Origin of the sequence: Nonlabens sp., assembly GCF_965657255.1 — a bacterium.
Classification (GTDB): Bacteria; Bacteroidota; Bacteroidia; order Flavobacteriales; family Flavobacteriaceae; genus Nonlabens.
On record NZ_CBFHNM010000011.1, the window covers coordinates 1 to 87,732 of the forward strand.

Annotated in this window: 93 protein-coding genes and 2 pseudogenes; 58 read left to right on the forward strand and 37 right to left on the reverse strand. The window is 34.0% G+C overall.

Annotation, left to right across the window (positions count from 1 at the left end):
• Window positions 1-11 precede the first annotated feature (11 nt).
• Window positions 12-125, forward strand: coding sequence for a single-stranded DNA-binding protein (locus ACTF54_RS11625; RefSeq protein ID WP_438969453.1), 114 nt, complete (start codon window positions 12-14; stop codon window positions 123-125).
• A gap of 494 nt (window positions 126-619) precedes the next feature.
• Window positions 620-2,260, forward strand: coding sequence for a SulP family inorganic anion transporter (locus ACTF54_RS11630; protein ID WP_438969403.1), 1,641 nt, complete (start codon window positions 620-622; stop codon window positions 2,258-2,260).
• A gap of 39 nt (window positions 2,261-2,299) precedes the next feature.
• Here the strand turns inward: ACTF54_RS11630 and ACTF54_RS11635 are convergent, their stop codons facing one another.
• Window positions 2,300-3,463, reverse strand: coding sequence for an aspartyl protease family protein (locus ACTF54_RS11635; protein WP_438969404.1), 1,164 nt, complete (start codon window positions 3,461-3,463; stop codon window positions 2,300-2,302).
• Window positions 3,464-3,579: 116 nt separating this feature from the next.
• Here ACTF54_RS11635 and ACTF54_RS11640 point away from each other — a divergent pair, with 116 nt between their 5' ends.
• From ACTF54_RS11640 to ACTF54_RS11650, 3 genes are all read left to right on the forward strand, one after another.
• Window positions 3,580-5,208 (forward strand): acyl-CoA carboxylase subunit beta, encoded by a 1,629-nt coding sequence (locus ACTF54_RS11640; RefSeq protein ID WP_438969405.1) that lies wholly within the window; start codon window positions 3,580-3,582, stop codon window positions 5,206-5,208.
• 276 nt (window positions 5,209-5,484) lie between these two features.
• Window positions 5,485-6,285 (forward strand): alpha/beta hydrolase, encoded by an 801-nt coding sequence (locus ACTF54_RS11645; protein WP_438969406.1) that lies wholly within the window; start codon window positions 5,485-5,487, stop codon window positions 6,283-6,285.
• Window positions 6,278-8,263, forward strand: a complete 1,986-nt coding sequence (locus ACTF54_RS11650; protein WP_438969407.1) for a DUF3352 domain-containing protein — start codon at window positions 6,278-6,280, stop codon at window positions 8,261-8,263. The genes ACTF54_RS11645 and ACTF54_RS11650 overlap by 8 nt, the downstream gene beginning before the upstream one ends.
• 233 nt (window positions 8,264-8,496) lie before the next feature.
• Here the strand turns inward: ACTF54_RS11650 and ACTF54_RS11655 are convergent, their stop codons facing one another.
• The 4 genes from ACTF54_RS11655 to ACTF54_RS11670 form a co-directional block, all read right to left on the reverse strand.
• Window positions 8,497-8,661 (reverse strand): hypothetical protein, encoded by a 165-nt coding sequence (locus tag ACTF54_RS11655; RefSeq protein WP_347196970.1) that lies wholly within the window; start codon window positions 8,659-8,661, stop codon window positions 8,497-8,499.
• Entirely contained in the window at window positions 8,649-9,350 is a 702-nt protein-coding gene (locus tag ACTF54_RS11660) for an ABC transporter ATP-binding protein (protein WP_347196969.1), read from the reverse strand. The genes ACTF54_RS11655 and ACTF54_RS11660 overlap by 13 nt, the downstream gene beginning before the upstream one ends.
• A gap of 124 nt (window positions 9,351-9,474) precedes the next feature.
• Window positions 9,475-10,155 (reverse strand): O-methyltransferase, encoded by a 681-nt coding sequence (locus ACTF54_RS11665; RefSeq protein WP_347196968.1) that lies wholly within the window; start codon window positions 10,153-10,155, stop codon window positions 9,475-9,477.
• A gap of 143 nt (window positions 10,156-10,298) precedes the next feature.
• The gene (locus tag ACTF54_RS11670; protein ID WP_347202085.1) at window positions 10,299-11,054 is read right to left on the reverse strand and encodes a thioredoxin family protein; all 756 of its coding nucleotides are present in this window, start codon (window positions 11,052-11,054) and stop codon (window positions 10,299-10,301) included.
• A gap of 200 nt (window positions 11,055-11,254) precedes the next feature.
• On the opposite strand from ACTF54_RS11670, the gene mazG reads away from it, so the two are divergent.
• Entirely contained in the window at window positions 11,255-12,028 is a 774-nt protein-coding gene (gene mazG / locus ACTF54_RS11675) for a nucleoside triphosphate pyrophosphohydrolase (protein ID WP_347196966.1), read from the forward strand.
• Between the two features lie 195 nt (window positions 12,029-12,223).
• Here mazG and ACTF54_RS11680 read toward each other — a convergent pair whose 3' ends face one another.
• The 7 genes from ACTF54_RS11680 to ACTF54_RS11710 all read right to left on the reverse strand — a co-directional run bounded on the left by ACTF54_RS11680 (window position 12,224) and on the right by ACTF54_RS11710 (window position 17,018).
• Complete coding sequence (locus tag ACTF54_RS11680) at window positions 12,224-12,394, reverse strand: YqaE/Pmp3 family membrane protein (RefSeq protein ID WP_438969408.1); 171 nt, start codon at window positions 12,392-12,394, stop codon at window positions 12,224-12,226.
• A gap of 482 nt (window positions 12,395-12,876) precedes the next feature.
• The gene (locus ACTF54_RS11685; RefSeq protein WP_347196964.1) at window positions 12,877-13,032 is read right to left on the reverse strand and encodes a YqaE/Pmp3 family membrane protein; all 156 of its coding nucleotides are present in this window, start codon (window positions 13,030-13,032) and stop codon (window positions 12,877-12,879) included.
• A gap of 284 nt (window positions 13,033-13,316) precedes the next feature.
• Window positions 13,317-14,657: an adenylosuccinate lyase gene (gene purB, locus ACTF54_RS11690; protein ID WP_347196963.1), complete on the reverse strand. Its 1,341-nt coding sequence runs from the start codon at window positions 14,655-14,657 to the stop codon at window positions 13,317-13,319.
• 75 nt (window positions 14,658-14,732) lie between these two features.
• Window positions 14,733-15,344, reverse strand: a complete 612-nt coding sequence (locus ACTF54_RS11695) for an adenylosuccinate lyase (protein ID WP_347196962.1) — start codon at window positions 15,342-15,344, stop codon at window positions 14,733-14,735.
• Between the two features lie 18 nt (window positions 15,345-15,362).
• The gene (locus ACTF54_RS11700) at window positions 15,363-15,827 is read right to left on the reverse strand and encodes a hypothetical protein (RefSeq protein WP_347196961.1); all 465 of its coding nucleotides are present in this window, start codon (window positions 15,825-15,827) and stop codon (window positions 15,363-15,365) included.
• A gap of 40 nt (window positions 15,828-15,867) precedes the next feature.
• Window positions 15,868-16,299, reverse strand: coding sequence for a hypothetical protein (locus ACTF54_RS11705; RefSeq protein WP_438969409.1), 432 nt, complete (start codon window positions 16,297-16,299; stop codon window positions 15,868-15,870).
• 41 nt (window positions 16,300-16,340) lie between these two features.
• The gene (locus ACTF54_RS11710) at window positions 16,341-17,018 is read right to left on the reverse strand and encodes an SIR2 family NAD-dependent protein deacylase (protein WP_438969410.1); all 678 of its coding nucleotides are present in this window, start codon (window positions 17,016-17,018) and stop codon (window positions 16,341-16,343) included.
• Between the two features lie 200 nt (window positions 17,019-17,218).
• Between ACTF54_RS11710 and pheT the strand changes: the two genes are divergently transcribed.
• From pheT to ACTF54_RS11730, 4 genes are all read left to right on the forward strand, one after another.
• Window positions 17,219-19,642, forward strand: coding sequence for a phenylalanine--tRNA ligase subunit beta (gene pheT, locus ACTF54_RS11715; RefSeq protein ID WP_438969411.1), 2,424 nt, complete (start codon window positions 17,219-17,221; stop codon window positions 19,640-19,642).
• A 289-nt stretch (window positions 19,643-19,931) separates the two neighbouring features.
• The gene (locus tag ACTF54_RS11720) at window positions 19,932-20,651 is read left to right on the forward strand and encodes a hypothetical protein (RefSeq protein ID WP_347196957.1); all 720 of its coding nucleotides are present in this window, start codon (window positions 19,932-19,934) and stop codon (window positions 20,649-20,651) included.
• 420 nt (window positions 20,652-21,071) lie between these two features.
• On the forward strand, window positions 21,072-21,266 hold the full coding sequence (locus ACTF54_RS11725; protein WP_438969412.1) for a hypothetical protein: 195 nt from the start codon (window positions 21,072-21,074) through the stop codon (window positions 21,264-21,266).
• Window positions 21,259-21,447, forward strand: coding sequence for a hypothetical protein (locus tag ACTF54_RS11730; protein WP_347196955.1), 189 nt, complete (start codon window positions 21,259-21,261; stop codon window positions 21,445-21,447). The genes ACTF54_RS11725 and ACTF54_RS11730 overlap by 8 nt, the downstream gene beginning before the upstream one ends.
• 135 nt (window positions 21,448-21,582) lie before the next feature.
• On the opposite strand, the gene ribH is transcribed toward ACTF54_RS11730, so the two are convergent.
• Window positions 21,583-22,104: a 6,7-dimethyl-8-ribityllumazine synthase gene (gene ribH / locus ACTF54_RS11735; protein ID WP_347196954.1), complete on the reverse strand. Its 522-nt coding sequence runs from the start codon at window positions 22,102-22,104 to the stop codon at window positions 21,583-21,585.
• Window positions 22,105-22,110: 6 nt separating this feature from the next.
• Window positions 22,111-22,926: a tetratricopeptide repeat protein gene (locus ACTF54_RS11740; protein ID WP_347196953.1), complete on the reverse strand. Its 816-nt coding sequence runs from the start codon at window positions 22,924-22,926 to the stop codon at window positions 22,111-22,113.
• A 161-nt stretch (window positions 22,927-23,087) separates the two neighbouring features.
• Between ACTF54_RS11740 and recF the strand changes: the two genes are divergently transcribed.
• From recF to ACTF54_RS11755, 3 genes are read left to right on the forward strand one after another with little or no spacing between them, the layout of a single operon-like run.
• Entirely contained in the window at window positions 23,088-24,167 is a 1,080-nt protein-coding gene (recF, locus tag ACTF54_RS11745; RefSeq protein ID WP_438969413.1) for a DNA replication/repair protein RecF, read from the forward strand.
• Window positions 24,164-24,574: a lipocalin family protein gene (locus tag ACTF54_RS11750; RefSeq protein WP_438969414.1), complete on the forward strand. Its 411-nt coding sequence runs from the start codon at window positions 24,164-24,166 to the stop codon at window positions 24,572-24,574. The genes recF and ACTF54_RS11750 overlap by 4 nt, the downstream gene beginning before the upstream one ends.
• Window positions 24,561-24,860, forward strand: coding sequence for a DUF721 domain-containing protein (locus tag ACTF54_RS11755; protein WP_347196950.1), 300 nt, complete (start codon window positions 24,561-24,563; stop codon window positions 24,858-24,860). Before ACTF54_RS11750 ends, ACTF54_RS11755 begins: the two co-directional genes overlap by 14 nt.
• Before the next feature lie 24 nt (window positions 24,861-24,884).
• Here the strand turns inward: ACTF54_RS11755 and ACTF54_RS11760 are convergent, their stop codons facing one another.
• Window positions 24,885-29,336 (reverse strand): translocation/assembly module TamB domain-containing protein, encoded by a 4,452-nt coding sequence (locus ACTF54_RS11760; protein WP_438969415.1) that lies wholly within the window; start codon window positions 29,334-29,336, stop codon window positions 24,885-24,887.
• A 50-nt stretch (window positions 29,337-29,386) separates the two neighbouring features.
• Between ACTF54_RS11760 and tsaD the strand changes: the two genes are divergently transcribed.
• On the forward strand, window positions 29,387-30,403 hold the full coding sequence (gene tsaD, locus ACTF54_RS11765) for a tRNA (adenosine(37)-N6)-threonylcarbamoyltransferase complex transferase subunit TsaD (protein ID WP_347196948.1): 1,017 nt from the start codon (window positions 29,387-29,389) through the stop codon (window positions 30,401-30,403).
• Window positions 30,403-31,119: a 16S rRNA (uracil(1498)-N(3))-methyltransferase gene (locus ACTF54_RS11770; protein WP_347196947.1), complete on the forward strand. Its 717-nt coding sequence runs from the start codon at window positions 30,403-30,405 to the stop codon at window positions 31,117-31,119. The genes tsaD and ACTF54_RS11770 overlap by 1 nt, the downstream gene beginning before the upstream one ends.
• 48 nt (window positions 31,120-31,167) lie before the next feature.
• On the opposite strand, the gene ACTF54_RS11775 is transcribed toward ACTF54_RS11770, so the two are convergent.
• Window positions 31,168-31,368 carry a hypothetical protein gene (locus ACTF54_RS11775; RefSeq protein ID WP_347196946.1) on the reverse strand — a complete coding sequence of 67 codons (201 nt, stop codon included), beginning with the start codon at window positions 31,366-31,368 and terminating at the stop codon, window positions 31,168-31,170.
• A gap of 129 nt (window positions 31,369-31,497) precedes the next feature.
• On the opposite strand from ACTF54_RS11775, the gene ACTF54_RS11780 reads away from it, so the two are divergent.
• The 4 genes from ACTF54_RS11780 to ACTF54_RS11795 all read left to right on the forward strand — a co-directional run bounded on the left by ACTF54_RS11780 (window position 31,498) and on the right by ACTF54_RS11795 (window position 36,138).
• Window positions 31,498-32,139, forward strand: a complete 642-nt coding sequence (locus tag ACTF54_RS11780; protein ID WP_438969416.1) for a DUF4159 domain-containing protein — start codon at window positions 31,498-31,500, stop codon at window positions 32,137-32,139.
• A gap of 3 nt (window positions 32,140-32,142) precedes the next feature.
• Window positions 32,143-33,243, forward strand: coding sequence for an AI-2E family transporter (locus tag ACTF54_RS11785; RefSeq protein ID WP_438969417.1), 1,101 nt, complete (start codon window positions 32,143-32,145; stop codon window positions 33,241-33,243).
• Window positions 33,244-34,413 carry a THUMP-like domain-containing protein gene (locus tag ACTF54_RS11790; RefSeq protein WP_438969418.1) on the forward strand — a complete coding sequence of 390 codons (1,170 nt, stop codon included), beginning with the start codon at window positions 33,244-33,246 and terminating at the stop codon, window positions 34,411-34,413. It begins immediately after the preceding gene.
• A gap of 90 nt (window positions 34,414-34,503) precedes the next feature.
• A complete protein-coding gene (locus tag ACTF54_RS11795; protein WP_438969419.1) occupies window positions 34,504-36,138 on the forward strand; it encodes an ABC-F family ATP-binding cassette domain-containing protein in 1,635 nt (544 codons plus the stop codon).
• A 48-nt stretch (window positions 36,139-36,186) separates the two neighbouring features.
• Here the strand turns inward: ACTF54_RS11795 and ACTF54_RS11800 are convergent, their stop codons facing one another.
• Complete coding sequence (locus ACTF54_RS11800; RefSeq protein ID WP_347197452.1) at window positions 36,187-36,990, reverse strand: lysophospholipid acyltransferase family protein; 804 nt, start codon at window positions 36,988-36,990, stop codon at window positions 36,187-36,189.
• Between the two features lie 149 nt (window positions 36,991-37,139).
• On the reverse strand, window positions 37,140-37,769 hold the full coding sequence (locus ACTF54_RS11805) for an NUDIX hydrolase (protein WP_438969420.1): 630 nt from the start codon (window positions 37,767-37,769) through the stop codon (window positions 37,140-37,142).
• An 11-nt stretch (window positions 37,770-37,780) separates the two neighbouring features.
• On the opposite strand from ACTF54_RS11805, the gene ACTF54_RS11810 reads away from it, so the two are divergent.
• On the forward strand, window positions 37,781-38,506 hold the full coding sequence (locus tag ACTF54_RS11810) for a peptidylprolyl isomerase (protein ID WP_347197454.1): 726 nt from the start codon (window positions 37,781-37,783) through the stop codon (window positions 38,504-38,506).
• Window positions 38,507-38,658: 152 nt separating this feature from the next.
• A pseudogene (locus tag ACTF54_RS11815) lies at window positions 38,659-39,396 on the forward strand (transposase).
• Between the two features lie 164 nt (window positions 39,397-39,560).
• Here ACTF54_RS11815 and ACTF54_RS11820 read toward each other — a convergent pair.
• Together ACTF54_RS11820 and ACTF54_RS11825 are read right to left on the reverse strand one after the other, a co-directional pair.
• Complete coding sequence (locus tag ACTF54_RS11820; protein WP_347196644.1) at window positions 39,561-40,511, reverse strand: isopenicillin N synthase family dioxygenase; 951 nt, start codon at window positions 40,509-40,511, stop codon at window positions 39,561-39,563.
• Between the two features lie 25 nt (window positions 40,512-40,536).
• Window positions 40,537-41,295: a phosphatase PAP2 family protein gene (locus tag ACTF54_RS11825; RefSeq protein ID WP_438969421.1), complete on the reverse strand. Its 759-nt coding sequence runs from the start codon at window positions 41,293-41,295 to the stop codon at window positions 40,537-40,539.
• Window positions 41,296-41,400: 105 nt separating this feature from the next.
• On the opposite strand from ACTF54_RS11825, the gene ACTF54_RS11830 reads away from it, so the two are divergent.
• The 7 genes from ACTF54_RS11830 to ACTF54_RS11860 all read left to right on the forward strand — a co-directional run bounded on the left by ACTF54_RS11830 (window position 41,401) and on the right by ACTF54_RS11860 (window position 48,503).
• Window positions 41,401-43,401: an alpha-ketoacid dehydrogenase subunit alpha/beta gene (locus ACTF54_RS11830; RefSeq protein WP_438969422.1), complete on the forward strand. Its 2,001-nt coding sequence runs from the start codon at window positions 41,401-41,403 to the stop codon at window positions 43,399-43,401.
• A gap of 307 nt (window positions 43,402-43,708) precedes the next feature.
• Window positions 43,709-44,818: an NAD(P)/FAD-dependent oxidoreductase gene (locus ACTF54_RS11835; RefSeq protein WP_438969423.1), complete on the forward strand. Its 1,110-nt coding sequence runs from the start codon at window positions 43,709-43,711 to the stop codon at window positions 44,816-44,818.
• Entirely contained in the window at window positions 44,802-45,536 is a 735-nt protein-coding gene (locus ACTF54_RS11840) for a methyltransferase domain-containing protein (RefSeq protein WP_347196640.1), read from the forward strand. Before ACTF54_RS11835 ends, ACTF54_RS11840 begins: the two co-directional genes overlap by 17 nt.
• A complete protein-coding gene (locus ACTF54_RS11845) occupies window positions 45,520-46,572 on the forward strand; it encodes a type III polyketide synthase (protein ID WP_347196639.1) in 1,053 nt (350 codons plus the stop codon). Before ACTF54_RS11840 ends, ACTF54_RS11845 begins: the two co-directional genes overlap by 17 nt.
• Window positions 46,566-47,348: an SDR family oxidoreductase gene (locus ACTF54_RS11850; protein ID WP_438969424.1), complete on the forward strand. Its 783-nt coding sequence runs from the start codon at window positions 46,566-46,568 to the stop codon at window positions 47,346-47,348. The genes ACTF54_RS11845 and ACTF54_RS11850 overlap by 7 nt, the downstream gene beginning before the upstream one ends.
• Window positions 47,349-47,392: 44 nt before the next feature.
• Window positions 47,393-48,049 carry a DUF6985 domain-containing protein gene (locus ACTF54_RS11855; RefSeq protein ID WP_438969425.1) on the forward strand — a complete coding sequence of 219 codons (657 nt, stop codon included), beginning with the start codon at window positions 47,393-47,395 and terminating at the stop codon, window positions 48,047-48,049.
• Between the two features lie 13 nt (window positions 48,050-48,062).
• Complete coding sequence (locus ACTF54_RS11860; RefSeq protein WP_438969426.1) at window positions 48,063-48,503, forward strand: 3-hydroxyacyl-ACP dehydratase FabZ family protein; 441 nt, start codon at window positions 48,063-48,065, stop codon at window positions 48,501-48,503.
• Window positions 48,504-48,601: 98 nt separating this feature from the next.
• Here ACTF54_RS11860 and ACTF54_RS11865 read toward each other — a convergent pair whose 3' ends face one another.
• Together ACTF54_RS11865 and ACTF54_RS11870 are read right to left on the reverse strand one after the other, a co-directional pair.
• Window positions 48,602-49,405 (reverse strand): DUF547 domain-containing protein, encoded by an 804-nt coding sequence (locus ACTF54_RS11865; protein ID WP_438969427.1) that lies wholly within the window; start codon window positions 49,403-49,405, stop codon window positions 48,602-48,604.
• A gap of 42 nt (window positions 49,406-49,447) precedes the next feature.
• Window positions 49,448-50,713, reverse strand: coding sequence for a POTRA domain-containing protein (locus ACTF54_RS11870; RefSeq protein WP_438969428.1), 1,266 nt, complete (start codon window positions 50,711-50,713; stop codon window positions 49,448-49,450).
• Window positions 50,714-50,886: 173 nt separating this feature from the next.
• Between ACTF54_RS11870 and ACTF54_RS11875 the strand changes: the two genes are divergently transcribed.
• From ACTF54_RS11875 to ACTF54_RS11885, 3 genes are all read left to right on the forward strand, one after another.
• A complete protein-coding gene (locus ACTF54_RS11875) occupies window positions 50,887-52,182 on the forward strand; it encodes a beta-ketoacyl-[acyl-carrier-protein] synthase family protein (protein WP_347196634.1) in 1,296 nt (431 codons plus the stop codon).
• A 127-nt stretch (window positions 52,183-52,309) separates the two neighbouring features.
• A complete protein-coding gene (locus ACTF54_RS11880) occupies window positions 52,310-52,558 on the forward strand; it encodes an acyl carrier protein (protein ID WP_438969429.1) in 249 nt (82 codons plus the stop codon).
• Window positions 52,559-52,699: 141 nt separating this feature from the next.
• Window positions 52,700-53,317, forward strand: a complete 618-nt coding sequence (locus ACTF54_RS11885; protein ID WP_347196633.1) for a nitroreductase family protein — start codon at window positions 52,700-52,702, stop codon at window positions 53,315-53,317.
• Between the two features lie 66 nt (window positions 53,318-53,383).
• On the opposite strand, the gene ACTF54_RS11890 is transcribed toward ACTF54_RS11885, so the two are convergent.
• The 4 genes from ACTF54_RS11890 to ACTF54_RS11905 all read right to left on the reverse strand — a co-directional run bounded on the left by ACTF54_RS11890 (window position 53,384) and on the right by ACTF54_RS11905 (window position 55,527).
• Entirely contained in the window at window positions 53,384-53,677 is a 294-nt protein-coding gene (locus ACTF54_RS11890) for an HPF/RaiA family ribosome-associated protein (RefSeq protein WP_438969430.1), read from the reverse strand.
• A gap of 115 nt (window positions 53,678-53,792) precedes the next feature.
• A complete protein-coding gene (locus tag ACTF54_RS11895) occupies window positions 53,793-54,746 on the reverse strand; it encodes a TerC family protein (protein ID WP_438969431.1) in 954 nt (317 codons plus the stop codon).
• Between the two features lie 70 nt (window positions 54,747-54,816).
• A complete protein-coding gene (locus ACTF54_RS11900) occupies window positions 54,817-55,218 on the reverse strand; it encodes an arsenate reductase family protein (RefSeq protein ID WP_438969432.1) in 402 nt (133 codons plus the stop codon).
• Window positions 55,219-55,527, reverse strand: a complete 309-nt coding sequence (locus ACTF54_RS11905) for an HPF/RaiA family ribosome-associated protein (RefSeq protein ID WP_347196631.1) — start codon at window positions 55,525-55,527, stop codon at window positions 55,219-55,221.
• 336 nt (window positions 55,528-55,863) lie between these two features.
• On the opposite strand from ACTF54_RS11905, the gene ACTF54_RS11910 reads away from it, so the two are divergent.
• The 3 genes from ACTF54_RS11910 (at window position 55,864) to ACTF54_RS11920 (ending at window position 58,818) form a co-directional block, all read left to right on the forward strand.
• Window positions 55,864-56,415, forward strand: coding sequence for a DUF4251 domain-containing protein (locus ACTF54_RS11910; RefSeq protein WP_438969433.1), 552 nt, complete (start codon window positions 55,864-55,866; stop codon window positions 56,413-56,415).
• Between the two features lie 976 nt (window positions 56,416-57,391).
• Window positions 57,392-58,030, forward strand: a complete 639-nt coding sequence (locus ACTF54_RS11915; RefSeq protein ID WP_438969434.1) for a thiamine phosphate synthase — start codon at window positions 57,392-57,394, stop codon at window positions 58,028-58,030.
• Between the two features lie 224 nt (window positions 58,031-58,254).
• Window positions 58,255-58,818, forward strand: a complete 564-nt coding sequence (locus ACTF54_RS11920; protein ID WP_438969454.1) for a DUF4494 domain-containing protein — start codon at window positions 58,255-58,257, stop codon at window positions 58,816-58,818.
• Window positions 58,819-58,978: 160 nt separating this feature from the next.
• On the opposite strand, the gene ACTF54_RS11925 is transcribed toward ACTF54_RS11920, so the two are convergent.
• The gene (locus ACTF54_RS11925) at window positions 58,979-59,173 is read right to left on the reverse strand and encodes a cold-shock protein (protein WP_347196628.1); all 195 of its coding nucleotides are present in this window, start codon (window positions 59,171-59,173) and stop codon (window positions 58,979-58,981) included.
• 350 nt (window positions 59,174-59,523) lie between these two features.
• Between ACTF54_RS11925 and ACTF54_RS11930 the strand changes: the two genes are divergently transcribed.
• Window positions 59,524-59,700, forward strand: a complete 177-nt coding sequence (locus ACTF54_RS11930) for a hypothetical protein (protein WP_438969435.1) — start codon at window positions 59,524-59,526, stop codon at window positions 59,698-59,700.
• A 114-nt stretch (window positions 59,701-59,814) separates the two neighbouring features.
• Here ACTF54_RS11930 and ACTF54_RS11935 read toward each other — a convergent pair whose 3' ends face one another.
• Together ACTF54_RS11935 and rimK are read right to left on the reverse strand one after the other, a co-directional pair.
• Window positions 59,815-60,807: a succinylglutamate desuccinylase/aspartoacylase family protein gene (locus tag ACTF54_RS11935; protein WP_438969436.1), complete on the reverse strand. Its 993-nt coding sequence runs from the start codon at window positions 60,805-60,807 to the stop codon at window positions 59,815-59,817.
• Window positions 60,797-61,672 carry a 30S ribosomal protein S6--L-glutamate ligase gene (gene rimK, locus ACTF54_RS11940; RefSeq protein ID WP_438969437.1) on the reverse strand — a complete coding sequence of 292 codons (876 nt, stop codon included), beginning with the start codon at window positions 61,670-61,672 and terminating at the stop codon, window positions 60,797-60,799. The genes ACTF54_RS11935 and rimK overlap by 11 nt, the downstream gene beginning before the upstream one ends.
• A gap of 248 nt (window positions 61,673-61,920) precedes the next feature.
• On the opposite strand from rimK, the gene ACTF54_RS11945 reads away from it, so the two are divergent.
• On the forward strand, window positions 61,921-63,222 hold the full coding sequence (locus tag ACTF54_RS11945; RefSeq protein WP_347196624.1) for a mechanosensitive ion channel family protein: 1,302 nt from the start codon (window positions 61,921-61,923) through the stop codon (window positions 63,220-63,222).
• Window positions 63,223-63,358: 136 nt separating this feature from the next.
• On the opposite strand, the gene ACTF54_RS11950 is transcribed toward ACTF54_RS11945, so the two are convergent.
• Complete coding sequence (locus tag ACTF54_RS11950) at window positions 63,359-64,186, reverse strand: DUF6503 family protein (RefSeq protein ID WP_438969438.1); 828 nt, start codon at window positions 64,184-64,186, stop codon at window positions 63,359-63,361.
• A gap of 178 nt (window positions 64,187-64,364) precedes the next feature.
• Between ACTF54_RS11950 and ACTF54_RS11955 the strand changes: the two genes are divergently transcribed.
• Both ACTF54_RS11955 and ACTF54_RS11960 read left to right on the forward strand, forming a co-directional pair.
• Window positions 64,365-65,264 carry an EamA family transporter gene (locus ACTF54_RS11955; RefSeq protein WP_438969439.1) on the forward strand — a complete coding sequence of 300 codons (900 nt, stop codon included), beginning with the start codon at window positions 64,365-64,367 and terminating at the stop codon, window positions 65,262-65,264.
• A gap of 120 nt (window positions 65,265-65,384) precedes the next feature.
• Complete coding sequence (locus tag ACTF54_RS11960) at window positions 65,385-65,690, forward strand: hypothetical protein (RefSeq protein WP_438969440.1); 306 nt, start codon at window positions 65,385-65,387, stop codon at window positions 65,688-65,690.
• Between the two features lie 60 nt (window positions 65,691-65,750).
• Here ACTF54_RS11960 and ACTF54_RS11965 read toward each other — a convergent pair whose 3' ends face one another.
• The gene (locus tag ACTF54_RS11965; RefSeq protein WP_438969441.1) at window positions 65,751-66,773 is read right to left on the reverse strand and encodes a pirin family protein; all 1,023 of its coding nucleotides are present in this window, start codon (window positions 66,771-66,773) and stop codon (window positions 65,751-65,753) included.
• Window positions 66,774-66,975: 202 nt separating this feature from the next.
• Here ACTF54_RS11965 and ACTF54_RS11970 point away from each other — a divergent pair, with 202 nt between their 5' ends.
• From ACTF54_RS11970 to ACTF54_RS11980, 3 genes are all read left to right on the forward strand, one after another.
• Window positions 66,976-67,548: a Crp/Fnr family transcriptional regulator gene (locus ACTF54_RS11970; RefSeq protein ID WP_438969442.1), complete on the forward strand. Its 573-nt coding sequence runs from the start codon at window positions 66,976-66,978 to the stop codon at window positions 67,546-67,548.
• A gap of 52 nt (window positions 67,549-67,600) precedes the next feature.
• Window positions 67,601-68,329, forward strand: coding sequence for an acyl-CoA desaturase (locus ACTF54_RS11975; RefSeq protein ID WP_347196619.1), 729 nt, complete (start codon window positions 67,601-67,603; stop codon window positions 68,327-68,329).
• Window positions 68,330-68,465: 136 nt separating this feature from the next.
• A complete protein-coding gene (locus tag ACTF54_RS11980; RefSeq protein ID WP_438969443.1) occupies window positions 68,466-68,660 on the forward strand; it encodes a hypothetical protein in 195 nt (64 codons plus the stop codon).
• Here ACTF54_RS11980 and ACTF54_RS11985 read toward each other — a convergent pair.
• Window positions 68,657-68,875: a hypothetical protein gene (locus tag ACTF54_RS11985; protein WP_347196618.1), complete on the reverse strand. Its 219-nt coding sequence runs from the start codon at window positions 68,873-68,875 to the stop codon at window positions 68,657-68,659. The two genes, ACTF54_RS11980 and ACTF54_RS11985, sit on opposite strands and share 4 nt — an antisense overlap.
• Window positions 68,876-69,160: 285 nt before the next feature.
• Window positions 69,161-69,952: a DUF4294 domain-containing protein gene (locus ACTF54_RS11990; protein WP_347196617.1), complete on the reverse strand. Its 792-nt coding sequence runs from the start codon at window positions 69,950-69,952 to the stop codon at window positions 69,161-69,163.
• Between the two features lie 103 nt (window positions 69,953-70,055).
• On the opposite strand from ACTF54_RS11990, the gene ACTF54_RS11995 reads away from it, so the two are divergent.
• Window positions 70,056-71,165 (forward strand): M42 family metallopeptidase, encoded by a 1,110-nt coding sequence (locus ACTF54_RS11995; RefSeq protein ID WP_347196616.1) that lies wholly within the window; start codon window positions 70,056-70,058, stop codon window positions 71,163-71,165.
• Window positions 71,166-71,321: 156 nt separating this feature from the next.
• Here ACTF54_RS11995 and ACTF54_RS12000 read toward each other — a convergent pair whose 3' ends face one another.
• Window positions 71,322-72,284: a lipid A deacylase LpxR family protein gene (locus ACTF54_RS12000; RefSeq protein WP_438969444.1), complete on the reverse strand. Its 963-nt coding sequence runs from the start codon at window positions 72,282-72,284 to the stop codon at window positions 71,322-71,324.
• A 107-nt stretch (window positions 72,285-72,391) separates the two neighbouring features.
• On the opposite strand from ACTF54_RS12000, the gene ACTF54_RS12005 reads away from it, so the two are divergent.
• The 9 genes and pseudogenes from ACTF54_RS12005 (at window position 72,392) to ACTF54_RS12045 (ending at window position 78,773) form a co-directional block, all read left to right on the forward strand.
• Window positions 72,392-72,637: a ribbon-helix-helix domain-containing protein gene (locus tag ACTF54_RS12005; protein WP_347196614.1), complete on the forward strand. Its 246-nt coding sequence runs from the start codon at window positions 72,392-72,394 to the stop codon at window positions 72,635-72,637.
• Window positions 72,638-72,902: 265 nt separating this feature from the next.
• Window positions 72,903-73,595: an RluA family pseudouridine synthase gene (locus tag ACTF54_RS12010; protein WP_347196613.1), complete on the forward strand. Its 693-nt coding sequence runs from the start codon at window positions 72,903-72,905 to the stop codon at window positions 73,593-73,595.
• A gap of 184 nt (window positions 73,596-73,779) precedes the next feature.
• Window positions 73,780-74,685 (forward strand): ABC transporter substrate-binding protein, encoded by a 906-nt coding sequence (locus ACTF54_RS12015; RefSeq protein ID WP_438969445.1) that lies wholly within the window; start codon window positions 73,780-73,782, stop codon window positions 74,683-74,685.
• A 2-nt stretch (window positions 74,686-74,687) separates the two neighbouring features.
• Complete coding sequence (locus ACTF54_RS12020) at window positions 74,688-76,061, forward strand: aldehyde dehydrogenase (protein ID WP_438969446.1); 1,374 nt, start codon at window positions 74,688-74,690, stop codon at window positions 76,059-76,061.
• 149 nt (window positions 76,062-76,210) lie between these two features.
• Window positions 76,211-76,375: pseudogene (locus ACTF54_RS12025) on the forward strand (HVA1 family protein); the annotation flags it as partial.
• A 32-nt stretch (window positions 76,376-76,407) separates the two neighbouring features.
• Complete coding sequence (locus ACTF54_RS12030) at window positions 76,408-76,725, forward strand: hypothetical protein (RefSeq protein ID WP_347196610.1); 318 nt, start codon at window positions 76,408-76,410, stop codon at window positions 76,723-76,725.
• A gap of 2 nt (window positions 76,726-76,727) precedes the next feature.
• On the forward strand, window positions 76,728-77,345 hold the full coding sequence (locus tag ACTF54_RS12035) for an L-threonylcarbamoyladenylate synthase (RefSeq protein WP_347196609.1): 618 nt from the start codon (window positions 76,728-76,730) through the stop codon (window positions 77,343-77,345).
• A gap of 57 nt (window positions 77,346-77,402) precedes the next feature.
• Window positions 77,403-77,840: a hypothetical protein gene (locus tag ACTF54_RS12040; protein WP_347203408.1), complete on the forward strand. Its 438-nt coding sequence runs from the start codon at window positions 77,403-77,405 to the stop codon at window positions 77,838-77,840.
• A 99-nt stretch (window positions 77,841-77,939) separates the two neighbouring features.
• Window positions 77,940-78,773, forward strand: coding sequence for an alpha/beta fold hydrolase (locus tag ACTF54_RS12045; RefSeq protein ID WP_438969447.1), 834 nt, complete (start codon window positions 77,940-77,942; stop codon window positions 78,771-78,773).
• A 5-nt stretch (window positions 78,774-78,778) separates the two neighbouring features.
• Here the strand turns inward: ACTF54_RS12045 and ACTF54_RS12050 are convergent, their stop codons facing one another.
• Window positions 78,779-79,741: a hypothetical protein gene (locus ACTF54_RS12050; RefSeq protein ID WP_347196606.1), complete on the reverse strand. Its 963-nt coding sequence runs from the start codon at window positions 79,739-79,741 to the stop codon at window positions 78,779-78,781.
• Window positions 79,742-79,839: 98 nt separating this feature from the next.
• Between ACTF54_RS12050 and ACTF54_RS12055 the strand changes: the two genes are divergently transcribed.
• Genes ACTF54_RS12055 through ACTF54_RS12065 form a run of 3 tightly spaced genes read left to right on the forward strand, consistent with a single transcriptional unit; the run spans window position 79,840 to window position 81,458 of the window.
• The gene (locus ACTF54_RS12055; RefSeq protein ID WP_347196605.1) at window positions 79,840-80,439 is read left to right on the forward strand and encodes a CDP-alcohol phosphatidyltransferase family protein; all 600 of its coding nucleotides are present in this window, start codon (window positions 79,840-79,842) and stop codon (window positions 80,437-80,439) included.
• Between the two features lie 37 nt (window positions 80,440-80,476).
• Complete coding sequence (locus ACTF54_RS12060; protein ID WP_347196604.1) at window positions 80,477-80,830, forward strand: hypothetical protein; 354 nt, start codon at window positions 80,477-80,479, stop codon at window positions 80,828-80,830.
• Between the two features lie 43 nt (window positions 80,831-80,873).
• A complete protein-coding gene (locus tag ACTF54_RS12065; protein ID WP_438969448.1) occupies window positions 80,874-81,458 on the forward strand; it encodes a pseudouridine synthase in 585 nt (194 codons plus the stop codon).
• 11 nt (window positions 81,459-81,469) lie between these two features.
• On the opposite strand, the gene ACTF54_RS12070 is transcribed toward ACTF54_RS12065, so the two are convergent.
• Both ACTF54_RS12070 and murA read right to left on the reverse strand, forming a co-directional pair.
• Window positions 81,470-82,081 carry a hypothetical protein gene (locus ACTF54_RS12070; RefSeq protein ID WP_347196602.1) on the reverse strand — a complete coding sequence of 204 codons (612 nt, stop codon included), beginning with the start codon at window positions 82,079-82,081 and terminating at the stop codon, window positions 81,470-81,472.
• A 249-nt stretch (window positions 82,082-82,330) separates the two neighbouring features.
• On the reverse strand, window positions 82,331-83,641 hold the full coding sequence (murA, locus tag ACTF54_RS12075; protein WP_347196601.1) for a UDP-N-acetylglucosamine 1-carboxyvinyltransferase: 1,311 nt from the start codon (window positions 83,639-83,641) through the stop codon (window positions 82,331-82,333).
• Between the two features lie 500 nt (window positions 83,642-84,141).
• Between murA and ACTF54_RS12080 the strand changes: the two genes are divergently transcribed.
• The 4 genes from ACTF54_RS12080 (at window position 84,142) to ACTF54_RS12095 (ending at window position 86,903) form a co-directional block, all read left to right on the forward strand.
• Window positions 84,142-84,603: a TIR domain-containing protein gene (locus tag ACTF54_RS12080; protein WP_438969449.1), complete on the forward strand. Its 462-nt coding sequence runs from the start codon at window positions 84,142-84,144 to the stop codon at window positions 84,601-84,603.
• Window positions 84,588-84,998 (forward strand): hypothetical protein, encoded by a 411-nt coding sequence (locus ACTF54_RS12085; RefSeq protein ID WP_438969450.1) that lies wholly within the window; start codon window positions 84,588-84,590, stop codon window positions 84,996-84,998. Before ACTF54_RS12080 ends, ACTF54_RS12085 begins: the two co-directional genes overlap by 16 nt.
• A gap of 1 nt (window position 84,999) precedes the next feature.
• Complete coding sequence (locus tag ACTF54_RS12090; RefSeq protein ID WP_438969451.1) at window positions 85,000-85,575, forward strand: TIR domain-containing protein; 576 nt, start codon at window positions 85,000-85,002, stop codon at window positions 85,573-85,575.
• Window positions 85,576-85,877: 302 nt separating this feature from the next.
• Window positions 85,878-86,903, forward strand: a complete 1,026-nt coding sequence (locus ACTF54_RS12095; protein WP_438969452.1) for a hypothetical protein — start codon at window positions 85,878-85,880, stop codon at window positions 86,901-86,903.
• Window positions 86,904-87,732 lie beyond the last annotated feature (829 nt).

Here is an 87,732-nt window from a genome sequence, read left to right on the forward strand (position 1 = left end):
AAGGAAACAAAATAGGCCTAGAAGGAAAACTAGTCACTAGACAATGGGAAGATAAGGAAGGTAAAAAGCAATACACTACAGAGGTGGTTTGTAATCAAGTGCTCCTGCTAGGCGGCAAGGCATAACTATTAAAAGACTCTTCAAAAAGGCAGTGATCCATTGATTACTGCCTTTTTTTATTTGCCACAAGTGTAGCTAATAAATCATTTTAAACTTAAGCGAGGCAAGTCATTCGTAAATCAAATACACTAGAAAAAAACTCTCCCTTCTGATCTAAGACTTTGTGAAATAGTGGTTCTAGTTTTGTTTATAAAGCTGGTGATGGTTATGTTTTCGAGAAAGCAGATTTACAACTAGCAATCAATATCATAAGCAATACTAGCAAATATTATCTTAAACTTTTGGAGTGTTGTGAACTCTATAATAGTATGCATTACTTTATGTATTTTAGACTTGCTTCTTTTGTGTTTTATTTGTGTTTGACAAGATCAGCTTCTTCAGTTTCTAATTCATTGTTAAACAAAAGAAGTGTTGTTTTTTGAATCGAAATATGAATTGATGATCTGCCTGTAGTTCTTTCAATTAAACGTATTTTTGCACGCTTAAAAAACCAAGCGTTATGCTCAACATCTTCAATAATTTTACAAAAAACCCTAAAGATGATATACTTGCAGGAATTACCGTTTCTCTAGCGATGATTCCAGAAGTTGTTGCCTTTGCATTTGTGGCTGGAATAGATCCATTAGTGGCTCTTTCTGGAGCATTTATAATTGGTTTAATTACGGCGCTTTTTGGTGGAAGACCAGGATTGATTTCTGGAGCAGCTGGAGCGGTTGCCGTAATTTTTATTGATCTTATAATTAAAGGTCATGAAAGAGGTATGGCATTTGAAACGCCAGTAGAAAATATGGGTTTTTATTACCTATTTGCTACCGTTATTCTTATGGGATTGATTCAAATTGTAGCTGGTGTATTTAAGGTTGGTAAATTTGTGCGTTTGATACCGCATCCAGTAATGATGGGGTTTGTGAATGGTCTGGCGATCGTTATTTTTCTGGCTCAGGTAAAAATGTTTACCCATAAGAACCTAAAAGTAGGAGCAGATGGCGTTAAAAAATACGTTTCTACTTACATGCAAGGAACAGAACTGTGGATCATGATAGGTCTGGTTGCTTTAACTATGGCAATTGTATGGTTGTTACCTAAATTAACTAAAAAGATTCCTGCAGCGCTTACCGCAATCCTAGCGACTACGGCTGTAGTTGTTTTTGGTAAAATGGAAGTAAGCACAGTAGGTTCTTATATTATAGAAGGTGGTGGGACAGGTTTAAAAGGAGAATTACCTACACCTAATTTAGAATTGTGGAACAACTTACCTTTAGTATACGATACTTTTATTTTTATTCTTCCTTATGCGTTTCTTGCTGCAGCAGTAGGACTCATTGAGTCTTTAATGACCATGAATCTGGTAGATGAGTTGACAGAAACTCGTGGTAGCGGTAATAGAGAATGTGTGGCTCAAGGAGCTGGAAATATTGTTAGCGGCCTTTTCGGTGGTACTGGTGGTTGTGGTATGATAGGGCAGACAGTTATAAATATTAATGCTGGTGGACGTGGTCGTTTATCTGGTGTAATGATGTCGGTTACTTTATTAACCTTCATCTTATTTACAGATAAATTAATTGAGCAAGTACCTATTGCTGCTTTGATAGGTGTGATGTTTATGATGGTTATTGAAACATTTGCCTGGTCCAGTTTTAGAATTTTACGTAAAATTCCTGTAGCAGATGCTGCGGTTCTTATCATCGTATCATTAGTAACGGTGTTTTTTGATCTGGCTATTGCTGTATTTGTAGGTGTGATAATTTCTGCTCTTGTGTTTGCATGGGAAAGTGCAAAACGTATTAGAGCTAGAAAAAGTATCAAAGAAGATGGTACAAAAGTGTATGAGATTTGGGGACCATTATTCTTTGGTTCGGTTACTGATTTTAATATGAAGTTTGATCCTAAAAATGATCCTGATAAAATAGAAATAGACTTTATAGAGGCGCGTGTGCAGGATCATTCTGGTATAGAAGCATTGCGCGGTGTGGTAAATAAATACTTGGACCTAGGGAAAGAAATTAAATTAACGCACTTAAGCCCAGAATGCAAAGAGCTTTTAATACGCAATAATCCAGAATTTGATACGATTATTGAATCCAGTATTGAAGATCCACGTTACCACATTGCCACCGATTTGCTGGATGCAGAGGTGTAAACTGAACGAACTTAAAAGAGAATCCTTAGGTGTAAAATATTAATCCATTAATTGGATTTTCTTTAGTGTTGTTTCTTTGATTACGTCATTTCTTAAATACGTTACGTTGATCGATTCAAGTCCTTTGTAAGTAGTGGAATTCCATATTTCGCAGGCATTGCTGTCGGTAATATTTTGATAATCAAATTCATTTATTGATAAAATAACGTCACCTAGTTTTAAGTCAATAGGATATTCTTTAATAATCCCTGTAACGACTGCCTTGTTTTCTTTTATTCTAAATTTAAAGCCAAAAGAGTTTTGCTCTGTCGTTTCAAAATCTTTTAACTTTTTAAGATAGATGTTTTGCGCCGTCCAGTCCATAATGATCTCGTACTTGTTCATGAAATCATTTCCTATTAGACCAGAGTGATCTAAATCTACTTTCTGTGCAGCCATTTCAATGTGGCCTATTCTCAAACTGTCTGCTTTAATGGATCTGATTTTGGTAGAGTCTACAGCTCCATAAAGGCCTACACCAGAATTTCCAATTATGGTATAACCAGTTGCGTTTTTAAAATCATCTAATCTTTTATTTACATCAATATGACCACCAAAACCGGTATCATAAGTAAACAAGGTTTCCTTTCCATTTACATGACCTCTTATATAGGGTGTTTTAGTTCCAGAAACTGCAAATGATAAAGTGTCCTTAAAGGTCGTTATATCATATTTAGATAGTTGATTACTTATGGTGATTTCTTTATTTTGATAGTCAAATTTCCAAAATGACTTGGCCATTTGGGTAGCACCTATAATCCCATCTATTTGCATACAATTAAATTCAAAGACATCTCTCATATCAGATACGATTGCTCCAGTATTATTATATATAAGATTTCCTATTTTCATTTCAGGAATGACAACTACTTCTTGAGTGTTAATTTGTCCTTGAGAGTCTTCTACTGCCACATAGTCTTCTGTTTCTATATTTAAATCTTTGTAAATGGTGCTAGATATAAGAGTAGGCGCGCCAGTATCTACTAGGAAAGTATATTTTTTGGAATTGATTTCTACGTCTATAAGTGCAAAGTTATAATCATAGTTAAAAGGAATAATTTCTTTATAATCAGTATTTGCGATCTTTCCTGCGTTCAATATTTTGTCTATACTACCGCAACCTATCAACAACAAAGCGATAATTAAAAAAAGAAATTTTTTCATGTAAAGGATTTAGAATTATAAAGATAGGTCAGATTGTAATTCCGCTTTCGCGAAAGCGGAACAATTCACATTTTTCTAACATCTAAAATCGCTATTTTTGAGAAAATACTTTTTACATGGATTTAGACTTCAATAAAAACGAAGATCATAATAAAATGCTGCTTTCTGATTTGAAAAGGAAGTTTGCCAAAGTTGCCCTAGGTGGTGGAAAATCACGTATTGAAAAACATCATGCCAAAGGTAAAATGACCGCTCGTGAGCGTATTGATTATTTACTCGATAATGCAGAAGATGCTATAGAAATAGGTGCATTTGCAGGTGATGGAATGTATGAAGAACACGGCGGCTGTCCTAGTGGTGGCGTAGTCGTTAAAATAGGTTACGTACAAGGACGTCAGGTAATCGTTGTAGCAAATGATGCAACGGTTAAAGCTGGTGCCTGGTTTCCTATAACAGGAAAGAAAAATTTAAGAGCTCAGGAAATCTCTATAGAAAATAGATTGCCTATTATTTATCTAGTAGATAGCGCAGGAGTTTACTTGCCTATGCAGGATGAGATTTTCCCTGATAAAGAACATTTCGGTCGTATTTTTAGAAACAATGCCGTGATGAGCAGTATGGGAATTACCCAAATTGCTGCTGTTATGGGAAGTTGTGTTGCTGGTGGTGCTTATTTACCTATCATGAGTGATGAAGCGCTTATAGTAGATAAAACAGGAAGTATTTTTCTAGCTGGATCGTATTTAGTTAAAGCAGCAATAGGAGAAAGTATCGATAATGAAACTTTAGGTGGTGCAACAACTCACTGTGAGATCAGTGGCGTGACAGATTATAAAGCAAAAGATGATAAAGACGCTCTAGATAAAATCAAAAAGATCTTTGACAAAATAGGCGATAGCGATAAAGCCGGATTCAATAGAGTAGAAGCAAAGAAGCCAGCGTTAGATCCAGAAGGATTGTTTGGTGCTTTACCTAGAGCTAGAAATGCTCAATACGATATGATGGAATTGATCAATCGTATGGTAGATGCAGACTCATTTGAAGCTTATAAAGATGGTTATGGGCAGACCTTAATTACTGGCTATGCTCGCATGGACGGCTGGGCTGTCGGTATTGTGGCTAACCAACGTAAAATTGTAAAAACCAAAAAAGGCGAAATGCAATTTGGTGGTGTGATTTATAGCGATAGTGCTGATAAGGCGACACGATTTATAGCCAACTGTAATCAGAAGAAAATACCACTAGTATTTTTACAAGACGTTACTGGTTTTATGGTGGGATCTAAGTCAGAACATGGTGGTATCATCAAAGACGGCGCAAAAATGGTAAATGCTGTTTCTAACAGTGTAGTCCCTAAATTTACTGTGGTTATAGGAAACAGTTATGGTGCAGGAAATTATGCCATGTGCGGTAAAGCATATGATCCACGATTGATTTTTGCATGGCCTACTGCAGAACTTGCTGTAATGTCAGGTAACAGTGCTGCAAAAGTTTTGATGCAAATAGAAAAAGCAAGTTTGGAAAAGTCAGGTAAGAAACTGACTAAAGAAGAAGAAGAGGAATTGTTTGCCAAAACAAAAGATCGTTATGATAAACAGGTTTCTCCCTATTATGCAGCGTCTAGAATATGGACAGATGCGATAATTGATCCTCGTGATACGAGAAAATGGATTTCTATGGGAATAGAAGCTGCTAACCATGCACCTATAACCAAAGATTTTAATCTAGGAGTGATACAAACTTGATCGCTCTGCTCATAAAATAAAAACAAAACTAAAATCAAAATCAAAATTTGAACTTGAAGAATTAATTTTTAAATCCCTTATCGCTAGCGATAAGGGATTTTGTTTTCTCTTAAACATAGATATATGGTAAGATGATGGTTTAATGAGCAGCTGCAGATAAGCATGAGCTATAAACTGATTATCGATTTTATAATTCAATACATGAACCACAATTAGAAAGATAGATAGGGATTTATTTAATATCCTTATTTTAGTTTCTTATTCAATATCTTTCTAATGTTTGTCAAAAAACTTTTCAAAAGATTACTTTTCATTGTGCTCGCAAGTTATTTGCTAATTTGTGGCTTACTTTATTTCTATCAAGAAAGCTTATTGTTTTTTCCTGAAAAATTAGAAGAAGACTTTACGTTTGAATTTAAAAATAAATTCATAGAAAAAGATATCATTACAAGCACAGGAAACACTATCAATACGCTACATTTCAAACAAGAAAATTCTAAAGGAGTGATTTTCTACTTGCATGGAAATGGTGGTAGTTTAAAATCTGTAGGAAATGTATCAGAGCATTTTTTACCGTTGGGTTATGACGTTTTTATGCTAGATTATGCTGGTTATGGTAAAAGCAGTAATGAGATTACTAATCAACAAGAATGGTTTGAAGATGTTCAATTTGTTTATGATGATTTAAAAATGAACTATGAAGAGGATCAAATAATAGTTATAGGTTATTCTATTGGTACAGGTGTAGCATCTTTTATTGCATCTCAAAATGACCCAAGCCATTTGATATTACATGCTCCTTATTATAATATGACAGATATGATGCAACGCAATTATCCTTTTATTCCTACATTTATTTTAAGATATGAGCTTGCTACAAATGAGTATTTAAAAGATTGTAATATGCCCGTTCATATATTTCATGGAGAAGATGATCAAGTCATTCCAGTAGAATCTTCTGTAATGCTCAGTAAAGAGTTCAATATTCCGTTTACTAAACTAGAAAACCAAGGACATAATAATATGGCTGGTAATCCTTTAGCTTTAGAGCAATTAAATAAGATCTTAAATGAATAGAAAAAAGTACATTTATTTTGCCTTATTGGTTTTGATTGGGTTATTAATTTATAAAGCAGTTACTTTTTTTGCATTAGATGAAGATAGGATCAATGCGGTGTATCTTGTTCCTAAAGATGCCGTGTTTTTCATGGAAATGGACGAGCCATTGCGCAATATGAAAACCCTTGCCGAAAGTGAAATATTGGATCATCTTCAAACTAACGATGCCATTCATAAAATGAGTGTAAAGCTCAATGTTGTCGACTCTATTTTTCAGTCAGAAACCAGTTTGTTTGAACTCATAGGGAATCGCGATGTAATTATAAGCGCGCACATGATAAAGAGAGATGACTATGCATTTTTATACGTAGTTGACATGCAAAAGCTCTCGCAACTTAACCTACTTAAAAACAATATAAATCAGGTTCTTAGAAGTGATTTTAAAGTCACTAAACGCTTTTATAAGGAAGTGGAAATAACAGAAGTTACTGATCAAGACACCTTTGAGGTTTTATCATTAGCTTTTATAAAAAATCAAATGATAGCCAGTTACACACATACTCTGGTAGAAAAAAGTATAGAAGAGTTTCAATCACCCAATATAGGTCGCAGCCTGCAATTTCTAGAAATTCAACGAGAAGTAAAGAAAAATGATCTGTTCCGTTTTTATTTAAATCACAAATATTTGACTTCTTATTATAAAGCCTTTTCAAACGAAGAAAGCGCAATTATAAGTATGTTAGAAAAGCATTTTAGCTTCTCTGGTTTTCGTGTAGACGTTGATAGCGACAGACTGTTACTTGCCAGCGGTTACACAAATGGTGACCCTATTGTACAAAATTTAATTACAGCATTGTATAATTCTGGAACTGGTTCTATGAATGCTACGAGTATATTACCTAGGGAAACAGCACTTTATGTTGGTTTTGGCTTTGATGATTTCTCTTCTTTACACCATAATTTTTATACCCTATTAGCTGATCAACAGATAGAAATGGTTCAAGAATATGAAGCTGGTAGAAATCAGATTGAAAAATTATTAGATATCAATTTAGAGCGTGATTTTTACGATTGGATGGATGATGAACTCGCTTTCGCGAAAGCGGATGCCCCAAACATATCTGAAAAAGAAGGACTAGCGATATTGATTAAAACAAACGATGTTGAGATTGCGCGAGAACGACTGAAATTTGTGGAAGAGCAAATCAGGAAGAAATCACCTGTAAAATTCAAAGAAGTTGACTATCGAGGATATAAAATCAATTACTTAGAAATAAAAGGTTTTTTCAAATTGATCATCGGTTCTTTATTTGAGAACATTGAAAAACCATATTATACTATCATAGATGATTACGTAATTTTCAGTAATTCTCCTAAAACATTGAAGTTATTCATAGACAGTTATGAAGCAGAAGAAACTTTAGAAAACGACGAATATTTTCAAGAGTTTAGAGAAGAATTCAGTTCTAAAAGTAACGTGTTTTTATATGTGGATACTAACAAATTAAGCAACGCATCTTCAAAATTTCTCACAGCCGATTCTCGTCGAAAACTAGAACAAAACGAGGCGTTTTTCTCTCAATTCACACAGATAGGTCTAGAGCTGAAAGCAAGTGAAAATTTCTTTGAATCAAAAGCTGCTATTCATTATGATCGCGATTATGATTATGAGGCCATCTTATTAGAAGAACGTACTAAAGACATGCCTTTAGACTTAGTAACCATTAAAAAAGAAGAAATAAGTAAGGAAACTATTTTTGATATTCCAGACATTTTTCCCGATGATTTCACTGCAAATTTCTATGAAAAGAAATATAATAACGGTAGAACAAAAATGAAAGTTTACCTTAAAAATGGTATTCCAGATGGACGTTATAAGGAGTACTATTTTGACGGTCAGTTAAAAATATCTGGACGTTTTGATGAAGGTGAAAAAGATGGCAGGTGGAAAGCTTATTTAAGAGATGGTAAATTGTATCACAAAGAAAGGTTTTAATACAACTCCTAATTATAGAAATGTCAACTTGAGAACTGTTTGTTATAATTTTATATACTCGTTGTCAAACTCCTTTGTTAGTTTACATATCTGCGTCATGTTCGTCGCCTAACTGTTTTCCTATCAACAAAGAGAAGAGGCTTTTCATTCCATTTAATCGGCAAAAAAAATTAATACAACGGAAATTTTATAAGAGTGCTATTTCTATACTTAGAAATGGAATTACACAAGAACTACTTTCTTTCCTCGCGTTTTTCTTGAATACGCTTTTTAAAATTACGTTTTTTACGATCTTTTATGCTTCCTTGTTTTCCTTTATTCCAAAACAAAAAAATTACAAAGGCAAGTAAAACGCCGCCTATATAAATCCAGTCTTTATATTCACTTAAGATTTCCATGGTCTATTTCTAGTATCTGTTTCAATCACACCATCACGCAGTCTAATAACGCGATGCGCGTGTTCTGCAATGTCCTCTTCGTGTGTAACGAGAATCACGGTATTACCATCTGCATGGATCTTATCAAATAGAGCCATGATTTCCACTCCAGTTTTTGAATCTAGGTTTCCGGTAGGTTCATCTGCTAGGATAATAGAAGGATTATTGACTAAAGCTCTTCCTACAGCAACACGCTGGCGCTGTCCTCCAGATAGCTGGTTAGGTTGATGATCCATACGGTCATTAAGTCCTACACTTGTTAATACTTCTTCAGCTCTTGCTTTGCGATCTTTTTTAGACTTTCCAGCATAGATCATAGGTAAAGCAACGTTGTCTAGCGCAGTGGTTCTAGGTAAGAGGTTAAAAGTTTGAAAAACAAAACCTATTTCAGTATTTCTAATATCGGCTAGTTGATCGTCACTTAAGCTAGAAACGTCAGTTCCGTTTAGTTTATAACTACCTGCTGTAGGAGTATCCAGACATCCCAAAAGATTCATTAAAGTAGATTTACCAGAACCAGAAGGTCCCATAAACGCAATGTAATCTCCTTTTTTAATATCAAGATCTATTCCTTTCAATACATGAACAGTTTCTGATCCTAGTTTAAAATCACGTATAATATTGCGTACTTCGATGACATTTTCACTCATGGAACTAAGGTATGAATTTTTGATTTATACGTATGACGACGAGATCGCTTTTTAGTTACAGATTAAGAGTAAAAGTAAATTCAAAATCAATTTAAATTTCGAATTCGATTTCAAATTCGAGTTCTTAAAGCTTCACATAAAACCTTTCTTGCAATTGTTCTTTTCTAAAGAATACCATACCAAAATCAAAACAATCCACGCTTGCGGTTACTTTAGAATGTTTACAAATCTCATTCCACGCACGAGTCATGTCTTCAGACCAATAAATATCATCAAAAACTACAACCGTATCATTATGAACTCTATCTAAAATACTTTCAAAATATTGAAGAGTGGCCTCTCCACTGTGATGTCCGTCTATGAAAATGAGATCGTATTTTGTACGATCCTCCTTTCTTGTTTCAAAGAAATTTTTAAAGGTAGAATGAACAGTATATACATTTTTCAAACCTTCTTTTACTAGTGCTTTTTTAGCCAATTCATAAATGGATGCACTGCCTTCTACAGTGGTGATTTTTGCCTGCGGTCTTGCAGTAGCCATAGCATGAGTAGCAATACCTAATGAAGTTCCTAATTCTAGAACTTGGTTTACTTTAAAATAAGTACACAACCGATACAAAAGTTGCGCGTCTTTTTCAGTACTACAATTGTGTTTTAGAATATCTTTTACCGCACGTAGGTTTGTTTTAAGAACACGACTTCCTGCGCCGTGATCTTCTATGTTTAGAATAAGTTTAGAGTTTTTTATGCTATTGCGAAAGCGAGATAATTTCTCATAACCTTCATATAATTGATTATCACGCAAGCACTTTTTTTCTAGTTGAAAAATAAATGGTGAATGAATCCCATGCAAATGAAATGACTTGATTAGGTGTAAGAAATAAGAAAATACTAGATGAAACAAAACTCGATTTTAAGAGTTACAAAGATGCCTCAAAAATTCATTATTTAAGATTTGGCTTCTATGTTTTCTATTAAATCTTCTATAATCGATGTAGATTCTCCACTGCGTGAGGCTAGTTTTCTGGCTCTTTTGGCAGTTTTTAAAGCACTTTTGGTTTCCTTCATTTTGAAAAGTAAGTGCGCTTTAGTTTCTAGATTAGATGTGTTTTCTTCTAATTCTATAGAACGATTAATGAGTGTTAATGCGCATTTAAGGTCTTTAGGGTCTGCAAGATTTTGGTAAATTTTCCAGCTTAATTCGTTTAATTGATGCGTGTTATACCACAGTTTTTCTAGGTTCTTTTTGATCAAATTTTCATGTGCACCTTCAACTATATCATATTTTGATGGTTTGCCTCTATAGGGTAAAAGATCGCCATTCACCTGCATACGATCATAACGTTCTATCATTTTAACCATATCTGCACGTCGCATCACACTACCGCTATGACCTAATTTGACACCATTTTTAATAAAAAAGTAAGTAGGAATCGAGTTCACACGTAATATATCATCAGTAAGATTATCGTCTGTATTCATTTTATAAATACTAACATTAAGTGTTTCATCGTTTGCGATAGACTTTATGGTAGGCGCCATAACGCGACATGGACCACACCATGGCGCAGTAAAGTAGAGCACCTTTATCTGGTCATCCTTTACCATTACGGTTTCTTCCATGGTGGTATCTGTCACATATTCTTGTGCTTTTAGATAGTTAAAAAATAAAAGTGAAAAAGTAATTATAAATAGAATGCGCATGTGCCGTTTTTTGTTGTTGAACTAACTAATTTTATGCCAGTATTGTTGTAGGGTTATATTACTTTCAATTATATTGATAATTGAATTAGGTGTTGATCTCGCTTTCGCGAAAGCGAGACAAATATAATCTTCAATTCTCACAAAATAGTTCTTAAAAGAAAGGAGTTCCTGCTCTTTTTGATATCGATTAATACTAATAAATGAACAATAGAAAAGAACAACTAGCCGCTATAGATCGACTGTTAACCATCATGGATGAATTGCGCGAGCAGTGTCCATGGGACAAAAAGCAAACACTGGAATCACTGCGACACCTCACCATTGAAGAAACGTATGAATTAGGAGATGCCATACTTGATAAGGATATGGAAGAGATTCCTAAGGAATTGGGTGATTTATTGCTGCATATTGTTTTTTATGCTAAAATAGGTTCTGAAACCAATCATTTTGATATCGCAAGTGTAGCTAACGGTATTTGTGATAAATTAATTTCACGCCATCCACATATCTATAGCGATGTAGTGGTTAAAGATGAAGAAGAAGTAAAGGCCAACTGGGAAGCGCTGAAATTGAAAGAAGGTAAAAAAAGCGTTCTAGAAGGTGTTCCTAGATCACTACCAGCACTAGTAAAAAGCCAGCGTATACAAGATAAAGTTGCTGGAGTAGGTTTTGACTGGGAAAAGCCAGAACAAGTAAAGGAAAAACTGGAAGAAGAACTTGCCGAGTTACAGGTAGAAATAGAAGCAGGAGATAAGGACAAAATAGAGGCCGAATTTGGTGATGTCCTTTTTTCACTTGTCAATTATGGAAAACATCTAGGCGTGAATCCAGAAGATGCGCTAGAACGAACGAACAAAAAATTCATCAAGCGTTTTCAATATCTAGAAGGTAAAGCCAAAGAATTAGGCAAAGAGCTGCGCGACATGACACTGGCAGAAATGGATGTGTTTTGGGAAGAGGCTAAGAAGGTTTAGTACAATGGAAGTTGCTAAGAAATCAATAGGACAAAAGATTCTTTCTATGTTTTGAAATGGAGCAACAAACTCTAATCTAGTTCAGGTGTTAGACCTAACATTACATAAAAACAGCCTGATAAAAGACCAGATTCAATGATCTTTTATCAGGCTGCTTCTTGCTTTCTCTCTAATTTTTAATTGAAATACTTTTAATTATAGAATCTGATTTCGTTTTGAAGTAATATAAAATGCATGAAGAACTCCTGGGAAAAAAAATAAGATAGTTAATATTATATTGATAGCCAAATCGTTGTGAATACCTCTTTTTCTAAAAACACTTATAGGTGGTAGAAATAGATTTAAAAAGATAGTTAATGGTTTCATTGCTTTTTTTACAAATTTACAAATAACTTGTTTTATGATACATAAATTGACCTTAAAAGAGTCTTTAAATTAGATTAAAAGTTTATTAATTACGATTATCTACGTGATTTATAAAGTATTCATAATTATTATTTGTTAACTTAAAATAGCATGATGTTGAGTTGTAACTAGTTGTAAAAAATTAAAATAGTTCATTTTTTACGCTGGTATTATTACCAATAATTTATAAATGAAATTAACGGTATTTGGAGTAAAGAAATTACTACATATCGTGCTTGTTACAAGCTTATGTGTAAACTCTTAAACAATTATAATGACAAATTATTTCTCTATGAATTATGGAAAAGTTTTCATTCCTAGTGGATCAAATAACGATTATGCTTTATATAGTCCTATGGAAAATTGGTCATTACTTTTATAAACGCAATTTAAAACCGATGTTACATAAACATCGGTTTTTGTTTGCTAAAGCTATTTAATAACTATTTTGCTGTAACATAAAAAGCGTGAATCATTCCTGGAATTCCACCCAAAAGAGTTAGAATAATGTTGATGATAAAGTCTTTACTTATTCCTTTATTCAAGGCTACGCTTACTGGTGGTAAAAAGATGTTTAAAATAATAGTTAGTATGCTCATATTATAATTGTAGTTTATTTAAAAATAAAAAAAAGAGTAAATAACTTTCTTAAATTATAATCAATTGTTTAAATTTTATGTCAAATACTTTATTTTTTAGTACTTAATTCAGGAATTGAGTTACTTATTAAAAAAACATTCAATAATTTAAGAAAGATATAAAAATCTAATTATAAATAGGTTGGTGTTCCATGTTTAGGTATCGCTTACGCGAAAGCGGCAATAAAAAAAGCCTTTTAATCGAATAGATCAAAAGGCTTTAGACTTTATAATAACATAATAAATTAGATCCCAGTAAAAGTACTAGGTGTAATCACTCTCATTTCTGCCTTAATATCCTCACTGATTTCAAGAGTCTCTATGAAGGCTGCAATACTTTTCCCTGTGATTTTTTCGTTGGTTCGAGTTAATTCTTTTAAAGCTTCATAAGGATTAGGATAGGCTTCACGTCTTAAAATCGTTTGAATAGCTTCTGCTACAACTGCCCAATTATTCTCTAAATCTTCTGCTATTTTTGATTCATTAAGCAGCAATTTACCTAAACCTTTATTAGTAGCCTTAAAAGCGATAATGGTATGTGCTAAAGGAACTCCTACATTTCTTAATACGGTAGAGTCTGTTAAATCTCTTTGTAGTCTAGAGATAGGAAGTTTTGCAGAAAGATGTTCAAAAAGTGCATTTGCAATTCCTAAATTTCCTTCAGAATTTTCAAAGTCAATAGGGTTTACTTTATGCGGCATAGCACTAGAACCTATCTCACCAGCTTTTATTTTTTGCTTGAAATAATCCATAGATATATAGGTCCAGATGTCTCTATCTAAGTCTATAAATATGGTGTTGATCCTTTTTAAATTATCAAAAAGAGCAGCCATATGGTCATAATGCTCGATTTGAGTGGTTGGGAAACTATGTTTTAAGCCTAAACGATTTTCTACAAAGTCTTCTCCAAATTGTTGCCAGTTTACTTCAGGAAAAGCCACGTGATGTGCGTTGTAATTTCCTGTTGCTCCGCCAAATTTTGCTGCATGATGGACCTGTTCTAGCATGTTCATTTGCTCTTCAATACGCACTACAAAAACATAGAATTCTTTTCCTAATCGAGTAGGAGAGGCTGGTTGTCCATGCGTGCGAGCTAATAGAGGAATGTCTTTCCATTCATTGGCTAGTTTATAAATAGCATCGCGTACTTCTTCTAGTTCTGGCAGATACACATTTTCTATGGCATCTTTTATTGAAAGCGGAATAGCCGTATTATTAATATCCTGTGAGGTAAGACCAAAATGTATAAATTCTTTGTGAGCTGATAACCCTAATGCATCAAACTGCTCTTTTAGAAAGTACTCTACCGCTTTAACGTCATGGTTGGTTACCTTTTCAATATCTTTAATTGCCTGTGCATTCTCGTCATTAAATTTGCGGTACAAATCTCTTAATTGTTCCTGCGTCTGTTCTGGTAAAGGCTGCAGTTGTTTAATTCCGCTTTCGCTTAAAGCGATAAAATATTCTACCTCTACGAGAACACGATAACGTATTAAAGCAGATTCAGAAAAATAATTTGCAAGAGGCTCGACTTTAGAACGGTAACGACCGTCGATAGGAGAAATGGCTTGTAAAGCAGTAGGCATAGATTATGACTTTAAAGCGCGCTAAATTACGCTTTTAAAAGCAAAAAATAGCTCTTACAATGCGATATTAATTTACTAACGACTATTTACTTTTTCTACACCTTTAATTTTTAAAAGTGTGTTAGATCCACAAGATCGATAACCTTTGGGGTCATCGTTAAGAATACTTTCAATTAATGGGGTAAGCGTTGGATAGATCCATTCAAATTCTTTCCCTAATTCATACAGAGTAAGAGTAGACCACGCAAGATTTGCAGTCTTATCTGGATGATCCATCATTTCTTGAAAACAGCCTTCTACAATTTGTTCTCTGATACTTCTTTGAAAATAAGTGCTTAATTGATCTGTCGTAGCACTTTTGTTTTTAGAAACCTTATAAAATTTCTTGACTAATATGCTACTTATTTTAGTAAGTGATCGCATCCCAGAAGAGTTAATAGAAAGTGTAAATAAGGTAGCGATTTCTTTGATATACGGATAACAATCTTTTTCATACAACAAAAACGATTGTTCCAGAATCCAGCAGGCTTGATGAGAAACGCCACTTTCTGGGTGACAAAGTGCTATCAAATCTGGTAATAAATTATTTTTAACCACGGCTTTACCTAGATCAACTCTTTCTTTTTTGTAAGCCTTGAGTATTTGAAGTTGTTGTTTTAGATCTTTAACGGTTATCAAGTCGTACATAGAAATTCAAAACTTGATTTAATAGTCTAAAGTACTTGTTTTCATACAGTCATCGATACTTTCACCATTATTTGCACAAATCCATTCACCATCTACTAGCTGTCCTTGAAATTCTGGACCGCAATTCGTGCAAATAACAGTCTTATCACTCAGTTGGAAACCATCTTTAAATGATGATATAACCTTACCAGTAAAGGCATTTTTTTTAGTGGTGTTTGCAACTAGAACCAGGTAATCTTCATTAGAAGAATTATCTCGTAAGGTTTTAATAGAAATCTCTTTCACTTTCTGCTCGTAGAAAACATCATCCACAAGAACTGGATTCATGGTTTCATTCCAGTCTTTCTTTAATTGTTCCATGTCCACTTCATTTCCTTTAAAATCATAGAAAGCAATGGACTCTAAATCAGAAAAATCTTTTTGATGGTTATCACAACTGATGATAAAAACACTTATCAACAATAGGAAAATAGTAGTTCTCATTTTTTTTTTGTTTAAAGTTAAGAAAGAATTTATCTCCATTCTATTTATCTTGAAAGAAAGGATAACGTTTCATAAAAGGATAGTCAAATTTGTTGAGGTCTACTATTCCATATTCAGCCTCTTTATTTTCACAAACAGCGACGACTGCTTGATCGTATACTATTAATTCAATTTTATCTTTATCTAATCTCCATACTGGTTTTTCGGCCGTTTTGTCATTGACCCATATTTCTTTATAAACAGATGATACCGCAAGATTTTCTTCATTACAAACTGCATTCTTTTCATTTGTTATGGTGAGAAATACGTATATCGTTTTGGTCATGTCTTTTGGGTTTTCTTGAACGCCGTTAGTCCATTCTGCAGAACATAGAAACTTACCTTCTTTAATCTTATTTTCTGATGATACTGACTTTTTTTGATTACAACTTATGATACATAAACTGAAGAATACTAGTGGTAAACATTTCATAATCAGTGATTTTTATAAAAATAGGAAAAAAATTTTACTTCTCAAAAACTCAATAAATCCACCACCATTTGAACTCCTTTACCTGCTTTTTCTTTTATTACAGTTAATCTGCCAGAAGAATCTAATGCTGGTGCTGGATCAACAAAATAGATAGGTGCATGGCTAGGCGCATAATCTTTTAATCCAGCTGCTGGATAAACTTGCATGGAGGTTCCTACTATCAGTAGCACATCTGCTTTTGAAACGATTTCTATCGCACGATCCATTTCTGGAACTTCTTCACCGAACCATACAATGTGTGGTCGCAATTGCGATCCGTCGGCACTTTTATCACCTAAATTGATATCACCGTCACATTCTTGAATTTCTAGTGCATTTTTTGAACTGCGTGCTTTTTTAAGTTCGCCATGAAGGTGGATCACTTTAGACGATCCAGCGCGCTCATGCAGGTCATCTACATTTTGTGTAATGATATTCACATTATAATTGCGTTCCAGTCCTGCGATGCAAAAATGAGCTTCATTAGGAGATACTTCTTTCAATTGTGCACGTCTTTTGTTGTAAAAATCCAGTACCAAAGAAGGATTTGCAGCATAACCTTCTGGTGAGGCCACTTCCATAATGTCATGTCCTTCCCAAAGTCCGCCAGCATCTCTAAAAGTTGCGATGCCACTTTCAGCACTGACTCCAGCACCAGTTAAAACGACTAGATTTTTCATTTCTAAAATTTTGAATTTAAAAATAGTAGATTTTATATAGATAGAGAAGGTTTTTAACCGATTCCGCTCTACAGCGCAATGACAGGTCACAATTCGTTCAAAGTTTTTAACTTTAAATAAGAGTAAAGGTTTGTGGTGGTTCCGCTTTCGCGAAAGCGTACATATAACTATCTTTACCGACCTTAAAAAGCACCCATTTTATGAAAGTTTCTTACAACTGGATCAAACAATTTATCAACGTACCAGAAGCACTAGAAGAACACACTGCATTGTTAACTTCTTTAGGCCTAGAAGTAGAAGGTGTAGAAAAGTTTGAAAGTGTAAAAGGTGGACTAGAAGGAATAGTTGTAGGTTATGTAGAGTCTTGCGAGCAACATACTAATGCAGATAAATTAAAAGTAACTAAAGTAAATATAGGGACAGAAACGGTGCAAATCGTTTGTGGTGCGCCTAATGTTGCAGCTGGACAAAAAGTGCCTGTTGCCACGGTAGGAACAACTCTTTATGATGACAAAGGAGAAGCCTGGAAGATTAAAAAAGGGAAAATACGCGGTGAAGAAAGCCATGGAATGATCTGTGCTGAAGACGAACTAGGTCTAGGAAGTTCTCATGCAGGAATTATGGTGTTAGATAAAGATCTAGAAATAGGTATGCCGTTAAAAGAAGTTGTATCGATAGAAAGCGATCATGTTATTGAGATAGGTTTAACGCCTAATCGATCTGATGCGATGTCGCACATGGGTGTGGCTCGTGATTTGCGTGCAGGACTAGCAATACATGCAGATCCTGTAGAGTTTATAACACCATCAGTAAGTGGTTTTCATGTAGTTAATCGTTCTTCTAGAGTAGATATAGAAGTAGAAAATACAGATCTTGCACCTCGTTATTGTGGTGTAACTATTTCTGGAATAAGTGTTAAAGAATCACCAGAGTGGATCAAGAATAGACTAAAAGCAATAGGGATTGCTCCTAAAAATAATGTTGTTGATGTTACCAATTATGTGATGCATGAACTAGGACAACCACTTCACGCTTTTGATTTAAAGGCTATAAGCGGTAATAAAATCATCGTTAAAACATTACCTAAAAATACTCTATTCACAACACTAGATGGGATAGAGCACCAGCTTCATGAAGATGATTTGATGATTTGTGATACGGAGAAGCCTTTATGCATTGCAGGAGTTTATGGTGGTTTAAATAGTGGTGTGACAGAAGCAACAACTTCCATATTTTTAGAAAGTGCTTACTTTAATCCGGTAAGCGTGCGTAAAACTGCAAAAAGACACAACTTCAATACAGATGCTTCTTTTAGATTTGAGCGTGGTATTGATCCTAATATTACAGAATACGCATTGAAACGCGCCGCTTTGTTGATTCAAGAAACCGGTGGCGGAGATATTTCTAGTGATATTTCTGATTTGTATTCTCAAAAAATAGAAGATGAGCAAGTGTTTTTACCTTTTGCAAAAGTCAACAGCCTTATAGGTCAAGAGATTCCAAAAGAAGAAATTAAGAGTATTCTTAGAACATTAGATATAAATGTGAATAATGTTACAGAGTCCGGTTTGGGATTAACGATTCCAGCCTATAGGAATGATGTAACACGACCAGTCGATGTAATAGAAGAGATTTTGAGGGTTTATGGGTATGACCGTATTGAGAGTGCTTCAAAATTAAATGCTACTATTGCCAAATCTTCAAAACTTGAGAACAATAGATTACAAAATATAGTGGCTCAGCAACTGGTAGGACAAGGTTTTTTAGAGATGATGGCAAACAGCCTTACATCAGAAAAAAACCATATGCTTACAGAGCAAATCTCGCCTAAAAATGAGGTGCGTATGTTGAATCCTTTGAGTAGTGATCTTGCTGTAATGCGACAAAGTTTAATTTATGGTGGTCTAGAGGCCATTGCTCATAACTTGAACAGAAAGCAAGAGAATTTACGATTGTTTGAATTCGGTAGTTCTTATCATCAATATCAAGAACGTCAGTTTACAGAAAACAAACATTTAAGTATTATTACTGCAGGTAATACAAGTGATCAAACATGGAACAGCGCAACGCAACCAGCCGATTTCTTTTATTTAAAAGGAGCTGTAATTGCTGTTTTAAAACGATTAGGGATTCATACAGTAAATGAACAACCTACTAAATTGGATTTTTTAAGTGAAGGAATTGCCCTAAGCAGTGGTGTAAAAATTGCCGATTTAGGTGTTGTTAAAAAGAAGGTGGCTAAAAGTTTTGGAGTAGAAGTAACTGTTCATTTTGCAAATATTTACTGGAGTGAGATTTTAAAAATCGTTTCTAAAGAACATGCTCCAGTAAAAGAGATTCCTAAATTTCCAGAAGTGAGTAGAGATTTTGCCTTACTTGTTGATGATATAGTAAGTTTTAAGCAATTAAGGGAAATAGCACTTAATTCTGAAAAGAAGATTTTGAAATCTGTACAGTTGTTTGATGTCTATGAAGGTGGTAAGTTACCTAAAGGTAAGAAGTCTTATGCGTTAAACTTTACGCTTCAGGATACCAATAAAACACTAACAGATAAACAAATTGATAAGACCATGAATAAGATACAGCAGCAATTAGAGAATCAAGCTGGTGCGGTTTTGAGGTAGTTTATACTTTATGTTTAAAGAGTTTGAAACTTCTTTGAACCTTGTTTTTAAGCAATATTTGACTAACAATTATTGGTGTGAATTTCTTTGTGTATAAATGATTAGATCGTTTTCACTTTTATATTATTCTGGATTAAGATAGATTGATATCTCGATTTCATGAAAGCAGAAAAAAATTAACACAGCTATTTTGAAATAATTAGTACAACTTTACGACATAGCCTATGTAGAGGTTCATAGTTTTACTTCAATCTCTTAATTTTATCTCTTTCAAACTCATAGAATTATTATGTGGAATCGTACCAATATTGAAGACAAACTCCAGAAATCAAAAGCCAAAGCTTTCAAAGGTAGTGATATTCTGGAACAGGTGACGGCAATTCTTAAAGAAGAGAATCGCAAGGAAGACGAGATCATGCTGCGCATGAAGAGTCCACAGAAGCCTACGCCGCGCAATCATTTTAATATTGATTTATTAGAAACAGATCGTATTTATCATGTGGATCAAATTAAAGATATATGTATCACTTATCGATTAAGATTTTTAGATACCAAATATTTTAAGAATGAGATTCCTTATGAAGCTTTAATGAAGATTAAAGAGATGGAGAAAGAACATGATATTACCATGCGTGGTTTTAAAATAGTTGCTCCTTCCAAAATGTTCAAACTTGAAGATGCAGACGATCCTTTACTTTTTGCACCTATAGGAAACGGTTACTTTTATTTAATTCATAAATGGGGTAATGATTTAAGTCCTGGAAGAAAATTATGGGCATGGAGTTTTAAGAGCTTTGAAAATTTAATTTTTTCTACTGTACTGGTTAGTTTGCTGGCTGCTTATTTAATTCCTAATGGATTATTTGCTAAAAATCCTACAGGAGTAGAATTTCTTCTGATTTTCTTTTTTACATTTAAATCTATTGCAAGCATGGTGTTGTATTACTCTTTTGCCGCAGGTAAAAATTTTAATACAGCCATCTGGAATTCAAAATATTTTAATGCTTAAGTCATTTCCCTAATTTTAAAGCATTATTGAAAGCGCTCCTCATTTTATTATGAAGGAGCGCTTTTTATTTGTTGTTATCCTGATTTTAAATATTTGTTATAAATGGAATAATTCTAAAGCAGCAGATAAAAAATACACTTAAGGATGGAAGAAAGAAACAAATGGTACAATCATGATATCAGTCTAGGTTTTCTTCTATTTATCATTTCCCTTTAGAAATATATGGTTTATATAGAAGTGAAACAATTCCTAGAGTATGGAAGAATACGGTTTACAGCTCTTTAGTTCTTGTTGTTTTTATTTTCTTAATTATTTTTATTCTAAACTTCTTTTGCGTTACAAAGGTTAATACGACGTTCTCTTTAAAATATTTAAGCTAGATCTTATAATTCAATTATCTTTGAATCTTAAAATATTCTTATGTCAGGTAGAAAAAGAAATCCAATTTTAGGCGGTATAATGGCCCTTATATTTATTGGTTTAGGAAGTTGGAGGTTATACGATTATTACATCTTGAACAAACCACTAGAGATAACATCGATAGTTTTAGGTTATGGAGCAGTCGCTTACGGTTTATTTCTAGTCTATACCATAATTACTCAAAAAAATGGCTGATCAAGACACCAATAAACGCACCTATACCTTATTACTTTCCATAGCTTTTGTAGGAATAGGGTCATGGAAGTTGTACGAGCGTTTTTACCAAGAGCAAGAGGTAGAAACCTATCAATGGATTCTTGCTACTGGTTTAGTGATTCTAGGAGTTTATCAATTGATAGGATTAAGAAAGAAGTAATTAGTAAAATAATTGCCATTTAAAATACTAGCGTTTGATAATTTTCTCAATATTTGTGCAAACACACACATTAAAAAAAAATCGGCTATCAAATTAATTTGATAGCCGATTTTTTAATTTATCTAGTATCTAGGATTAAAACCCTTGCTTTATCGCCGCCATCTTGATCGCTGCAACAGCAGCTTCACTTCCTTTATTTCCATGAATGCCACCACTACGGGCAACAGATTGTGCATGAGTATCGTCTGTTAAAACACAAAAGATAACAGGAACTCGAGATTTATTGAGATTCAAGTCTTTAATACCGCTGGTAACACCTTGACAAACAAAATCAAAATGAGCTGTTTCACCACGTATAACATTACCTATCGCGATGATAGCATCTAGTCCTTTACGCAATTTACTATCCTTAACTGGATAACTAGAATATTGCATGTTCTTACAGCCATAAATCAATTCAAAAGACCCAGGAACATCCATTCGGAAGATGCGCTCTTCATCTACGCCACAATCCAATAAAGTCTCGTGTGCGCCTTTAAAAAGATTTTCAGTAATATCATCATTCCATTCAGAAACAACAATACCTATACGCATATCACTAGCGTCTGGAAGACTATTCTTGTCGTAATGCGATAAATCTTTTCCTACCGTCGCCATAAGTACTTAGTTAGAAGCTGCTTTTGCCTGACCTAAGAGAACTTGAGAAGTTTTAAATTCTTCAGCATCTGGATAATTTTCTTCAATTCTTTCTAAAGCAGTTATCGCTGTAGAATTATCACCAGTCGTAAGAGCTACCTGTGCAGCTTTAAGAAGATATCTAGGCGTAGAGAATTCATTTACGTTAGCATCTGCCGCATCCATGTAATAAGAAATAGCATCACCAGCTTGTCCAGCTTGAACTAGTGCGTCGCCTATACCAGCTTTTGCGATCGCCGTTAAAACAGAGTCTCCGCCATCATAAGCTTTCAAATAGTCTATAGCTTTTTGAAGTTGATCACCGCCTATATTTAAGTAAGCCATTCCGGCCTGGTAAGTAGCAAGATTTCCAGCGTCAGTACCTTTATACTCTTCAGCAATTTTTATTAGTCCGTATTTTCCATTAGCACCTTCTAGTGCGATGGTGTATAAAGAATCTTTTTCTGCACCTGTAGAATTAAGAGCTAGATCATAATATTTATTAGCTTCAGTAGCTTCTTCTACAGCAACCATTTCTTGCGGTTCCATGATAAATTGATTGTAAGCCCATGCGGCAACAGCTCCTACAGCTATTATGGCAACTATAATCACTAGAGCCTTTTGGTTTTTTTCTAAAAACTGCTCCGTCTTATTTGCACCTTCATCTAGGGTACTAAATACTTCTGCCGTTGTAGATTCAGAATCGTCAAAAAGGTCTTCTTTTTCTTCCTTTTCTGGTTTCGTCTTCGGTTTGTATCCTCTTTTGTTATAAGTAGCCATATTGTTTTTTAATTGATCGCGCAAAAATATAATTTTTATCTATATATAAAAACAGGTTAAAGCTTTATTCTCTGCCATTTGTTAGGTTAAATTTGCATTTTATTCATTTAGATGGTTTTTGTTCCGCTTTCGCGAAAGCAAAATAAACACAAACCTCTGTAAAATAATTAGTTACTTTATTTTTTATGCAGTTAAACTCCATTAGTCTTATAAATTACAAAAGCTTCTCAAGTGCCGATTTTGAGTTTGATGAGAAGATTAATTGCTTTGTGGGAAACAATGGAGTAGGAAAAACCAACGTTTTGGATGCGATTTATCACCTCGCATTTGCTAAAAGCTACTTTAATCCTATTACTATACAGAATATTAAACATGACGAAGATTTTTTTGTGGTAAATGGTAATTTTGAAAAGAACAATCAAGAGGAGAAAATAGTCGTTAGCGCAAAAAAAGGAGTGAAACGCGTTGTGAAACGCAATGGTAAAATTTATGATAAGATCAGTGATCACATAGGATTGATCCCTTTGGTAATTATATCGCCGGCAGATCGTGATTTAATAACAGAAGGTAGCGATACCAGGCGTAAGTTTCTTGATGGTGTCATATCGTTAAGTAACTCGTTATATTTGAATAAGTTGATTACCTACAATAAATTGCTGCAACAGCGCAATGCATTGTTAAAGTATTTTTTTGCAAATCGTAAATTTGATAGCGACGCATTAGCGGTTTATGATGAACAATTAGTTGATTTGGGTAGTTTTATACATCAAGTAAGAATTGATTTCTTAACTTCATTTACCCCAATTTTTAGAAAATATTACCAGCAAATTTCTCGAACAGAAGAAGTGGTTGATATTTATTATAAAGCCGATTTCAATAATGCAAACCCTGCACAGGTGCTTGAAAATGCGCTGCAAAAGGATATGCAATTGCAATATACCAGCGTGGGAACTCATAAAGACGATTTAGTCTTTTTACTTAATGATCATGCTGTGAAGAAATTTGGTAGTCAGGGACAGCAAAAAAGTTTCTTAACGGCTTTAAAACTGGCGCAGTTTGAGTTTATAAAACAAGAAAGTGGAACCGTTCCTATTTTGCTTCTGGATGATATTTTTGATAAATTAGACGAATCTCGTGTAGCACAAATTATCGACATGGTGAATGACGAGCAATTTGGTCAATTATTTATAAGCGATACACATCCAGAAAGAACCGAAGCTGTGATTAAACAAACCGAGCAATCGTACAAGATTTTTAAGTTATGAGAAGATTAATTTATATACTACTAATTTTTGTTTTCGTCTCCTGCGACAGTAACGAAGAAAAAATCAAAGCCCTAGAAGGTTATTGGAATATCGATGAGGTAATTTTACCCAACGGAAGTGAGCGTGAGTTTCCTTTTTCTAATCACATGGATCATTTTGAAGTCGATGGTTTTAATGGAGTAAAGAACAGAGTAAGTCCTACTTATGATGGTGGTTTTATTAATTATGGAAATCCTATTTATTTTCAATGGGAAGAAAAAGATGGCGATATATGGCTTACTTTTCAAGAAGGAGAAGCTTCTTATATGCAAACCGTAGAAACAGCGACTAAAGAAACTCTAGTGTTACTTCATGAAAATGGAACACGTTACACCTATAAAGCATATACACCTAATGAGGAACAATAAGAAAGAAGATTTTGTACGTATGAGTGATGTGCTGAGTGATTTTAAAGCACAAAGTAAATTACAAAAAGGGTTTGAAAGAGTTGATGTAGAAGAGGCGTGGAACGCAGTCATGGGAACTGGCGTCACTAATTATACGACGCAAATAAAATTTATGACTGGTACTTTATTCATAAGTCTTTCCTCTTCTGTTTTGAGACAAGAATTATTATACGGTCGAGCTAAAATAATTAAGAACTTAAATGATCACTTAGGCAAAGAAATGATTGAAAAATTGGTTCTGAGGTAGAATCTAACTAAAAAGCTTATAGTTTTAAAAATCAATAGGTCTGCTATCCACTTCTTCACTAGCTTTTACATCTCTTTCTTTTACCATCTTCTTTTTAAAAATACGTTCGTATAATTCTTTAATGCTATCAAAATTTATGCGGTATTGTAATCCTAAACCTTGCGTATAATCTTCTTGCTGCCCTAATTGTTGCAAGGTGTTTTCTCTGTTAAACAGTTTAAGTCTCAGCGTTCCGTCTTCATTGATCAAAAATTCTATTTCTACATTACCGATCACGGCACGCTCTGTAGCGCTGGTAGATCCCACTGGAACTCCTAATTTACCGTTGATTAATACGCGATCGGTAATTTGCGTACTTAAAGTTATTCCAAAACGGTCAGAACGCTGTAAATCTGAATTAGGATTGCGTTCTGACGCTTCATAACTAACTCCAAAATCAAATTTACTATCCTCACGACTTACCAGATCATTTACGATTCCTGTAACGCTTTCTACTACATTTCCAGTCACTGCGTTCTGTCCGATACTGTTAGGATTGTAGAAAGATCCTGTAGCAACAAGAGATAATGCTTGTAACTGTCTTTGTGCTTTATCATCTAATCTATATTGCAATTCAGAACTCACTACAGAATTGGTGTTAGGAAACCTTATCTGAAACTCTGGATCAAAGAAACTTAGATCTCCTTGAAGTTTAGTTAAAACTTCTACAGGAACCTGTGCATTTAAATTAGGATTATCGAGAAGAATTGATGGATTTGCTCTGGTAGTATAAACGGCTTCTACATCAATATTTGCATTTGTAGGATCTCCATTCCAGTCCATTGTACCACCAGGAACGATGGTAAAGTTTTTATTTACTATTCCTGCATATTTAAAGTTGTAATATCCATCTGTAACGATAAAATCACCGTTCATTATAAATTTACCATTGGTATTGATCTCTAATAGTAAATTTCCAACGCCGCTTCCGTGTAAGTAGCTTCCATTAGTTGGATCTACGGTAATTTCTACTTCGGCTACAGGTGTTATTTGAAGTTCAAATCGCAATTCAAGGCCACTTATTTTATCAGTTACAATTGTTTCACCAGAGATGCGTGCTTCCTTTTCTTCGGGACTTAAAAAGTATATCGCAGATGTATCTCCTAGGGATTCTCCATCGTCAATGGGTACTTTAAAAATGGTGTTCTCTCCAGTGGTGGCTATAACATTAATGAATAACGTTTCTATAGGTCCAGTGATAGTGGCCTGACCATCTATGAAGGCAGTTCCATAGTACAATGCATCTGGTGTGAGTTGTGTGTCAAGAGCTAGAAGCCTATCAGATTCTATTTTTAGATCTAAATCCCAAAAACCAAAATTCTTATGATTGATTGATCCAGATAAAATTCCTTTTGTCTTGTATTTAGTATCTGTAAGTTGCAAACTGTTAAAATCAAAAGACGTTGATGTGATCTTGATTTGAGAGTTATTTTCAATATCAAAATCAGTATTGAGATATGGAACACGTAGTCCGGCGTCTCTTAGTTTAAGATTACCATTTATGTCAGGCGCACTTAACTCTCCAGTTAGTCTTGCTTGTCCAGACGTAAGTCCTCTTATATTGTCTAGCACTTGACCACCTAACGGACTTAAGGCGATTAGGTTAAAGTCCTTGAAAACTGCGTTGACATTGATTTTACTAGTTTTACCACTGGCATCTATAGTACCATTTGCGGTAAAGGTTTTTTGCACATCATCTTTTAATTGTGCAGTCACATTGTAGAGACTTAAATCTTCATTTCCAGCAACAGAAAGTTCAAAGTCTCCTAAAGGTGTTTCATTTATTTCAAAACCTTTAACCGTGAAATCACTGGACGGTGCATATTTTCCATCGATTTGTTTTAAAGATAAAGATCCATCTATATGACCTTTTAATTTTAAGCTGTCAATGGGTGAAGTAAGACTTGAAACTCTAACGTCTGTAAAGTCTAAGTGAAGGTCTTTATTTTGTTTACCTTGAATATCTCCAGCCAGAGTTATAAATTCTTCTTGATGTCGCGCGACTAGACTGTCTAATTTGAAATTTTTGAGATCATGGTCAAATTTTAGTTGAACATTTTTATCTGTTTTATTTAAAAACCATTTCTTTCCTTGAAAAACAACGTCACTTTTTTTGATACCAACTACCGATTGATTCTCATTGTTTACAGTATGATAAAAGCTTAAGTTAAAGTTGTCAGATTCTCTTGCGGTACTTTTAAATTTAGTACGAAACAATAAGGTGTCTTTATTAGTTACATTTATTAGTTGAAAATCATCTACATCGTAAATACCGTTTTTTACTCCATCAATTTTAATAAAGGTATTAAATAATGGATTTTGGTTATTGATTTGAACGTTTACCTGATCTAGTTCTATATCATAGATTTTAATGTCAGGTGATCTAAATGTCATACGGAATTGGGCTTCGTTACTAGCAACTTGGCCTTTTAAAATCGTGTTTTCGCCTAGAGCGATATCGGGAAAAACAAGATCTACAATTTTATCATAGATTTTAAATTCATAATCTAAATATTGATCCTGCGTAATATTTTCTGATTTATAGTTGGTGTATACATTACCAATACTGTTTTTAAATAACTCTGGGATTTCAGCAACTTTAAAAACACCAGATAGTTCACCTTCTAAAATATCTGTGCTGTTGATGGAAATAAAACGCTCTTCATTTTTGAAACTAGAAACGATACTAAAGTCATTAAAAATATAATCTTCATTTTGATTCTTATAGCTCGCATCTTTAATATCTATGGTTCCTACAGCATCATCTAGCGTGGTTCCTTTCATGTTCATGACTATTTCTCCCTTTAAAATAGATAATGAATCTCTCTTAAAGAGGTTGATCGCATTTAAATTTGCATATTCGATTTTTGCCTCAAAATCATAGGTGTTTACGGTCTCTGATAAATCTGCAAGTCCGTCAAAATCCATTTTAAGATTAGGGTCGTTTATAGAAAATTTTCCATTAAAAATTGGTTTTTTGAACTTCCCATTTACTTTTATGTTGCGATAGGAGTAACCGTTAAAGTCCAGTTGTGCAACTTTTCCTTTAAGTATGGTATTAGCATTGTCTAAGTCAAATCCACGTCCATCTACATCTAAGTCTAAGGTGACATTGCCAAATTCTTTAATCCCTAATAAAGAACCTAGACTTACACGATTCAACTTTATGTTTCCATTATAAGCGATATTGCCGCTTTGTATATCATTAAGAACTAGGTTAGAATTAAAGTTTCCTTTGCGGCTGCTTCCAGATAATCTAGTGACTACTTTATTGGCATTTACACTGGCATAACCAGTTGCTTTTACAGTACCTAATTGATTTAATTGAGTAGGCATTGTGGTGCCTAGAATATTTGGTAAAAACTTTTTTAAATCGGTATTACTTACTTCAAGGGTGTTAAAATCACCTTCTATAAAAAAATCATCCTCATTTTCTACTAGATTTTTAAAATGCATGGTTCCATCTATAGTGATGTCACTTAAGGTAGTGGCTAATAAATCCTCCACAATAAAATCGTTGAGCGTTCCTTGCATACGTCCTTTCAATAGAACTTTATCTTTTTCAACTATTTCATTGTAGAATTTTCTGAGTTCATTGGTAGATAAATCAGCATTTTTAATATCAAAATCCCATTGCACTTTTTTTACAAAATCGATAAAATCTTTTCTGTCATAAGATAATTTTAAGTCACCTACTAATTGAGAACCAGCAGTATAAATCAATAAGTCGTTAGCAAGAATTTGTGAAGGTGTATAAGAAAAATCAGCTTTTAAGTTTTTAATTCTCAGATTTTTTTTGCCATTAGCATCTGGTTTCATAACACCAGTGTACATGTCAAAATTAGCATTTTTAATTACCGCATAAATATTTGAACCTTCAATTCTTAATCCTTCAGATTGAAGATTGAGTTGTGACGCTACAAAGGTTTCTGGATATTTTAAATACTCATCAATTATCTTAATTCGGGAGTTGGTAATTTCTAAGTCTCCTGTCGTTAGAACAAATGGAGCCGTAGATGTACTGTTGTTACCAGATCCAAATTTATTGATGAACATATTGAGATTATCGCTATCATCACCTTTATAACGTACCATGTTTAAATACAGTCCATCTATAGAAGTCGTTCCTAAAGCAGGATTGCCTGATATCAAATCTCCAAAACCTAAAATGGAACTACGAAGTTCTTTAAAGTAAATAATGGTGTCATTACGACTATCTAATGCTCTTGATTCTTTAAGAATAAGATCACCAGAAAAAGAAATGTCAACTGCTTTTATGTCTATATCAGTTCCATAATCTTCATTTAAAGAAGTAGTTAGATATTTAGCTGTTGCAGTTTGAACTGCTGGAAATGAGAATGCTACTACTAATATTAAAAATAATATAAGCAGCACAATTAAGGTTTTCACCAGTATTTTAAGAAGTTTCTTAATCATGTATCGTTTACCTTTGCAAAGATTACCAATTTTTATGCCTTAACGCCTAAATGGACGCAAAAATTTCTCTTATTCTTGCAATTGAATCTTCATGTGATGATACTGCTTGTGCAATTCTCAAAAATGATCAAGTTTTATCTAATGTAGTTGCTGGTCAGGAAATACATACACAATACGGTGGTGTAGTGCCAGAACTAGCTTCAAGAGCGCATCAATCGCACATTGTTCCAGTTGTAGATCAAGCTTTAAAAAAAGCAGGAATTACTAAAAAAGATTTAACAGCCATTGCATTTACTCGAGGACCTGGACTTATGGGCAGTTTATTGGTAGGTTCTAGTTTTGCAAAATCACTCGCATTATCTCTTGATATTCCTTTGATAGACGTGCATCATATGCATGGACATATTTTAGCGCACTTTATCGATATAGGTCTTGAGCGACCGCAATTTCCATTTCTTGCGGTGACCATAAGTGGTGGACATACTCAAATAGTAAAGGTTACCGATTATCATGAAATGGAAGTAATAGGTACCACTCAAGATGACGCTATAGGAGAGGCATTTGATAAAAGTGGGAAAATGTTAGGATTAGGTTATCCTGCTGGACCTCAAATCGATCAACTCGCAAAACAAGGTGATCCTAAAAAGTTTCCTTTTCCGGTTCCTAAAGCTCCAGGTTTAAATTATAGTTTTAGTGGTTTTAAAACGGCTGTTCTTTATTTTATTCAAAGAGAAGTGAAAAAGAATCCTAATTTCATAAATGAAAATCTAGTTGACATTTGTGCCAGTATTCAATATACGTTGATTAAAATTCTATTTCAAAAAGTAGAAAAAGCCGTAAAGCAAACGGGAATTAAAACTGTCGCAATAGGCGGTGGCGTTAGCGCAAATTCTGGTATAAGAGAACAATTGAAATCTTATGAAAATATAGGATGGAATACCTTTATTCCTCCTTTTGAATACACAACAGATAATGCCGCAATGATTGGTATTTCAGCGTATTTTAAATATTTAGAAGGTTATAATGCAGGCATGGATGTCACTGCCTCACCTAGAATCCAGATGTAATGCAATTATTCTATTTTGAAAACATATTCCCAGACACAGATTACCTTTTATTAGATAAAGAACAATCTCGACACATGACTAAAGTGTTGCGCAAAAAAGTCGGAGATCAGGTTCATATTACAGATGGAAGAGGTAATTTATATCTTGGCACAATAAGTTTAGTAACTAGTAATAAATGTGGTATTGATATCGCTTTCGCGAAAGCGTATACGCCACAAAAACAGCAACTACATATAGCTATAGCGCCTACAAAGATGAATGATCGTATGGAGTGGTTTCTAGAAAAAGCTACTGAAATTGGTGTTTCAAAAATTACTCCTTTATTATGCGATCATAGCGAGAGAAAAAAAATAAATACAGAACGCTTCAAGAAGATTTTGATAAGTGCGATGCAGCAAAGCAATCAATTTTATCTTCCAAAAATAGAGGATCTGACTTCATTTTCAGATTTCATTTCATCCCATATAAAAGGTGTAAAATGTATTGCACATTGTGAAGAGACTGATAAAAAGAGTCTCGTAAACCAAATCAACAGTAAAGAAGACTTTACCGTAATTATAGGTCCGGAAGGTGATCTATCATCTCTAGAGATTGACATGGCCATTAAACAAGGATTCCAACCAGTAACATTGGGTGAAAAAAGATTGCGCACAGAGACCGCTGGGGTTTATACCGCAGCTATTTACAACAGTTTTATGGATAAAGTAGTACAGTAAAACAGTACTAGTCTTTTTGGAAACTACACCACTTACTATTAAATAAAACTAGTTATAATTTGCTTCAGTCTTTTGGTTTGGGTCTAGTGAATTTTGTTTTAAAGAACTTAATTCATGAACAGAACTTTCTTTATTTTCCAGATCGGAAGATTGTGAATGATTCTCATGATGTTGTAAGGCTAGCATAGTAAAAGCTAGTAATAGGCTCAATATAGGGATGCCTATTTTTTGTTTTGCTGTGATTTTCATATAATAAGGGGATAATATATAGCTTCAAATATAAAAATTTAACGTTGTAATAACTATTATATTACTTTAATTATTTAGGTTTTAAAAAACTGTCACCGTTAAAGTAATATAAGTTTGTATTTTGCCATTATGAAAAAAATATTTTTTTTAATCACCTTGTTTTTTGTGAGCAATTTATTTGCTCAACAGCTGGCCGTTTTAAAATATAATGGTGGTGGAGACTGGTATTCTAATCCAACAGCACTACCTAATTTAATTACCTATTGTAACGATACTATCGGTACACAATTAGATACAGATGTAGCAACTGTTGAGGTAAGCAGTATAGATATTTTCCAGTATCCATTCATTCATATGACAGGACATGGAAATGTTGTTTTTAATGATGCTGATATTGAAAACCTTAGGAACTATCTCTTAAGTGGTGGTTTTCTTCATATTGATGATAACTATGGTATGGAACCTTATTTGAATAAGGAATTGATTAAATTATTTCCTCAAAAAGAATTGATTGAATTACCTGCTACACACCCTATTTTTAATATCTATACAAAGTTTCCTAAAGGGCTACCAAAAATACATGAACATGAAGGGCAACGACCACAAGCTAAGGGGTTGTTTCATGAAGGAAGACTGGTTTTATTGTTTACTTTTGAAAGCGACCTAGGTGATGGATGGGAAAGCCCAGAGGTTCACAATGATCCACCAGAAGTGCGTAAAAAAGCACTAGATATGGGAGCAAATATTATAAAATATGTATTTATCAATTAAGATATGAGTAAAGCTATTCATTCAAAATCCATAGCATATGGTCTTTTAAGAGCATTGGGAATTATCTTTGGTGTCTTTGTATTAATATGTTTTTTATGGGAGATACAATCGGTATTAGCTTACATAGGCATAGCAGCGGTTCTTTCATTAATAGGAAGACCTATTGTGATATTCCTACGTGATAAATTAAGATTTCACAATACACTTGCAGTTATCATCACTCTTTTGTTACAATTTGCAGTAATAGTAGGAGCGATATTACTAATTATACCTGTCATTACTGAACAAAGTGATAATTTAAGCCAAATAGACCTCATAGAACTAGAAGCAAATATCGAGGTTCTTAATGAACAAATAAGCGATTACTTTGGAATAGAAAGGGTCAATATATTAGAGCGTCTTCAAAAAACTGATTATTACCAAGATTTCAACATGGACTTGATACCGCAGTTTGTCAACGGTTTCTTTGGAACATTGGGTAGTTTTGCCATAGGTTTATTTTCTATATTATTTATTGCTTTTTTCTTACTTAAAGATAGTCGCCTTTTACTTGAAGGTATATTGGTTTTTTCAAAAAAAGGTACAGAAGGTCAGTTCTTAAGGGCTTTTACAAAAATTAAACAATTGCTTTCTAGATATTTTATAGGACTGGTATTACAGGTTACGATTTTATTTGTACTGTACAGCATCATTCTTTTTATAGTAGGTGTTGAGAATGCAATCATTATAGCTTTTTTCTGTGCTTTGTTAAATTTAGTGCCCTATTTAGGTCCGGCTATAGGTTATGTTTTAATGTCGGCATTTGTGATAAGTGATCATTTAGGTTCTGATTTTTCAGATGTTATATTACCAGAGTTGATCATTGTTTTTATAGGCTATGGGATTGTTCAAACCATCGATAATTTTGCAAACCAGCCATTGATCTTTGGTAAAAGTGTAAAATCACATCCTTTAGAGATTTTTATTATCATTCTTATAGCAGGTATAGTTTTCGGTATTTTAGGACTAGTTCTTGCAGTTCCTACTTACACTGCGATTAAGGTGATTTCTAAAGAATTTTTAAGCGAGTACAAGATTGTCAAAAAGCTGACTCAAAACTTATAGATGAATCTTAAAGTAGTCAACGCTGAGATAAATGAATATTTAAGAGGTTGTTTGCATGAAAATGCAGCAGATTTCATGCTTAAAAAACATCCATATAATGAGGTTTCAAACCTAGAGTTGACACAACAATTAGTAGGTTTACAGAAGGCAAAAAATAAATTCCCTTGGCTTTTTAAGTATCAAAATATCATATATCCACCCAAGGTTAATTTAGAACAGACCAGTTCAGAAGTTACAGCTATCTATAAATCTCAGTTATTAGATATAGATACGATGATAGATATTACTGGTGGATTTGGTATTGACGTTTCCGCTTTCGCGAAAGCGTGCACCACAACAACACATGTAGAATTTTCTAGTTCTTTACAACCGTATGCACAACGTTCTTTTCTAGTTCAAGGAATTTCAACAAAATCATTTCAAGCAGATGGAATTGAATTTTTAAAACAATCAAAAGAAGTTTATGATCTCGTCTATGTTGATCCTAGCCGTAAAACAGACTCGCATAGCAAAGCCGTACTCTTAAAAGATTATGAACCTAACGTCATTGATAATCTGGACTTGCTATTAAACAAAGGTAGAAATGTGATGATCAAAACTTCACCTATGTTAGATATTACAGCAGGGATAAACCAATTGCAATACGTAGAGTCTGTGCATATAGTTGCTGTTAAAAATGATGTAAAAGAATTACTGTGGATTTTAAGCAGGAAAGAGGTGAAACAGGTAGATGTAATTTCTGTAAATCTGGAAACAGAACAACCTGTTTTTAAAACAATGTTTTCTTCATCGGGAGTTTTTGATTTTTCAAAACCCCAAAAATATCTGTACGAACCTAATGCTGCAATAATGAAATCGCAACAATTTGATGCCTTACTCGATCAATATCCGTTGCGTAAATTAGATCAAGACGCACATTTATTTACATCAGACCAATTGATCGATTTTCCAGGACGTGTATTTGAAATTAGGAATACAATTGAAAATAAACCTAAAAAGTTGAAAAGGCTTTATGCTAAAACTGCTAGAGGAATCGTTACTCGCAATAACAAAGAATCTGTAGCCACTTTACGTAAAAAGTACCAGTTTAAAGAACATGAAACTAATTATTTATTCTTCACCAGTTCTGAAGAATTAGGTGCTATTGTTATTGAGGCTAGTAAATTATAGACATCCATATTTTTTATTGCATTCTCAAATACACAAAAAATCTTTACTCACTTACTTTTCTCTTACTTTTGCAGCTTTTAAAAATACACCATGATCACAGTAGATAATCTTGCCGTAGAATTTAGTGGAACCACCTTATTCAGTGATGTTTCCTTTGTCATCAACCCAACCGATAAAATAGCATTGATGGGTAAAAACGGTGCTGGAAAATCTACTATGATGAAGATCATTGCAGGAGAACAAACGGCTACTCGCGGTCATGTGCGCGCTCCTAAAGATATGGTCATTGCATACTTACCGCAGCATTTACTTACAGAAGACGATTGTACCGTATTTGAAGAAGCAGCAAAAGCATTCAAACAGGTCTTTTCTATGAAAGAAGAAATGGATCACCTTAATAATGAGCTTACTGTAAGAACAGATTATGAGAGTGACGAGTATATGAAAATCATAGAAAAAGTAACGGAATTAGGAGAGAAGTTCTATGCTTTAGAAGATGTTAATTATGATGCAGAGGTTGAAAAAGCACTCAAAGGATTAGGTTTTAAACAAGAAGATTTTACAAGACAAACCACAGAGTTTAGTGGTGGATGGCGCATGCGCATTGAATTAGCAAAAATATTATTACAAAAGCCAGATTTGATACTTCTTGATGAGCCTACTAACCACATCGATATAGAATCTGTTATATGGTTAGAAGATTTCTTAGTGAATAAAGCAAATGCGGTAATGGTCATCTCGCACGACAGAGCATTTATCGATAATATTACCAACCGTACGGTAGAGGTTTCTATGGGGCGTATTTTTGATTATAAAGCTACCTATTCACATTATTTAGAGTTACGTAAAGATAGGAGAGCACATCAAATCAAAGCTTATCAAGAACAACAAAAGTTCATTGCAGATAACATGGCGTTTATAGAACGTTTTAAAGGAACTTATTCAAAGACTAATCAAGTTTCTTCTCGTGAACGCATGCTAGAAAAGTTACAGATTATTGAGATTGATGAGGTTGATACGAGTGCCTTAAAATTACGTTTTCCTCCATCGCCACGATCTGGTGATTATCCAGTAACAGTAAAAGAGGTTTCAAAGTCTTATGATGATCATGTAGTTTTTAAAGATGCAAATATGTCTATCGCAAGAGGTGAGAAAGTATCTTTTGTAGGTCGCAATGGAGAAGGAAAATCTACTATGATAAAAGCTATTCTAGGTGAGATAGAAGTAAATGGTACGTGTCAATTAGGACATAACGTAAAAGTGGGATACTTTGCTCAAAACCAGGCAGCTTTATTAGATAAAGACTTGACTATTTTTCAAACCGTAGATGAGGTTGCAGAAGGCGATATACGCACACAAATGAAAAACATTCTAGGTCGTTTTATGTTTAGTGGTGATGATCTAGAGAAGAAAGTAGGCGTTCTTTCTGGAGGAGAAAAAACACGACTAGCTATGGTAAAATTACTTTTAGAGCCAGTCAACTTACTGATTCTTGATGAACCTACTAACCATCTAGATTTAAAATCAAAAGATGTTTTAAAAGAAGCACTTTCTACTTATGATGGTACCCTAATTTTGGTTTCTCACGATCGCGATTTCCTTCAAGGTCTCTCAGAAAAAGTATTTGAATTTAAAGAACAACGTGTTATCGAGCACTTTGAAACCATCGATGTCTTTCTAGAAAGAAACAGAATCAAAAGTATAGCAGATATTAATTTGAATTAAAAGTAAGAAGTGTGTTCTGCTTTCGCGAAAGCATAACTACAATTACATCTAATAATCCCATTGACGTTTCTTATTCAACTCTTCATGAGCCTCAATTTCTTCTAGAGGAATTACCTTTAGGAAAGATTGGTGCTGTTCAATAGCAAATTCTAACTGTTCTACGATTTTCTCTACGCTATCATTTTCATAATCGATATCAAGAGGTTCTTTTATGACCATAGATTGTAAGATATTACGCTTTTTAATACGCAATCCTTTCTTATCAAAACTCCTTCTAAAACCGTCTATTACGATAGGTACTACAATAGGCTTGTATTGTTTTATGATATGAGCAGTTCCTTTTCTAATGGGTTTAAATGGTTTTGTAGTTCCTTGTGGGAAGGTGATTACCCAACCATCTTCTAGTGCTATTCCTATATTTTTAGTATCGTCTGGATTTACAGCGCGATTTACTTCTTCACCTTTAGCACGCCAGGTTCTTTCTACTGTGATCGCTCCTGCATAGGCAAATATCTTAGGAAGCAAACCACTTTGCATCGTTTCTTTTGCTGCAACGTAATAAATATTGAGTTTTGGCTTCCATAAGTAGCCTACGTTTTTAATGCTATCATCACGACCCTTTAAAGAGGCATTAAATACATGAAACATACTCACTACATCTGCAAAGTAGGTTTGATGGTTAGACACAAATAAAACACCAGTTTCTGGTAAGTTTCTAATAATGTCGCTACCTTCAATTTCCATCTCATTAAAGCCTCTATAACGACGATGTGACAGAACTCCTGCAATGCGTATGAGCCATTTTTTGAGAAATAAAATATGACCGAAAGGATTTTTTTTAAACAATCCCATATAGATTTTTAATTTTTTAGCGTAATGGCAAATATAATCATACGAGACGTAACATCTGGCTATCCATTGAGTCTGTTGTCGGTCCTTATTTTAAAAACGACAGGCTTTATTTTAGCTATCTGATTAAAGACATCATAAAATACTGCTTATCAAGTTTTAAACTCAACTTTCTTTAAAACATCTTTGATTTCTTGTAACATCATGGCAGTTGCGCCCCAAACCATGATTTCTCCAAAATAGAAACAAGGCACACTTACTTCCTGCATATAACTAGTAGATAGCGTCGTGCGACTTACATTTTTATCTTTTAATAATTCAGACACTTCTATTTCTATGATAGACTTCACTTCACTAGGTTGAGGTGTGAACTGTAATTCTGCTTTCGCGAAAGCGAGATAAGGATAAACCATATAGTTACTAGGCGGAATATAAATTGACGTTAGAGGCATGACCAGTTCTTGATCTTCCATAAGAATACCAATTTCTTCTTCAGTTTCTCTTAGCGCTGTCACGCTATTATCAATATCTGTTTTTTCTTTTCTGCCACCAGGAAATGCGATCTGACCGCTGTGTTTACCTTTAGATTGTGTGCGCTCTATTAGTACAAAATGAGGAATATCATTTTTAGGATAAATTAACATCATTACAGACGCTTCTTTAGGTAATTTATTTTCAAGAGCGACCGCTTGCATTTCTTCAAGACGTTCTACAGCTGCCATTTTAAGCTGTGATTCTAGCCCTGGAAGTGGTAAATTCTTTAGCTTTGACAGCTGATTCAAAAATTCCTTAAATGAAGTCACTTTATCTGATTTTAATTCTTGTGATATGTTGTATCTCTTGTAAAGATACTCCACAAGTTCAAAATAGCTCTCATCAAGAAGTACAGGATACGGTAAAACGATTCACTAAAGAAGAACGTATTCTTGAAAAAACGTACAAGAAACAAATATCTGCTAGTGGTGATACTTTGCTTGCATATATACCTCAAGATAGTGTTCAAAAGTTTTTTACTAGATATGGAAAAGAAAATCCAGAAACTAGAGTACGTTTAAAAACCAGTTATGGAAGTATAGAAATGGAGCTATTTGAGGAAACACCTATTTATCGATCAAGTTTTATTTACCTAGTTAAAAACAATTACTTTAATGGGACTTATATTCATAGAGTAGTAGAAGATTTTGTCGTGCAAGCCGGCGATAGCGATGAAGCATTACCAGCCATGAAAAGAACTAGTGCTGGAAATTATAAGCTCCAACCTCATTTTTTACCAGGTGTAGTTCATGAACGAGGTACTTTAAGTAGTGCAAAACAATGGGTAAATAATCCAGATAACTGGCACAATCCGTTTGATTTTTTTATTACTCTTAGTAGGTCACCACATTTAGATAACGAGCATACTATTTTTGGTAGAGTAACAAAAGGAATTGAAGTAGCAGATCAAATAGCAAAAGTGCCTACCGATGACAGTGACTGGCCTAAAGAAGATATATTTATTGAGATTGAAGTGATTAAATAATTACCTTTTTAAACAAGAAGAAGTGAGAAACAAAAAAAATGGTAGTATCTCATTAACTGTATAAGTAGTTAAAAAAGGCTTAGGTGATGACCCAAGCCTTTTTTATTTTAAATTTCACACAGATATGAACCAATAAGGTTTATTCAAGGACGATTTTTTTTAAACAGTTCAAAACGGGAGATGAACTCACTGATTTCTTAAAGCAACTTCAAAAGCGAGGTATTGAAAAAATGCTAAAAGGCTAGCTTGATGCTCACTTAGACTATTTAAACACATGAAAAAAAGTCCAACTTACAATAAACGTAAAGGATACGGCACTAAAAAGGTGAGGACTATCTTTGGTGAGTCAGAGATTAAAGTTTCCAGAGATCGTGATGCCTCATTTAACCCCATATTTGTTGCCTAGCAGAAGAGACCTTTGGAGCCGGTATATCTAGTTGGTATGAAAGCTATTGTATTGTCTTTAAGGTGCAACTCTAAAGTGATTCATAAAATCGTTTACACAGCTGTAGGGTTTTGTAGGAATGGTAAAAGTGAATGTGCTTACTAATATGAAAGCTTTTTACTGAGATATGAAGCAGATTTATAACGCGCCTACAAAACAAGCCGCAAAAGCTGCTCTAAAAGACTTTGCAGATAAATGGGAAGACAAGTACTCTTACGCTGTCAAAAGATGCTATGACAACTGGAAAGACCTTACCGTTTTCTTTGAGTTCCCTTTAGAAATCAGAAAATACACCAAAAACAAATTATCCTTTCCAACAGATGATGCCGTTATGAAATCTATATAATGGGCAGTAAGGGAAGCGACTAAAAAATGGTCTATGCCCATCAAAAACTCGAGTATTGTACTCTATCAGTTGCTAACCATTTATAAAGAAAGGGGCTAATTATAAACTCATTTAAAGTCAAACCCAAGCTGTTTTAACTTACACTGTTTAGGGGATAGTGTCCAAAAAAATCTCAATGAAGCTAGCTTCATTGAGATTTAAATAATAATTTTAATGCTTTACGTATCTGTATCGGTTATTTAGGACTAGACACTAATTAAAAATTACTTTTTGATTAATCCTATCTCTACAAGACGTTGATGTAAAAATTCTCCAGCGGTAATGTCTTCATATTGTTTAGGATTATTTTCATCTATACACTCTTTTAAACAGTCCAGTTTCATATCACTACGTGGGTGTAAGAAAAATGGTATAGAGTAGCGGCTGGTGTGCCATAAATCTCTAGGTGGATTTACCACTCTATGAATAGTAGATCGCAATTTATTGTTGGTATGACGTTGCAACATATCTCCTACGTTTATAACCAGCTCATCTTCTTTTGCTATGGCATCAATCCATTCTCCAGCACGGTTTTGAACTTGTAATCCAGGTGCACTGGCACCCATTAATAAAGTAATTAAATTGATATCGCCATGTGCACCAGCTCTAACAGCGTTATCTGGCTCGCTAGTAATAGGTGGATAGTGAATAGGTCTTAAAATAGAATTACCGTTACTTGCCCAGTAGTCAAAGTAATGCTCTTCCATTCCTATATGTAAGGATAAAGCTCTTAAAACGTAAATACCTGTTTTCTCTAGCATTCTATAAGCTTCCATTCCAGTAGCGTTAAACCCTGGTAACTCTTTAACAATGACGTTATCTGGATAATCGTCTTCTATAGTAACATCTGGCGCTACTTCTTGACCAAAATGCCAAAACTCTTTTAAATCACCTTCTTTTTTACCTTTGGCGTGTTCTTTCCCAAAGGATACATATCCACGCTGTCCACCTAGATCTTCTCTTTCATATCCTAATTTTGTTTCTTTAGGAAGCTGGAAGAATTTTTCTACTTGTGCATATAGTTTTTCAACCAGGTCGTCAGATAGAAAGTGGTTTTTTAAGGCTACAAAGCCTATGTCTTCATAAGCAGCGCCTATCTCGCTAATAAATTTTTCTTTTCTCTTAGGATCATCGCTCAAAAAGTCGGCTAGATCTACGCTTGGAATATTAGTCATATGAATAAGTATTAATAGGTTGTATTTAAAATTTCAATGAAGTGGTCAGTAACAACTCGTTACCAGAGTAAAGAGGTGCTATATGCCACTGTACTTGAGATACTTGTTTTTCTGTTTTATTTTTAAAGATAACATTCTTTAAGAAAGGATGCAGCCAGTAAGCTATTTTTGTGGATAAAATTCCTATTCCAGCGCCGGCCAGTACATCACTAAACCAGTGCTTATCATTATAGATACGTAAAAATCCGGTCGCAGTAGCAACACTATATCCAGCAATACTATACCATGGTGATACATGACCATATTCTTGATGTAAGAACTCTGCTGCCATAAAAGATAACGCCGTATGACCAGAAGGAAAACTACTTACAGATCTACCGCTAGGTCTTCTTACAGAAGTATTATTCTTGATCAATCGTACGGTAGAATACATAAAAAGGGCAGAAGTTCCTATAATAATGCTTTTATCTACTAAGTTGTTTCTACCTTCTATACCAGCAAATTCTAATCCAAACGTAGTAAGAATAGGTGCAAGAACGGTATAGTCATCTATACCAGTTTTCACTCCATCTGGCTGCAATTGTGTTCTTATGTTGCGATCCCACTTTCTTATAGGATCGTTTTTTATTCCCAGTATACCATAGGTGATTAATCCTGCTGGTAGGATCAATGATGAATAGGAAAACTTTACATCCTTTTGAAAAGGAAGAGAATCGGCTTTCTTTTTTTGTCCATTAGCATGAAGAACAGTAAAAAGAATACAAAACAAAATCAATCGCTTCATGTATATCATTAAGACAACAAAGTTACTAAATGAATACGAGTATCTGCGGGCAATCCATTAATAAGAACCTAGATTATCTTACATTTGGAATACAGTATTAAGAACATGATAGATACACAGCCCACAGATTTCAAAAAATTATATAAAAATAACCTTGATAAAGAGGTATTAATAGATTTATACAAAAAAATGCTTTTACCTCGATTGATAGAGGAAAAGATGCTTATTCTACTGCGTCAAGGTCGCATTTCAAAATGGTTCTCTGGTATAGGTCAGGAAGCAATCGCTATAGGTGTGACCGCTGCGATGCAAAAAGAAGAGTACATCCTACCGATGCATAGAAATTTAGGCGTTTTTACAACCAGAGAAATACCTTTATGGAAGTTATTTGCGCAATGGCAAGGTAAAGCAGATGGTTTTACAAAAGGTCGAGACCGTAGTTTTCACTTTGGTACCCAAGAATACCACATCGTCGGTATGATATCACATTTGGGACCACAATTAGGTGTTGCAGATGGTATTGCATTAGCTCAGAAATTAAAGAATACAGGAAAAGCGACAGCTGTTTTTACCGGTGAAGGAGGAACTAGTGAAGGTGATTTTCACGAGGCGCTTAATGTGGCTAGTGTATGGAGTTTACCAGTGTTATTTTGTATAGAAAATAATGGATATGGTTTAAGTACGCCTACTAGTGAGCAATACAACTGTGAACATCTTGCAGATAGAGCGCTAGGTTATGGTATAGAATCGCATATCATTGATGGTAATAATATCGTAGAAGTGTACACAAAGATTTCTTCCATTTTAAACGACATGCGCGAGAATCCGCATCCGGTATTGATAGAATTTAAGACCTTTAGAAGACGCGGTCATGAAGAGGCTAGCGGTACAAAATATGTTCCAGATGAGTTGATGGAATATTGGGAAGAGCGTGATCCATTAACACGCTTTGAGCAGTATTTGTTAGATGAAAAAATCATTTCTAATGAAGATGTAGAGCAATGGAATACAGATTATAAACAGGATATCAATGATGGTTTAGATCTCGCTTTCGCGAAAGCGTTACCGCAATCCACACCAGAACAGGAACTGGCAGATGTCTTTGCACCACATAATCATCATCAAGTAGAGCCTGAAACCAGCACACAAAATATACGTGTTATAGACGCTATAAAAGATGGGTTAGAAGAAGCTATGGACGCGTTTGAAGATCTTGTAATTATGGGACAAGATGTGGCAGAATATGGTGGTGTTTTTAAAATTACCGAAGGTTTTGTAGAAAAATACGGTCGTGATCGCGTTAGAAATACGCCTATATGTGAAAGTGCGATTGTAGAAGCAGGAATGGGATTGAGCATTGCAGGAATGAAAGCTGTGGTAGAAATGCAGTTTGCAGACTTTGTAAGTAGTGGTTTTAATCCTATAGTGAATTATCTGGCAAAATCTTATTACCGCTGGAATCAAAAAGCAGATGTGGTTATTAGAATGCCTTGTGGTGCAGGAGTAGGCGCAGGACCGTTTCATTCACAAACAAACGAAGCCTGGTTTTATACCGTTCCAGGTCTTAAAATAGTCTATCCTTCATCTCCTGCAGATGCAAAGGGATTGCTTATAGCATCTATTGAGGACCCTAATCCGGTACTTTTCTTTGAGCATAAGGCATTGTACCGCTCCAGTTATGACGATGTTCCTAAGGGATATTACAACATTGAATTAGGAAAAGCTGTCACGTATTCTGAAGGAAATGATGCTACTGTTATCACATTTGGCGCAGGTGTGCACTGGATGAAGCAATTAATGGAAGAAATGGATGTCCATATAGAATTGATAGATTTAAGAACATTAGTTCCTTTAGATAAAGAGACAATTATACGATCTGTACAGAAAACTGGTAAGGTTTTATTACTTACAGAAGATAGTCTTACTGGTAGTGTTATCAGTGATATTGCCGCGTTTATTAGTGAAGAATGTTTTGAGTTTTTAGACGCACCAGTGATGCGTTTGGGTAGTATAGATACACCTATTCCTTTTGAGAAAGGCCTAGAAAATAATTACTTACCTATTCCAACTTTAAAAGAAAAAGTGAAAAAATTACTAGAATATTAAAATGAAGTAGATTTTAATTCTATTGTTGAGAAATTCTGAGTTAACTAAATATTAAGAATATGAAATTTATGGATGAAGCGGATAACTTCCGTTATGTACTTTGCGCATTGACTATTATTTTTACTTTTTTAGTTTTTTTGGTCCCAATCCTGAAGGTGGTACATTAATGCCTACTGCTGTAACTCTATTAATTCTTTTTTCATCGTTACTATTTATTTATCTAATTCTGAAAGCTATTCAGAAAAAAAAGTTAGAGATAAAGATTCAAAAGAAGTATAGATTTACTTCTAGCCATTATCTTTGAATAGTGGAGAAACAATACGATATAATCATTGCCGGTGGTGGACTTTCAGGTCTGACAGCGGCAATTTTGTTTTCTAGAAAGAATAAAGTTTTGCTTATTGATCCAGACACTTATCCGCGACATAAGATGTGTGGTGAGTATTTAAGTAATGAAGTTACTGGTTTTTTAAAGGAGTTGGGTATTGATCTGGATCTAGAAACAACTATGAATTTAGAAAGCCTAAAATTTACTGCTTCTAGAGATAAACAAATCAAATGTGAACTGCCTCAAGGTGGCAAAGGAATCTCTAGATATCATCTGGATCATTTACTTTATCAAAAAGCTATAGAAAAAGCGACATTTTTACAAGATAAAGTTATCGATGCTAATTTTAAAGATGATTCTTTTGAAGTAAAAACAATTACACAAGAATTAAGCTGTAGACTATTTCTAATGGCAACTGGAAAAAGATCCTTATTAGATAAAAAATTAGATCGCAATTTCATTCAACAAAAATCTCCATGGCTAGCCGTAAAAATGCACTATAAATTTGATATGGAAACTAATCTAGTCGAGCTTCATAATTTTGATGGTGGCTATGCCGGTGTTTCCAAAGTAGAGGATGGACATGTGAATCTTTGTTATCTTGCTAGTTATGAATCTTTCAAACGACATAAAAATGTAGACGATTTCAATAAAGAGATCCTTTCAAAAAATGAATTTTTAAAGGCTTTCTTCAAACAGGCTACACCAGTTTGGGATCAACCTATTACCATTTCTCAAATTTCTTTTGAGAAGAAAGATCCTGTAGAAAATAATATCATCATGATGGGTGATACTGCAGGACTGATACATCCTTTATGCGGTAATGGCATGGCGATGGCTATTCATAGTGCAAAAATTGCCTATGAAGAACTACAACCATTTCTAGAAGGTCACATCAGTAGAGAACAAGCGCTAGAAAAGTATGCTATAACATGGGATAAAACATTCCAAAAGCGTTTAAAAATGGGGCGTTTACTGCAAGGAATTCTACTTAATCGCACTTATACAAAACTCGGTTTATGGTTTCTACGTAGGTTTCCATTTCTCTTATCAACGATCATAAAAAGTACACATGGGAAACCTATCTAAAATAAAATACGTTTCTGATGTGCGCAACACAGATCCAGAATGGATGGATGATCCTGCGCTTGATGAAGGAACTCTTCAAAACGCAGTAGATGATATTAATATAGTCAATAAGCTTTTAGGTGGCTTTAAATTTATGTTAGATGCTGTTAAAAAGGAAATTGCAAAATATCCTGATCAAAAGCTTACCATAGTAGACGCTGGTTGTGGAGATGGAGAGATGCTTAGATATTTAGAAAAACATTTAAAAAATGAAAAGCTAAGCTTTTTAGGATTGGACTTTGCTGCACGTTCTATAGCAAAAGCGCGTTTAAAGAGTGATGGATTGTCACGATTACGCTTTCGCGAAAGCGATATTCTAAAAATCAATTCAGAAGATCTTAAGTGTGATATTTTGATAAGCTCTCTAACCATGCATCATTTTAGTAATGAAGGGATTGTTGAATTTCTGACTAAATTTAGAGAGATCACAACAAAAAGTATTATAATTAATGATTTGCACAGGCATCGATTGGCTTTTCTTTTTTTTAAATATTTAAGTCCTATTTTTATAAAACATGATATTTCAAAACACGATGGACTGATCAGTATCGCATCAGGTTTTAAGGTGAGCGATTTTAAAAAATATGCTACAGCAATAGGCATTACAAATGACCGATGGACATGGAAGTGGTCGTTCCGTTTTATATGGATAATTCCAATAGATGAGTGTAAAAATTAAAAGTGTAGCGACAGTAACGCCACAGTATTATAAAGAGACTAAAGATATTTTACCATTTGTAGAAGAATGGCTATCAGGTCAGGACGATCGATTGAGACGTAAAACCATCAAAATTTTTGAAGGTGCTGGCGTTGACAAGCGGTATTCTATTATGGATCCTGTAGAAGTGTTTACCAGAACTTCTTTTCAAGATCGCAATGAGATTTACAAAAGAGAAGTGGTGCCACTAGCTCAAAAAGCAGTTGAAAAAGCTCTTGATAAAGCCTTGTGGAATGCGCAAGATCTAGATTATATCATCACCGTAAGTTGCACCGGTATCATGATTCCGTCCATTGATGCGTACTTGATCAACTCTATGAAGATGCGTCAGGATATTGTACGTTTACCTGTTACAGAAATGGGTTGTGTTGCTGGAATTTCTGGATTGATCTATGCAGAGAATTTTTTAAAAGCAAATCCTAATAAAAAAGCAGCTGTCATTGCTATTGAAGCGCCTACAGCAACTTTTCAATTAGACGATTTCTCCATGGCAAATATGGTGAGTGCAGCAATATTTGGAGATGGTTGTGCTTGTGTATTACTTTCTTCCTGTGAAGAAGATAGTGGACCTAAAATCAAATCACACGAGTTTTACCACTTTCCTGATGCGACACATATGATGGGATTTGATCTCGTAAATAGCGGATTACAAATGGTGCTGGATAAAACAGTTCCTGAAACCATTGCCAGTCATTTTCCAGCGATTATTCATCCATTTTTAGCAAAGAATGGATTGACTATTGAAGATATTGATCACCTTGTTTTTCATCCTGGTGGGAAAAAAATCGTCCAGACGGTGGAAGAGTTGTTTCATAAATTGGGTAAAAATATAGCTGATACTAAAGAGGTGTTGCGTATTTATGGAAACATGAGTAGCGCAACAGTTCTATTTGTTTTAGAGCGATTTATGAGTCGTGAGCTTAACAAAGGCTCCAAAGGTTTGATGTTAAGTTTTGGGCCAGGATTTACCGCTCAAAGAATACTATTGGAATGGTAAAAGACTTTGAAAATAAGTATGCATTAATTCTAGGTGGTAGTAGTGGCTTAGGTTATGCTAGTGCATTAAAATTGGCTGAAAACGGAATGAACCTTATTATCTTTTATAGAGCTTCAAGAATGCAAGCTACAGAAATTGAAACTAGATTTGATATCATAAGGTCGTTTGGAATTCAATTATTAACTGTAAATAGTGATGCTACTAGAGAGGATAAGCTAGACGAAAATCTTGAAAAATTAAAGACTTTCCTTAAGGATCAAAAGCTAAGTTTATTACTGCATAGTATTTCAAAAGGGAATTTAAAACCTATGACAGGTGACAGCACACTTTCAGCAAACGATTTCCAGCAAACAATTCATTCTATGGGAATAAGTCTGTACAGCTGGACAAAAGCGTTATTTGAAGCTCATTTATTTGCAAAACCTGCAAAAATCCTAAGTTTTACCAGTGAAGGAAGCACGCGACCTATGAAATCTTACGCTGCCGTCAGCGCGGCAAAAGCAACTTTAGAAGCTATGAATAGAAGCATCGCTATAGAGTTTGCTCTACATCACATAACTTCTAACTGTATTCAGGCTGGTGTTACAGACACTTTAAGTTTAAGCATGATTCCTATGTATGAAGAATTGAAAGAAGAAAGTTTGAAGAGAAATCCGAATGGAGAATTAACCACTCCAGAACGTGTAGCAAATGTGGTATATTTAATGACTAGGGAAGAGGCTAGCTGGATCACTGGATCTGTTATTAAAGTGGATGGTGGTGAGAGTTTGCAGTAATTTGAACTTGAATTCGAACTTGAATTTGAAATGATTTTATTTTTATGAAAAAGATCACAAGTGAAACAGTTGGTATTCTAACACAGGATAATCAGTTCGAAGACTGGTGGATTAGTGATCCTATATCTATCCCTTTTTTAGAAAATAAAAGTATGACAATCACATTTGTTGATTTCAATCCAGATGATGATGTAAATTTTATAACAGAAAGTGACAAAGCCTTAAAGTTATTCCTAAATAAAAAATCTGTAGATCGTTTAGAATTGAGCGAATTGGCTTATGAAAATTGTATGAAGTTTTTAAGTGTAGTTCCTTATGATAAGGCTGATGAGCCTTTGTGGAAAATAAAAACGAAAGCAGATATTTGGAATTTTATCTATCCAACTGATATTTATGTTTCTCGGAGGCACAGACGAGATAAAGATATTTACATAAATATGGCCTGCGAATGTGAATGGGAGCAAGAACACGGACTTCAATTTATATTTAGAAGAGGAGAATTCCTAGTTAGAGTAAGCGATCAGGATGGTCATTTAACAGAAGCTGATGCTTATGACAAAGATGATAGTCAGGATAAGTTATTGATTAAATCAAATAACATAAATGAGTTCTCTAAAGCAGTCGAAGTTTCCTCTAGACCTATTCAGAATAATAATTGGTGGAGAAGAATATGCATCAAAATCTTAAAAATTAATAACTAATCTCAAATTAAAAATGCTTCTCAGCCCTCTTGAAAAAATAGTAGCTAATCTTCCATATGGCGATGGATTCAAATTTGTGGATCAATTGCTAGAATTAGATGAAGAAAGCGTGATAGGCATTTATCGTTTTCGCGAAAGCGAATATTTCTATAAACATCATTTCATAAATCAACCTGTTACACCAGGTGTTATACTTATCGAGTGCATGGCGCAAATAGGTTTGGCCTGTTTAGGTAGCTATTTAATGAGTGATAAAGAAGGAAAGCCGCAATTTGTATTTACCGAGAATCATATCAATTTTTTAAATACAGTTTTACCAGAAACAACGGTAATTGTAAGTGCTAAGAAAGAATACTTTAGATTCGGTAAATTAAAAGTAGTCGTTCAAATGATGGATGAACACGAGAAAAAGATAGCTGAAGGCTGGATGAGTGGAATGATGTTGAGTGAGTGATTATAAATCGTCATTCCGCTTGCATAGCGGAATCGCTTAAAATCCTATCCATAATTATTTATAGACACGAGACTCATCCCAATTTTTTACTATTAAACTTACTCATTCAATTCCCAATTATAATCCATATATTTTATTTTAGCATCTTTATTGATTTTCAAGGTGCTATACTTATTTAGAAAATCAGTAAGATCACCATCTTTAGTAAAGTCTTCGCTGAACCATCTAAAAATTTTAGAAACTTCCACACGATCGGTGGTTATTTTGTTTCTTTTGGAATCGTTTACAAATTGTACCGCTAGTTTTTCAAGTTGCTGATCTACTTTTTGAGCAGTAAAGGCTTCATTAGGTAATTGCGGACAAGAAAAAGAAGCGCAATTAATACCAAAATGAATACGAGGCTCGTTCATTTTTCTTAAAATATCATGTTCTATTTCTTCAAGACTAATAAGTGTCCCATTAATACTCCAGTTTTTCTGTTCCCATGGGTTTTTGATGTCTTTAATACTTTCTGTAGGGTAATTGCTAATGATTAGATCTAACGTCATCGCGTTATAAGCATTCATGTAATAGGCCAGTAAAGCATTGCGACTCCATGATTTATTAGGTTTTGCAGCTTCCAGTGTTTTGATATAACTTCTTAAGTTGGTCGGATTCTTTTTTAATCCAGCATAGTTAACACGACCATCTGTAGACACATAATTTTTCAATACTTGATCAAATAATTCGTGGTCTACTTCCTTATCATCTTCTTGATAAGCTTGCAGAGTGTTAAAAGCCTTCATCTTGTTATTATTTATTTGAACAAATTCTGCGGTATAAACTGTTTCATCTCTACTTTCCCTTGCAGTGTTGCAAGAAAAAAGAAACCATAATGAAGTAATAATAAGGAACGTTTTCATTAGTGTTGTTTTAAATATTTATTGACTTTGTTATTTTATCTGTTAAAAATATTGACCTATCCCAAAAACAAATCCGTTGGTTGCGTTATTGCCTATTCCAAATCCGTAATCAAAACGTATGACTGCATTAAAGATACGTTTATGAATAAATCGTATTCCCAAACCTGGGTTAACTTTTAAAGTAGAATTGCTCACAAGATCATTTAAATCTCCTGTAGGATTTCTTCGCGTTCCTGTGTCTAGAAATGTATTGCTTTGCAAAACAAACCAATCTTTTTCATACAACGTATGACGGTATTCGGTGTTCAAGGTGATTTCTGCAGTTCCACGTCCTGCACTATTTCCTGCGCCTCTTATGTTCAGTTGATTGTCTAGAGCAAAAGGCGCAAACCTAGAATCATTAAAAGTGGCATAAGATAATTTCAGTCTACTAGCCCAATTACCCTTGTTACCTATCTTTTTGAAATATTGAAAATCGGTTTGTGCGATCAATTCATCATCTAGCAATCCTTCTCCACCAGTTATCAATTCCACATTTGTGAAGTTCCTATAACCATAAACGTATTGGTAATCTACAACCAGATGATTGTTCTCATATTCTGTTAGAATGCTCCATTTTTGTGCACTCAATTTATCGGGAACATCAGTTGTCGCGAGTCCATCAATAAAAGAGTACTCTTGATCTACGTACTTAATTCCCAACTGGAAGTTATTATGAAAATCCAACTCATATAAAGCATAAATCTCGGTGGATAAGTTATCTAGTTTGTAATTCACGGTGTTATCATCAGGGAAAAATATTGGCTCTCTGGTTACATTTTTAATATAGTTAACGCCTATACCTAACTTATTTGAAAATAGGTAAGGAGCTTCCCAATAACCACCAAATGAATCAAACACATTACGACCATAAAAACCACCTATAATTTGATTTTGACCTAAAAAATTAAATTCAAATACCGATAATCTAAAGGCAAAACTATCATCATTTGCCTGCGATACTCTTACTCCTGGAATAATTGTGAAATTTTCTACTACTTCGTAGGTAAGAATATATGCTGCAGGATTTGTTTTATCGAGTTGATAAACGGCTTTTGCAATACCAGGTAAACGATTGAGACGTTCAACATCGGTTTCTATTTGTTCTATATTATACGCACTGAGTGGCTTTACTTTTACTAATCGTCTTAAAAAGGATTCTTTAGTTCTTTTAAGCCCTTCAAATTGAATGTTTTTAATAATGATATTTTGCGCAAGCAAACTGTTTGTTATAAATAATACCATTATAAGAAGAAGCGATTTACTCATAAAAACTTAATTACTTTAAGACCGTAAAACTAGTGTGTTTAAATCGTGAAACGTTGTAATAAAACGTATTTATCATCACAGAAGTATAAAGTTTATGTGATACTTAAGTTTTGATCAGTATCTTTTTAATTAAATTACATGTTTTATTAGAGATTTTTTAGTTTAATGTTGCTATGATAAATACCTCAAAGAATAGAGTTGTAATTACAGGAATGGGCGTTGTAGCTCCTAACGCTGTTGGTGTTTCCGCTTTCGCGAAAGCGTTACAAGAACAAACCTCTGGAATACGATTTGATCCTCAACTAGCTGAATTAAACTTCGGTTGTCAAGTCTCTGGAACGCCACAAATAACCGAAGAATTACTTTTAGAAAACTTTACTGCATTACAATTGAGAGGTTTAAAAGCCAGCGGCCTGGTTTATGGCGTCATCGCTGCTAAAGAAGCCTTTGCAGATGCAGGTTTAAAAATTGCTCCAAAGGAAGAAGCACTCTCTGAAATAGGAATTATTTTTGGAACTGGACAAAGTGGTGGAGAAAAATTTAGAGAGGCCATTCACCTTATAGACGATGGAAGAGTGCGCAGGCTGGGAAGTACCAGCGTTATTCAAACCATGACTAGCGGTATAAGCGCCTGGCTAGCTGGAGAATTGGGTTGTGGAAATATGGTAACCAGTAATTCTAGTGCTTGCTGCACAGGAACAGAAGCTTTTTTGATGGGTTATGAACGTATCGCGGCAGGAAAAGCGACTCAAATGCTAGTAGGATCTACCAGTGATTCTGGACCTTACATTTGGGGTGGATTTGATGCCATGCGCATTTTACCAACTAGGTATAATGAAGATCCACAAAATGCCAGCCGTCCACTATCAAATGATGCTGCAGGTTTTGTACCTGGATCTGGTGCAGGAGCTTTTATTCTTGAAAATCTAGAAAGTGCACAAAAAAGAGGAGCAAAGATCTATGGCGAGGTGTTAGGTGGCTCAGTAAATTCTGGTGGTCATCGTGGTGACGGATCGATGACAGCTCCTAACGGTAAAGCGGTTCAAGATTGTATTCAATTAGCCATGAAAGATGCTCAAATTGAATCTAAAGATATCGACGCAATAAACGGCCATCTTACAGCAACTTCAAAAGATGCTTTTGAAATAAAGAACTGGACCGAAGCTTTAGATCGCAAAGAATCTAATTTCCCAACTATAAACACTTTTAAATCATTAATAGGTCATTGTCTTGCCGCTGCTGGCAGTGTAGAACTAGTAGGAGCCGTGTTGCAGTTGAAAGAACAAAGGGTCTATGGTAACAGTAATATTACTGATTTACATGGCGATATATCTGATTTAGTAGATGCTGCTGCTTTGCCTTTACAAACAAAGAATATGAAAATTAATGTGCTTGCAAAGGCCAGTTTTGGTTTTGGAGATGTAAATGCCTGTGTAATTCTTAAGAAGTTTGACAGATTGGAAACATAGTCAAGCAACCAACTACTGAAGACAAAATCTTTATATAACTAACTGTTATTAATTCTTAAACTCATCCTTTTCTCTAGTGTTAATTCATTTTTTGATGGTATTTTTATCATCCATTGAAGATATAAATATGCAAGAAAACGAAATACAACAAGAGCTTTTTAAAATAGTAAAAGTCTACTTACCACAAGATGTGAAGGAAGACGCGGTAAGGCTGGACAGCCATTTGATGCAAGATTTAGGAATCAATAGCGCACATTTAGTGGATATAGCACTAGATGTAGAAGATACCTTTGATATTACTTTAAATGAAAAGGATATGGAAGAAATGCAAACAGTAAGCGATGCTATTAAAATCGTATCTGAAAAGACTGCTTGATCTTAAAAAACATTCTTAAGCGCTAAAATGGAGAATAAGAATCATGATAATCATTTTGTTATAAAATGAGTAATGGTTAAACCTTTGTAAAGCTTGATCGCAAAAGCTTTGTTTCCTATTATCTTTAAACAAAAACCATAAATGAAGGCAAACAAAACCAATTTATTAAAAGAAACGCCTATAGATCATGAAATCCATGACCTCATAAAAAATAGATGGAGTCCGCGTACTTTTTCTGATCAACCAATTTCACAAAATGAGTTGCAAATTCTTTTTGAAGCGGGAAGATGGGCACCTAGTTCTAATAATTTACAACCTTGGAATATGGTTTGGGGTATCAAAGGAAGTGAAACATACGAACGCATATTAAATGTTCTTGTAGAGTTCAATCAAAATTGGGCAAAAAATGCACCAGTACTTTTGTTAGGTGTGATTGACACAAAAACGCCTAAAGGTGATGACAATTATCATGCACCTCATGATTTAGGTCAGTTTGCAGCTAATATGGCCATACAAGCACAAAGTATGGGAATTGCGATGCATCAAATGGCTGGATTAGATTATGAAAGAGCTAGAAAAGAATTTAAATTTCCAGAAACCTTTCATGTTGCTACAGCTATAGCACTGGGTTATTATGGCGGTGATTTAAGTGATGTTCCTAAAGATCTACAAGACGCAGAAACAGGTGAACGCAGCCGTAAGAAACAGAATGATTTTGTCTTTAATGGTGATTATCGAGCCACTGGAGATGTAGAGTAATTTTTACTAAATTAAATGAACTAAAATACCTTTGTTAATTTATCACATAACAAAGGTGTTTTAGGTTTATGCAGAAATACGATCTTCGTTTGAAAGAATCATGTTCTTCAATGAATTTACTGCAATATCGACAGATTTTTTGAACTTCAAGGACTCTATCTCGCAACATATATTTTTATGTTCCGTAGACACTATTATACAGACTACCTCTCTCGTTCTATTTTTAAAGTCAAATATTTTTTTAAAAGTTACCTGTATTTTATGAATCGGATTATTTCTCTCTAACTTTTGCAACTGTTTTTTTGTGAACTGTTCTAAATTTTGATTAGACGGAACATGTACGTAATTGAAATAAATCATATGGCTCTTTTAACATACTTACGTAGCAATTAAAATTATGGTTTCCCTTCAATATGTTAAAATCATAGATAAACGACGTAAACTTGACGTAAATTATCATTTAAAGAGCAGTAGACTACAAGTTTTCATTTTTATTATCGATAGTTGAATATTTTGAGAGAATTGCACCTAAGAATAAAGAGATAAATATTACCGCTAAAGAAATCCATTCTGGAAAATGAATGTGATGCACTAAAATCATCTTGACACCTACAAATGACAAAATCGCTACGAGACTGTAATGAATGTATTTAAATTTATCTAATAAATTAGAAAGGAAGAAATACATACTACGCAATCCCATGATGGCCAAAATATTACTAGAAAAAACAAGAAACGGATCTTTTGTTATAGCAAGAATAGCAGGTATAGAATCTAATGCAAATAGCACGTCAGTTAATTCTATTACAACTAAAGCTAGAAATAGAGGAGTGGCAATATTCTTTCCCATTTTTTTAATGAACAGTTGTTGACCGTACATGATATCGGTTACAGGAAAAACCTTTCTTGCAAGTTTATAAATACTAGACTTTTTAGGATCAAATTCTTCATCATCACTTTTAAGCATTTTAAAAGCGGTATAGAGTAAAAATCCTCCAAAAATATAAGTCATCCAGCTGATCTCGTTGATCAATGTGATACCAAAGAGAATCATCAAAGCCCTGAAGACAAGTGCACCTGCAATTCCCCAAAAGAGCACACGATGTTGGTATTTTTGATCTATAGAAAAGGACTTGAAAATTACCGCTATCACAAAAATATTATCAATACTAAGAGATAATTCAATAAGATAACCAGTGAGATACTTCAAAGAAGCATTCCAAGCGGTTAGTTGGTCTGGGTTATCAATATAGTTACCATCATAAATTAAATAGACAGCAATAGTAAAAGCCAAAGCAATTCCAACCCAAAGAGCCGTAAACTTTGAAGCCTCTTTAATACTAATTACATGAGCATTTCTATTAAAAATAAATACATCTAAAAACAGGAACACGCTCACTAAAGCAATAAATGAAATCCAGATGATCATAAAGTAATGATAGGTTAAATATAAAATCCAGCCTTTAAAGCTGGATTTTTAAAATAGACTTATTTATTGATTAGGGAATTCTTATTGCGGCTGTATCCACATCAAAAAATGTAAGCATCTCGTTGTATAACTTTACTTCTAATCCTTTGGACCCTTGTATGGCAATAGGAAATATTAGCATATTAGGGTCTTTTTGTAAGGTTTTTATAGCGCCATTACAATCCACGTCATGATCCTTACCATAACTTTCTATGTATCTGGAATGATCAGTATGTATTAAATCTCGAGTTCTTAATTCTAATGAATCTGCTATTTCAGTCCATACCGTTCCCGCTACTTTTTCTTTAGAGATATCAATAGCTAGCAGATTTTTATCTGCTGCTTCTGCATAGGCGCGAATTTCTCTGTGACTTTTCTGGTCAGAATTAAAAATTAGAATGATTTGTTTTGGGTCTGTGGCTAGTGATATCATTTATGAGTGTGTTATTATAGTTGACTTTCTCTTTTCACACTGCGTCTTAAGTTGATCTATAACTTTATTTACAGAACCATGAAAGGTATCTGTACTTTCTTCTGCAAATAACCTAGGACCAGGAGCACTCAACCTTATTTGAGCTATCATTCCTGTATCATCACTAGAAGTTTTTTCAGTAATAAAAAACACATCAGCTCTAGTTACCCAATTGTAACGATCAAAAATAGTTTGTAATTTTTCTTTAGTATAGTTTTCTAGGTCTTGACTTCCAGAAACATGTTGGTAATTAAATTGAACAGTTGTCATATTGTTTTTTGTTAAAAATACATTACAACCGCAAATAAGTAAGAGTAATTATATAATCCTTAATACAGCTTTAGCAAAGGATTAAGAATTTTATAAATTGATTCAAACATTTAAATTAGATAAAAAACGGCTATAAAGTTGCTAGGTTTATTATGTAGTATTTAATTTTCCGTAAATAGTTAAAATCGATTTACTTTTAAACTTTAGTTATTCATTATATTATAAAGATAATTAAATCCTGTCTTAACAAAATAGATGGTGATATTGTCGCTTTCGCGAAAGCGGAAAAAAAAATAAAACGGCACTATTTATGTAGCTTATAGACTAAAAAATAAAATGAAAACATACCAATATTCCTTAATTTTAATTCTTACCCTTGTGTTAACAGCTTGTAAATCAAGTTTTACAGAAGAAGATCGTGATAAATTAGCCACTTTGCAAACGCAAATGAGTGAAGGGTCTTTTGAGTTCAAAGCTACTACGGTTAAGCCGTTTAATACGCAAGCATTAAATAATGTAGCAAATGAACTATTGTTACGCACGGGAAATAGCGCTGCACGCATTAACGTACAAGGAGAAAATTATACAATGAAAATAGAAGAGGAGCAGGTGGTTTTTTCTCTGCCTTTTTATGGAGAACGACGTATGGGTGGTGGATATAATAATGATACAGGTTATTCATTCACTGGAGATTTAACAAATCTAACCAGTATTATAAATGAGAAAGAAAAATGTATCGTCTATGAATTTTCTACTTATCATAAATCAGAAAGCCTAGATGTAGAGTTAAAAGTGTTCAGTCCTAATTCTGCACAATTACATATTAATAGCAGTCATCGTACGTTCATAAAATATGATGGAAATATTAAATGGTTGCAGAAGATCTAGATTTACCAAGATTTACGTATTAGTACAAATTGCTTTTCAATAAGGAATCTATGTGTTGGCATTCAGTTGTTATAAAAAGATTATACTGCAAGTATAGTTTAGTTGTAATACTTGATGTTTATCTATCAATGAAAAATGAATAAATTACAAAAGATAGAGGATGGTTGTATGGATGGTCCACGCAGTTTACAAAATATTCTATTTGACATAATATATATTATGGTTCAAATAGTGATTGGAATAAATTAGGCGAATAGCCCTTTTTCGGGCTATTTGACATAGTTCCAGTTATGATGTCTTTAGACTCATATCGTCAGGAATTATGTCACAGCCGTAATATCTATAGAATGAAAATATATATTATGGTTCAAATAGTGATTAGAATAAATTAGGCAAATAGCCCATTTTTAGGCTATTTGACATAGTTCCAGATATGACGTCTTTAGACTCATATCGTCAGGAATTAGGTACACGACCGTTGTTGCAATCGATAACCAAATCGGTATGTTGTAAATAACACAATGCATTTATGCAGCTAATAGTCTTTTGGGACCATCTAAAAAATTATTAGAAAAATAAATTTAGCTGTTTTATAATTCTTCTAATATGTATAACTGGTAAATAATTTTAAAATAGACGATTCTCAGGCATCCAATGTTTCTAAATATCAGAAGAACACTTCAGAATCAATTTGTGATGTTTCAAAAATCATTTCTCATATCAATTAAGGAATACATCAGTTTTTAAGGTGTAATATGATTAATGTGGTATTTACTACGCAATTAATGAATACCATATAATGAAATACATGATCTGGACTGCTGCTTTCGGTTACTTAATATCACATTTAAACATCTATCTATTTGACATAATATATTATAAGTAAATTGCACTATAGATTACTTGTAGATAAATATTCCAGAAATTAACTGTTGCAAGTATTCCTGTTTCTTAAATTACCATCAAATCCTGTTTTATGATTCCTAAACTTCATTTTGTTTCCAAAGCAAAAACCGTAGCCCTACATGTAGAAAACATCCAAAAAGCCTGCAGTTCTGGGATTGAAGCGGTACAACTGGATATGGAACACATTTTAAAAAGAGACAAATTGAAATTGGCTCAAGACGTGATCAAAATCACTTCGCATTTTCAAACCAGATTATTTATAAAAGCGGATTACAAATTGGCTATTGAAATAAAAGCAGACGGCGTTTACCTAGATCAAAATGACGCCTCTCCTACTCTAGTTCGCAAACATCTCTTTGCTTGGCAAAGTATAGGCGCAACAGCTTATACCTTAGAAGATTGTCAAGAACTGATCGCAAAGGAAGTAGATTACATAGGTTTAGGACCTTTTAAGATCTCAGAAAGTGATAATAACCAGCTAGTAGCCTTAGGTTATAACGGCTATACAGCCATTACCGATATACTAGAAACAGAAACACCTATTCTAGGATTTGGAAAAGTCACTACAAATGATGTCAAAGGAATTCTGGAAACCGGTGTTTCTGGTTTGTTAGTTTCTGAAGCGATAAAAAGTGATTTTTCTAGTATCAAAGAGTTTCATAAGTTATTAAATGCTGGTAGTAGTATGGAGATGCAACATAAGTTTTAGTAATTGACAATAATTATTTTACATGTTATTAAACAAGTAAATTAAAATGAAAAAATCATTTTCTCGTTACAGATTATTTATAGTCTAGATTATAGCTTTCTCTACAACTTACAGTAAATCAGAAAACAATTGTTTTGAAACCAGCCTTTGTGAATATCTATCCCAGAAAACTTTAAAACCACCACCGCTTTCCCTTTACATTTGCCGTCCTAAAAAATAAAACGATAAGCGCGACTTGGTACGAGTGTAAAGTGAAATATAGAAAATTTGATGAAGCGAGTGCAACACACAAAATCAAAACAGAACCTTTTCTAGTAGATGCCATCTCTTATACAGAGGCAGAAAGTAGAATCACGCAAGAAATGGCAGCTTACTTGCCAGATAACGAAGAAATTAAAATCATCAATATTAAGGTAGCCAACTTTGCAGAGATCCATCCTTTTGAAAATACAGACCGATGGTTCAAATCTAGAGTTTCCTTAATTGCTTTTGATGAAGAAAGCGGTAAAGAGCGCAAGACCAATATGTATTTGCTCGTACAAGCAAACGATGTGCAAGAAGCTTATGTAAATACGGTAAGCACCATGCAAGACACTATGGGAGAATATACCATTCCCGCCATTTCAGAATCGCCTATCATGGATGTATTTCCTTATTTCACTGGTGAAGAAGAAGATATGGAACGTTTAAAGTCCTTTGTAGCGATCAAAGATTCGGTTCCAGCACAAAACAACAAAGACGAAAAAGCAGCCATGCAGGATAGTCTCTCTACTGGTGAAGAGGAATAAATTCAACCTATCCTAGTGCTGCAAAGCATAGTCAGCTAGAGTGATCTTAAATGAGACGCTATCAAATTGAGCATGACAGATAGATTAGGATCAGGTAATTTTGTAAAAAAAAAGCTCCAACATAATGTTGGAGCTTTTGTGAAAATATATGAATAATTACTTAGTCAACTACTTTTACATTAACGGCGTTTAAGCCTTTGTTACCTTCTTTAAGGTCAAATTCTACTTCATCACCTTCTCTGATCTCATCAATCAAACCAGAAACGTGTACAAAGTGGTCTCTTTCAACTCCTTCTTCTGTGATAAATCCAAATCCTTTAGTGTCGTTGAAAAATTTTACTGTTCCTCTACTCATTTTACTCTATTTAATTTATTAATACTTATTAAGTTACAAAGGTAATGCCATAATATGACAATGAACCCTTTATTTCAAAAACACTTTAGTATATCTCGCACATATTACCTCATATAACTGTTTATAAGAGGTTTAATTACTAGATTCTATTGGGTTATGGAGAATAGTTACAGTAGTTAATGAACTAAAAGCTCTTGTTTTTATAAGAGATGTATACATTTCACGCTTTCGCGAAAGCGGAATAGACACAGATCTCTAATCAAATCAGGACAATACACATGTGAGGTAAATCCTCAAAATCTTGTTAAGTGTTGTTTTCAGAATGTTAATCACACTAACATTTTACAGCCTTGTTCTTATATGGAAAGAAAAATATTGATTTTGCAGGAAAAGACCTAGATATTCCGGGAAGAAATAAATCCAAAAAAGGTAAAGGAAATACGGGACTCCATGATGAAGAAAACAAATTGCACAGTCAGGGCGGCGATAGAAAAAGCCATCTAGAAACTGATAACGCTACGTTCTAAAAAAGTTTTCTCTATGAAAAAGGCATTCAGGTTAATGACCTGAAAGCCTTTTTTAATATTATATCAATGAAAATATTTTTCTAAATAAGCCAGCATTTAATGGCTACAACATTATTAATTTTCAGACTTTTTTGAAGGTTCTTTTTTTTCCATGGACATGTGAATAATCGCGTCGCCTTTATTAACGATGGGCGCTTGATTCACACAAAAGACATAACCGTTAACAAGCGCTTTGACTGATTTTTCAAAGAAGCCAAAAGGATCTGAAATACTACCAATAACTTCTCCTTTACTATAAAATTTACCTAGAACAGCACTACTACGGAACATACCAGAATAACGCGCTCTTATCCATTTAGAACTTTCTACTACAATCGGTTCTGTTTTTTTTCCTTTAGAAGATATCTCTTGTGAAAAATCGCGTACACCTAAATGATGCATAATATGTAATGCTCCTTTTACTCCTACTTTGGTCACTTTCTTATCAATATCTAAAGATTTCCCACCTTCAAATAGTAAAACTTTTTTACCCATTTTAATGGCAGAGTCACGATAAGATTTCTCTCTACGTTTAGACTTCATTATAAACGAGGCTCCAAATATTTTGGCCAACTCCAGACTTTCTTCATCGCCTTCATTGATGCGCACTTGTGGTGCATTGAAGCGATTTGCGCCACCAGTATGAAAATCGAGACAATAATCTGCTAGAGGAACAATTTCTTTCATCAAATGATGCGCAAAAATACTAGCTAGAGAACCAGTTTTACTACCTGGAAAAACTCGGTTTAAATCCCTACCATCTGGAAATTGCCGTGTTTGATTTAAAAAGCCAAAAATATTAACCACAGGAATACATATTACCATTCCTTTCTCTGGCTTATTATATCCTTTTGCTACGATTTGTCTAACTATTTCTACTCCATTGATCTCATCACCATGGATACCGCCAGTAATTAATATGGTAGGTCCAGGCTCTTTGCCTCTTTCAATAATAATAGGAACTTCTATTTTAGTGCGCGTATGAAGTTTTGCAATATCTAGATGGATTTGTATGCCTTTTCCCTGAGAAACTGCTTCACCTAAAATGTAAATACTACTATTCGGCATTGCGTTCTACGTATTTGATAATCTGTGAGGCAATATCTTTACCAGTTGCGGTTTCAATACCTTCTAGACCTGGTGAAGAATTTACTTCAAGAATTAAAGGACCTCTTGCAGATTGTAACATATCTACACCAGCAATTCCTAATCCCATAACTCTTGCGGCTTTTAAGGCAGCATTTTCTTCTTCGTCTGTAAGTGTTACAATATTGGCACTACCGCCGCGATGTAGGTTGGACCTAAACTCTCCTTCTTTACCTTGACGTTTCATAGCTCCTACTACTTGTCCATCAACAATAAATGCGCGTAAATCTGCTCCTTTTGCTTCTTTGATAAATTCTTGAACGATTACACGAGCTTGTAACCCATTAAAAGCTTCAAGAATAGATTCTGCACTGTTTTTATTATCGGCTAGCACTACACCTAACCCTTGAGTTCCTTCTAACAATTTGATGACTAATGGTGCTCCGCCCACTTTTTCTACGACATTAGATACATTTTTAGAGTAATTACTAAAAACAGTTTTAGGTAAATCTAATCCAGCACGAGAAAGGATTTGTAAACTTCTCAATTTATCTCTAGAACGAACTAATGCTTGTGATTCTGTTGCGGTGAATATTTTCATCATTTCAAACTGACGTACCACAGCTGTTCCAAAAAAGGTTACAGAAGCACCGATACGAGGGACGACTCCTTGAATATCTCTTATCTCTTGATCTTTATAAATAACAATAGGTTTCTTCTTTTCAATTACAAGGTCACATTTTGTGTGATCGATAATAATCATTTCATGCCCTTTCTTTTTACCTGCTTCTATAATTCTTTTAGTAGAATAAAGGTTAGGATTGGCTGATAAGACTGCAAATTTCATTGGTATATGTTTAATAATAGATTAAAGCTGAGTTAGTAGAAATGGAATGGTTCACTAACAGAGCATAGAAATGTGAACCGCTGGCTGTAAGATACAATAATTAAGAACCTTTGTTTTAAAATGAACTTAATTTACAGACTTATAAAGAAACCTTCTTTAAGCCACTAAATTCTATGCAAGGATAACTATTTTTACTTTTTATTTAACGTCTAATTAATAAAATTTATAGACTTAATAAACAGTTAGTTATGGGTTTTAAAAGCTTTTTATATGATTATTTGATAGCGTCTGGCATGTCTGTTACTGCTGCGCAGTATTTAAATGCCGCACTACTAACAGTAGGTCTACTAATTATTGCTATTATAATTGATCTAATTATTAAAAAAATTATTATTCAGTTGTTTGCGCAATTTGCTAGTAGGACCAAAACTAATTTTGATGATTTATTGATTAAAAACAAGGTGCCGCGCAATATAGCGCACATTATTCCTTTGATAATCGTATTAGAACTGATTCCTACGGTATATCTGGACTTTCCCTATTTTGAAAATATGGTTTTTAAAGGATTGCAAGTTTTTGGAATCATACTGGCTTTATGGGTCGCACGTAGTTTATTAAATGCGCTAAGAGATTATTTTAAAATCCTACCTAATTTAAAAGATAAACCTATAGACAGTTATATTCAGGTGTTTATGATATTTGCTTGGATTGTCGGGATTTTATCTGCTTTTGCAATTATTACTGGTATAGAATTCATCAAATTCTTAACCGGTTTAGGAGCGGCTTCTGCAGTTATCTTATTGATTTTTAAAGATACTATTTTAGGTTTTGTCGCTAGTATTCAGGTATCAATTAATGATATGGTACGCATAGGCGACTGGATTACATTTGAAAAATATGGCGCAGATGGTGATGTCATCGAGATCAATCTGTCCACAGTAAAAGTTCAAAATTTTGATTTGACGATCACCACGATTCCTACCTATGCGCTGATATCTGACTCGTTTAAAAACTGGCGCGGTATGACAGATTCTGATGGCAGGCGCATAAAAAGATCCTTAAGTATAAAATTAGATAGTATTACTTATTTATCTACAGATCAAGTGAATAATTTAAAAAGTATTCAGTTAATATCTGATTATCTCGAAACAAGACAAAATGATATTGAAGAATACAATTTAAGTAATAACATCAATAAAGATTTGCTTTTAAATGGAAGGAATTTGACCAACATAGGCGTTTTTAGAAAGTACATGCAAACCTATATCGATAATCATTCTGGAGTGAATAAAGATATGATGATTATGGTACGACAGCTTGCTCCTACTTCTCAAGGAATACCAATTGAGATATATGCTTTTAGTAGTGATAAGAGGTGGAAGAATTATGAATATATCATGGCAGACATCTTTGATCACTTAATTGCTGCAGTTCCTTACTTTGATCTAGAAATATTTGAACTACCTAATAATTCAAGTTTTAAAGGAATTAAAAAGGAGCTGGTTTCTAAAGATGATATAAGAGAAATGCTAGACAATTCTAATATGTAAATTGCTGCGTATCAAATATTTTACTGAAACTATAAAGGGATTTGGTGTTTATTCCGCTTTAGCGAAAGCACAGCAAAAAAAACGAGAGCCATTACAGCTCTCGTTTTTACTATTAAAAAAAGGAATCTAATTGTGATTACTTCACCATAGGTACTTCTAAAGCATTTGCAGGTCTGTAAAATGTATATTCTGAAGGAGTGATAAACTCTATATTAGAAAGTTGAGCCTCACCTATTTGATCTGTAAAACCATCTTCTTTATTCCAATTATGGAAGGTCCAGTTTGTTGCAAAAGGAACGCCATCTACCACAGTTAAATCATTGTATTTAGCAAAATGTGGTGCAGCTTCTGCCTCTTCTAGTTCTTTACCAAAACTCACGATATAAGCCACGCCATCCAGCACATTTGTTTTAGGATCCTTATAAACGATGTACCAATCTTCTGAGGTATCTCCTATTCCGTCCTTAAAAGTCAATTTTGAAGTTGGGTATTTTGTATTTGCAAAAGATAACATCTCTTCATCTGTCCATATAGTTCCTGGATCATTTAATTTATAAGGCATAGCAAAGAAATAAGACCAAGTAAAAATATGGAACCTAGTCATAGGATTGCTAGCCATATCTGCACTGTTAGCGTATACTTTATTACCGTCAAATATAATTACACCATTATCTTTATCGTCCATACGGATCATAGTACCATCTGTTTTTTGTGTGATTTTTCCATCAAACAACGTGTTATCACCAAAGGATACTTTAAAATCATAACTAACCGCATCATTTTTCAAGAAAGTGACTTTTTGATGTGCGTTTTCTATACTTCTAGTGAAGGTATTTGCACTAGGTTTCTCTACTGTTTCAACTTTCTCTGTTTCTGTGTTTGCTTTAGTCTCAGCTATTTTGTCAGACTCTTTACATGCTGTAAAAGCAACTGTGAAAGCCAGTGTGATAATGATCTTTTTCATTTATTATGATTTATGAATTAAAGGTAGTAGTTAGGTTTTTAAGAGTCAATTCTTATATCACATCTTTATGGAGATGCTTTAGGAAGAATGTAAAAGTAACTAGTTTACTTCATCTTATTTCTTTCTTTTAGATAGCTATAACAGTATTAAAAGAAGGACAAAAAACTATCTTCGCGCCATGTGGATGTATTTAGGTCTTTTGGCTGCTTTATTTTTAGGATTACACAATTTATGTAAAAAACATGCAGTACAAGGCAATGAAGCTTTCCCTGTACTTTTAGGTACTTTGCTAGCTGGGTTTTTATTTATCATACCTTTTTACATAGGTTCTATCTTCTATCCAGAAGCTACAAAAGAAATAGGCTTTTACATAGAAGAAATTCCTTTATCCACACATGGATTTATCTTTATAAAATCTATGATCATGGCGGCATCCTGGATACTGGCCTATCAAGCGCTCAAACATCTACCGCTTACGATAGTAACACCTATAAGATCTGCTGGCCCATTTTTTACTTTAATAGGTGCTATGATTATTTATAAAGAAATGCCTAACAGCTATCAATGGATAGGTTTCTTTTTAATCATATTATCTGTGATTTTATATTCACGAATTGGAAAAACAGAAGGCATCATTTTTAAAAGCAACAAATGGATATTTGCTATTATCGGTGCTACTTTTCTGGGTGCTTCTAGCGGATTGTATGATAAGTTCTTAGTACAAAACCTATTACTTAATCCGCAGACGTTACAATTTTGGTTTTGCTTTTATACCATATTAATTTTACTCGTGATTCTATCGATCACTTGGTTTCCCTATGCGCACAAACGCCGTGAATTTAAATACAGATGGAGCATTCCTGCTGTTGGAATCTTATTACAAACCGCCGATTATTTTTACTTCAAAGCTCTTCAAGATCCAGAAGCTTTAATCATGTTATTGAGTGCGATAAAACGCAGTCAGCTCATCATTGCAGTAGTCATAGGTGGTTGGATCTTTAAAGAGAAAAATAAGCGCAAGAAACTGGTGCCGCTTGCTGGTATTTTAATAGGCGTCTTTTTAATATTGTACAGTTAGTATCATGGTACCGCTTTGGCGAAAGCGGAATTACATTAAAAATCGTTTATAAAATACTATCTTTTATATTTCATCAACTCAATTTAAATCAGTTTTTAAAACTTAAATTAGGCCATTTTCATGCTAAATAATATTCTTTGTTCCAACTGCAAAACATCTATAACCATTGATATAGATGAATTCTTAAAAAGAAAAGTTTACAACTGTTCTAATTGCGATGTGAAATTAGGTGTTGATGAAGAAACCGATCTCGAGCAAGAAAAAATATTGCTTTTTAAAAAATTTGCTAAAACAACAAGACCAAAGACAGACGTGATTCCATGTCCAGATTGCAATGCGCAAATCTCTTTTCATCCAAAGGATTTAAAGAAAGGAAGCGCCATTGCTTGTGGCAGTTGTAAGGCAAGTGTAAGCTTTCTGAAATAAACTATTTATCATCAAGACTGCCTCCATCCTACGGCATTAAGATATAGCTGTCTGATTTTCTTACCTCACTTCTTCCCTACCATCGCTGTGCAAAGCAAAACGACCTTTTTCACGATGGTGAACTTGCTCTTGTTCTTTCCATGGCCAACCACCGAATTGTGTTTGCTGATAGTCTGTAAATGCCTCTCTTATCTCCTGCTGCGTGTTCATTACAAAAGGTCCATGTTGTGCCACGGGCTCATTTATAGGTTTTCCTTGAAGAACTAATAAATAGGCTGTCGTATTCCCTGTGTTCTTTATTTTAAGATCAACTGTAGCGTCCACTTCAATAGAGTGATTTTCTGATACTTTTGAAGTATCTATCAGTAGTTCATTACCTCTATAAAAATATAGATTCCTCCTAGTTTCATTATTTAAGGCTTTGGGAAAAGTATAAGTTGCATGAGCTTCCATTTTCAGAGTAACCACTAAAACTTCATTTTCTGGATGTGCGGCCCAAGAATTAGGAGTTGGCTCTAGAGATTGATGTTCATTAAGCCTTCCTGCAATTAAATCTATGTAAGTTGTAAAGCCATTTTTATCTGTTTGCTCAATAACTGGAACTTCTTCTTTCCATAGCATTTTAAAATGTGGTGGCACCATTTTACTAGCTTTAGGAAGATTAAGCCATACTTGAAATATCTCCAGTGTATTTTCTTTGTCATCATGTAGCATAGGAAACATCTCGCTATGCAAAATACCTTTACCTGCGGTCATCCATTGAACATCACCAGCACCAAATCTTCCAGCGCCACCTAAAGAATCAGAATGATCTACTATGCCTTCTTTATTAATCGTTATGGTTTCAAAACCTCGATGTGGATGATAAGGAAAGCCTGGTATGTCACTACCATGATACATTCTAAATCCGTCTTTTATTGTAAAATCCTGACCTATATTACGTCCTATTTTTAAATGCGCTGGAACGGCCATATTTTCATCGCCAGCTGGATATAAATCGCGATGATGGGCACAAAATAAAAACGGATCTTGTGTTTTCCATGGAAAGCCTAACGGCTGGATATTTATAATAGAATGGCTCATGTGAAATATTTAATCTTCATCAAAGATATAAGATGGAGTCCAATTAAATAAATGGTTTAATGTTTCGCTTTCGCGAAAGCAGAATAAGTATATGACAAATAATTGCATTATACATATAGGGAATGATTTAAAGGTAATTCTCTTTGATAGCATATTACTATTACTTGTATCTTTGAATTTGTGATCGCATCTTTAAGAGAAAATGGAACAAATAAGGAAATATTTAGAAAGCATCGCGCACATCTCTGATGAAGATTGGGAATTCTTTACTTCAAAATTGGTACGAAATGTTGTGGTAAAAAAAGAAGTATTTCTGAAACTACATGAAATAGAAAATCACATATCGTTTATAGAATCAGGAATTGTGCGTCTTTTTATTCCCAAAGAAAATGATGAAAGGGACATTACTTTTGGTTTTAGCTTTGAAAATCAATTTATAAGTGCCTACGATTCTTTTCTGACCAGAAAACCGTCATTATATCAGTTACAAGCGCTTACTAAAACCAGTATGCTCAGCATTTCTTATAACGATTTACAAGAAGTTTATAAGAAAACACAAATAGGTAATTTAATCGGTAGATTAACAGCAGAGCGACTGTTTTTAATTAAATCTAAAAGAGAACAAAACTTATTAAACCTGACCGCAGAAGAGCGTTACCTTAAGTTATTTAAAGAACGACCTCAATTAATTAAAGTCATGCCATTGAAATATATAAGCTCTTATATAGGTGTGACGGCACAAGCTTTAAGTCGTATAAGAAAACGTATTTCTTGATTTAGGTTCATAGTTTAAGAAATGTACCGCTTTTATCTTTGCAATAAAAAACATGGCGGTTATACTTTTAGTCTTGGTACTTTGGTACGGCGGACTTTTCTTTCAATCTTTCTTCTTGCATCGTTATGCAGCACATCAAGTTTTTACGATGTCTAAAGCGATGGAGCGTATCACATTTGTGCTCACATGGATTTTTCAAGGTTCTAGCTATTTAAGCGCTTACGGTTATGGAATAATGCACAGAATGCATCATGCATTTACTGACACAGAAAAAGATCCTCATTCTCCTAAATATGATGACAACCTTTTTGCCATGATGTGGAAAACTAAAACAATCTATCAAGATATTAATAAGGAACGTGTCGCTGTAGACAGTCGTTTTACAAAGAACGTACCTCAATGGAAAGCTTTTGACACTTTTGCAAGCTCTAGATTTTCAAGGTTGTTATGGATTTCTCTTTATGTATTGTTCTTTGTTTATTTTGCTACTGCATGGTGGCAATGGTTGCTATTGCCAGTCACCTTTATGATGGCACCTATTCACGGTGTGATCATCAACTGGTTCGGTCATATTTATGGATACGTGAACTATCAAATGAAAAATACGAGTAAAAATCTGTTCCGTTTTGATTTCTTAATGATGGGAGAAGGATATCATAACAACCATCACAAGCATGCTAATCGCGCTAACTTTGGAGTAAAATGGTATGAAATAGACATCACATATTTAATCATAAGAGTATTGAACGCAATAGGAATCATACGTTTAAAAAGAACTTAAGAAAAGCTAAGTTAATTATTAAAATCCTTCATTAGGACCTAGTTCTTTTGAAGGGTTTTTTTTTAAGGTTTGGTAATTGTAAACAAGTACTGTAACCACAGCTGCGATGGTAATGAATGAACATCAATAAACTACATTGTATCAAATCTATATAGATTTTAAAAACTACAAAGAAGTTGATAAAAGAAATAATCCAGCGGCAACAAAGATGGTTCCTTTTCTAAAAATCTGTGTTACTGGTATAAACATCCAAAATGCAGATATCACAAAGAACAACAACAATCCGACATTGAAAAAGATATTCAAAAAGAATAGTGGTTTTCCGGATTAGGCTTTATGAAGATTTGTTATTTTATTTAGAATATAAAGCAGCTTTTTTTTAGTGAATTGAGATTCTCCTCTTGCTAGTGTATAATTTCCATTTTCAAAATAGTAAACGCCTCGCTCCTCTTTTTGTACCTGAAATCTTTTTAGGTTAAGAGCTGGACCGTTTTCTTCTGTAAGATTTGCATCGATAGTTTTCTGGATTTGAATTTCTTGTTTCAATAAGTCCAATATTAGAAAAGGAGAAATAGAAATAAATAAACATTTAATAAAACAAGTTCTAGGATGATATAAACTTGTAAAGAATAGGAAGATTTCAACTTATAAAAAGAGGGATTTGCTACATAATTTGATTGAGTTTTTAGCAGTAAAGGAAGGTGAGATTCATATAAATGAATACATAACTTCAACCACATAAGTATTTGGAAAACAAATATATAATCAATTATAATTAACCACTATAAGCATTCTCTATACTTTGGTTTTCAATAAAAAAAAATGGAGGATCTATTTCTTACGCTTTGCCTTTCGTGCTTTTTTCTCGTTGTATTCTTTGATGCGCTGTGCTCTTGCAGCTAACTCGATACTGTCATAATTTGCAGGTAATTCCTTTTCAAATTTTTTCCAGTTTTCTCTCGCTTTGAAATAATCAAACTCGATGGCAGGATCCTGACTTTCTAGCTTGTCCTTTGTAATTGCATGCAATAAAATGTCTTCTACATAAAAATCTTCTACCACCGTTTCTGGTAAGTATTCTTCTTTTAACGACATATCAAATAGACTTGCCGTTTTATCAAACCAGAAAGCACTCCAGCCGCTTCTCAAGCGTTTTAACAGAGCATATGCCGTATCACCTGTCTGTCTATGGATCAGTTTGATTAAGATTTGACCTTCGGTTTTGGTAAGTTTTTTGAGTTCGGCCTTAAATTCATCTTCGATGTAGTTTTCTACCATCTTAGAATATTTTCTTCTTTGATTTTTGGTTTCTAAAGAAGCAAGTCGTTGATCTAGAACCTTTAGTCGTTCAGAAGCTAATTTTGCATACGGCCATACTTTTTGGACCTTTCGTTTTAATATCAAATAACGAATACGCTCATATTTACTATCAAACTTTAAATCTTGTAGCAACATGACTTTATCGAGCTCAATGGCGCTTACAGAATCACCATCTACAAAGAAATACTCTTCTGAGGCATTTTTTACCGAATCTTTTAAGATAGGTTGCGGTGCTGGTGTTTGTTGCGCTTTCGCGAAAGCGAGACCACAAAAAACTAGTATTAAAACAAAAATATTCTTCATCGTTTAAAACTATGAGCTAAAAGTGTTCCAAAAATAAGAAACCCTGCAGATTACAAGCGTTTTTAAGACCATATTATTATCTTCACGGTTTAAAATTTATATCATGGCTGGAAAAAGCATTTTAAATAAAAAATCACTTGATTTTCTTGAAAATTACCTCAATACCGCATCTCCTACTGGTTATGAATGGAACGGTCAAAAAGTATGGATGGATTATCTAAAACCTTATGTGGATGAGTTTATCACCGATAATTATGGTACAGCTGTAGGTGTTATTAATCCAGACGCAAAATTTAAGGTTGTTATAGAAGGACATGCAGATGAAATCTCCTGGTATGTGAATTACATAACAGACGACGGACTTATCTATGTGGTACGCAATGGTGGATCTGATCATCAAATTGCTCCTTCTAAAAAGGTAAATATCCACACTAAAAAAGGAATTGTTACTGGCGTATTCGGCTGGCCAGCGATTCATACACGTAATAAATCTAAAGAAGAAGCTCCTAAACTGGACAACATTTTTATAGATACTGGATGCGAAACCAAAGAAGAAGTACTGGAACTAGGTGTAGATGTAGGATGTGTCATTACCTATCCAGATGAGTTTTTTGTATTGAACAAAAACAAATTTGTCTGTCGTGCACTAGATAACCGTATGGGTGGTTTTATGATCGCTGAAGTAGCAAGATTATTAAAAGAGAATAAAAAAGAATTAGATTTTGGACTGTATGTAACCAACTCTGTTCAAGAAGAAATAGGATTGCGTGGTGCAGAAATGATCACTCAAACTATTAAGCCTAATGTAGCGATAGTGACTGACGTGACACACGACACCACTACTCCTATGATAGACAAGAAAACTAACGGTGACGCGGCAATAGGAAAAGGTCCTGTTCTTGCATACGCTCCTGCGATACAAAACAACCTACGCAACCTGATCATGGACGCAGCTGATGCTAACGAGATTCCTTATCAAAAACGCGCTACATCACGTTCTACAGGAACAGATACGGATGCTTTTGCTTATTCCAATGGCGGTGTGCCAAGTGCATTGATCTCGCTTCCTTTACGTTACATGCATACCACAGTAGAAATGGTTCATAGAGACGACGTAGAAAACGTGATCAAGATGATTTATGAATCTCTTTTAAAAATTCAAAACAATCACGATTTCAATTATTTCAATAATAAGAATGAAGGACTTTTTTGATTTGAAAATGTGCTGATGCACTTTTAAATGAAATTAAAAATTGATAGAAATCCCTATTGGCGTTTGTGAATAGGGATTTTTAATTTATTCTCTTTAAGTTTTAAAACGATAAAGTGTAAGAAATAGTTATAAATAAAATCTTTCTGGAACTTCTTGTTAAATAGTAAACCCAATCCTAATTCCGCCCCAACTGGCAGAGCTTCCAGTTGTAAACTCTCTTGTGATCATAGATCGTGTATATTCAAAATAAAGCGTTCTTGTTTTTAAAACGATTCCATAATTAAATTGTGTTGTTACTCGTTCTACATCTCCAGAACCGATAATATAAGGACTACTCCTATTAAATAACCCGCCTTGAAGTGTAGCATCGTAACCAATGGCGCTAATAACCGGCTGTGTGTAAACATACAGCTCAAAGCCTTTTTTATTCTTTATAGAATTAAATGGAGAATTTATGATACCGACAGAAGTATTTAAACTAAATGAAGCGTTGGTAAAAAGTGTACCAACTTTCAAATTTCCTTGCGCTTGCAGTGAAAAGATATTCTTATAACGTAAAAGCTGCTTTTCATACCCAACTTCATAATTAAGTACAAGGTCGTTTTTTATCTGATTTCCCCAACCTCGTGGTGTTTTATTTCCAGTGGCTTCATGGATACCAATTTGCATCTCTCCACCAAAGGCTGCTGGTCCTATCATTCCTATATTGAGGGATGATGTGAATCGGCTCTTGTGAATCGTGTCAGTCTTTATGATAAAACTCTTTAAATAGATCGCTGCAGCAAATGGCCTATCACCTTCTTGAATTTCAGGAAGATCATATCTGTCTGGTGTAAAACCTATATGCTCGATGGCTAGTCCATATCGAGTTTCTGAATTTTTAGGTTTTAGAAATAAAAAGTTGGCTGGATTCTTTTTGAAAGTCGGAGTAACCAATTCAAAGCTATATCCCTGAGTATAATTCTCGTCAGTAGTAGCAAAATAATCGTTATCGTAATGCAACCTAAAATAACGATCACTATTCATTTCTCTTACAGAAGTAAGGTTATCGATCTTTTGAGCAGGCAAATAATTGGAATACAGAAGTACAGAAAGAAATACAATCATAAAGTTTCTCATAAATTTATCTACGTTTAAATCTTTCTATTGGTTTTTTAACTGGTAATTACACCTGTATTGCAGGAGGAAATAGAACTTTGGTGTATATTTACACCAAATCAATTATTATGTCTAGACAAAGTATCTCCTTTACCGAACCAAATGATGAATGGCTAAAGTCTCAAGTTGCTAGTAAGGAGTATTCTAGCAAAAGCGAAGTGGTTAATGACCTTATTAGACAGGCTAGAAATCAACGAGCAGAAATTGACTACATTAGAATGAAGCTTGAGAAAGCTGAGAAAAGTGGAATTTCAACAAAAACAAAAGAAGAAATTTTAGAAATAGCGAGAACTAGAGCAAATGTTAAGTTATAAGCTGACAACAATTGCAGAGGATGATATCATTAGAATATATGATTACGGTGTCCATCGATTTGGAGTACAGCAAGCTGAACGTACTACCACAAACTGAACGAATATTTTGACGCCATTGCCCGAAATCCCTATTCATTTCAAGTAGCAGGTGATATTAGAATTAATTATCACAAATGCGTTTGCGGCTCTGATGTCATTTACTATAGAATTATGACCGATTATGTAGAAATAAGCACTATTATCGGTTCTCAAGACTTTCGAAACTTTGAATAAACATAACATTACCAATAGAATCCTCTTTGAAGACAACCACTTAATTGCCATCAACAAGCAATCTGGCGATCTTGTACAAGGAGATAAAACTGGAGATACCATTCTACCAGATCTTTTAAAAGATTACATAGCAAAAAAATACGATAAGCCAGGAGCTGTTTATCTAGGCGTTATACATCGATTAGACAGACCAACCAGTGGCGTGGTTGTGTTTGCTCGTACCTCAAAGGCATTGCCTAGAATGAACAAACTCTTTGCAGATCATGAAACTAGTAAAACGTATTGGGCAATTGTAGAAGGAAAAGCACCACAAAAAAAGGCGCGTTTAGAACATTATTTAGTTCGCAATCCTAAGCAAAACAAAAGCTATGCGCACGATCATGAAGTGCCTAATTCTAAAAAGGCTGCTCTCTCCTATTCTGTTTTAAAAGAGTTAGATCGCTATACGTTACTTGAAATAAAGTTAGAAACAGGAAGGCACCATCAAATCAGGTCTCAGTTATCTAAAATAGGCTGTGTGATTAAAGGTGATTTGAAATACGGTGCAAAACGCAGTAATAAAGACGCCAGCATCCATCTTCATGCAAGATCTTTAGAGTTTGTGCATCCTGTAAAGAAAGAACCGGTTGTAATTATTGCTCCAGTAAATGAAAATGATGCTTTGTGGAAAGCAGCCACTCGATAAGTGCACTTTGACTTTTTCTTGTTAAATACCTGTATTTTATTTTTCTGTGATGCTTTCGCGAAAGCGAGAACCTAATACTTACTTCATTGATTTAATTATAAATTCTGTCCGAACAACTTTTCTAACAAAATATTTGCTCTAGAAAACTAAGGCATATTGTATTTTAGAGGTCAAATAGAATAAGATGAATCATTTAAAAATTGCGCTAGACTGGACGCCTAATGCAAATCATATAGGTTTCTTCATAGCAAAAAAGCTAGGTTATTATAATGAGAAAAACCTCGAGGTGAAGGTTATAGATCCTACACTAGATAATTATGCAGTTACACCTGCAAAAAAAGTAGAATTAGGAGACGTAGATATGGCATTATGCCCATTAGAAAGCATCATGAGCTACCAAACTAAGTCAAAACCTTTTGATCTCATTGCGATTGCAGCTCTTTTTCAAGAAGACTTAAGCGCGATTGTTTGTAAAACAAATAGAGGAATTCAATCACCTAAGGATCTGGATCATACCACTTATGCTTCTTATGATGCGCGCTATGAAGATGCGATTGTAAAGCAAATGATTAAAAACGATGGCGGAAACGGAATGCTGAAATGTGTTTATCCAGATAAATTAAAGATTTGGGAAGCTATTGAAAATGGTGAAATAGAATCTACATGGATTTTTACCAATTGGGAAGCCGTGCAGGCAGAAGACAATAATATGTCATTAAAATACTTTAAGTTAAAGGATTACGGCATTCCATATTCTTATTCTCCTGTTATTGCTTGTTCGCAAAGAATGGCTGCGGACAAAGAAAATGAATTAAAGGCTTTTCTGAGTGCAACAAAAAAAGGTTTCTTTTATGCACTAGAAAATCCTTCAAAAGCTGCAGAAATTCTAAAAAGCTTAGTTCCTGAGAAAGATAAAAAAATGAATCTTAAGAAAACTATAGAATTGACTTGTGCCGTTTTAGGAGAACAAGAGCATTGGGGTAAAATGAATCCAGATGGTATCAAAGAATTCTTAAACTGGCTACAAGACCTAAAACTAGAGCAGCATCATTTAAAATCTAGCTCTCTTTTTACTAACGAATTACTGTAATTATGAATATAGAAACGCTTCACAAGACGCATCAAGACTTTTTTAAAACTCGTAAAACTCAAGCAGTAAAATACCGTGTAGAAAGTCTTCAACGACTCAAAAAGGTCGTAGAAAGTCGTGAGCAAGATGTGTATAAAGCTCTTGCAGCAGATTTAGGAAAAAGCGAATTTGAAGCTTTTCTGACGGAATATAATGTGATTATTGGAGAGCTTAAAAAATATATTTATAAAACAAGTAAATGGTCTGAACCTAAGAAGGTTAAATCCTCTATGCTCAACTTTCCCTCTAAGGCAAGAAGATATCCAGAACCTTATGGAAATGTACTCTTAATTTCACCATGGAACTATCCTTTTCAACTGGCTCTTGCTCCATTAATAGGTGCTGTCGCAGCAGGAAATACAGTAGTTTTAAAACCTAGCGAGTTTTCTAATCATACTGGTAAATTATTGCAAGAAATCATTGAAGAAGCTTTTGAAAAAGAACATGTTTCCGTAGCTCTTGGAGATGCAGAAATAGCTCAAAAGTTAACAGCTCTAAAGTGGCATTATATTTTCTTCACAGGAAGTCCTGGTGTAGGTAAAAAGATTTATCAAGCAGCAGCAAAACATTTAACGCCTGTAACCCTAGAACTAGGTGGTAAAAATCCATGTGTGGTGCATGAAAGCGCTAATATCAAAGTAACAGCAAAACGTATTGTATGGTCTAAATTTTTAAATGCTGGTCAGACCTGTATAGCTCCGGATTATCTACTCGTTCATAAAGATATCAAAGACCAATTAATTAAAGAGATCAAACTCCAAATTCATAATTTCTTTGGAGAAGTGGTAAAAGACTCTTCAGATTTTCCAAGAATCATTAGAAACGAGCATTTTGATAAATTGGTAGAAATGCTAGAGAACGAATCTGTTTTACAAGGTGGACAGCATGAAAGAGAATCGTTATACATTGCTCCTACACTGTTAGATGAGCCTACACGCGATTCAAAAGTCATGGAAAATGAAATATTTGGTCCTATCCTACCGGTTATTAGCTATTCTTCAAAAGAAGATCTTGAAAAGTGGATCAATAGCTATGAAAAGCCTTTGGGTGGCTATTGTTTTACTGGCGATTCAAAGTTTGAGGATTGGTTTATCGATCGTTTTTCTTTTGGTGGTGGCGTTATCAATGATGCTATTGTTCAGTTTGTAAATGATCGACTTCCTTTTGGCGGTGTGGGAAATAGCGGTATTGGATCTTATCATGGTCAGAAAACTTTTGAAACATTTTCTCATTATAAGAGCGTTGTACATCGTGGTACATGGATCGATTTACCAGTAAAATATGCTCCTTACGGTCATAAATTGAGTAAAATCAAAAAATTGATGAAATGGGTGTAAACTTTCTATGTGGTTTACTAAAATACTCCTAATGTGTCGTTAAGATGTTGTTAGCAAGCTTTCGCGAAAGCGAAACCAGAATTATCTTTATATAAAAAATCATGATCAAAGAAGGAACCCATGTTAAATGGGAATGAGGAAATGGAACTGCAGAAGGAAAAGTACAATCTACTTTTACTAAAAAAGTAACCAGAACCATAGACGGAAATGAAGTTACTCGTGATGGCGAAGAAGGAAATAAAGCGCTGTATATAAAACAAGAAGACGGTAGCAGTGTTTTAAAATTAGAATGCGAAGCAGAACGCACCGATTAATGGATTTTAATCCTTAACTTTATAACACCTAAATGACTATTTTGAACGAATCCTTATCCATATCTCAACAATTACTACAAACTGGTTCTAACGTCACACTATTTGCGTTGATTGCAACAGGTATTTTGGCAGCGGTGTATTTTTGGTTTTTGAAAAATCAAAAAGCAGATTCTGATTCTACTAGAAATCAAGTTTCCATTAAAATAGATCGCAATGGTAAACATAGGTATGAAATTGTTCCAGACTCTGGTAATAGCAATCTTAAATTTTGGGTAAAGTTGATTATTGCGCTTATCGCATTAGCATTCTTATGGATCCCTATCAAGTCGTTACTTAATCCACAATATTAATTATGGCAGAGTTAATTAAAATATACGATGATAACCCTAACCCTAGGGAATTAAAGCGCATTGCAAATGCCATGCGTGATGGTGCTTTAGTAATTTACCCTACTGATACGGTTTATGGATTAGGTTGTGATATTACCAACAAAAATGCTTTAGAGAAAATTGCTAGAATTAAAGGTGTAAAACTGGAAAAAGCAAACTTCTCTTTTATTTGTGAAGATTTGAGTAATTTAAGTGATTATGTAAGTCAGATAGATTCTCATACGTTTAAAATCCTTAAACGCAATCTTCCTGGTCCTTATACTTTTATCTTACCTAGTAACAACAATCTACCATCTGTTTTTAAGAAAAAGAAAACCGTTGGTATACGTGTGCCGGATAATAAAATAGCTGTCGAATTGGTTAAATTATTAGGCAATCCTATTATCTCTACTTCTATTAAAGATGAAGATGAGGTAATTGAATACACTACAGACCCAAGTCTTATTGTTGAGAAATGGGACAACTTAGTAGACTTTGTCATTGATGGTGGTTACGGTGGTAACATAGGATCCACTATTATCGACCTTACTGGTGATGAGCCTGTTCTAGTCAGAGAAGGAAAAGGATCTATAGAATTGTAAAAGATGCTTACTCGTTTTTACAAAACGGAGTTTTTTATCAGCATACTTTTTATCGTTATGAGTATGATCACCTTCTTTTATGGTGATCAATCAGGCTTACAATTAGTACCACCTAATTTTTTATTCAACATTCACGACACTTATTATGTGGTCAGTGTTGAACAGTTATTCAACATCTGGTCTGTTTTTAGTTTTAGTCTTGGTACAATTTTATTAGTGCTTAGTTGGAAAAAATTCTCTTCTTTTAAAGGAATCTATGTTAATCTCGCTATCATATATTTCTTATACATGTTCACATTTATAAAAGGAAAGATGTATAAAGCATTACCAACTATGCAAAATAGAGACTATACAAAATACGATATTCAAAATAATGACTTTTATATTAATTTAAATTATATCTTAATTATTGCTTTAGTTCTGGTTTTCATAACAATAGCAATAGTAAAGATTAAAAGTTTTACAAATACAAGAGAGATGAAACAAGTCAATTAGTAAAGAGCCAGATTTCCCAAAACTTTCCTATTTCACAATTTTTTATCACGCTACTAATTGCTTTTCTGTAACTTTAAAACAAATCATAAAACTAAAAAAATGCCTTATTTAGAAAAAACGACCGCGCAAAAAGCGGTAGATGTAGATATATATTTTGAAGATCATGGAAGCGGTCAGCCTATTATTTTAATTCATGGATGGCCATTAAGCGGTGCGATGTGGGAATATCAAGTTCCTGCGTTAATCGATGCTGGCTATCGTGTGATTACTTATGATCGCAGAGGTTTTGGTCGTTCCTCAAGACCTTATACTGGTTATGATTACAATACCATGACAGAAGATTTACAAGATCTCATTAAAAAACTAGACTTACAGGATGTTATTCTTGCAGGTTTTTCAATGGGTGGCGGCGAGCTTGCTCAATATGCAGGCACATTTGGAACCAGTAGAGTAAGTAAATTTATATTCATTAGTTCTATTGCTCCTTATTTGTTAAAAACAGATGATAATCCTAATGGTGCACCAGATGAAGTCTTTAAAGGAATGGAAGAAAACGTGAGAAAGGATCGCGCAGGATTCTTAAAAGGTTTCGGTGAAGGTTTTGTAAATTATGAAGACAATAAAAACCGTGTTTCCAAAGGTCAACTAGATTATAATTTCAACATTGCTGCAAATGCAAGCCCAAAGGGAACTTTAGATTGTATCAACGCCTTCGGTAGAACAGATTTGAGAAAGGCTTTAGAAAAAATCGACATTCCTACTCTATTCATTCACGGTGATGCAGATAATATTGTTCCTGTAGAACCTAGCTCAAAACAAGGTCATGAGATTGTTAAGGGTTCAAAACTGGAGATGATCAAAGACGCACCTCATGGGTTGTATTTGACTCATAAAGAAGAATTAAATAAGTTGATTTTGGATTTTATCAAATAAGATTTTTAAAAGTCCAATACCTCATAACGCTCTAGAGATTTTTCTAGGGCGTTTATTTTTTGCTCTATTTTATTAAAAAACCTTGCTCTCTCTTTTGTCGATGCATTGCTTAAAGAGGTAGATTGTTTTAACTGGTGTTTAAAATAACCTTGAATACGTCCCAACATATTGCTGGCAGTAAACTTGATATAACCCAACATAGTCATAGTCACAAATCCAGCAACAGGTTGACCATGTTTATAGGCAATAGAATTATTAGTCATGATTAATAACTCGTGATAATGAATATCATAGCGATCTGTTTGTAGGTCTTTTTGCTTTTGTTGGACTAGTTTTTTAATGTCTTGACATAAAACTCTAGCATCTTCTAGAGGTAATAATCCAGCCGATAGAAAATAATCGATTTGTCTCAAACTACTACTTACCGTAGTGTCGTTCCATATTTCACAAACTTCAAAACGGCTGATCAACTCATCAACCTCTTTCATATAAGCTTTCAATTCTAGCGTCAAATGAAAATTTTCATACCTAGTATCACTGAAACTAGGGTCCATTAATTGCAACCATACATAGATTTTAAATCTAGAAAGCTCGCTATTATCAAAATGATGATACACAGGAATATCTTTAGCACTGTATTCAAATCTTACCCCATTTTTCCCTAGTTGGGACAAGTTTTTTACGGTTTCTGCAAGATAAAACTCCATACTTTTTACAGAATTCACATGTGTGGTCGCTTCACCTAATGCGCTTAATTTCAGATCTTCCACGAGTATATTATCCAGAGAGAACTGACCTTCTTTTGCTAGTAACATCGCTTCATCTATAGTCAGTTTTGCTTTTCCTTGAATACGACGGTAGGCCGCGTCATAGCTTATTTCTAAGACATCTGCCACTCGTTGTATAAAAGATGTTGGATTTGTTACGCTTTCGCGAAAGCGTTCAATTACAAGCTCTTGTTTATTCATTTTGCATTTTTCACAAAAATAAAAGTACGAAAACCTTAGTTAACGCAAATCATTTATTTTGAAACAGAATAGATTTGGTCGTACTTAAAAACAAAATAATGAATATTCCAAAAGGCTTGATACTATTTCGATTACTATTAGCTCCTATCATTTTAGGTCTCACCTATTTTGTAGGTAATGATGTAAAGATTGCGATCGTTATCCTGATGTATCTAGGTTTGATATCTGATATTCTTGATGGAATTGTGGCTCGCAAACAAGGTATTTCTAGTGCGCGATTAAGAAGAATGGACAGTCAGACCGATATGGTGTTTTGGCTTTCTATAGGGTTTACAACTTATTTCTTTTATCCACAATTGATCGCAAATCATGACGTTTCTATATATGCAATACTGGCTATGGAAGTGGCTTGTTATGTAATAAGTCTGGTCAAGTTTAAAAAAGAAACTTGTACACATGCGTTTCTTTCAAAATTATGGGGAATCAGCTTATTGATAGCTTTTACCTCTTTGATAGGCTTTAATCATGCTGGGATTCCATTTACAGTGGCAATAGTCTTGGGACTGGTGTCCCACATAGATAGAATTTTAATCACATTAATTCTTCCTAAATGGACACACGATATTCCTAGTACGTATCATGCCTATTTGATTAGAAAAGGAATTGCTTTTAAAAGAAATGATTTATTAAACGGATAACCACCGTTTCATTATAAAATGAACTAAAACACCAATTATGAAAAATTTGATTCAACAATATTATGCTGTTATCGATCAAAAAGTATGCACAGCAACATTTACTACATTATGGCTGGCATTGAAAAACAATTTGGGCAACACCTATCTAGATTTACAATTAGAAGATCTATGTAAAAACAGAAAGCAGCAATTGCTCTCACTGATTCCTAAACATGTGACTAAAGGAAAAAGTTCCATATTAAGTATACAGCTTACCAATTCAAAGATTGAAGAATTAAGAAAAGTATTCACAGAATCGGGACTTGAGTTATTAAAGCTCGTGCGTATTCCTATTGCTATGAAGGAGCAAGAACTGGCGATTCCTAAAAATATTATGAGGGATTTATTTTGAATAATACTCTTTCTATTAGGTTTGATTTCATGACCTTTGCCACATGAGTCACCGACACTTTTTAATTTATAAACCCTATAAAATGCTCAGTCAGTTCAAGACGAACGATAGGCATCAAAAAAACAAGAAGTTCTTAGGTGATTTACACGACTTTCCTGATGGCAGCATGGCAGTAGGAAGACTGGACGAAACCAGTGAAGGCTTACTACTCATCACCACCGATGGACAGTTGAGCAGCCATATCAATAAAAAAGGAAAAGTAGAAAAAGAGTACTACGCTCAAGTAGATGGTATGATTACCGAAGAAGCGGTACAAAAAATGACTTCTGGAATAGAGATCAGTATCAATGGTAAATTATATCAAACCAAAGAATGTAAAGCGCGCATTATAGAAGGCATCCCTGATCTACCAGCAACGCAGCAACGCATTAGAGATGAGCGTCACGGTCCTACTTCCTGGGTTTCTGTCACCTTAAAAGAAGGGAAATTCAGACAGGTACGTAAAATGTGTGCCGCCGTTGGTTTTCCCGTATTGCGACTGGCTCGTGTACGTATAGGTAATTTTACTTTGGAAAATTTAAATGCTAAAACTGCAAACGAGATCACTACACTTATGGAAGAAAAATAATCTCGTTTATACTACTCATTCTTTAAGATAATCAAAGTAGCTTTTACACCAGCAGCAAGGTTCCAGACGTTTTGTTGTACTACTTTGCCTTTAGAATCCATTACCTTAAACTCGGCAGTATTGGGACCAGAAGTTCCTTGATTAAGAGCTTCTACTTCTAATTTATTAAAACCATCTTTAAGAGCGATTCCTACACCTTGATACACATTTCTTAGATAGATTTTATCTACTAAAATCTTATCATCTTGCCAGATACGAACCATATCACCATCTTCAAATTGATGATCTCTACATACCAAACGTAATATCTTCTCTCCAGTTCTTATCTCGCCTAAAAACGTATCACTTCTAAAACCAGCGCCTACAGGAGCGTCTTTTTTAAATTTTTGTTTTTTGTACTTAATGCCTGGATCGACTAGGTCGGTTTCCATGCGCATTTTGATCTCATTATTTTTTTTAGGTCTGGTATAGGTTTTGGTTTCCGTTTTTTCAGGGAATAACATAGAGCCGCCACTTTTTGTTTGTGGGACTGGTTCTATGGTTCTAGGAGTTGTACTTGGGATTTCCTGACCAAAAGAAACACCTGCCGAAAGAATTAATATAATAAGGAATAGCTTTTTCATACCTGCAAGTTATCAAATTCCTTGCCTAAAGTGATCACAAAGAAGTTATTTTTAGTTAAAGGTTTTGTTATAAATGGGTCGTTTTCAGTCAGAAAAGCTTTCATTGAAGAATACTTCTTGAAATTATAGGTGTTCTTTGAAACACTCCATAAAAAAACACCTGCAGTTATGAATTCATAAGTACAGATGTTTTTTAATGTATTCTTATTATAAAGATCTCGCTTTCGCGAAAGCGGATCCCTAAAAAACTTAGTCTAAACGAGTGATCTTTGCTCCTATCGCCTGTAAACGCGTGTCTATGTTTTGATAACCACGGTCTATTTGCTCAATGTTGTGGATGGTGCTGGTACCTTTGGCACTCAAAGCAGCGATCAACAACGAGATTCCGGCGCGTATGTCGGGACTGGTCATGGTAGTTGCTTTTAATTTTGAAGTAAAATCATGACCGATCACACTCGCTCTATGCGGATCACAAAGAATAATTTTGGCGCCCATATCGATCAGTTTATCAACGAAAAACAGGCGGCTTTCAAACATCTTTTGGTGAATCAACACACTACCTCTAGCCTGCGTTGCCACCACTAAAACGATACTCAATAAATCTGGTGTGAAACCTGGCCATGGCGCGTCAGAAATGGTAAGAATAGAACCGTCTATATAATTCTGGATCTCATAACCATCGGTATGCGCAGGAATAAAAATATCATCGCCCTGACGCTCGATAGTGATTCCTAATTTTCTAAAAGTTGCTGGGATAATTCCTAACTCGTCATAAGCAACATTTTTAATCGTCACTTCAGATTTGGTCATGGCAGCAAGACCGATCCAGCTACCTATCTCAATCATATCTGGCAGAATGCGGTGCGTGGTACCACCCAATTTTTCTACTCCTTCTATGATCAACATATTAGAACCTATTCCAGAAATGTTAGCGCCCATGCGCACCAGCATGTTACACAATTGCTGTAAATACGGCTCGCAAGCAGCGTTGTAAATGGTTGTTTTTCCTTTGGCAAGAACCGCTGCCATCACAATATTTGCTGTTCCTGTTACTGATGCTTCATCAAGTAGCATATAAGCGCCATGAAGCTCGTCAGCTTCTACACCGTAAAAATATTCTTCTTTATTGTACCTGAATTTTGCACCTAGTTTGATAAAACCTTCAAAGTGCGTGTCCAGACGACGACGACCGATTTTATCACCACCAGGACGTGGAATATATCCTTTACCAAAACGAGCCAATAAAGGACCAACTAACATGATGGAACCACGCAAACCACGACCTTGGATTTTATATTCTTCAGACTGTAACCAGTCCAGATTGATATTATCGGCTTGAAAAGTGTAGGATTCTTTACCGTTTTTAGTCACTTTAACACCTAGATTATTGAGTAAAGCGATCAATTTATTGACATCTATAATGTCAGGAACGTTATTGATTTCTACTGGCTGGTCGGTTAATAAGACTGCACAAAGTATTTGAAGTGCTTCATTTTTAGCACCTTGAGGTTGGATTTCTCCTTTTAATTGATGTCCACCTTCTATGATAAATGTTCCCATGAATAATTTTAATTGTAATTTTTAAAAATAAAGAACTTGGAGTGGTTTGTAAAGCAATCTTATGGGAAGTATTCACAAGTAATGAACAGGAATTTGAGCTGTTTTTTTTCTACCCACTAATGGGTATTTATTGTTAATTTTTAAAGAATCAGTAAGTAACATCACATTTGTTAAATTATTTGATCTAAATTTAAGGAATCATTTCGCAGCTGTAATGCTTCTTTTTATGGTTTTTCATAAGAATCAAGTAAGTTTTGAGTTTGTCATTTAGGTGGTGGAATGGTCAGTTGAATGTGCTTTTATCCCGGTAATTGATATTGGATAAAGTGTACGTTTGGGATTATATAACGAGTTAGCCACAAGCCGAAACCAAGCATATGCCAATAATAACAGAATCACAATTTAGGAATATAGCGAACCAAAAATCAAGTAGTGGTTTGAGTGGTTACGTCAACGAAACGAGGACTTTTTCTAAATCAACATCAACAACGAGTATTTTTTTGTCTCATTCCCATCAAGACAAAGCAAAAATTGAACAAGCAAAAATCTTTTTTGAAAATTTAGGAATCAGTATTTACGTGGATTGGATGGACAGTACAATGCCAGAAAAAACAAACGGAACGACCGCAATTAGAATTAAATCTAAAATTCGAGAAAATGAAAAATTTGTTCTTTTAGCTACAAATAGAGCTGTTAACTCAAAATGGTGTAACTGGGAAGTTGGAATAGGCGACATTTACAAATTACCAAATGATAACATAGCTATCTTAGGACTTGCCGATAATAATGGACATTGGGCCGGAAATGAATACCTTCAAATTTATCCTTCTATCGAATATCAAAATGGTAATTCAAGAAACAACGCAGGAGGAATTATACCAGAAGGATATTATGTACTTTATCCACCACAAAACGATGGCTCTCGAACTTTTAAAACACTTGAACAATGGCTGAGAGAATAGAAAATAAAATTAAACATTTAGAATTTATACAACTTGTAATAACTCGAATGAATGTAAATTCATTTTTACTAAGAGGTTGGTCAGTAACACTTGTAGCAGCATTATTCGCATTTGCAGCCAAAGACACAAATATAGATTATGTGCTGATTACCTACATTTCGACACCGCTTTTTTGGCTTTTAGACGGTTATTATTTATCACAAGAAAGAAAATATAGGGACTTGTATAATCTAATTCGACTGAAAAATGAAAACGAGATTGATTTTAATATGAATGCAACGATAACAAACAACAATAAAAATAGTTGGATTTCGAGTACATTTTCGATTACTCAAATAATCTTTTATGGAACCCTAATCGCAATTACACTTGTGGTAATGTTTATAATCAATTAATATGGCAAAAAGAGTATTTTTTAGTTTTCACTATCAAGATGTTATTGATTTTAGAGCTAATGTCGTAAGAAATCATTGGGTATCTAAACCTGATAGAAAATCAGCAGGCTTCTTTGATGCTTCAATTTGGGAGTCAGCTAAGAAGACAGGTAATTTAGCATTAAAGAGACTAATAAATGGAGCACTAAAAAACACCTCAAATACTTGTGTTCTAATTGGCTCAGATACTTTCAATAGAAAATGGGTAAGCTACGAGATAATGAAAAGTATGCAGGTAGGAAATCATATTTTTGGTGTACACATAAATGGTATAAAAGGTAAAGATGGAAAAACAAAAACAAAAGGTTCTAATCCACTTTATTTTTTAGGCTATTCATTCTCTGACGATGGTACGAAAATCAATTTACACGACTATATAAAGGGAAAATGGATAAAGTATCCTGATTTAGATGGTTATTCTGTGAAAAAAGTGGATGAAAAATATAGAAATAAAATTTACCGATTGTCAGAGGATTATCCAGTTTATGATTGGAATGACGATGATGGATATAATAATTTCTCAAAATGGACAAAATAAAGCCAGTGGCTAACAATGTATAAAAATAATAGCGGTTTAATCGCTAAAACTAAAGTAAGTAAATATAAAAAAAGGTCTTTGTTTAACTGAAAAGTTAGTGCGTGTAAATCCGCTACTATTCTTATACTAGACCGTTATGCTATATCAATAAAAAAATTAAAACAAAAATACAATTACCAAAGGGCTAATATCCCATTTAAAAAGGAGTATGTGAAAGTGAAAATCCTAAAAAGAGTAAGCGTTAGAAAAAAGTGCTCTAAACGAATAGAGAGCCAATTTTAAACCATATCAATTAATGCAAAATGAAAAATATAATATCCATTTTATTAGTGCTGATGATTTATTCTTGTACTAGTGATAATTCGAAAATAAGTAGTGTAGAATTGTCAAATATGGATTATCATCAAGTTTTCGCAAAATCTACCGAAAATATTAATCAAGGATTTGCAACAACTAACAACTTAAAGCAATTATTGACAGAGAAGTTCCCCAACATAATTTTAGATAATAATAATGTTTATATGGAGGTTGTGATGTATTCAGACCAAAATATAAATTATGAAAATCCCTTCGAAAATGAGTATGGCTTTTTATTAATAACACATTCATCTGCAAATTCAGTGATTCAACAATTATATGATGTGAATACGGGTCAATTAGTCACTCAACATAAATACGAGGCTACTTCGACCATTGATCCGGTATTATACGTCTTCCTAGCTAAAGACGTTTCTGAAAATATTTCATCTTATTTGTATATCTCTGATCAAAACAACACTGTTCTAAACTATAGTTTGAATAATATAAATCATTACGACCTGCCAAAAGAAAACTTCGGAACAATTTTAAATCAAACATTGTTTGCTAAATATGCTCATCAGGACGTAGGCTTCTATGATAGTGTTGGCGGAGGAACACCTTGTGGAATGATGTGTTCTGGACCTTCTGATTTGAATTGTAAAATTAGTGCGCCTGGAGGATTAGATTGTAGAAAATCTATAGACGAAATGGTATGTGAGACAATTAAAAGTAACGAGATAGTTTCAGTTAATTCATATCAAGAAGATGATTTTGATTTAGTCTACATGAGAGATTTTAGAGATAACTTCTTAAAAAAATCAAGTAAAGGTTTACGTTATATAGAAATATATTATGAATTGAATGATTATCTAAGGAATATTGACTTTTTATTTAAAACAGATTTCAAACAAAATATTGAAGCTTTAGGCATAGGAATAAAAGTCTCAGAACGTATTCAAAATGGAAATAATAACACAGTTTTACTCGAAAGTACAGATGCTACCTTTCTTAAAAACTACCTGTTATAATTGAAAGAAATTAAAATTAATAATGAGTTTCATGGTTTACTCGATGAATTAACCGTAGAAATAAATCTATATGAAGGTGCAACTAAAGAAACTGTATTGGATGAATTTCAATAAATGGATCTTAATTGTATTAAGTTATCCAATATATTTAATTGTTTCCTTGATAGTTAACAATGTATTATACTTATTTTTTGGTTACGAAATACAATTAACTTTATTTGCTGATAGTTGTATTTTTGATCGCGAATATTTGTTAGATCATTCAGCATATTGGTTAACGGTGCTAGTTTTAAAGTTTCTCTTATATGGACTGGAAATTATATTAAGATTGAAATATAAGAGTAAGAGATATTTATATCACCTTATTTTAATCTTAGTTTTGTTCGATATCTTAGGTACTTTGAGTATAGCGCTAGACAGCCTAGTTGAAAGTAATTATAGATTTATCTTTAATGCGAATTTGACCAATCAGAATGTTAGTGTTTTGCTTTTTAATAATAACCTAATCTTAGGAAGCTCATTAGTAGTATTATGGATATTATCCTATCTTATAAATTTCAACCGAAGTACTAAAAGATTTTTGATTTCAAGTATGTTTTCAATAATTATTTGGTCAATTTTACTTCATGTCATATGTCTATAATATAGTTAGAAGTATTGTTTTAATTGACGATTAGATATCTATACTATTTATCTAATCGTCATTTTTATAAAAGAATAATTCGAAATTGATAGAATATTTGACATGGCATAACAAAGTACTGTGGTAAAAAACAAGTAAAATCTACTTTATTTTATCACTAAAGAACTTCTGTACGAATCATCATAA

Excerpts from the sequence above, each read along its gene's own strand:
- ACTF54_RS11785 (WP_438969417.1), top strand. The coding sequence starts at position 32,143 with ATGAGTAAAGCTATTCATTCAAAATCCATAGCATATGGTCTTTTAAGA.
- ACTF54_RS12095 (WP_438969452.1), top strand. The coding sequence starts at position 85,878 with ATGAAAAATATAATATCCATTTTATTAGTGCTGATGATTTATTCTTGT.
- ACTF54_RS11935 (WP_438969436.1), bottom strand. The coding sequence starts at position 60,807 with ATGCCGAATAGTAGTATTTACATTTTAGGTGAAGCAGTTTCTCAGGGA.
- ACTF54_RS12000 (WP_438969444.1), bottom strand. The coding sequence starts at position 72,284 with ATGAGAAACTTTATGATTGTATTTCTTTCTGTACTTCTGTATTCCAAT.
- ACTF54_RS12090 (WP_438969451.1), top strand. The coding sequence starts at position 85,000 with ATGGCAAAAAGAGTATTTTTTAGTTTTCACTATCAAGATGTTATTGAT.
- ACTF54_RS11820 (WP_347196644.1), bottom strand. The coding sequence starts at position 40,511 with ATGACTAATATTCCAAGCGTAGATCTAGCCGACTTTTTGAGCGATGAT.
- ACTF54_RS11850 (WP_438969424.1), top strand. The coding sequence starts at position 46,566 with ATGGTAAAAGACTTTGAAAATAAGTATGCATTAATTCTAGGTGGTAGT.
- ACTF54_RS12015 (WP_438969445.1), top strand. The coding sequence starts at position 73,780 with ATGAATCATTTAAAAATTGCGCTAGACTGGACGCCTAATGCAAATCAT.
- ACTF54_RS12020 (WP_438969446.1), top strand. The coding sequence starts at position 74,688 with ATGAATATAGAAACGCTTCACAAGACGCATCAAGACTTTTTTAAAACT.
- ACTF54_RS11790 (WP_438969418.1), top strand. The coding sequence starts at position 33,244 with ATGAATCTTAAAGTAGTCAACGCTGAGATAAATGAATATTTAAGAGGT.
- rimK (WP_438969437.1), bottom strand. The coding sequence starts at position 61,672 with ATGAAATTTGCAGTCTTATCAGCCAATCCTAACCTTTATTCTACTAAA.
- ACTF54_RS11725 (WP_438969412.1), top strand. The coding sequence starts at position 21,072 with ATGTCAGGTAGAAAAAGAAATCCAATTTTAGGCGGTATAATGGCCCTT.
- recF (WP_438969413.1), top strand. The coding sequence starts at position 23,088 with ATGCAGTTAAACTCCATTAGTCTTATAAATTACAAAAGCTTCTCAAGT.
- ACTF54_RS11685 (WP_347196964.1), bottom strand. The coding sequence starts at position 13,032 with ATGAGCATACTAACTATTATTTTAAACATCTTTTTACCACCAGTAAGC.
- ACTF54_RS11975 (WP_347196619.1), top strand. The coding sequence starts at position 67,601 with ATGGCGGTTATACTTTTAGTCTTGGTACTTTGGTACGGCGGACTTTTC.
- purB (WP_347196963.1), bottom strand. The coding sequence starts at position 14,657 with ATGCCTACTGCTTTACAAGCCATTTCTCCTATCGACGGTCGTTACCGT.
- ACTF54_RS11705 (WP_438969409.1), bottom strand. The coding sequence starts at position 16,299 with ATGAAATGTTTACCACTAGTATTCTTCAGTTTATGTATCATAAGTTGT.
- ACTF54_RS11645 (WP_438969406.1), top strand. The coding sequence starts at position 5,485 with ATGTTTGTCAAAAAACTTTTCAAAAGATTACTTTTCATTGTGCTCGCA.
- ACTF54_RS11775 (WP_347196946.1), bottom strand. The coding sequence starts at position 31,368 with ATGAAAATCACAGCAAAACAAAAAATAGGCATCCCTATATTGAGCCTA.
- ACTF54_RS11890 (WP_438969430.1), bottom strand. The coding sequence starts at position 53,677 with ATGATTTATTTCAATTACGTACATGTTCCGTCTAATCAAAATTTAGAA.
- ACTF54_RS11730 (WP_347196955.1), top strand. The coding sequence starts at position 21,259 with ATGGCTGATCAAGACACCAATAAACGCACCTATACCTTATTACTTTCC.
- ACTF54_RS11800 (WP_347197452.1), bottom strand. The coding sequence starts at position 36,990 with ATGGGATTGTTTAAAAAAAATCCTTTCGGTCATATTTTATTTCTCAAA.
- ACTF54_RS11845 (WP_347196639.1), top strand. The coding sequence starts at position 45,520 with ATGAGTGTAAAAATTAAAAGTGTAGCGACAGTAACGCCACAGTATTAT.
- ACTF54_RS11910 (WP_438969433.1), top strand. The coding sequence starts at position 55,864 with ATGAAAACATACCAATATTCCTTAATTTTAATTCTTACCCTTGTGTTA.
- ACTF54_RS11990 (WP_347196617.1), bottom strand. The coding sequence starts at position 69,952 with ATGAAGAATATTTTTGTTTTAATACTAGTTTTTTGTGGTCTCGCTTTC.
- ACTF54_RS11895 (WP_438969431.1), bottom strand. The coding sequence starts at position 54,746 with ATGATCATCTGGATTTCATTTATTGCTTTAGTGAGCGTGTTCCTGTTT.
- ACTF54_RS11865 (WP_438969427.1), bottom strand. The coding sequence starts at position 49,405 with ATGAAAACGTTCCTTATTATTACTTCATTATGGTTTCTTTTTTCTTGC.
- ACTF54_RS11925 (WP_347196628.1), bottom strand. The coding sequence starts at position 59,173 with ATGAGTAGAGGAACAGTAAAATTTTTCAACGACACTAAAGGATTTGGA.
- pheT (WP_438969411.1), top strand. The coding sequence starts at position 17,219 with ATGAAAGTTTCTTACAACTGGATCAAACAATTTATCAACGTACCAGAA.
- ACTF54_RS11680 (WP_438969408.1), bottom strand. The coding sequence starts at position 12,394 with ATGAAACCATTAACTATCTTTTTAAATCTATTTCTACCACCTATAAGT.
- ACTF54_RS11655 (WP_347196970.1), bottom strand. The coding sequence starts at position 8,661 with ATGGAAATCTTAAGTGAATATAAAGACTGGATTTATATAGGCGGCGTT.
- ACTF54_RS12045 (WP_438969447.1), top strand. The coding sequence starts at position 77,940 with ATGCCTTATTTAGAAAAAACGACCGCGCAAAAAGCGGTAGATGTAGAT.
- ACTF54_RS11950 (WP_438969438.1), bottom strand. The coding sequence starts at position 64,186 with ATGAAAAAGATCATTATCACACTGGCTTTCACAGTTGCTTTTACAGCA.
- mazG (WP_347196966.1), top strand. The coding sequence starts at position 11,255 with ATGAACAATAGAAAAGAACAACTAGCCGCTATAGATCGACTGTTAACC.
- ACTF54_RS11720 (WP_347196957.1), top strand. The coding sequence starts at position 19,932 with ATGTGGAATCGTACCAATATTGAAGACAAACTCCAGAAATCAAAAGCC.
- ACTF54_RS11635 (WP_438969404.1), bottom strand. The coding sequence starts at position 3,463 with ATGAAAAAATTTCTTTTTTTAATTATCGCTTTGTTGTTGATAGGTTGC.
- ACTF54_RS11855 (WP_438969425.1), top strand. The coding sequence starts at position 47,393 with ATGAAAAAGATCACAAGTGAAACAGTTGGTATTCTAACACAGGATAAT.
- ACTF54_RS12065 (WP_438969448.1), top strand. The coding sequence starts at position 80,874 with ATGAGTCACCGACACTTTTTAATTTATAAACCCTATAAAATGCTCAGT.
- ACTF54_RS11695 (WP_347196962.1), bottom strand. The coding sequence starts at position 15,344 with ATGTACGACTTGATAACCGTTAAAGATCTAAAACAACAACTTCAAATA.
- ACTF54_RS11810 (WP_347197454.1), top strand. The coding sequence starts at position 37,781 with ATGAAGTCACTTTATCTGATTTTAATTCTTGTGATATGTTGTATCTCT.
- ACTF54_RS11650 (WP_438969407.1), top strand. The coding sequence starts at position 6,278 with ATGAATAGAAAAAAGTACATTTATTTTGCCTTATTGGTTTTGATTGGG.
- ACTF54_RS12040 (WP_347203408.1), top strand. The coding sequence starts at position 77,403 with ATGAGTATGATCACCTTCTTTTATGGTGATCAATCAGGCTTACAATTA.
- ACTF54_RS11630 (WP_438969403.1), top strand. The coding sequence starts at position 620 with ATGCTCAACATCTTCAATAATTTTACAAAAAACCCTAAAGATGATATA.
- tsaD (WP_347196948.1), top strand. The coding sequence starts at position 29,387 with ATGGACGCAAAAATTTCTCTTATTCTTGCAATTGAATCTTCATGTGAT.
- ribH (WP_347196954.1), bottom strand. The coding sequence starts at position 22,104 with ATGGCGACGGTAGGAAAAGATTTATCGCATTACGACAAGAATAGTCTT.
- ACTF54_RS12005 (WP_347196614.1), top strand. The coding sequence starts at position 72,392 with ATGTCTAGACAAAGTATCTCCTTTACCGAACCAAATGATGAATGGCTA.
- ACTF54_RS11760 (WP_438969415.1), bottom strand. The coding sequence starts at position 29,336 with ATGATTAAGAAACTTCTTAAAATACTGGTGAAAACCTTAATTGTGCTG.
- ACTF54_RS11965 (WP_438969441.1), bottom strand. The coding sequence starts at position 66,773 with ATGAGCCATTCTATTATAAATATCCAGCCGTTAGGCTTTCCATGGAAA.
- ACTF54_RS11795 (WP_438969419.1), top strand. The coding sequence starts at position 34,504 with ATGATCACAGTAGATAATCTTGCCGTAGAATTTAGTGGAACCACCTTA.
- ACTF54_RS11755 (WP_347196950.1), top strand. The coding sequence starts at position 24,561 with ATGAGGAACAATAAGAAAGAAGATTTTGTACGTATGAGTGATGTGCTG.
- ACTF54_RS11970 (WP_438969442.1), top strand. The coding sequence starts at position 66,976 with ATGGAACAAATAAGGAAATATTTAGAAAGCATCGCGCACATCTCTGAT.
- ACTF54_RS11700 (WP_347196961.1), bottom strand. The coding sequence starts at position 15,827 with ATGAGAACTACTATTTTCCTATTGTTGATAAGTGTTTTTATCATCAGT.
- ACTF54_RS11780 (WP_438969416.1), top strand. The coding sequence starts at position 31,498 with ATGAAAAAAATATTTTTTTTAATCACCTTGTTTTTTGTGAGCAATTTA.
- ACTF54_RS11945 (WP_347196624.1), top strand. The coding sequence starts at position 61,921 with ATGGGTTTTAAAAGCTTTTTATATGATTATTTGATAGCGTCTGGCATG.
- ACTF54_RS12030 (WP_347196610.1), top strand. The coding sequence starts at position 76,408 with ATGACTATTTTGAACGAATCCTTATCCATATCTCAACAATTACTACAA.
- ACTF54_RS11710 (WP_438969410.1), bottom strand. The coding sequence starts at position 17,018 with ATGAAAAATCTAGTCGTTTTAACTGGTGCTGGAGTCAGTGCTGAAAGT.
- ACTF54_RS11900 (WP_438969432.1), bottom strand. The coding sequence starts at position 55,218 with ATGATATCACTAGCCACAGACCCAAAACAAATCATTCTAATTTTTAAT.
- ACTF54_RS11915 (WP_438969434.1), top strand. The coding sequence starts at position 57,392 with ATGATTCCTAAACTTCATTTTGTTTCCAAAGCAAAAACCGTAGCCCTA.
- ACTF54_RS11830 (WP_438969422.1), top strand. The coding sequence starts at position 41,401 with ATGATAGATACACAGCCCACAGATTTCAAAAAATTATATAAAAATAAC.
- ACTF54_RS11670 (WP_347202085.1), bottom strand. The coding sequence starts at position 11,054 with ATGCGCATTCTATTTATAATTACTTTTTCACTTTTATTTTTTAACTAT.
- ACTF54_RS11960 (WP_438969440.1), top strand. The coding sequence starts at position 65,385 with ATGCTAAATAATATTCTTTGTTCCAACTGCAAAACATCTATAACCATT.
- ACTF54_RS11905 (WP_347196631.1), bottom strand. The coding sequence starts at position 55,527 with ATGACAACTGTTCAATTTAATTACCAACATGTTTCTGGAAGTCAAGAC.
- ACTF54_RS11860 (WP_438969426.1), top strand. The coding sequence starts at position 48,063 with ATGCTTCTCAGCCCTCTTGAAAAAATAGTAGCTAATCTTCCATATGGC.
- ACTF54_RS11825 (WP_438969421.1), bottom strand. The coding sequence starts at position 41,295 with ATGAAGCGATTGATTTTGTTTTGTATTCTTTTTACTGTTCTTCATGCT.
- ACTF54_RS12055 (WP_347196605.1), top strand. The coding sequence starts at position 79,840 with ATGAATATTCCAAAAGGCTTGATACTATTTCGATTACTATTAGCTCCT.
- ACTF54_RS11750 (WP_438969414.1), top strand. The coding sequence starts at position 24,164 with ATGAGAAGATTAATTTATATACTACTAATTTTTGTTTTCGTCTCCTGC.
- ACTF54_RS11880 (WP_438969429.1), top strand. The coding sequence starts at position 52,310 with ATGCAAGAAAACGAAATACAACAAGAGCTTTTTAAAATAGTAAAAGTC.
- ACTF54_RS11885 (WP_347196633.1), top strand. The coding sequence starts at position 52,700 with ATGAAGGCAAACAAAACCAATTTATTAAAAGAAACGCCTATAGATCAT.
- ACTF54_RS11770 (WP_347196947.1), top strand. The coding sequence starts at position 30,403 with ATGCAATTATTCTATTTTGAAAACATATTCCCAGACACAGATTACCTT.
- ACTF54_RS12085 (WP_438969450.1), top strand. The coding sequence starts at position 84,588 with ATGGCTGAGAGAATAGAAAATAAAATTAAACATTTAGAATTTATACAA.
- ACTF54_RS11995 (WP_347196616.1), top strand. The coding sequence starts at position 70,056 with ATGGCTGGAAAAAGCATTTTAAATAAAAAATCACTTGATTTTCTTGAA.
- ACTF54_RS12035 (WP_347196609.1), top strand. The coding sequence starts at position 76,728 with ATGGCAGAGTTAATTAAAATATACGATGATAACCCTAACCCTAGGGAA.
- ACTF54_RS11660 (WP_347196969.1), bottom strand. The coding sequence starts at position 9,350 with ATGAGTGAAAATGTCATCGAAGTACGCAATATTATACGTGATTTTAAA.
- ACTF54_RS11875 (WP_347196634.1), top strand. The coding sequence starts at position 50,887 with ATGATAAATACCTCAAAGAATAGAGTTGTAATTACAGGAATGGGCGTT.
- ACTF54_RS12060 (WP_347196604.1), top strand. The coding sequence starts at position 80,477 with ATGAAAAATTTGATTCAACAATATTATGCTGTTATCGATCAAAAAGTA.
- ACTF54_RS12070 (WP_347196602.1), bottom strand. The coding sequence starts at position 82,081 with ATGAAAAAGCTATTCCTTATTATATTAATTCTTTCGGCAGGTGTTTCT.
- ACTF54_RS11870 (WP_438969428.1), bottom strand. The coding sequence starts at position 50,713 with ATGAGTAAATCGCTTCTTCTTATAATGGTATTATTTATAACAAACAGT.
- ACTF54_RS12050 (WP_347196606.1), bottom strand. The coding sequence starts at position 79,741 with ATGAATAAACAAGAGCTTGTAATTGAACGCTTTCGCGAAAGCGTAACA.
- ACTF54_RS11640 (WP_438969405.1), top strand. The coding sequence starts at position 3,580 with ATGGATTTAGACTTCAATAAAAACGAAGATCATAATAAAATGCTGCTT.
- ACTF54_RS11955 (WP_438969439.1), top strand. The coding sequence starts at position 64,365 with ATGTGGATGTATTTAGGTCTTTTGGCTGCTTTATTTTTAGGATTACAC.
- ACTF54_RS11840 (WP_347196640.1), top strand. The coding sequence starts at position 44,802 with ATGGGAAACCTATCTAAAATAAAATACGTTTCTGATGTGCGCAACACA.
- murA (WP_347196601.1), bottom strand. The coding sequence starts at position 83,641 with ATGGGAACATTTATCATAGAAGGTGGACATCAATTAAAAGGAGAAATC.